The 113070-nt window shown below is 72.1% G+C and carries 97 protein-coding genes and 1 pseudogene (2 of these 98 running past the window's edge); 59 read left to right on the top strand and 39 right to left on the bottom strand.

Annotated elements, in window-relative coordinates:
* Window positions 1-337: the 3' portion of an RNA polymerase-binding protein RbpA gene (locus AB0K67_RS27295; RefSeq protein WP_364065805.1), read on the top strand. The gene continues 20 nt to the left of window position 1, outside the view; 337 of the gene's 357 nt are visible here — the last part of the coding sequence; its start codon lies off the left edge, out of view; it ends in the stop codon at window positions 335-337.
* An 89-nt stretch (window positions 338-426) separates the two neighbouring features.
* On the opposite strand, the gene AB0K67_RS27290 is transcribed toward AB0K67_RS27295, so the two are convergent.
* On the bottom strand, window positions 427-2028 hold the full coding sequence (locus tag AB0K67_RS27290) for an amidohydrolase (protein ID WP_364065802.1): 1602 nt from the start codon (window positions 2026-2028) through the stop codon (window positions 427-429).
* 968 nt (window positions 2029-2996) lie between these two features.
* Between AB0K67_RS27290 and AB0K67_RS27285 the strand changes: the two genes are divergently transcribed.
* Both AB0K67_RS27285 and AB0K67_RS27280 read left to right on the top strand, forming a co-directional pair.
* Entirely contained in the window at window positions 2997-4019 is a 1023-nt protein-coding gene (locus tag AB0K67_RS27285; protein WP_364065800.1) for a GNAT family N-acetyltransferase, read from the top strand.
* A 63-nt stretch (window positions 4020-4082) separates the two neighbouring features.
* A complete protein-coding gene (locus tag AB0K67_RS27280) occupies window positions 4083-5300 on the top strand; it encodes an ROK family protein (RefSeq protein ID WP_364065797.1) in 1218 nt (405 codons plus the stop codon).
* A gap of 390 nt (window positions 5301-5690) precedes the next feature.
* On the opposite strand, the pseudogene AB0K67_RS27275 reads toward AB0K67_RS27280, so the two are convergent.
* Window positions 5691-6107 (bottom strand): annotated as a pseudogene (locus tag AB0K67_RS27275) (Clp protease N-terminal domain-containing protein); the annotation flags it as partial.
* 72 nt (window positions 6108-6179) lie between these two features.
* Between AB0K67_RS27275 and AB0K67_RS27270 the strand changes: the two are divergent.
* Window positions 6180-6950, top strand: coding sequence for a hypothetical protein (locus tag AB0K67_RS27270; protein ID WP_364065794.1), 771 nt, complete (start codon window positions 6180-6182; stop codon window positions 6948-6950).
* A gap of 144 nt (window positions 6951-7094) precedes the next feature.
* Window positions 7095-8117: an adenosine deaminase gene (gene add, locus AB0K67_RS27265; protein ID WP_364065791.1), complete on the top strand. Its 1023-nt coding sequence runs from the start codon at window positions 7095-7097 to the stop codon at window positions 8115-8117.
* A 260-nt stretch (window positions 8118-8377) separates the two neighbouring features.
* Here the strand turns inward: add and pgl are convergent, their stop codons facing one another.
* From pgl to tkt, 6 genes are read right to left on the bottom strand one after another with little or no spacing between them, the layout of a single operon-like run.
* The gene (pgl, locus tag AB0K67_RS27260; protein WP_364065955.1) at window positions 8378-9151 is read right to left on the bottom strand and encodes a 6-phosphogluconolactonase; all 774 of its coding nucleotides are present in this window, start codon (window positions 9149-9151) and stop codon (window positions 8378-8380) included.
* Between the two features lie 5 nt (window positions 9152-9156).
* Window positions 9157-10074, bottom strand: coding sequence for a glucose-6-phosphate dehydrogenase assembly protein OpcA (locus AB0K67_RS27255; protein WP_364065788.1), 918 nt, complete (start codon window positions 10072-10074; stop codon window positions 9157-9159).
* A 1-nt stretch (window position 10075) separates the two neighbouring features.
* Window positions 10076-11713, bottom strand: coding sequence for a glucose-6-phosphate dehydrogenase (gene zwf, locus AB0K67_RS27250; RefSeq protein ID WP_364065785.1), 1638 nt, complete (start codon window positions 11711-11713; stop codon window positions 10076-10078).
* 1 nt (window position 11714) lies between these two features.
* Complete coding sequence (locus tag AB0K67_RS27245; RefSeq protein WP_364065952.1) at window positions 11715-13328, bottom strand: glucose-6-phosphate isomerase; 1614 nt, start codon at window positions 13326-13328, stop codon at window positions 11715-11717.
* The gene (gene tal / locus AB0K67_RS27240; protein ID WP_364065783.1) at window positions 13328-14419 is read right to left on the bottom strand and encodes a transaldolase; all 1092 of its coding nucleotides are present in this window, start codon (window positions 14417-14419) and stop codon (window positions 13328-13330) included. Before tal ends, AB0K67_RS27245 begins: the two co-directional genes overlap by 1 nt.
* Window positions 14420-14425: 6 nt before the next feature.
* Complete coding sequence (gene tkt, locus AB0K67_RS27235; RefSeq protein ID WP_364065781.1) at window positions 14426-16519, bottom strand: transketolase; 2094 nt, start codon at window positions 16517-16519, stop codon at window positions 14426-14428.
* A 371-nt stretch (window positions 16520-16890) separates the two neighbouring features.
* Between tkt and AB0K67_RS27230 the strand changes: the two genes are divergently transcribed.
* From AB0K67_RS27230 to AB0K67_RS27215, 4 genes are read left to right on the top strand one after another with little or no spacing between them, the layout of a single operon-like run.
* The gene (locus tag AB0K67_RS27230) at window positions 16891-17835 is read left to right on the top strand and encodes a heme o synthase (RefSeq protein ID WP_364065779.1); all 945 of its coding nucleotides are present in this window, start codon (window positions 16891-16893) and stop codon (window positions 17833-17835) included.
* A gap of 53 nt (window positions 17836-17888) precedes the next feature.
* Window positions 17889-18272, top strand: a complete 384-nt coding sequence (locus AB0K67_RS27225) for a metalloregulator ArsR/SmtB family transcription factor (protein WP_364065776.1) — start codon at window positions 17889-17891, stop codon at window positions 18270-18272.
* Window positions 18269-19273, top strand: a complete 1005-nt coding sequence (locus AB0K67_RS27220) for a cation diffusion facilitator family transporter (RefSeq protein ID WP_364065773.1) — start codon at window positions 18269-18271, stop codon at window positions 19271-19273. The genes AB0K67_RS27225 and AB0K67_RS27220 overlap by 4 nt, the downstream gene beginning before the upstream one ends.
* A complete protein-coding gene (locus tag AB0K67_RS27215; protein WP_364065770.1) occupies window positions 19260-20450 on the top strand; it encodes a PrsW family intramembrane metalloprotease in 1191 nt (396 codons plus the stop codon). The genes AB0K67_RS27220 and AB0K67_RS27215 overlap by 14 nt, the downstream gene beginning before the upstream one ends.
* Here AB0K67_RS27215 and AB0K67_RS27210 read toward each other — a convergent pair.
* Both AB0K67_RS27210 and AB0K67_RS27205 read right to left on the bottom strand, forming a co-directional pair.
* Window positions 20426-21151: an ElyC/SanA/YdcF family protein gene (locus tag AB0K67_RS27210; protein ID WP_364065768.1), complete on the bottom strand. Its 726-nt coding sequence runs from the start codon at window positions 21149-21151 to the stop codon at window positions 20426-20428. The genes AB0K67_RS27215 and AB0K67_RS27210 overlap by 25 nt on opposite strands.
* Before the next feature lie 182 nt (window positions 21152-21333).
* Window positions 21334-22320 carry a COX15/CtaA family protein gene (locus AB0K67_RS27205; protein WP_364065765.1) on the bottom strand — a complete coding sequence of 329 codons (987 nt, stop codon included), beginning with the start codon at window positions 22318-22320 and terminating at the stop codon, window positions 21334-21336.
* An 87-nt stretch (window positions 22321-22407) separates the two neighbouring features.
* Between AB0K67_RS27205 and AB0K67_RS27200 the strand changes: the two genes are divergently transcribed.
* The 8 genes from AB0K67_RS27200 to AB0K67_RS27165 are packed head-to-tail and all read left to right on the top strand — an operon-like array spanning window position 22408 to window position 29853.
* Window positions 22408-23577: an FAD-binding oxidoreductase gene (locus tag AB0K67_RS27200; RefSeq protein WP_364065762.1), complete on the top strand. Its 1170-nt coding sequence runs from the start codon at window positions 22408-22410 to the stop codon at window positions 23575-23577.
* Complete coding sequence (locus AB0K67_RS27195; RefSeq protein ID WP_364065759.1) at window positions 23574-23816, top strand: (2Fe-2S)-binding protein; 243 nt, start codon at window positions 23574-23576, stop codon at window positions 23814-23816. Before AB0K67_RS27200 ends, AB0K67_RS27195 begins: the two co-directional genes overlap by 4 nt.
* Window positions 23813-25222: an FAD-dependent oxidoreductase gene (locus AB0K67_RS27190; protein WP_364065756.1), complete on the top strand. Its 1410-nt coding sequence runs from the start codon at window positions 23813-23815 to the stop codon at window positions 25220-25222. The genes AB0K67_RS27195 and AB0K67_RS27190 overlap by 4 nt, the downstream gene beginning before the upstream one ends.
* On the top strand, window positions 25222-26115 hold the full coding sequence (locus AB0K67_RS27185; protein WP_364065753.1) for a dihydrodipicolinate synthase family protein: 894 nt from the start codon (window positions 25222-25224) through the stop codon (window positions 26113-26115). The genes AB0K67_RS27190 and AB0K67_RS27185 overlap by 1 nt, the downstream gene beginning before the upstream one ends.
* Window positions 26112-27113 (top strand): proline racemase family protein, encoded by a 1002-nt coding sequence (locus AB0K67_RS27180; protein ID WP_364065750.1) that lies wholly within the window; start codon window positions 26112-26114, stop codon window positions 27111-27113. Before AB0K67_RS27185 ends, AB0K67_RS27180 begins: the two co-directional genes overlap by 4 nt.
* A 10-nt stretch (window positions 27114-27123) precedes the next feature.
* Complete coding sequence (locus AB0K67_RS27175; RefSeq protein ID WP_364065748.1) at window positions 27124-28089, top strand: proline racemase family protein; 966 nt, start codon at window positions 27124-27126, stop codon at window positions 28087-28089.
* Window positions 28086-29171, top strand: a complete 1086-nt coding sequence (locus tag AB0K67_RS27170; RefSeq protein WP_364065745.1) for an ornithine cyclodeaminase family protein — start codon at window positions 28086-28088, stop codon at window positions 29169-29171. Before AB0K67_RS27175 ends, AB0K67_RS27170 begins: the two co-directional genes overlap by 4 nt.
* 13 nt (window positions 29172-29184) lie before the next feature.
* Complete coding sequence (locus tag AB0K67_RS27165; protein ID WP_364065742.1) at window positions 29185-29853, top strand: GntR family transcriptional regulator; 669 nt, start codon at window positions 29185-29187, stop codon at window positions 29851-29853.
* A 322-nt stretch (window positions 29854-30175) separates the two neighbouring features.
* Here the strand turns inward: AB0K67_RS27165 and AB0K67_RS27160 are convergent, their stop codons facing one another.
* Complete coding sequence (locus tag AB0K67_RS27160) at window positions 30176-31096, bottom strand: EamA family transporter (protein ID WP_364065739.1); 921 nt, start codon at window positions 31094-31096, stop codon at window positions 30176-30178.
* 122 nt (window positions 31097-31218) lie between these two features.
* Here AB0K67_RS27160 and AB0K67_RS27155 point away from each other — a divergent pair, with 122 nt between their 5' ends.
* Complete coding sequence (locus AB0K67_RS27155) at window positions 31219-32409, top strand: MFS transporter (RefSeq protein WP_364065736.1); 1191 nt, start codon at window positions 31219-31221, stop codon at window positions 32407-32409.
* A 15-nt stretch (window positions 32410-32424) separates the two neighbouring features.
* Here the strand turns inward: AB0K67_RS27155 and AB0K67_RS27150 are convergent, their stop codons facing one another.
* A complete protein-coding gene (locus tag AB0K67_RS27150; protein ID WP_364065733.1) occupies window positions 32425-33213 on the bottom strand; it encodes an ABC transporter permease in 789 nt (262 codons plus the stop codon).
* Window positions 33210-34118 (bottom strand): ABC transporter ATP-binding protein, encoded by a 909-nt coding sequence (locus tag AB0K67_RS27145; protein ID WP_364065950.1) that lies wholly within the window; start codon window positions 34116-34118, stop codon window positions 33210-33212. The genes AB0K67_RS27150 and AB0K67_RS27145 overlap by 4 nt, the downstream gene beginning before the upstream one ends.
* Window positions 34119-34439: 321 nt before the next feature.
* On the opposite strand from AB0K67_RS27145, the gene AB0K67_RS27140 reads away from it, so the two are divergent.
* The 10 genes from AB0K67_RS27140 to AB0K67_RS27095 all read left to right on the top strand — a co-directional run bounded on the left by AB0K67_RS27140 (window position 34440) and on the right by AB0K67_RS27095 (window position 44286).
* The gene (locus AB0K67_RS27140) at window positions 34440-35696 is read left to right on the top strand and encodes a multidrug effflux MFS transporter (RefSeq protein ID WP_364065730.1); all 1257 of its coding nucleotides are present in this window, start codon (window positions 34440-34442) and stop codon (window positions 35694-35696) included.
* Between the two features lie 92 nt (window positions 35697-35788).
* Window positions 35789-36487, top strand: coding sequence for a helix-turn-helix domain-containing protein (locus tag AB0K67_RS27135; protein ID WP_364065727.1), 699 nt, complete (start codon window positions 35789-35791; stop codon window positions 36485-36487).
* The gene (gene sufB / locus AB0K67_RS27130; RefSeq protein WP_364065725.1) at window positions 36484-37896 is read left to right on the top strand and encodes a Fe-S cluster assembly protein SufB; all 1413 of its coding nucleotides are present in this window, start codon (window positions 36484-36486) and stop codon (window positions 37894-37896) included. Before AB0K67_RS27135 ends, sufB begins: the two co-directional genes overlap by 4 nt.
* On the top strand, window positions 37896-39020 hold the full coding sequence (sufD, locus tag AB0K67_RS27125; RefSeq protein WP_364065722.1) for a Fe-S cluster assembly protein SufD: 1125 nt from the start codon (window positions 37896-37898) through the stop codon (window positions 39018-39020). Before sufB ends, sufD begins: the two co-directional genes overlap by 1 nt.
* Entirely contained in the window at window positions 39017-39337 is a 321-nt protein-coding gene (locus tag AB0K67_RS27120) for a non-heme iron oxygenase ferredoxin subunit (RefSeq protein ID WP_364065719.1), read from the top strand. The genes sufD and AB0K67_RS27120 overlap by 4 nt, the downstream gene beginning before the upstream one ends.
* A 4-nt stretch (window positions 39338-39341) precedes the next feature.
* On the top strand, window positions 39342-40088 hold the full coding sequence (gene sufC, locus AB0K67_RS27115) for a Fe-S cluster assembly ATPase SufC (RefSeq protein ID WP_364065716.1): 747 nt from the start codon (window positions 39342-39344) through the stop codon (window positions 40086-40088).
* Window positions 40085-41341 (top strand): cysteine desulfurase, encoded by a 1257-nt coding sequence (locus AB0K67_RS27110; protein WP_364065713.1) that lies wholly within the window; start codon window positions 40085-40087, stop codon window positions 41339-41341. The genes sufC and AB0K67_RS27110 overlap by 4 nt, the downstream gene beginning before the upstream one ends.
* A 2-nt stretch (window positions 41342-41343) precedes the next feature.
* Window positions 41344-41784: a Fe-S cluster assembly sulfur transfer protein SufU gene (sufU, locus tag AB0K67_RS27105; RefSeq protein WP_364065710.1), complete on the top strand. Its 441-nt coding sequence runs from the start codon at window positions 41344-41346 to the stop codon at window positions 41782-41784.
* Window positions 41781-42143 carry a metal-sulfur cluster assembly factor gene (locus AB0K67_RS27100; protein WP_364065707.1) on the top strand — a complete coding sequence of 121 codons (363 nt, stop codon included), beginning with the start codon at window positions 41781-41783 and terminating at the stop codon, window positions 42141-42143. The genes sufU and AB0K67_RS27100 overlap by 4 nt, the downstream gene beginning before the upstream one ends.
* 307 nt (window positions 42144-42450) lie before the next feature.
* The gene (locus AB0K67_RS27095) at window positions 42451-44286 is read left to right on the top strand and encodes a DEAD/DEAH box helicase (protein WP_364065704.1); all 1836 of its coding nucleotides are present in this window, start codon (window positions 42451-42453) and stop codon (window positions 44284-44286) included.
* 181 nt (window positions 44287-44467) lie between these two features.
* Here AB0K67_RS27095 and AB0K67_RS27090 read toward each other — a convergent pair whose 3' ends face one another.
* On the bottom strand, window positions 44468-44650 hold the full coding sequence (locus AB0K67_RS27090) for a hypothetical protein (RefSeq protein WP_364065701.1): 183 nt from the start codon (window positions 44648-44650) through the stop codon (window positions 44468-44470).
* 564 nt (window positions 44651-45214) lie between these two features.
* Here AB0K67_RS27090 and AB0K67_RS27085 point away from each other — a divergent pair.
* The 6 genes from AB0K67_RS27085 to AB0K67_RS27060 all read left to right on the top strand — a co-directional run bounded on the left by AB0K67_RS27085 (window position 45215) and on the right by AB0K67_RS27060 (window position 50036).
* Entirely contained in the window at window positions 45215-45478 is a 264-nt protein-coding gene (locus tag AB0K67_RS27085) for a phosphoribosyl-ATP diphosphatase (protein ID WP_345386086.1), read from the top strand.
* Window positions 45479-45539: 61 nt separating this feature from the next.
* Entirely contained in the window at window positions 45540-46385 is an 846-nt protein-coding gene (gene hisG, locus AB0K67_RS27080) for an ATP phosphoribosyltransferase (RefSeq protein ID WP_364065698.1), read from the top strand.
* 259 nt (window positions 46386-46644) lie between these two features.
* Window positions 46645-47529 (top strand): ABC transporter ATP-binding protein, encoded by an 885-nt coding sequence (locus AB0K67_RS27075; protein ID WP_364065695.1) that lies wholly within the window; start codon window positions 46645-46647, stop codon window positions 47527-47529.
* Window positions 47529-48263: an ABC transporter permease gene (locus AB0K67_RS27070; RefSeq protein WP_364065692.1), complete on the top strand. Its 735-nt coding sequence runs from the start codon at window positions 47529-47531 to the stop codon at window positions 48261-48263. Before AB0K67_RS27075 ends, AB0K67_RS27070 begins: the two co-directional genes overlap by 1 nt.
* Entirely contained in the window at window positions 48260-49399 is a 1140-nt protein-coding gene (locus tag AB0K67_RS27065; protein ID WP_364065689.1) for a histidine kinase, read from the top strand. Before AB0K67_RS27070 ends, AB0K67_RS27065 begins: the two co-directional genes overlap by 4 nt.
* Window positions 49400-49430: 31 nt before the next feature.
* Entirely contained in the window at window positions 49431-50036 is a 606-nt protein-coding gene (locus AB0K67_RS27060) for a response regulator transcription factor (protein ID WP_364065686.1), read from the top strand.
* Window positions 50037-50057: 21 nt separating this feature from the next.
* Here AB0K67_RS27060 and AB0K67_RS27055 read toward each other — a convergent pair whose 3' ends face one another.
* Window positions 50058-50447 carry a hypothetical protein gene (locus AB0K67_RS27055; protein ID WP_364065683.1) on the bottom strand — a complete coding sequence of 130 codons (390 nt, stop codon included), beginning with the start codon at window positions 50445-50447 and terminating at the stop codon, window positions 50058-50060.
* Window positions 50420-50875, bottom strand: a complete 456-nt coding sequence (locus tag AB0K67_RS27050; RefSeq protein WP_364065680.1) for a hypothetical protein — start codon at window positions 50873-50875, stop codon at window positions 50420-50422. The genes AB0K67_RS27055 and AB0K67_RS27050 overlap by 28 nt, the downstream gene beginning before the upstream one ends.
* A gap of 614 nt (window positions 50876-51489) precedes the next feature.
* Here AB0K67_RS27050 and AB0K67_RS27045 point away from each other — a divergent pair.
* Window positions 51490-52146 (top strand): acVLRF1 family peptidyl-tRNA hydrolase, encoded by a 657-nt coding sequence (locus AB0K67_RS27045; protein ID WP_364065677.1) that lies wholly within the window; start codon window positions 51490-51492, stop codon window positions 52144-52146.
* Window positions 52147-52279: 133 nt separating this feature from the next.
* Here AB0K67_RS27045 and AB0K67_RS27040 read toward each other — a convergent pair whose 3' ends face one another.
* Window positions 52280-53098 (bottom strand): NAD(P)H-binding protein, encoded by an 819-nt coding sequence (locus tag AB0K67_RS27040; protein WP_364065674.1) that lies wholly within the window; start codon window positions 53096-53098, stop codon window positions 52280-52282.
* Window positions 53099-53186: 88 nt separating this feature from the next.
* On the opposite strand from AB0K67_RS27040, the gene AB0K67_RS27035 reads away from it, so the two are divergent.
* The 11 genes from AB0K67_RS27035 to AB0K67_RS26985 all read left to right on the top strand — a co-directional run bounded on the left by AB0K67_RS27035 (window position 53187) and on the right by AB0K67_RS26985 (window position 67811).
* Window positions 53187-53759: a TetR/AcrR family transcriptional regulator gene (locus tag AB0K67_RS27035; protein ID WP_364065671.1), complete on the top strand. Its 573-nt coding sequence runs from the start codon at window positions 53187-53189 to the stop codon at window positions 53757-53759.
* A 181-nt stretch (window positions 53760-53940) separates the two neighbouring features.
* Entirely contained in the window at window positions 53941-54960 is a 1020-nt protein-coding gene (locus AB0K67_RS27030) for a LacI family DNA-binding transcriptional regulator (RefSeq protein ID WP_364065669.1), read from the top strand.
* Between the two features lie 892 nt (window positions 54961-55852).
* Window positions 55853-56482: a DUF624 domain-containing protein gene (locus AB0K67_RS27025; protein ID WP_364065667.1), complete on the top strand. Its 630-nt coding sequence runs from the start codon at window positions 55853-55855 to the stop codon at window positions 56480-56482.
* Window positions 56479-58038: an extracellular solute-binding protein gene (locus tag AB0K67_RS27020; RefSeq protein WP_364065666.1), complete on the top strand. Its 1560-nt coding sequence runs from the start codon at window positions 56479-56481 to the stop codon at window positions 58036-58038. The genes AB0K67_RS27025 and AB0K67_RS27020 overlap by 4 nt, the downstream gene beginning before the upstream one ends.
* 50 nt (window positions 58039-58088) lie before the next feature.
* Window positions 58089-59051 (top strand): ABC transporter permease subunit, encoded by a 963-nt coding sequence (locus AB0K67_RS27015; RefSeq protein ID WP_364065664.1) that lies wholly within the window; start codon window positions 58089-58091, stop codon window positions 59049-59051.
* A gap of 9 nt (window positions 59052-59060) precedes the next feature.
* Complete coding sequence (locus AB0K67_RS27010) at window positions 59061-59936, top strand: carbohydrate ABC transporter permease (protein WP_364065661.1); 876 nt, start codon at window positions 59061-59063, stop codon at window positions 59934-59936.
* 27 nt (window positions 59937-59963) lie between these two features.
* Complete coding sequence (locus AB0K67_RS27005) at window positions 59964-62540, top strand: Tat pathway signal sequence domain protein (protein ID WP_364065658.1); 2577 nt, start codon at window positions 59964-59966, stop codon at window positions 62538-62540.
* Window positions 62541-62649: 109 nt separating this feature from the next.
* Window positions 62650-64251: an ABC-F family ATP-binding cassette domain-containing protein gene (locus tag AB0K67_RS27000; RefSeq protein ID WP_364065655.1), complete on the top strand. Its 1602-nt coding sequence runs from the start codon at window positions 62650-62652 to the stop codon at window positions 64249-64251.
* 113 nt (window positions 64252-64364) lie between these two features.
* Window positions 64365-64580: a helix-turn-helix domain-containing protein gene (locus AB0K67_RS26995; protein WP_020547488.1), complete on the top strand. Its 216-nt coding sequence runs from the start codon at window positions 64365-64367 to the stop codon at window positions 64578-64580.
* Window positions 64581-64715: 135 nt separating this feature from the next.
* Window positions 64716-65531 carry an enoyl-CoA hydratase/isomerase family protein gene (locus AB0K67_RS26990; protein ID WP_364065652.1) on the top strand — a complete coding sequence of 272 codons (816 nt, stop codon included), beginning with the start codon at window positions 64716-64718 and terminating at the stop codon, window positions 65529-65531.
* Between the two features lie 387 nt (window positions 65532-65918).
* Window positions 65919-67811, top strand: coding sequence for an ABC transporter ATP-binding protein (locus AB0K67_RS26985; RefSeq protein ID WP_364065649.1), 1893 nt, complete (start codon window positions 65919-65921; stop codon window positions 67809-67811).
* A 14-nt stretch (window positions 67812-67825) separates the two neighbouring features.
* Here AB0K67_RS26985 and AB0K67_RS26980 read toward each other — a convergent pair whose 3' ends face one another.
* On the bottom strand, window positions 67826-68710 hold the full coding sequence (locus AB0K67_RS26980; RefSeq protein WP_364065646.1) for a sulfotransferase: 885 nt from the start codon (window positions 68708-68710) through the stop codon (window positions 67826-67828).
* Between the two features lie 30 nt (window positions 68711-68740).
* Between AB0K67_RS26980 and AB0K67_RS26975 the strand changes: the two genes are divergently transcribed.
* From AB0K67_RS26975 to AB0K67_RS26965, 3 genes are read left to right on the top strand one after another with little or no spacing between them, the layout of a single operon-like run.
* Window positions 68741-69478 carry a Sir2 family NAD-dependent protein deacetylase gene (locus tag AB0K67_RS26975; RefSeq protein ID WP_364065643.1) on the top strand — a complete coding sequence of 246 codons (738 nt, stop codon included), beginning with the start codon at window positions 68741-68743 and terminating at the stop codon, window positions 69476-69478.
* A complete protein-coding gene (locus tag AB0K67_RS26970) occupies window positions 69465-70367 on the top strand; it encodes an LD-carboxypeptidase (RefSeq protein WP_364065641.1) in 903 nt (300 codons plus the stop codon). Before AB0K67_RS26975 ends, AB0K67_RS26970 begins: the two co-directional genes overlap by 14 nt.
* 32 nt (window positions 70368-70399) lie before the next feature.
* Window positions 70400-71281, top strand: a complete 882-nt coding sequence (locus tag AB0K67_RS26965) for a hypothetical protein (RefSeq protein WP_364065639.1) — start codon at window positions 70400-70402, stop codon at window positions 71279-71281.
* 91 nt (window positions 71282-71372) lie between these two features.
* Here the strand turns inward: AB0K67_RS26965 and AB0K67_RS26960 are convergent, their stop codons facing one another.
* Entirely contained in the window at window positions 71373-73676 is a 2304-nt protein-coding gene (locus tag AB0K67_RS26960) for an excinuclease ABC subunit UvrA (protein ID WP_364065636.1), read from the bottom strand.
* Window positions 73677-73789: 113 nt separating this feature from the next.
* On the opposite strand from AB0K67_RS26960, the gene AB0K67_RS26955 reads away from it, so the two are divergent.
* Window positions 73790-74152 carry a nuclear transport factor 2 family protein gene (locus tag AB0K67_RS26955; RefSeq protein WP_364065633.1) on the top strand — a complete coding sequence of 121 codons (363 nt, stop codon included), beginning with the start codon at window positions 73790-73792 and terminating at the stop codon, window positions 74150-74152.
* Window positions 74153-74358: 206 nt separating this feature from the next.
* Here AB0K67_RS26955 and AB0K67_RS26950 read toward each other — a convergent pair whose 3' ends face one another.
* Window positions 74359-75411 carry a PP2C family protein-serine/threonine phosphatase gene (locus AB0K67_RS26950; RefSeq protein WP_364065630.1) on the bottom strand — a complete coding sequence of 351 codons (1053 nt, stop codon included), beginning with the start codon at window positions 75409-75411 and terminating at the stop codon, window positions 74359-74361.
* A 1313-nt stretch (window positions 75412-76724) separates the two neighbouring features.
* Here AB0K67_RS26950 and AB0K67_RS26945 point away from each other — a divergent pair.
* From AB0K67_RS26945 to AB0K67_RS26935, 3 genes are all read left to right on the top strand, one after another.
* The gene (locus AB0K67_RS26945) at window positions 76725-79733 is read left to right on the top strand and encodes a hypothetical protein (RefSeq protein ID WP_364065627.1); all 3009 of its coding nucleotides are present in this window, start codon (window positions 76725-76727) and stop codon (window positions 79731-79733) included.
* 69 nt (window positions 79734-79802) lie between these two features.
* Window positions 79803-80636: an NAD-dependent protein deacetylase gene (locus tag AB0K67_RS26940; protein WP_364065624.1), complete on the top strand. Its 834-nt coding sequence runs from the start codon at window positions 79803-79805 to the stop codon at window positions 80634-80636.
* Window positions 80637-80641: 5 nt separating this feature from the next.
* Window positions 80642-81019, top strand: coding sequence for a YchJ family metal-binding protein (locus AB0K67_RS26935; protein ID WP_364065621.1), 378 nt, complete (start codon window positions 80642-80644; stop codon window positions 81017-81019).
* Between the two features lie 102 nt (window positions 81020-81121).
* Here AB0K67_RS26935 and AB0K67_RS26930 read toward each other — a convergent pair whose 3' ends face one another.
* Genes AB0K67_RS26930 through AB0K67_RS26915 form a run of 4 tightly spaced genes read right to left on the bottom strand, consistent with a single transcriptional unit; the run spans window position 81122 to window position 85207 of the window.
* Window positions 81122-82117: a LacI family DNA-binding transcriptional regulator gene (locus tag AB0K67_RS26930; RefSeq protein ID WP_364065618.1), complete on the bottom strand. Its 996-nt coding sequence runs from the start codon at window positions 82115-82117 to the stop codon at window positions 81122-81124.
* Window positions 82114-82995 carry a carbohydrate ABC transporter permease gene (locus AB0K67_RS26925; protein ID WP_364065615.1) on the bottom strand — a complete coding sequence of 294 codons (882 nt, stop codon included), beginning with the start codon at window positions 82993-82995 and terminating at the stop codon, window positions 82114-82116. The genes AB0K67_RS26930 and AB0K67_RS26925 overlap by 4 nt, the downstream gene beginning before the upstream one ends.
* A complete protein-coding gene (locus AB0K67_RS26920) occupies window positions 82992-83894 on the bottom strand; it encodes a sugar ABC transporter permease (protein WP_364065612.1) in 903 nt (300 codons plus the stop codon). The genes AB0K67_RS26925 and AB0K67_RS26920 overlap by 4 nt, the downstream gene beginning before the upstream one ends.
* Window positions 83891-85207 carry a sugar ABC transporter substrate-binding protein gene (locus AB0K67_RS26915; RefSeq protein ID WP_364065609.1) on the bottom strand — a complete coding sequence of 439 codons (1317 nt, stop codon included), beginning with the start codon at window positions 85205-85207 and terminating at the stop codon, window positions 83891-83893. The genes AB0K67_RS26920 and AB0K67_RS26915 overlap by 4 nt, the downstream gene beginning before the upstream one ends.
* 178 nt (window positions 85208-85385) lie before the next feature.
* On the opposite strand from AB0K67_RS26915, the gene AB0K67_RS26910 reads away from it, so the two are divergent.
* The 4 genes from AB0K67_RS26910 (at window position 85386) to AB0K67_RS26895 (ending at window position 90127) form a co-directional block, all read left to right on the top strand.
* Complete coding sequence (locus AB0K67_RS26910) at window positions 85386-87383, top strand: beta-galactosidase (RefSeq protein WP_364065606.1); 1998 nt, start codon at window positions 85386-85388, stop codon at window positions 87381-87383.
* The gene (locus tag AB0K67_RS26905; RefSeq protein WP_364065603.1) at window positions 87380-88483 is read left to right on the top strand and encodes an arabinogalactan endo-1,4-beta-galactosidase; all 1104 of its coding nucleotides are present in this window, start codon (window positions 87380-87382) and stop codon (window positions 88481-88483) included. Before AB0K67_RS26910 ends, AB0K67_RS26905 begins: the two co-directional genes overlap by 4 nt.
* Before the next feature lie 76 nt (window positions 88484-88559).
* Window positions 88560-89195 carry a nitroreductase family protein gene (locus AB0K67_RS26900; RefSeq protein WP_364065601.1) on the top strand — a complete coding sequence of 212 codons (636 nt, stop codon included), beginning with the start codon at window positions 88560-88562 and terminating at the stop codon, window positions 89193-89195.
* Between the two features lie 98 nt (window positions 89196-89293).
* Window positions 89294-90127: an SAM-dependent methyltransferase gene (locus AB0K67_RS26895; protein ID WP_364065598.1), complete on the top strand. Its 834-nt coding sequence runs from the start codon at window positions 89294-89296 to the stop codon at window positions 90125-90127.
* 27 nt (window positions 90128-90154) lie between these two features.
* Here the strand turns inward: AB0K67_RS26895 and AB0K67_RS26890 are convergent, their stop codons facing one another.
* The 13 genes from AB0K67_RS26890 to AB0K67_RS26830 all read right to left on the bottom strand — a co-directional run bounded on the left by AB0K67_RS26890 (window position 90155) and on the right by AB0K67_RS26830 (window position 105836).
* A complete protein-coding gene (locus tag AB0K67_RS26890; RefSeq protein ID WP_364065595.1) occupies window positions 90155-91549 on the bottom strand; it encodes a GH1 family beta-glucosidase in 1395 nt (464 codons plus the stop codon).
* 93 nt (window positions 91550-91642) lie between these two features.
* On the bottom strand, window positions 91643-93649 hold the full coding sequence (locus tag AB0K67_RS26885; RefSeq protein WP_364065592.1) for a beta-galactosidase: 2007 nt from the start codon (window positions 93647-93649) through the stop codon (window positions 91643-91645).
* On the bottom strand, window positions 93646-94671 hold the full coding sequence (locus AB0K67_RS26880; protein ID WP_364065589.1) for a LacI family DNA-binding transcriptional regulator: 1026 nt from the start codon (window positions 94669-94671) through the stop codon (window positions 93646-93648). The genes AB0K67_RS26885 and AB0K67_RS26880 overlap by 4 nt, the downstream gene beginning before the upstream one ends.
* Window positions 94672-94818: 147 nt before the next feature.
* On the bottom strand, window positions 94819-95778 hold the full coding sequence (locus tag AB0K67_RS26875; RefSeq protein WP_364065586.1) for an arabinan endo-1,5-alpha-L-arabinosidase: 960 nt from the start codon (window positions 95776-95778) through the stop codon (window positions 94819-94821).
* Window positions 95779-96276: 498 nt separating this feature from the next.
* Window positions 96277-97290: a LacI family DNA-binding transcriptional regulator gene (locus tag AB0K67_RS26870; RefSeq protein WP_364065583.1), complete on the bottom strand. Its 1014-nt coding sequence runs from the start codon at window positions 97288-97290 to the stop codon at window positions 96277-96279.
* Entirely contained in the window at window positions 97287-98375 is a 1089-nt protein-coding gene (locus tag AB0K67_RS26865; protein WP_364065580.1) for a Gfo/Idh/MocA family oxidoreductase, read from the bottom strand. Before AB0K67_RS26865 ends, AB0K67_RS26870 begins: the two co-directional genes overlap by 4 nt.
* Window positions 98372-99217, bottom strand: a complete 846-nt coding sequence (locus AB0K67_RS26860; RefSeq protein ID WP_364065577.1) for an amidohydrolase family protein — start codon at window positions 99215-99217, stop codon at window positions 98372-98374. The genes AB0K67_RS26865 and AB0K67_RS26860 overlap by 4 nt, the downstream gene beginning before the upstream one ends.
* Before the next feature lie 34 nt (window positions 99218-99251).
* Window positions 99252-99713, bottom strand: a complete 462-nt coding sequence (locus AB0K67_RS26855) for a VOC family protein (RefSeq protein WP_364065574.1) — start codon at window positions 99711-99713, stop codon at window positions 99252-99254.
* A gap of 37 nt (window positions 99714-99750) precedes the next feature.
* Window positions 99751-100725, bottom strand: coding sequence for a transketolase C-terminal domain-containing protein (locus AB0K67_RS26850; RefSeq protein WP_364065571.1), 975 nt, complete (start codon window positions 100723-100725; stop codon window positions 99751-99753).
* Window positions 100718-101665, bottom strand: a complete 948-nt coding sequence (locus AB0K67_RS26845; RefSeq protein WP_364065568.1) for a thiamine pyrophosphate-dependent dehydrogenase E1 component subunit alpha — start codon at window positions 101663-101665, stop codon at window positions 100718-100720. Before AB0K67_RS26845 ends, AB0K67_RS26850 begins: the two co-directional genes overlap by 8 nt.
* Complete coding sequence (locus tag AB0K67_RS26840) at window positions 101658-103004, bottom strand: adenylosuccinate lyase family protein (RefSeq protein WP_364065565.1); 1347 nt, start codon at window positions 103002-103004, stop codon at window positions 101658-101660. Before AB0K67_RS26840 ends, AB0K67_RS26845 begins: the two co-directional genes overlap by 8 nt.
* A gap of 2 nt (window positions 103005-103006) precedes the next feature.
* The gene (locus AB0K67_RS26835) at window positions 103007-103765 is read right to left on the bottom strand and encodes an SDR family NAD(P)-dependent oxidoreductase (RefSeq protein ID WP_364065562.1); all 759 of its coding nucleotides are present in this window, start codon (window positions 103763-103765) and stop codon (window positions 103007-103009) included.
* Window positions 103766-104015: 250 nt separating this feature from the next.
* Window positions 104016-105836 carry an aldehyde ferredoxin oxidoreductase C-terminal domain-containing protein gene (locus tag AB0K67_RS26830; protein WP_364065559.1) on the bottom strand — a complete coding sequence of 607 codons (1821 nt, stop codon included), beginning with the start codon at window positions 105834-105836 and terminating at the stop codon, window positions 104016-104018.
* A gap of 557 nt (window positions 105837-106393) precedes the next feature.
* Between AB0K67_RS26830 and AB0K67_RS26825 the strand changes: the two genes are divergently transcribed.
* Window positions 106394-107650, top strand: a complete 1257-nt coding sequence (locus tag AB0K67_RS26825; RefSeq protein ID WP_364065556.1) for a cation:proton antiporter — start codon at window positions 106394-106396, stop codon at window positions 107648-107650.
* A gap of 37 nt (window positions 107651-107687) precedes the next feature.
* Here AB0K67_RS26825 and AB0K67_RS26820 read toward each other — a convergent pair whose 3' ends face one another.
* Both AB0K67_RS26820 and AB0K67_RS26815 read right to left on the bottom strand, forming a co-directional pair.
* Window positions 107688-110093 (bottom strand): serine/threonine-protein kinase, encoded by a 2406-nt coding sequence (locus AB0K67_RS26820; protein WP_364065553.1) that lies wholly within the window; start codon window positions 110091-110093, stop codon window positions 107688-107690.
* Window positions 110094-110729: 636 nt separating this feature from the next.
* On the bottom strand, window positions 110730-111974 hold the full coding sequence (locus tag AB0K67_RS26815) for an AMP-binding protein (protein WP_364065550.1): 1245 nt from the start codon (window positions 111972-111974) through the stop codon (window positions 110730-110732).
* Between the two features lie 309 nt (window positions 111975-112283).
* Between AB0K67_RS26815 and AB0K67_RS26810 the strand changes: the two genes are divergently transcribed.
* Window positions 112284-113070, top strand: partial view of a transglycosylase SLT domain-containing protein gene (locus AB0K67_RS26810; RefSeq protein ID WP_364065547.1) — the 5' portion only. The gene runs 149 nt beyond the window's last position; the window shows 787 of its 936 coding nt (coding positions 1-787); the start codon lies at window positions 112284-112286; the stop codon falls past the right edge of the window.

Below are 113070 nucleotides of genomic sequence, written 5' to 3'. Positions count from 1 at the left end.
CCGTGGCAGCCGAGTCGGCGCCGGCCCGATGGGGGAGGCCGAGCGCGGCGAGGCAGCTCCGAGAGTGCGGGTCTCGTTCTGGTGCGCCAACATGCACGAGACGCGCCCCAGTTTCGCCAGCGACGCGGCGGTCCCCGAGCTGTGGGATTGCCCACGTTGTGGTCTCCCAGCCGGCCAGGACGAAAAGGCGCCGCCCGCCCCGCCGAAGAACGAGCCGTACAAGACGCACCTTGCGTACGTGAAGGAGCGCAGGAGCGACAAGGACGGCAAGGCCATCCTCGAAGAGGCACTGGAGCGCCTGCGCAGCAGCAAGTCCTCCTCCTCCTTCTCCTCCTGACGATGGGCGAAGGGGCCCCGGCGAACGCCGGGGCCCCTTCCGCTTGTCCCGGCTTGCGCTTGCCCCGGGGCACGGGCCGGGGTGCGGGCTCAGGCGCGTTCGTAGACCGCCTCGCCGTCCACGAACGTCATCCGCACCCTGGTCGTCCAGATGTCGCCGGGCGGCAGCTCGAACGGGTCGCGGTCGAGCACCACCAGGTCGGCGGGCCGTCCCGGCTCGATGCGCCCGGCCGGTGAGCGGTTGATCCAGGCCGAACCCTCCGTGTACGCCGTCATCACCGTCGCCAGGTCGATGCGCTGCTCGGGCAGGAACGGCGTCTGCGCCGTCGGGTAGCCGGCGTGCACCGAGCCGCCCGGCTCCGTGCGGTTGACCGCCACATGCATCCCCTGCAGCGGGTCTGCGTCGGAGACCGGCCAGTCGCTGCCCGCGCACAGCCGGGTGCCGCAGGCCACCAGGTCCGCGAACGGGTACTGCCACGACGAACGCGGCTCCCCGAGGTAGGGCAGGGTCAGCTCGTCCATCTGCGCGTGATGGGTCGCCCACAGCGGCTGCAGGTTGGCCGTGACGCCGAGCGCGGCGAAGCGCGGCACGTCCGACGGCTCGATGATCTGCAGGTGCGCGATGTGGTGCCGGTTGGCCGGATCGGTGCCCTCCAGGCTGTCCAGCGCCTCGCGCACCGCGCGCTCGCCGATGGCGTGGAAGTGCACCTGGAAGCCGAGGCGGTCCAGCTCGGCGACGTACTCCTTGAGCTTGGCCGGGTCCACGTACGACAGGCCCGTGCCCCCGCACAGGCAGTACGGCTCCAGCGTGGCGGCGGTGAAGTTCTCCGTGATGCCGTCCTGCATGATCTTGACCGAGGTGGCCCTGAACCGCTCCAGCCCCTCCGCCGACGCGCGCCGCGCCACCAGGTCCTCGATCTGCTCCAGGCCGCGCGTGCGGTCCCACCACAGGGCGCCCACCACACGCGCCCGCAGGCGTCCTGAGCGGGCCGCCGCCAGGTAGGTGGGCAGCGGGTCGTCGGAGCCCGCGTACGAGCCCACGATGGCGTCCTGCCAGCCGGTGACGCCCAGCGAGAACAGGTGCCGCTCGGCGTCCGCCAGCGCGTCCTGCAGGTCCTGGGCGGTCGGGCGCGGGGTGAGCAGGCCGACGAGGTCCATCGCGCCCTCGTGCAGGACGCCCGTCGGCTCGCCGTTCGCGTCCCGCTCGATGCGGCCGTCGGCGGGATCGGGGGTGTCGCGGGTGATGCCGGCGCGTTCCAGGGCCCGCGTGTTGACCCAGGCGGCGTGGTGGTCGCGCTGGATCAGGTACGCGGGGCGGTCGAGGAAGCCGAGATGATCGCGGTGGGGGAGACCGCCGGGGAAAGCCGACATGTCCCATCCGCCGCCATCGATCCACTCTTTCTCCGGATTTTTCGCGGCATAGTCGGCGATCTTTTCTTTGTACGCGTCTAGGCCGAAATCTTCGGACAAGTCGCACTTTGCGCGTTCAAGGCCCGCCTGAATCGGGTGCATGTGCGCGTCCGTGAAACCCGGCACCAGCAGACCGCCGTCGAGATCCACCGTCTCGTGCGGCCCGCGCGCCAGCTCCCCCTCCGGCCCCACGGCGGCGATCACGCCGCCCCGCACCAGCACGGCCTCGGCCACGACACCGTCGGGGGTGAAGACCCGGCCGCCTCGGAAGAGGATGTTCATCGAGCGTCGTCCTTTCTCGCAGTCGCTCCATCTTGCCCCCGTCGGCATCGGGAGGAGCGTTTCGTCGGCGTTGCCGGGCCGTTCGGCGCGATCTTGCCCCCGCTCGCAGGGGAGGAGGGCCGCTCTGGGCGACGATCTGAGCGAGGGGGAGCCGGTTGAGGTCTCGCTTCCGGCGTCTGGGATGGGCAGAGGAAGGGCGGTCCGAGTGGGCCCGCGATGCGGGGAGGCGCAGGCTGGAGTGCTGTCAGAGGGGGCTGTACAGCGCAGCATGGGGGAGCGGTGGGGCACGGAATGAGCTCCCGAAGCGCGGTGCGGGGACGGGACTGGAGCGGGGAGACAGGGCTGGAGCGCTGCTAGAGGGAGTGGTGCAGCGCAGCATGGGGGAGTGGTGGGGCACGGAATGAGCTCTGAAGCGTTGGTGCAGGTAGATCCCAGAGGGCCGGCCCGCGACGGTCACGAGGCAAGAGGCGTGGGCGCGGGTGCTGGTCGGGAGTCGGGCGCGGAAGGACAGGCAGGCGGTTGGCGGTGGCTGGGTGCATGGCGACCAGGGGGATCGAGGAGGTGCCTGGTTGCGACGCGGGGCCCCATGCCAGGGATGCTGCACCGGCTGCGGGTGCCGACCGGCTCGCGTGCGGAGGGGGTGGAGTTGCTTCTGGTGCGCGCTTGGCGGCGGTGGCCCAGGGTGGTGGCGCGCCGGCGCAGATGGTCGGCGAGGAGCGGCGGCTGGGGCCGTGCTGCCGACATGTCGGTGACGCCGGTGGTGCCACGGGGGTCGCGAGGTCTGTCGGGGCCCGCCGGTCTGTGGGTGCCGACGGTGGTGTGCGGCCGGCGGGTGGCGCTGGTCCGGAAGCTGGCGCGGGTGGGATAAGGATGACATTGCGCGATATAAGCGGACATCTCGCGATGAATCACGCGATGTAAACACATCGGTAGCGGCCGCGTAACAGCTTCCCGTCATGCTCTGACGCATGGGATTCTTGCGCATTCGCACCACGGTGGACGAGCGGCCCGGACGCCTGGCCTCGCTGGCGGCGGCCCTGGCCGACAGGGGCGGCAACATCCTCGGCCTGAGCGTCCAGTCCGATGCCGAAGGCACCGTCGACGAGTTCGTCACGGACATCCCCGCCGCACCCGAGACCGTGCGCGAGGCGCTGGAGGCGGCCGGTGGCCGCCGCGTCCAGGTGGTGGCCGCCACCGCCCACGAGCTGACCGACGAGCCCACCCGGGCGCTGCTGCTGGCCTCCAGGCTGCGCTCGATGCCGTGGCGGCTGCCGGAGCTGCTGGCCGAGCTGCTGCGCGCGGACGACGCGCGGTGGATCTATGGTGAGGCCGTGAGTGATCTACCCGACCCGACCCAGCTCGTCGTGCCGGTCGCGCCGAAGCGGGCGGTGCGGCTGCGGCGCGCCGAGCTGCCGTTCACGCTGACCGAGGCGGCCAGGGCGGCCGCCTTCGCGAGGCTCGCCCAGCCCGCGCCCGAGCAGACCGCCCCCGAGCGCGCGATCAAGCTGTCCGACGGCGTGGAGGTGACCGTGCGGCCGCTCACCTCCATCTACCGCGAGGCCGTACGCGACCTGCACGACCGCTGCTCGCCCGAATCGCGCAGGTTCCGCTACTTCACCGCCATGCCGACGCTGCCGCCGCGCATGTTCGACCGGCTGTGCGACAGGAGCAAGGGCTACTCGCTGGTCGCCGGGCACGACGGGCAGGTCGTGGGGATGGCCAACCTGCTGTTCACGCCCGACCCGGGCATCGCGGAGATGGCCTTCCTGGTCGAGGACCGCTGGCAGGGGCGCGGCCTGGGGACGGCGATGGCGAGGATGCTCGTACGCGCGGCGGCCGACCTGGGCTACGCCGAGGTCAAGGCCTCGATGCTGTCGGACAACGCGAGGATGCGGCGGCTGATGATCTCGCTGGGCGCGACGCTCGGCTACACCGACGACCCCGGCGTGGTGGAGGCCCGGCTTCCTGTGGGCGCGGTGGTGCCCGTCTGACACCCGGGCCGCCGGACTCCGTCCCGCTGGGCGCGGGCGAGGACAGGTTCTAAGCTGGCGAGGGTGACGGCGACGACGACGGCGGGCGCGCGGACACAGGAGCAGCTGCGGCAGCGCAACCTGAGCGAGGTGCTGCGGCGCGTGCACAAAGAGGGAGCGGTGTCGCGGGCCGCGCTGAGCCGCTGGATGGGCCTCAACCGCAGCACCATCATGGACCTGACCGCCGAACTCGCCGCTGCCGGGCTCGTCCGCGAGGGCGTCCCCGACCGCAGGGGCCGCGCGGGGCGGCCGTCCATCGTCGTCATGCCCGAGCAGGAGAGCCTGTACGGTCTCGCGTTCGACGTCGCCGTGGACCGGCTGATCGCGGCCCGCGTGGGGCTCGGCGGACGGGTGCTCGCCCGGCGCGAGGCCGTACGCGCCCGCGCGGGCGTGGACCTGGAGGATGTCGTCGGCGTCCTCGCCGCGTTCGGCCGCGAGCTGGTGGCGGAGGCAGGTCCCGACGCGTTGTGCGTGGGCATCGGGGCGTCGTACTGCGGGCTGATCAGGCGAGCCGACGGCACGGTCCGCTACGGGCCGCACCTCGGCTGGGTGGACCAGGCGTTCGGGCCGGAGCTCGCCGCCGGGCTCGGGCTCGGGCTGCCGGTCGAGGTGGGCAACGAGGCGCACCTGGGCGCGGTCGCCGAGCACGTACGCGGTGCGGGCAGGGACGTCGACAACCTCATCTACCTGCACGGCGACGTCGGCGTCGGCGGCGGGATCATCGTCGGCGGCAGGCTGCTCGACGGCGACGGCGGCTACGGCTGCGAGCTCGGGCACATGCTGGTCAACCCCTTCGACGGGCGCCCCTGCCTGTGCGGGTCGCGCGGCTGCCTGGAGGCGGAGGTGGGCGAGGAGGCGCTGCTCGGGTACGCCGGACGCGCCGGCGAGCTGTTCGGCCGCGAGGGTATCAGAGCCGTCGTCGCCCTGGCCGCCACCGGTGACGCACGGGCGCAGGACGCGCTCGACCGGGTCGGCGACTGGCTCGGCGTCGGCATCGTCAACCTCATCAACCTGTTCAACCCGGCGCTGGTGGTCTTCGGCGGCATGCTGCGCGACGTCTATCCGGGCGCCGCGCCCCGGGTCAGGGAGCGCGTGGACGCCCACGTGCTGCCGGTGTCGCGCGAACGCGTCCGCCTGGCGGTGACCGCGCTCGGCGACGACACCACGCTCGCCGGGGCCGCCGAGCTGGCCTTCGCCAACCTCCTGGAGAACCCACTCGACACCTTGGCCGCCCTCCGCTGACCTTCGGGGCGTCGATGTTCGGTTCCCGTGGTGGCGTGATGGGGGTCGCCGGTCGTGGCTGGATGGCGCCTTACGGTCGCGGGAGGTGCCGGCTGTCCGGTGGCGGGCCGGCAGCCGGTGCTCGGCCGGATGGGCGTCAGCCGGTGCTCGGCCGGATGGGCGTCAGCCGGTGCCGGTGGCGTCCTCGCCGTTCGCGTCGTCCCGGTTCTCGTCGTCCCTCGCCGTGCCCTCCCGGCTCGCTGGTGCGGGCGGCTCGTCGCGTTTGATGCCGAGGTGGCGTTCGATCCGATCGAGGCTCTCCTGGATCTGGGTGAGCTGCTCCTGCAGCGTCGAGCCGCCTGCGGCGAAGATCTCGGACGGACGTTCCCTGGAGCCGCGGCTGAGCCGGTCGAGGACGCGCCGGCGTACGTCCGCGGGCTCCACGCCCGCGTCGGCGAGCGCCTGGGCGGCCGGGCCCTCGCCCTCCCTGATCAGGCCCAGCAGGATGTGCTCGGTACCGATGTAGTTGTGGCGTAGCTGCAGGGCCTCGCGCAGCGACAGCTCCAGGACCTTCTTCGCGCGCTGCGTGAAGGGGATGTGCCCGTGGGGCTCCTTGGCACCGTGGCCCATCTCCTGCTCCACGAACGCGCGTACGCGCTCCAGCTGCACGCCGCACTCGGTGAGCACGAGGGACGCGAGCCCTTCGCCCTCGTGGATGAGACCGAGCAATATGTGTTCAGTGCCGATGTAGTCGTGGTTCATCATCCGCGCCTCCTCCTGGGCGAGGACGACGACCCTGCGCGCACGGTCGGTGAATCGCTCGAACACCGGGGCCTCCGTTCGGCTGGGGCTGTCTCCACTATGCGCTAGAAAATCGGCGGCGGAGGGTATTTGTCCTGTGTGGATCTCGATGAGGTGGCCGATCGCCTGTACGGGGTGCCGCCGCCGGAGTTCACCGCCGCCCGCGCGGAGGAGGCCCGCGCGGCGAAGGAGGCGGGCGACGTACGGCTCTCCCGCGAGATCGCGAAGCTGCGCAAGCCCACGGTGTCGGCGTGGGCGGTGAACCGGCTCTCCCGCGAGCATCCCGACGAGCTCCGCGAGCTGCTGGAGGTGGGGGAGCGGCTGCGCGCGGCCTGGCGGGAGCAGGACGCGGACGCGCTGGCCGAGCTGGCCCGGCTCAGGGGTGAGGTGACCGCCAAGGTGGGCCGGCTGGCCAGGCGGGCGGGTGACCTGTCGGCCGCCGCCGCCACCGAGGTGGACCAGACCCTGGACGCCGCCCTGGTGGACGGGGAGGCGGCCGAGGAGGTACGGCGGGGGCGGCTGGCCAAGCCCCTGCGGTACAGCGGCTTCGCCCCCGCGCCCGTCACCCGCGAGCGTCCGCCGCGAAGGAAGAAGAGCGGCGGAGACGAGGCGGACACGGCCGAGGAGGCGCGCAGGCGGGAGGAGGAGACCGCCAGGAAGGCCAAGGAGCGCGAGGAGGCCGAGGCGGCGCACCGGGAGTGGGCGGCGCAGCTGGAGACCGCCCAGAAGGAGCACGACGAGCGCGCGGGGAAGGTGGCTCGGCTGGAGAGGAAGCTGGCCAAGGCGCGTAAGAAACTCGAGGACGCCAGGCAGCGGCTCGAAGTCGCGCGCCGCGAGGAACGCCACGCCCGGCAACGGCTGGAGCGGTGAGCGGGCGGCGCGGCGGCCCGCGATCATGCACGTCGGTGCTGGTCACCGCCTCAGCGCGACTCGGCCCGATAATCTGACAAACTTGTGTGAGATTCGGCGCTGAAACCTGTCTTTTCGGGATACGCCGGTCTTATGGTCGTCCGCATGACCCTCGACGACTTCATCGACGCCCTGCCCAAGGTCGAGCTGCACGTTCACCACGTCGGCTCCGCCTCGGTCCCCACCGTGCTGGAGCTGGCGCGCCGCCACCCGGGCAGCGGCGTCCCCACCACGGAGGAGGAGCTGCGCCGCTTCTACACCTTCCGGGACTTTCCGCACTTCGCCCGCGTGTACGCGGCCGTCAACGCGCTCATACGCGAGCCCGAGGACGTCGCCACGCTCGTGCTCGGCCTGGCCCGCGACCTCGCCTCCCAAGGCGGGCGGTACGCGGAGCTGCAGGTCACGCCGTACGCCCAGCACGTGGTCGGCCTGCCGATGCGCGCGGTCACCGAGGCGCTCGACCTGGCCGCCCGCGACGCGCTCGCCGAGCACGGCGTCGAGATCGCCTACATCTTCGACATCCCCGGCGAGTACGGCGAAGAGGCCGCCAAGGTGACGCTCAAGCACGCGCTCGAAGAACCTCCCACCGCGTTGGTAGGTTTCGGCATCGGCGGGATCGAACAGGAACGCCCGAAGTACCGCGACGCCTACCGCGCCGCGTTCGCCGCCGCGCGGGCGGCCGGGCTGCACAGCGTCCCGCACGGCGGGGAGATGACCGGGCCGGAGACGATCTGGGAGGTCGTGGAGCACTACGGCGCCGAGCGCATCGGCCACGGCATCAACTGCCTGGCCGACCCCCGGCTGGTGGCGCATCTGCGGGAGACGCAGATCCCGCTCGATGTCTGCCCGACGTCCAACCTGTGCACGGGACAGATCGCCCGTATCGAGGACCACCCGCTGCCCCGGCTGCTGGAAGAGGGGCTGTACGTGACGCTGAACAGCGACGATCCGCCCATGTTCGGCACCACGCTGGCCGACGAGTACCGGGTCGCGGCCCGGGTGTTCGGCTTCGGCCGGGAGCAGCTCGCCGAGCTGGCACGGAACGGGGTGCGGGCGTCGTACCTGGCGGAGGAGCGCAAGCAGGCACTGCTCACCGAGATCGACACCCTCGCGGCCGCACCCGGCTGAGCGTGCACCACGTCGGCCGCCCGGCGTCCGGCGCCACGGGGAGTGAGCCACACGTCGCCCGGGCGGAGCAGGGAGCTCCCCGCGAGGGGAGCGAGCCGCGGAAGCCCTCCACAAGGCTCTCAGGGACGCTCGAAGGCTCTGGCGGCAAAGCCGAGGCCCCCAAGGCCGCACCTCGCGCAAGGTGGGCTCTGGGGGCCTCTGAAAGGGTCTGACCGGGTCTCAGGAAGCCGCCGGGCACGAGGCTTCCCGGACGCGGCGGATCACGGGGATGCGAGGCGGCCGAGACCCGGCGGGATCTTGGCCGCCGCCGCGCGGTCGAGCAGGAACAGCGTCCGCCCGCGCCCCCGCGCCCCCGCCGCCGGCACCTGCACGGGCCCGGAATCGGACAGCGCCATGCGCACCGCGCCCGCCTTCTCCTCGCCCGCCGCGACCACCCACACCTCGCGCGAGGCCTGGATGGCGGGCAGGGTCAGGGAGATACGGGTGGGCGGCGGCTTGGGCGAGCCGTGCACGGCCACCACCGGGCGGGTGTCGTACAGGGCCGGCATGCCGGGGAACAGCGACGCCACGTGGGTGTCCGGCCCCATGCCGAGCAGCATCACGTCGAAGGCGGGCACCGGCCCGTGATCCTCGGGCCTGGCGGCCTTGCGCAGCTCGGCGGCGTAGGCGTCGGCGGACTCCTCGGCCGTCATCCCCGAGTCGGGGCCGCGCATGACGTGCACCCGCTCGGGATCGACGTCGACGTGGTCGAGCAGCGCCTGGCGGGCGCCGGTCTCGTTGCGCTCCTTGTCGCCGTCGGGCAGGAACCGCTCGTCGCCCCACCAGATGTCCAGGCGCCGCCAGTCGACGGCGTCCCTGGCCGGCGTGGCCGCGATGGCGGCCAGCGTGGCGGTGCCGATCGTGCCGCCGGTCAGCACGATCGACGCAGAGCCCTTGGCCGCCTGCGCGTCGACCAGCCGCGTGATGATGCGCGCCGCCACGGCGTTGGCCAGGACTTCGGCGTCACGGTGCACGACGATGGTGGGCACGCTCACTTTGCTCATCCCTTGAACGTCCTCGCGAAACGCTTGACCGCGGCCTCGTAGATCTCGTCGCTGTCGAGCCTGCGCAGCTCCTCGGCCATCAGCTCCGAGGTCTGCCGGCGGGCCAGCGCCACGGTCCTGTCCGGCTGGCCGGGACGCGAGAGCGTGGCCACGCGGGCGTCGTTGCGCACGACCGACAGCTCACCGCCCGCGGCGAGCTGCAGGCGCACGGCGGTCAGGCCGGGACCCGCCGAGTCGACGACCTTGACGGAGCAGCCCAGCCGCTCCGACAGCCAGGCCGCGAGCAGCGGCGCGCTCGGGTGGCCGGCCGCGGCCTCGACCGTGCCCTTGCGCACCTTGCCCACCGGCTGGTCGAACGCGGCCGCCAGCAGGCTGCGCCACGGCGTGATCCGAGCCCAGGCCAGGTCGGTGTCGCCGCGGGCGTACCCCTTGGCGCGGGTCACCAGCGACTTGACGCCGCCGTCGTCGAAGCCCTTGGCGTCGGTGATGCGCCGCTGCGCCAGCGCCCCGATGGCGTCCTTGGACGGCACGTCGGGCGCCGCGCCCGGCCACCAGGCCACCACGGGCGTGTCGGGCAGCAGCAGCGGGCTGACGACGGAGTCGGCGTGCTCGGTCAGCTCGCCGTACAGGCGCAGCACCACGACCTCGCCGGGCGTGTTCTCGCCGATGCGCAGCTCGGCGTCCAGCCTGATCGGCTCGTCCTCCTCGCGCTTGATCACCACGATGATGCGCGACGGGTGCTCGCGGGCCGCCTCGGTGGCCGCCCGCAGCGCGTCGTACTGGTGGCGCTCCTCGCAGACCACGACGAGCGTGAGCACCATGCCGATGGCCGGCGCGCCCATCTGGTGACGCAGGTGCGTGAACTGGGCGGCGATCTTGCCTGCCGTGGTGTCGGTCAGCATGAAGGTCGTCATGTCAGAGCCTCCTCCACACGCGGCCGTCGCGGGCCATCATCGCATCGGCCGACGTGGGACCCCACGAGCCCGACTCGTACGGCTCCGGCTGGCCCTGCGTGGCCCAGAACTCCTCGATCGGGTCGAGGATCTTCCACGACAGCTCCACCTCCCGCTGGTGCGGGAAGAGCGGCGGATCGCCGATCATCACGTCGAGCAGCAGCCGCTCGTACGCCTCGGGCGACGACTCCAGGAACGACTCGCCGTAGGCGAAGTCCATGGACACATCGCGCACCTCCATCGCCGTGCCCGGCACCTTCGAGCCGAAGCGCACGGTGATGCCCTCGTCCGGCTGCACCCGGATGACCAGGGCGTTCTGGCCGAGGATCTCGGTGTCGTCGGCGCTGAACGGCAGGTGCGGCGCCCGCTGGAACACCACGGCCACCTCGGTCACCCGGCGGCCGAGCCGCTTGCCGGTGCGCAGGTAGAACGGCACCCCGGCCCAGCGCCTGTTGGCGATCTCCAGCTTGATCGCCGCGTACGTCTCGGTCGTGGAGTCGGGCGAGATGCCCTCCTCCTGGAGGTAGCCGACGACCTTCTCGCCGCCCTGCCAGCCGGCGGCGTACTGGCCGCGCGCGGTGTTGAGCGCCAGGTTGGCCGGCAGCCGCACGGCCTTGAGCACCTTCTCCTTCTCCCGGCGCAGCGAGGCCGCCTCGAACGAGGTCGGGTCCTCCATCGCGACGAGCGCGAGAAGCTGGAGCAGGTGGTTCTGGATCACGTCGCGGGCGGCGCCGATGCCGTCGTAGTAGCCGGCCCGGCCGCCGATGCCGATGTCCTCGGCCATCGTGATCTGCACGTGGTCGACGAAGCTGCGGTTCCAGATCGGCTCGTAGAGGTTGTTGGCGAACCTCAGCGCCATGATGTTCTGGACCGTCTCCTTGCCGAGGTAGTGGTCGATCCGGAAGATCGAGCTCTCGGGGAAAGCCGAGGTGGTGATCTCGTTCAGCTCGTGTGCCGACTTCAGGTCGTGGCCGAACGGCTTCTCGATCACCACGCGCCGCCAGGAACCCTCGGGCGCGTCGGACAGGCCGGTGCGCTTGAGCTGCTCCACCACCACGGGGAAGAACTTCGGCGGCACCGACAGGTAGAAAGCGTAGTTTCCGCCGGTGCCCCGGGTCTCGTCGATCTCGGCCAACGCCATGGCGAGCGCATCGAAGGCGCCGTCGTCGGAGAACTCGCCGGGCACGAAGTGGATGCCCTCGCGAAGCTGCTTCCAGACCTCCTCACGGAACGGCGTCCTGGCGTGCGCCTTGACGGCCTCGTACGTCAACTGGGCGAAATCCTGGTCCTTCCAATCGCGCCGGGCGAAGCCGACCAGCGAGAAGCCGGGTGGCAGCAGCCCCCGGTTGCCCAGGTCGTAAATCGCCGGCAGCAGTTTGCGCTTGGCCAGGTCACCCGTCACACCGAACAACACCATCACGCACGGCCCCGCCACTCTGGGCAGCCGCTTGTCGCGCGGGTCGCGCAGCGGATTGGCCGCGGCCACCGCCTCGGTGGTGGACGTGCCGGCGACGGCGGACGCCACGGTGAGGGCCTCCTCCGCGGGCGCGCCCGGCGCCGCGGGTTCTTCAGGTGCCGCGGGGTCAGCGCGGTCAGTCATCTCAAGCCTCCTGTGCGGCTGCGAGCAAACGCGCGACTCCCGCCGCGCGGTCGGTCAGATGCAGGCGTACGGCAGGGCGGCCGCGGGTCTCCAGCGCCCCCAGGTCGCCCAGCGCCTGCGCGAGCTGAAGCCGGCCCAGCGTGTAGGGCCGGCCGGGAACGGCGACGTCTTCCTCCACTGCCCCCGTGATCTGCAGAAACACCCCGTTCTGCGGCCCGCCCTTGTGGTACTGCCCGGTCGAGTGCAGGAAGCGCGGCCCCCATCCGAACGTGACCGGCCGGTCGGTGCGCTGCGCGAGCAGCGCGCGCAGCGTCAGCGGGTCGGCCATCATCCAGGCGTCGGTCATCTGGTCGAAGTCGGCGCCCTCGGGCACCGGCGCGTCGAAGGCGGCCAGCCGGTCGAGATACGCCATGATCGCGAGGTAGCCGTCGCGGGGGATGGTGTGCAGCAGCTCGGCGAACAGCCCGGGCAGGTCCCTGGCCGTCGCCGCGCCGTACGCCTCGACCGGGCCGTCCACGAACGACGGCGCGCCGGTCGGCAGGTCGGGCAGGGACAGCAGGGTGTCGGTGTTGGCGGCGGACTCGGCGACGTTGGGCTCGTCGAACGGGTTGACCCGCAGCACCGCGCAGGCGAGCGCGGTCGCGTACTCCCAGACGAGGAACTGCGCGCCCAGCGGGCCGTCGACCCGCACGTCGCCGTCGTCGGAGTCGATGGCGACGACCAGCTCGTCGGAGGCGCCGTTGGGGTCGGCGCCCACCACGGGAAGGATGCCCTTGCCCTGCTTGCCGGTGGACTCGGCGACCAGCTCCTCGATCCAGTCGGGCAGCCCGTTGATGGCCGTCAGCCGGTCTTCGAGCACCAGCTTGTCGCGGCCGGCCAGCGCCGAGGCGGCGAGCGCGGCGCCCAGGTCGAGCCCGGGGTTGCCGTCCTCGCGCGACAGCAGCGGCAGCACCTCGCCGGCGTCGTCGAGCAGCCGCTCCACGTCGGCACCCGCCAGGGCGGCGGGCACCAGCCCGAACGCCGACAGCGCCGAGTAGCGGCCGCCCACGCTGGGCGAGGCGGGCACGAGCTGATAGCCGGCCCGCACGGCGTGCCGCTCCAGCGGGGACCCTGGAGCGGTGACGACCACGATGTGGCCGGCCGGGTCGAGGCCGGCGTCGGCGAAGCGCTGCTCGTAGACGCGCAGCAGGCAGTCGGTCTCGACCGTCGAGCCGCTGCGCCCCGCCACCACCACGACCGTGGAGGAAAGCCCTTCGGCCAGGGCCCTGCGCACCTGGCCTGGGTCGGTGGTGTCGAGCACGGTGAGCGGCACGTCCGCGGTGTCGCAGATGACCTGCGCCGCGAGCGACGAGCCGCCCATGCCGGCCAGCACCACGTTGGTCAGGCCCGCGGCGCGGGCCCGGTCCGCGAGCCTGCCCAGCACGGGCAGCAGCTCGCGGGAGTGGCGGGGCAGCGACAGCCAGCCGAGCCGGGCCGCCGCCTCCGCCTCGGCGTCCTCACCCCACAGCGTGGGGTCGCCGTCGGCGAGCCGCGCGGGCACGCCGTCGGCGACGAGGCGCCCCGCGACGGAGGAGGCGGCAGCGGCCACCCCCTCCTCGCGGTAAGAGACGTACATCACGGAACCAGGTTCTTGCTGACGCTTTCCAGCAGCTCGTTCCAGGACGCCTCGAACTTCTCCACGCCCTCGTCCTCCAGCACCTTCACGACGTCGTCGTAGTCGATGCCGGCGTCCTTGAGCGCGGCCATGGTGTTCCACGCCTGCTCGTAGAACGGGCGCACGGTGTCGCCCGTGATGGTGGCGTGGTCGGCCACGGCGTCGAGCGTCTTCTCCGGCATCGTGTTGACGGTGCCGGGGGCGACGAGCTGGTCGACGTAGAGCGTGTCGGGGTACTCGGGGTTCTTGACGCCCGTGGAGGCCCACAGCGGCCGCTGCGGACGCGCGCCGGCCTCGCGCAGGCGCTGCCAGCGCTCGGAGTTCATGACCTCCTCGAACGCCGCGTACGCCAGGCGCGCGTTGGCCACGCCCGCCTTGCCCTTCAGCTCCGGCTTGCCCAGCTTGTCGAGCCGCTTGTCGATCTCGGTGTCGACGCGGCTGACGAAGAACGAGGCCACCGACTCGATCGTGGCGAGGTTGATGCCCTTGGCCTGCGCGGCCTCCAGCCCGGCGAGCCAGGCGTCCATGACCGCGCGGTAGCGCTCGAGGGAGAAGATCAGCGTGACGTTGACGCTGATGCCCTCCGACAGCGCCTGCGTGATCGCGGGCAGGCCCTCCAGCGTGGCCGGGATCTTGATGAACAGGTTGGGCCGGTCGACCAGCCACCACAGCGCCCTGGCCTCGGCGATCGTCCGCTCGCCGTCGCGGGCGAGGCGCGGGTCCACCTCGATCGACACGCGGCCGTCGACGCCTCCGCTGGAGTCGTAGATCGGGCGCAGCACGTCGGCCGCCCACCGGATGTCGTAGGTGGTGATGGCGCGCACGGCCTCGCCGACGTCGACGCCGCGGACCGCCAGGTCGTGCATCTGGGAGTCGTAGGCGTCGCCCTTGCTGAGCGCGTTCGCGAAGATCGTCGGGTTGGACGTCACGCCGACGACGTTCTTCTCGCGGATCAGCTGCTCGAGGTTGCCGCTGCGCAGCCGCTCACGGCTGATGTCGTCGAGCCAGATGGCCACGCCCTGGCCGGACAGTTTGTTGAGGATCTCGCTCATTCTTCTTCAGTTTCCCGTCGTCTCGCCCTTGTCCTGACCGAGCTTGGCCAGGCTCGCCCTGGCCGCCGCCGCGACGCGCTCCGCCGTCAGCCCGAACTGCTCGTACAGCGTCTTGTACGGGGCCGACGCGCCGAAGTGTTCGAGGCTGACCACTTCGCCGTGCTCGCCGACGTACTCGTGCCAGCCGAGCGCGACGCCCGCCTCGACCGCGACCCGAGCCTTGATCGACGAGGGCAGAACCGTCTGCTTATATGCCGGATCCTGCCCGTTGAACCATTCGACACACGGCATGGAGACCACCCGCGTCGGGATGCCCTGCGACTCCAGGAGTTCGCGGCCCTCGATGGCGATCTGCACCTCACTGCCGGTGGCGATGAGGATGACCCGCGGCTGGCCGTCGGATGCCTCGCGCAGCACGTAACCGCCGCGGGCCACGCCGTCGGCGCTGGTGCCCTCGTAGACCGGGAGGTTCTGGCGGGTCAGCGCCAGCGCGGCCGGCCGGTCGGTGTGCTCAAGCACGGCCTTCCACGCGTAGGCCGTCTCGTTGGCGTCGGCCGGGCGCACCACGTCGAGGCCCGGGATCGCGCGCAGCGACCACAGGTGCTCGATCGGCTGGTGGGTGGGGCCGTCCTCGCCGAGACCGATGGAGTCGTGCGTCCAGACGTAGACGACCGGCAGCTTCATCAGCGCGGCCAGCCGCACCGCCGGGCGCATGTAGTCGGAGAACACCAGGAACGTGCCGCCGTACGGGCGGGTGCCGCCGTGCAGCGCGATGCCGTTGAGAATGGCGCCCATGGCGTGCTCGCGGATGCCGAAGTGCAGCGTGCGGCCGTAGCGGTTACCGGGGAACTCCTTGGTCTGGTACTCCTCCGGGATGAAGGACGGCTCGCCCTTCATCGTGGTGTTGTTGGACTCCGCCAGGTCGGCCGAGCCGCCCCACAGCTCGGGCAGCACCGGCGCGAGCGCGCTCAGCACCTCGCCGGAGGCCTTGCGGGTGGCCATGGAGGCGCCCGTCTCGAACGACGGCAGCGCCGTCGCCCAGCCGGCCGGCAGCTCGCGGTGCGAGATGCGGTCGAGCTCGGCGGCCCGCTCGGGGTTGGCCAGGCGCCACTCGCTGTAGCTCTTCTCCCATTCGGCGTGGTCGGCGCGGCCCCGCTGGACGATGCCGCGGGCGTGCTCCAGCACCTCGTCCGGCACGTCGAAGGTCTTGCTCGGGTCCATGCCCAGCACCTGCTTGGTGGCGGCGACCTCCGCCTCGCCCAGGGCCGAGCCGTGGATCTTGCCGGTGTTCTGCTTGTTGGGCGCCGGCCAGCCGATGATGGTGCGCAGCCGGATGAACGACGGGCGGTCGGTCTCGGCCTTGGCCTTCTGCAGCGCCTCGTACAGGGCCTGGATGTCCTCGACGTACTCGCCGCCGGCGGTCCAGTCGACGCTCTCGGTGTGCCAGCCGTAGGCCTGGTAGCGGGCGACGACGTCCTCCGACTTGGCGATCTGGGTGTCGTCCTCGATGGAGATGTGGTTGTCGTCGTAGATGACGATGAGGTTGCCCAGCTTCTGGTGGCCGGCGATGGCGCTGGCCTCGTGGCTGATGCCCTCCTCGATGTCGCCGTCGCTGACCAGGCACCAGATGTGGTGGTCGAACGGCGAGGCGCCGGGCGCGGCGTCGGGGTCGAACAGGCCGCGCTCACGGCGGGCGGCCATCGCCATGCCCACCGCGTTGCCCAGGCCCTGGCCCAGCGGGCCCGTCGTGGTCTCGACGCCCGCCGTGTGGCCGTGCTCGGGGTGGCCGGGAGTGAGGCTGTCCCACTGCCGCAGCCGCTTGAGGTCGTCAAGCGTCAGTCCGTAGCCCGACAGGAAGAGCTGGATGTAGAGCGTCAGGCTGGTGTGGCCGCACGACAGCACGAAGCGGTCACGACCGATCCAGCCGGGGTCGGTGGGGTCGTGACGCATCACGCGCTGGAACAACAGATAGGCGGCGGGGGCCAGGCTCATGGCGGTGCCGGGGTGACCCGAGCCCGCCTTCTCCACTGCGTCCATCGCCAGTGCCCGGACGACATCGACCGCCTTCTTGTCGAGGTCGGTCCACTCAAGGGCTGGCACGAGTTCGGTGCTCAAGTGCTCGATCTCCGGAATCTAGTTGTCATTGGTTGTGGCTTGTCCCGCCCGCGGCCGGTCACCTGGCGCCGTCCGGCGCCCGGCCTGCCGGCCGGTCGCAGGTCGCGCGCGCGGTGGTGCGTAGGGCCGGCCGCGAGATCGCGTGGCCCGCGCCTACACGGGACACTAACCGAGTAGGGACGGCGATCGATTCCCATTCCACCCTCGCGTGTCCATGTACGGCTCAAGCCCCCCATTGGCCGGACCGGCTCACCCTGCGACTACAGTTTGTTTGTTCGCAGGGGCGTTCCGGCGCCCGCCCAAGGATCCGCTCTAATCAGAGGTTACGCGTTGACTTCCGACAGGCTGGAAGCGCCTTGACGGTGCTGACCAACAGGCAGGCGACGGCCCCGTCACCGAAGGTGGAGGCGCCGCGCACGTTCGGCGTGGTCGTCAAGGCCTACATCGCACTCACCAAGCCGCGGATCATCGAGCTGCTGCTGATCACGACGCTGCCGGTGATGTTCCTCGCAGCGGGCGGCCTTCCGCCGCTGTGGACGTCGATCTCGGTCATGGTGTTCGGCACCCTATCGGCGGGCAGCGCCAACGCGCTCAACTGCTATGTGGATCGCGACATCGACCAGAAGATGCGCCGCACCCGCAAGCGCCCGCTGGCCAGGCACCAGGTTTCGCCGCGCAACGCGCTGATCTTCGGCATCGTGCTCGGCGTGGTGTCCACGGCCGGGCTCTGGCTGACCACCAACTGGCTGGCCGCGCTGCTGTCGCTCGGCGCGATCCTGTTCTACGTGCTGGTCTACTCGATGATCCTCAAGCGGCGCACGGCCCAGAACATCGTGTGGGGCGGCATCGCCGGCTGCATGCCGGTGATGATCGGCTGGGCGGGCATCACCGAGCGGCTCGACTGGGCGCCGCTGGTGCTGTTCGGGGTGGTGTTCTTCTGGACGCCGCCGCACACCTGGACGCTGGCCATGCGCTACAAGGAGGACTACGCGGCGGCCAACGTGCCGATGCTGCCGGTGGTGGCCACCGAGCGGCGCGTGGTGCTGGAGTCCATCGCCTACACCTGGGCGACCGTGCTGTGCTCGCTGGCGCTGTGGCCGGTGGCGGGCACCACGCTGTTCTACCCGATCGTGGCGGCCGTGCTGGGCGTGATGTGCCTGTGGGAGGTGCACCGCCTGCTGTCCAGGCTCAACGCCGGCAAGACGGGCGTGCATCTGCGGCCCATGCGCTTCTTCCACTGGTCGAACGCCTATCTGGCGCTGCTCTTCCTCGCCGTGGCGATCGACCCGCTGTTGTCCTGACTTTTCTGGCCCGGCCGTTGCGCCGGGCTTTTTCACGTTCGTACCATGCACATATGAACACCTCTTCAGATGTTGTCACGGGCCTGGACGGATGCGCGGTGCCGGAGACCGACGCCGCGCGGGTCGCGGCCACCCGCGACCGGCTCGTGACACCTGAGGAGGCGACCCGGCTGGCCGAGCTGTTCCGCCTGCTCGGCGACCCGACCAGGGCCCGCCTGCTGTACGCGCTGCTGGAGGCGGGCGAGCTGTGCGTGTGCGACCTGGCGGACGCCGTCGAGGTGTCCGACACCGCCGTCTCCCACGCGCTGCGCCTGCTGCGCACGGCCGGGATCGTGGCCAGCCGCAGGGCGGGCAGGACGGTCTACTACCGGCTGGCCGACGCCCACGTCCGCATGCTGCTCGACCTGAGCCGGGAGCATCTGAAGGAGACGGGATGAGCGGTGTGCAGCACGGCCGCACCCATGCTGACGGACATGCCCGCGCTCATGGGCACGGGCACGGGCACGGGCACGCGCTGAGCCCCGACGCCGACAGGCGGTACCTGTGGGGCGCGCTCGCGCTCATCTGCGGCTTCATGGTGGCCGAGGTGGTCGCGGGCGTGGTCGCGAACTCGATCGCGCTGATCTCCGACGCCGCCCACATGCTGACCGACGCGAGCGCGATCGCGCTGGCGCTGCTCGCCATGCGCATCGCCGCCCGCCCGGCCAAGGGCGCCTACACCTTCGGCTACAAGCGGGCCGAGATACTCTCCGCGCAGATCAACGGGGTGACGCTGCTCCTGCTCGTGGCGTACTTCGCCTACGAAGGCGTGCAGCGCATCCTGCAGCCGCCCGACGTGCACGGCCCGGTCGTGCTGGTCACCGCCGTGGCCGGCATCGCGGTCAACGCGGGCGCCGCCTGGCTGCTGTCGAAGGCGAACCGGCGCAGCCTCAACGTCGAGGGCGCCTTCCAGCACGTGCTCAACGACATGTACGCCTTCGTCGCCACCGCGGTCTCCGGCCTCGTGGTCTGGCTGACCGGCTTCCGCCAGGCCGACGCCATCGCCGCGCTCGTGGTCGCCGCGCTCATGCTCAAGGCCGGCTGGGGGCTGCTGCGCGACTCCTGCCGGGTGCTGCTGCAGGCCGCGCCCAGCGACCTCGACCCCGACGAGATCGGCCGGCTGCTGGCCTCGGACGCCGACGTCGAGGAGGTGCACGACCTGCATGTCTGGACGGTGACGAGTGGCTATCCCACGCTCTCGGCCCACGTACTCGTCAGCCGCGGCTCGGATTGTCACAAAGTGCGCACGCGCCTTGCCGACCTGCTGCACGAGCGGTTCGCGATCGGCCACACGACGCTGCAGGTCGATCATGGGGTGCCGGGGCTCGACCGGCACTGCGCCGACCCACACGGACCCCGGCACTGCGATCCGTTAAAGTCACCGTATGGCGACCCGTGATCCACGCTGGGTGTTGAAGGACCGCCCGTCGTTCGCGTTGATCATCGGGCTGGTCATCACCGGCATCTGCGCCTTCGTCTCGTTCTCCTTCGACCTGATCAACGGCGCTCCGGTGCAGTTCTTCATCGCGCTCATGCTGGCCCTGGCGCCGGTGCCGCTGCTGCTCGCCGCGGTGCTGGCGCTCGACCGCATGGAGCCGGAGCCGCGCAGCAACCTCATCTTCGCCTTCGCGTGGGGCGCGGGCATCGCCGTCCTCGTCGCCGGCGTGATCAACTCGCTCAACCTGCACTACATCATCGACACCGCCAAGCTGTCGGAGGCCAGCGCCCGCAACATCGCGGCCACGTTCGGCGCGCCGGTGGTGGAGGAGACGATGAAAGGGCTGGTGCTGCTGGGACTGCTGCGCTTCCGCAGAGCCGAGCTCGACGGGCCCACCGACGGCGTCATCTACGCCAGCATGGTCGGTCTCGGCTTCGCCATGAGCGAGAACGTCAGCTACTACCTCGGCGCGCTGTCCACCTCGGGCGTCAAGGGGCTGGCCGTGACCGTGGTGCTGCGCGGGGTGCTCTCGCCGCTGGCCCACCCGCTGTTCAGCTCCATGATCGGGGTCGCGGTCGCGTACGCGGCGCAGCGCAGCGGGCCCGAGCGCACCACGTACGTGCTGGCGGGCTGGGCCGGCGCGATGATCCTGCACGGCCTGTGGAACGGCCTGGCCTCCTACGGCGGCTTCCCTGGGCTCGTGGTGGCCTACCTGGCGCTGCTGGTCGTGCTGGTGGTGCTCATCGGCGTGGTGTTCAGGGACCGGCGGCGCATCGTGGCGCTCATCCAGCGCTACCTGCCGCCGTACGAGCCGACCAAGCTCGTCACCCCGGCCGACATCTACATGCTCTCGACGTTCTCCCGCCGCCGCCAGGCGCGCCAGTGGGCCCGCGCCCACGGCGGCAAGGCCGGCGTGCGCGCGATGCGCGACTACCAGCTCGCCGCCACCGAGCTGGGCCTGCTGCACGAGCGTGCCGCCCGCCACATGGTCGACGAGCACACCTTCCACGAGGAGCAGCGGGCGCTGCTCGAATGCATGAGCACGGCCAGGGCCGACTTCCCGGTGCCGTCGATGCACGCGCGCTCGGTGGCGAGGGGGTCGCCGCCGCCCGGCTACGCGCCGGGCGCCCCCACCTGAGCGCCGCCGGGCCGGGCCAGGATCTCGGTGAGCGAGACCTCGCGCGGCCCCGGGTAGACGGGGTCGGAGTGCAGGACCACGGCGTCGACGAACGCCTTGCCCGCGGCGAACACCTCGCGGGCGGCGCTCGCGTAGGTGGTGACGGCGTAACGCCTGACCGAGTCGTCACCCACCCCGAACGCCTCCAGCCCCGCCGCCCTGCACAGCGTCACCGCACGGGGAATGTGGAACTCCTGGGTCACCACGGTCACCTTCTCGGCGCCGAACACCCGGCGCGCCCGCACGCACGAGTCCCACGTGTCGAACCCGGCGTAGTCGAGCACCATCACGGCGTCCGGCACGCCCCTGGCGCGCAGGTAGTCGCGCATCGCCGTCGGCTCGTCATAGTCCGCGCGGCTGTTGTCGCCCGACAGCAGCAGCGCCCGCACCTTGCCCGCCCGGTACAGCTCGGCGGCGATGTCGAGCCTGCGGGCCAGCATCGGGCTGGGGTGGACGCCGTCGTACAGGCCCGCGCCCAGCACGAGCGCGGCCTGCGCCTGCGGCACCCGCGCCTGCCAGCCCGGCTCCTCCGCCGTCGCGCGATGTCCCGAACTGCTCAGCCAGGCCCACGTCATGGGCGCCAGGGCGAGCACGCTGGCCAGGACCAGCCCCTGGTACGCCCGGCGCAGCGTCTTCCGAGAGAGGCGGACTTTTCCCAGCAAATCGCACCCTTCCAGGACCGGGGGAGTGGCGGACATCTCCCATAAACCCTGGCATATCCGATCAGAGGGCGTCGGTCTTTCCGGTGGGGGAGTGGGTTCCGGTCAGAGGGCGTCGGTCTTTCCGGTGGGGGAGTGGGTTCCGGTCAGAGGGTGGTGGTCGTTCCGGTGGGAGTGGGTCGCGGTCAGAGGGTGGCGGCTGCTTCGGTGGGGGAGCGGGTCGCGGGGGCGGGCTCGCGGTCGCGGGCGCGCAGCGAGGTGACGACCCGCAGCGTGGCGGTCCACACCAGGGTCGAGCCGAGCACGTGCAGCAGCACCAGCAGGGCCGGCACGGCGAGGAACCACTGCGTGTAACCGATCAGGCCCTGCAGCAGCTCGGCTCCGAAGAGCGCGAGCGCGGCACGGCGGGCGGGCCGGGGCCCGTTGGTCACGTGGAGGGCGAACAGCAGCGCGAACGTCAGCCCGACCACGACGTAGGCGATGTCGGCGTGCAGCCGGGCGATGACCTCGATGTCGAAGTCGAAGCGCGAGGCCAGCTCGTCGCCCGAGTGCGGGCCGGTGCCGCTGACCCCGACGCCCACCACCAGCAGCACGAACACGGCGGCGAGCAGCACGTGGCCGAGCCTTCTGACGTCGCGGTGCGTGATGCGCCGCATGGGGGCGTCGCCCTCGCCCGAGCGCGCGTACAGCAGCCAGCAGGCCGCGATGAGGCCGCTGGAGATCAGGTAGTGCATGCCCACCGTGAACGGGTTGAGCATGGTGCCCACCACCAGCCCGCCCCACAGCGCCTGGGCGACGATGCCGACCGGCTGCAGCCAGGCCAGCCGCACCAGCGAGGAGCGCCGGGGCGACAGCCGCAGCGCCGCGAGCACGCACGCCACGCCCACCGCCAGCACCAGGAACGTCAGCAGCCGGTTGCCGAACTCCACCGCCATGTTGAGCGGGTCGACATCGGCGTGCACGACCGGGACGAAGCTGTCGGGAGTGCATCGCGGCCAGGTCGGGCAGCCCAGCCCCGACTCGGTCACGCGCACGCCGGCCCCGGTGACCGTGATGCCGGCGTTGACCACCACGGACGCCAGCGCCCAGGCCCGCATCGACCGCTCGGTCGGGGCGAGGAAGGAGCGCAGCAGCCGGACGAAGGGGTTGGTGCTGTCGGCGGGTAGCTTCACGCCATCGATGGTAGGGGCCGTGACAGGCGGTCCCGCCACCGGCCACCGGGCGGCTCGCCGTCCCGGTCTTTCACCATTACAAGGTATGTGACATATTACTGGAAGGAGGTGGTGATGTCCGACGTCATCGTCGTCGGCGCCGGAGTCGTGGGCGCGGCCTGCGCCTACTACGCCGCGCGCGCGGGCCTCGACGTGACCGTGATCGACCGCGGCTCCGTGGCCGCGGGCACGACCGGCTCGGGCGAGGGCAACGTGCTGGTCTCCGACAAGGAGCCGGGGCCGGAGCTGGAGCTCGCCGTGCTGTCCAACGGGCTGTGGCGCGAGCTGGCCGGGTACGGCGGCTTCGAGTTCGAACCGAAGGGCGGGCTCGTCGTCGCCGAGACCGGCAAGGTCATGGCGGCGCTCACCGAGCTGGCCGCCGAGCAGGGCGTGGAGCACACCCTCGTCCAGGCGTCCGAGCTGCGCGACTACGAGCCGCACCTGACGCCGGAGCTGGCCGGCGGGGTCTTCTACCCGCAGGACGCGCAGGTCCAGCCCATGCTCGCCGCCGCACGCCTGCTCAGGCACGCCGCCGAGAGCTTCGGCGAGGGCACGCTACGGCTGCACCTCGGCGCCGAGGTCACCGGCTTCCTGCGCTCCGGCGACCGGCTCACCGGCGTGCGCACCACCAAGGGCGACGTGCTCGGCGACGCCGTCGTCAACGCGGCGGGCACCTGGGGCGGCGAGATCGCCGCGCTGGCCGGCGTCGAGCTGCCGATCCTGCCCAGGCGCGGCTTCATCCTCGTCACCGAGCCGCTGCGCGAGCCGCTCATCAGGCACAAGGTCTACACCGCGGCCTACGTCACCAACGTCGCCAGCGACAACGCGGGCCTGGAGACCTCGGCCGTCATCGAGGGCACCCCCGCCGGGACCGTGCTCATCGGCGCCAGCAGGGAGCGCGTCGGCTTCGACCGCACCACCTCCGTGCCCGTGCTCGCCAAGCTGGCGCGGCAGGCCGTCGAGCTGTTCCCCGCGCTGCGCGGGATCCGGGCCATCAGGTCCTACTGCGGGTTCCGGCCGTACTGCCCCGACCACCTGCCCGTCATCGGCGCGGACCCGCGGGTCCCAGGGCTCTACCACGCGTGCGGGCACGAGGGCGCCGGCATCGGGCTCGCACCCGCCACCGGGCACCTGCTCGCCCAGCTTCTCACCGGCGACAAGCCCGCGCTCGACCTCCACCCCTTCCGCCCCGACCGTTTCGCGAAGGAGGCCGCATGACGTTCCACATCACCGTGGGCGGCCGGCAGGTGCCGGTCGTGCCCGGCCAGACCATCGGCGCGGCCCTGCACGCGGCCGGCGTGCGGTCGTGGCGCAGCACCAGGTTCGGCGGGCGGCCGCGCGGGCTGTTCTGCGGCATCGGGGTCTGCTTCGACTGCCTGATCTCGGTCAACGGGCGGCCGCCCGAGCGGGCGTGCCTGCTGGAGGCGGCGCCGGGAGACGAGGTGACGACGGCGTGACGTACGACCTCCTCGTGGCCGGCGGCGGGCCCGCCGGCGTGGCGGGCGCGCTGACGGCGGCCCTGGCCGGGCTGCGGGTGGCCCTGGTGGACTCCGGTCAGCGGCTCGGCGGCCAGTACTTCCGCCACACCGCCGCGGACGAGACAGGGCCGGGCGCGAAGCCGGATCTCGCGAGGTTCCTGCGCCAGGCGCGGGCCCTGGAGGCGCGCGCCGACGTGCTGCTGCGCCACCAGGCGTGGAACGTCTCCCGCGAGCCGGACGGCGACCTCGTCCTGCGCTGCGTCACGCGCAACGGGGACGGCGAGCGCGTCGCCGAGCTGCGCGGCCGCAGGCTGCTGATCGCGACCGGCGCGCACGACAGGCCGCTGCCGTTCCCCGGCTGGGACCTGCCCGGCGTGCTCACGGCCGGAGGCGCGCAGGCGCTGCTCAAGGGCTCGGGCGTGGTGGCCGGACGGCGCGTCGTGGTCTCCGGCACCGGGCCGTTCCTGCTGCCGGTCGCCGCCGGGCTGGCCGCCGCCGGAGCGCGGGTGCTCGGCGTGCACGAGGCGAACGGCGGGCTCGGTCTGGCCAGGCACCCCTTGCACGCGCTGTCCAAGGCGGGCGAGGCCGCCGGGTACGCCGCCGCGCTGGCCCGCCACCGGGTGCCGTACCGCACCCGCCAGGCCGTCGTCGCCGCGCACGGCGATCGCGAGGTCGAGGCCGTCACCCTGGCCAGGCTCGACGCCGCGTGGAACGTGCTCGCCACCCGCGTCGTCGAGTGCGACACCGTGGCCGTCGGCTACGGGTTCGTCCCGCAGATCGAGCTGGGCACCCAGCTCGGCTGCGCCACCAGGCACGACGCCGACGGCAGCCCGGTGCTCGCCGTGGACGCCGCCCTGCGCACCAGCGTGCCCGGCGTCTGGGCGGCCGGCGAGCCCACCGGCGTGGCCGGATGGCGGCCCGCCGAGACCGAGGGCCGCGTCGCCGGGTACGCCATCGCCGCCGACGCGGGCCGCCCTGCCACGGCGGGGCCCGACGGCGTGCCCGCGGTGCTCGCCAGGCGGCGCGAGCGCGGGCGTGCCTTCGGGGCTGCGCTGCAGCGGGCGTACCCCGTCATGCCGGGCTGGCGCACGTGGCTGCGCGACGACACGCTCGTGTGCCGCTGCGAGGAGGTGCCGCTGGCGCGTGTACGCGAAGCGCAGGCACTGGGCGCCACCGGCGCCCGCGCCGTCAAGCTCCTGGCCCGCCCCGGCATGGGCTGGTGCCAGGGCCGCATCTGCGGCTACGCCGTCTCCTGCCTGGCCGGGGAGCCGCCGCAGCCGCCGCGCCGCCCGATCGCCCAGCCGGTGACGCTGGGCGCGCTGGCCGAGCTCACCACCGACCAAGACGAGAGCACCGCTCGCCGACCCTCTGGAGGACTGCCCTGATGGACAACCGCAGCAAGCCCTGGCACGGCGTCATGGTCGCCACCGCGCTGCCCCTGCGCGAGGACCTGTCGGTCGACTACGACCGCTACGCCGAGCACTGCCGCTGGCTGATCGAGAACGGCTGCGACGGCGTCGTGCCGAACGGCTCGCTCGGCGAGTACCAGACGCTCACCCCCGGCGAGCGGATCAAGGTGATCGAGACCGCGGTCGAGGCCGTGGGCGGCGCCAACGTCATGGCGGGGGCGGGCGCGTACGGCGCGGCCGAGTCCCGCCGCTGGGCCGAGCAGGCGGCCGCGGCGGGCTGCGGATCGGTGCTGCTGCTGCCGCCCAACGCCTACCGGGCCGACGAGCGGGCCGTCCTGCAGCACTACCGCGAGGTCGCCCGGGCGGGCGTGCCGATCGTGGCCTACAACAACCCCTACGACACCAAGGTCGACCTCACCCCCGCGCTGCTGGCCAGGCTGCACGAGGAGGGGCTGATCGTGGCGGTCAAGGAGTTCACCGGGGACGTGCGGCGCGCGTACGAGATCGCCGAGCTGGCCCCCGAGCTCGACCTGCTGATCGGCTCCGACGACGTGCTGCTCGAACTCGCGATCGCCGGCGCGAAGGGGTGGATCGCCGGCTACCCCAACGCGCTGCCGCAGTCCAGCTCCGCCCTCTACCGCGCGGCGGTGGCCCGTGACCTCGACACGGCGTTGCCCCTTTACCGGAGCCTGCACCCGCTGCTTCGCTGGGACTCCAAGACGGAGTTCGTCCAGGCCATCAAGCTGTCGATGGACCTGGCGGGCCGTCACGGCGGTCCGTGCCGGCCGCCCAGGCAGCCGCTCACCGAGGAGCAGGCCGCCGTGGTGCGCGCGGCGACGGAGAAGGCACTGGCAGAAGGGCTGCGATGAGGACAAAGCGCGTTTTCCACGCCGTCGACTCCCACACCGAGGGCATGCCGACCCGGGTCATCACCGGCGGCATCGGCGTCATCCCGGGTGCGAGCATGGCCGAGCGGCGCGTCTACTTCCGCGACAACCTCGACCACATCAGGACCCTGCTGATGACCGAGCCGCGCGGTCACTCGGCCATGAGCGGCGCCATCCTCCAGCCGCCCACCAGGCCGGACGCGGACTTCGGCGTGCTGTTCATCGAGGTGTCCGGGCTGCTGCCGATGTGCGGCCACGGCACCATCGGCGTGGCGACCGTACTGGTCGAGACCGGCATGGTCGAGGTGGTCGAGCCCGTCACGACCGTGCGTCTGGAGGTGCCCGCCGGGCTCGTCGAGGTGGACGTCGCCGTCGAGGACGGTATGGCCATGTCGGTGACGCTGCGCAACGTGCCCTCCTACTGCGACCGGCTGGACGCCAAGGTGAGCGTGCCGGGCTTCGGGGAGATCCCGTACGACCTGGCCTACGGCGGCAACTTCTACGCCATCGTCAACCTCGACGACTACGGCCTGCCGTTCGACCGCGCCGCCAAGAACGAGATCATCGCCGCCGGCCTGAAGACCATGGAGGCGATCAACGCCGCCGACGAGCCGGTGCACCGCGAGGACGACCGCATCCGCGGCTGCCACCACGTGTACTTCGCCGCGCCCGGCTCCGACGCCGTGCACTCCCGCCATGCCATGGCCATCTACCCGGGCTGGTTCGACCGCTCGCCCTGCGGCACCGGCACCAGCGCCCGCATGGCGCAGCTCCACGCGCGCGGCGAGCTGGAGGTGGGCAAGGACTTCGTCAACGAGTCGTTCATCGGCACCCGCTTCATCGGCCGCGTGCTGGAGGAGACCGAGGTGGGCGGACGGCCCGCCGTCCTGCCGTCGATCACCGGGCGGGCCTGGATCACCGGCACCGCCCAGTACTTCCTCGACCCCCGCGACCCGTTCCCGGCCGGTTTCGAGCTGTGAGGCGGCCGCTGTGATCACGACGATCGACTACCACACGGCCGGCGAGCCGTTCCGCATCGTCACCGGCGGCGTGCCGGAGATCGCCGGGTCCTGCGTGCTCGACCGGCGCACCACCGCGATGGCCGAGTTCGACGACGTGCGGCGGCTGCTGTGCCTCGAGCCGCGCGGCCACGCCGACATGTACGGCTGCTTCCCGGTGCCGCCCGACGACGACGGCGCGCACCTGGGCGCGCTGTTCTGGCATAAGGACGGCTTCTCCACCGCGTGCGGGCACGGCACGATCGCGCTCGGCGCGTACGCGGTGCACGAGGGCCTGGTGGCGGCGCCGCCCGACGGGGTGACCGACGTGGTGGTCGACGTGCCGTCGGGGCGGGTCACCGCCCGCGTGCGCACCGTCGCGGGCCGCGTGGACGCGGTGACGTTCGTCAACGTCCCCTCCTTCGTCCTGGACCGCGGCGTGCAGGCGGGCGACGTCCGCGTGGACCTCGCCTACGGCGGCGCCGTCTACGCCTCGCTGCCCGCCGCCGGCCTCGGGCTGACCGTCGAGCCGCGGCACCTGGACGCGCTCATCGGGCACGCCCGCCGCATCAAGGCCGCGCTGGCCGGGCACCCCGCCACCAGGCACCCGTCCGACGAGCGGCTCTCCGGCGTGTACGGCGTGATCTTCCACGAGGAGCTGCCGGACGTGGACGGCGTCAGGCACCAGCGCAATGTCACCGTCTTCGCCGACGGCGAGGTGGACCGCTCGCCCTGCGGCTCCGGCACGGCGGCCAGGATGGCGCTGCTGCACGACGCCGACGGCACCGCGACGCTGGTGCACGAGAGCGTCGTCGGCAGCGTCTTCACCGCCCGCGTGGCCGCGCGGACGGCCGGCGGCGTGGTGGTGGAGATCGACGGCACCGCGTACCGGACGGGACGGCACACCTTCGAGCTCGACCCGGCCGACCCGTTCCCGACCGGGTTCACGCTCCGATGAGCGGCCCGGCCGGCGACCCGGTGGGCGCCGCCATGGGCGGGCTGCCCTACCTCGACGCGGCCGCCGTCGAGCGGCTGGTGCCGATGGGGCGGGCCGTGGACGTGCTGGAGGAGGCGCTGCGGGCGGGCCTCGACCCCGAGGACACCCCGCAGCGGCCGATCGTGGACGTGGCCGCGGGCCAGCTGCTGCTCATGCCCGCCGCGACCCGCACGTACGCGGGCGTCAAGGTCGTCTCCATCGCCCCGGCCAACCCCGGGCGCGGGCTGCCCCGGATCCAGGGGACGTACCTGCTGTTCGACGGCGACACCCTGGCGCCGCTCGCGGCCATGGACGGGATCGCGCTCACCTCGCTGCGCACGCCCGCCGTCTCCGCCCTGGCCGTGCGGCACCTGGCGGAGCAGGACGCGCGGCGGCTGGTGGTGTTCGGCAGCGGGCCGCAGGCGTACGGGCACGTGCTGGCGCTGCGCGCGGTACGGCCGGTCGAGGAGGTCACGGTGATCGGCCGCGACGCCGGGCGCGCGGAGGCGCTCGCGGGCCGCTGCCGCGAGCTGGGCCTGAAGGCCCGCGCATTGACCGGCCGCGACCCCGCCGTCACGGCCGGTCAGGCGGCGGATGCCGCGCCGGAGCCGGCGGCGGCTTCCGCCGCGGATCGGGCGGCGGGTCCGGCGGACGACGGCGAGATCGCGGTGGAAGCCGCCGTGGCCGAGGCGGTCGCGGCGGCCGACCTCGTCGCGTGCTGCACCACCGCCAGGACCCCGCTGTTCCCCGGTAAGCTCGCCCGCGACGGCGTGACCGTCGTCGCCGTCGGCTCCCACGAGCCGGACGCCCGCGAGCTCGACGGCGACCTCGTCGCGCGCGCCACCGTGGTCGTCGAGGCGAGGGCGGCGGCCCTGGAAGAAGCGGGAGATCTGCTCGTCCCGATCGGCCGGGGTACCATCACCTCTCGTCATCTCGCCGGTAACCTCGCCGACCTGATCGCCGGAAGGGTCGTCGCGGGCCCGGGGCCGCGCGTGTTCAAGAGCACCGGCATGGCGTGGGAGGACCTCGTGGTCGCGGCTGCCGCTTACGAGGCGTGGACATAGAAGGGATGGGCGGATGGCTGCCGAGGACCGGCTGGATCTGCCGATGGTGGGAGAGCGCCAGAGCCTGCGCGAGCAGGTCGCGCACGCGTTGCGGGCCGCGCTGATCACGGGTGAGATGCGGCCAGGGGTGGTCTACTCCGCCCCGGTGCTGGCCGCCCAGTTCGGCGTCTCCGCGACGCCCGTCCGCGAGGCGATGCTCGACCTGGCCAAGGAGGGCCTGGTCGAGGCGGTGCGCAACAAGGGCTTCCGGGTGACCGAGCTGTCCGACCGCGACCTCGACGAGCTGACGGAGATCCGCCAGCTCATCGAGGTGCCGACGGTCGCGCGGCTGGCCGACAGCTCCCGGGCCGAGGAGTTCGAGCGGCTGCGGCCGATCGCCGAGGAGATCGTCTCGGCCAGCGAGCGCGGCGACCTGCTCGCGTACGTGGACGCCGACCTGCGCTTCCACGTGGAACTGCTGTCGCTGAGCGGCAACTCCCACCTGGTGTCGGTGGTGCGCGACCTGCGCAACAGGGCCAGGCTGTACGGCCTGTCGCAGCTCTCGGAGCGCGGCACGCTGACCGACTCGGCCAGGGAGCACCTCCAGCTGCTCGACGCGCTCAGCAGCGGCGACAGCGAGGCGGTGAAACGCCTGATGGCCGAGCACATCGGCCACGTGCGCGGCATCTGGGCGGAGCACTGACCCGGGCGAATCCGTACGAGCGGGAAATCACCCCCGAACGCTGCACTGGCCGCAAGTTCTGACATTCGGGGATCGAGCACTCCCCGATCGAGGTAATCTCGATGCGGGCCGCCCGAGCGGTGCACGCCGGTGGTCCCATCATTCTCACCACGACGGATCGGCCGTGCCCGCATCCGCCGGTGGCGCATGCCTGGTCAAGCGGACTCCCGCACTCCGCTGACCTTCGCGGGCTCGGCGCACCCCGCCCACCGAGCCGAGCCCTCCGCCGCGCGCCCGAGAGACCCCATCCCACGGGCGCGCGGCGGCCCCATCATCCGATCCGTCAGCCGCTCGTCCTGCCCGTCCTGGTGGAGCCGAGGCTGGCGGCGACGATGCACACGATCGCGGCCCACTGCTGCACGTGCAGGATCTCGCCCAGCAGCAGCACGCCGATCAGCGCCGCGGCGGCGGGCTCCAGGCTCATCAGGATGCCGAAGACGTGCTTGGGCATCCGCCGCAGCGCCTGCAGCTCCAGCGAGTAGGGGATCACCGACGACAGCAGCCCCACGCCGAGCCCGATCAGCAGCAGCTCGGGCTGCAGCAGGTCGGCGCCGCCGGTGGTGACGCCGACCGGCGCGATCACCACGGTCGAGACGATCATGGCGAACGCGAGCCCGGTCGTGCCGGGGAAGCGCCGCCCGGCCGCCGACGACAGCAGGATGTAAGCCGCCCAGAACACGCCCGCCATGAGCGCGAACCCGATGCCGGCCCAGCTCACGGTCTCGGACTCGCCCCAGGGCGCGAGCAGCACCACGCCGGCCCCGGCGAGCGCGACCCACAGCAGGTCGATGCGCCGCCGGGAGGCCGCCACCGCGACGCCGAGCGGCCCGAGGAACTCGATCGCCACCGCGATGCCCATCGGCAGCCGCGCCAGCGCCTCGTAGAAGACGAGGTTCATCAGCGCGAGGGTGACGCCGAAGCCGGCGCCCACGGCCCAATCGCGCGCGCTCAGCCCCTTCAGCCTCGGCCGGACGAACGCCCCCAGGATGAGCGCACCGGCCGCGATGCGCAGGAACACCACCGCGCTCGGCGGCAGCGACGCGAACAGCTCCTTGGCGAACGCCGCGCCCAGCTGCACCGAGAAGATGCCGAGCAGCACCAGCCCCGATGGCGGGATGGCGTCGGCGGCGGTGCGCAGCAGGTTGCCGGGGCCGGGCAGGCGGCGTCCGCGGTCGAGCGGGTCGTCGAGGGCGAAGTCGGTCACGGAACTCCTCGGGATCCTAACGGGACAACCGTCAGAGCTTACCCAGGTCAGACGACATGTCCCTGCGTGAGGTGGTACTACTGACGGTTGGCTGCAATTTCCGGACAGAACACCAAGGACCGATGAAAGCCCCCACCACGCCGGCGAAGCCCGCCCGGCCGCCGCTGGCACTGTCCGTCTCCTCGTTCGTCAGCAGCTTCGACAGGTTCGCGGTGAGCCCCATGCTCGTGCTCATCGCCGCCGACCTGGACGTCCCGCTGTCGGCCTCGGTCGCCGCCGCCAGCGGCTACTACCTGGCGTACGGGCTGACGCAGCCGCTGTGGGGGCTGCTGTCCGACCGGTTCGGGCGGGTGCGGGTGATGCGCTGGGCGCTGTCCGGCGCCGCCGCCGCGGGCGCGGTCTCCGCGCTGATGCCGGTGCTGTGGGCGCTGGTGCTGGCCAGGGTCGTCACCGGCGCCTGCTTCGGCGCGGTCATCCCCACGAGCCTGACGTACGTGGGCGACACCGTCGCGCCCGACGTGCGCCAGCGCGCGCTCACCGATCTCATGGCCGCGGCCGCGCTCGGCACCGCGCTGGCCACCGGCCTCGGCGGGGCCGTCGCGGGCCTGGTGGACTGGCGGGTGGCCTTCACCGTGCCCGCCGCGTGCGCGCTGGCCTGCGCGCTGTCGCTGCGCGCGCTGCCGGAGCCGCCCGCGCACGCCGGGGCGGGCCGGGGCGTCGCCGGGCACCTGCGGGCGGTGCTCGGGCAGCCGTGGGCGCTGCTGGTGTTCGGGCTGGCCTTCGCCGAGGGGGCCATCATGCTGGGCGCGATGCCGTTCCTCGCCACCGCGCTCCAGCACACCGGGCTCGCCGCCGCCGTGGCCGGGCTGGCCATCACCGCGTACGGGCTGGGCCTGTGGGGCTTTTCCCGGCTGGTCAAGACGCTGGCGGGACGCTGGCCCGCGCCCGCGCTCATGCTGACCGGCGGCGCGCAGCTCTGCGCCGGCTTCGCCCTGGTGAGCGTGCACGTCAGCGTGCCGCTGGTGGCCGCCACCGCGCTGCTGCTCGGCGGCGGCTGGTCGTTCCTGCACTCCTCGCTGCAGACCTGGGCCACCGCCGTGGTGCCCGAGGCCAGGGGGACCACCATCGCGTTCTTCGCCTGCGCGCTGTTCGTCGGCAGCGCGGTCGCCTCGTGGGCGGGCGGCCCGCTGGCCGAGGACGGCAGGTACGCGCTGCTGTTCGGCCTGGCCGCGGCCGCCGCGGTGCCGCTGACGGCGGTGGCCGCGCTCAGCCGCCGCCGCTACGGCGCCCTGCGCGCCGCCGCGCCGGAGTGACCACCGGGCGGCCTCTCACTCCCAGCGGAACGTCCGCGAGACCAGCGCCAGCGACAGCACCGCCCACGCGGCGAGCACGGCGAGCGGCCCCAGGGGGAGCGCGGCGCCCTCGGCGAGCACCGCGCGCAGGCCGCCGGTCAGCGCCCCGATGGGCAGCGCCTCCAGTACCGGCCGCACCCCTTCGGGGAACACGCTGAGCGGGAACATCACCCCGCCGACCCCCAGCAGCACCAGGTAGACCAGGTTGGCGGCGGCCAGCGTGGCCTCGGCCCGCAGCGTGCCCGCCATGAGCAGGCCCAGCCCGCTGAAGGCCGCCGTGCCCACCACGACGAGCAGCAGCGCGCTCAGGAACGACCCGTGCGGCCGCCAGCCGAGCGCCAGCCCCACCGCCACGATCACCACCGCCTGGACGACCTCCACGCCCACCACGGCCGCCGTCTTGGCCAGCATCAGCCCGCTCCTGGACAGCGGGGTCGCGCCCAGCCGCTTGAGCACGCCGTAGCGGCGCTCGAAGCCGGTCGCGATGGCCTGGCCGGTGAAGGCGGTGGACATCACCGCGAGCGCCAGCACGCCGGGCACCAGGAAGTCGACCCGCCGTCCGCCGCCCACGTCGATCAGCGGGGCGAGGGAGAAGCCGATCAGCAGCAGCACCGGGATGATCAGCGTGAGCAGCAGCTGCTCACCGTTGCGCAGCGTCGCCCGCAGCTCCGCGCCGGCCTGCGCCAGCACCATGCGCGGGAACGGCGCGGCCCCGGGCGCGGGCGTGAAGTCGAGCGGTCCCCGGCTCGGAGTGTGGGCGGTCATCGCAGCTCCTTGCCGGTCAGCTCCAGGAAGACGTCTTCGAGCGTGCGCCGCTCGATGCGCAGGTCGTCGGCCGTGACGCCCTCGGCCGCGCACCAGGCCGTGACCGTCGCCAGCAGCTCGGGCCCGACCAGGCCCTCGATGATGTAGTGGCCGGCCGGCGACTCCTTGGCGGCGCTGCCCGCGGGCAGCGCGTTGAGCAGCTCCTCCAGCGCCAGCCCTGGCCGCGCCCTGAACCGCAGCTGCCGCTCGGCCCCGGTCAGCGAGGCGGGGGTGCCCTCGGCCACCACGCGGCCCCTGTCGATGATGACGACGTGGTCGGCCAGCCGCTCGGCCTCGTCCATGTGGTGGGTGGTGAGCACCACCGACACCCCGGCCGCGCGCAGCTCGCCGACGAGGTCCCAGCAGGCGTGGCGGGCCTGCGGGTCGAGCCCGGCCGTCGGCTCGTCGAGGAAGACCAGCTCGGGACGCCCGATGACGGCCGCGGCCAGCGACAGCCGCTGCTGCTGCCCGCCCGACAGCCGCCGGAACGGGGTGCGGGCGTGCTCGCTCAGCCCGAGCCTGGCCAGCAGCGCGCCGGGGTCGAGCGGATGGGCGTAGAACCGGGAGACCAGCCGCAGCCACTCGCCGCAGCGCACGGCCGGAGGAACCCCGCCCGCCTGCGGCATGATGCCGACGCGGGCGCGCAGCTCGGGCCGCGTGGGAGCCAGGCCGAGCACCTTGACCGTGCCGCCGTCGGCGGTGCGGAACCCCTCGCAGATCTCGACCGTGGACGTCTTGCCCGCGCCGTTGGGGCCGAGGACCGCGGTGACCTGGCCGCGCCCCGCCTTGAACGTGAGGCCGTCGATCGCCGTGGTGGCGCCGTAGCGCTTGACCAGCCCGGCGATCTCGACGGCCGGCTCCGGCACCTGCCCTGGGGCCGGCTCGGCGGCTCGGGATTCCATGGCCACGAGTTTAGGGACTCCCCGGGGCGGTTCGCCGCGCAGGTGAGCGCGCAGGTGAAAGGGACGGTCGCGGCCTCGCGGGCGCCTCATTGTGCCGCGTCCCGGCCAGGTGCGCGCGGCGGTTCGACGTGACGTTCGCCGCAAAAGCCGTCAGGCCCTGGAATACCGCGGAAAACATGTAATTATCAGATGACCGGGAATTCGGAGGATCAGAACCCCGTTGCTAGTCCTCGGTTCTCTTGGGCCAGCCGCCACAGCCACCACCGCAGGAGAAGGGGAACACGCATGTCCGTGGCCGAAGCCGCCGCGTCAGCCGTCACCGCACCACCCACACTCGTACGGCAGGAGCGTAAAAGCCGCCGCGGGCTGCTGCTGCTGATCCTCGGCGCGCTGTCGGCCATCGGCCCGCTGTCGATCGACATGTACCTCCCGGCGCTGCCCGCCATCACCTCCGAGATGCTGAGCGCCCCCGCGCAGGTGCAGCTCACCCTGACCGCCTGTCTCATCGGCGTCTCCGTCGGCCAGGTGATCGCCGGCCCGGTGAGCGACGTACGCGGGCGGCGGGTGCCGCTCCTGATCGGCGTCGCCGGGTTCATGGCCGCCTCGCTGCTGTGCGCGTTCGCCCCCTCCGTGCCCGCCCTCATCGCCTTCCGGCTGATGCAGGGCATGCTGGGCGGCACCGCGCTGGTCATCGTGCGCGCCATCGTCCGCGACCTGTACGACGGCGCCGCCATCGCCCGCATCTTCGCCACGCTCATGCTGGTCAGCGGCCTCGCCCCGATCCTGGCCCCGATCGCGGGCGCGCAGCTGCTCGCCTTCACCTCCTGGCGCGGAGTCTTCGTGGCGCTCAGCATCATGGGCCTGGTGCTGCTGCTGGCCGTGCTGGCCGGCGTACGCGAGACGCTGCCCGCCGAGCGGCGCGAGTCCGGCGGGCTCAAGCACACCCTGCGCACGTTCTGGCAGCTCCTGCGCGACCGCAGGTTCATGGGCTTCGCCCTGACCGGCGGCCTGGCCTTCGGTGCGATGTTCGGCTACATCTCCGGTTCGCCGTTCGTCCTCCAGGAGGTCTACGGCGCCACGCCCGCGCAGTACTCGCTCATCTTCGGCGGCAACGCCCTCGCGCTGGTCGCCGCCTCGCAGGTCGGCGGCCGTCTGGCCGGCCGCGTGCCTCCCGTGCTGCTGGTGAGCATCGGCCTCGGCACCTCGCTGACGGGCGCCGCGGTGCTGCTGGCCGCCGCGCTGGCCGGGTTCGGCCTGCCCGGCATCGTGGCCGGTCTGTTCATCATCATGCTCGGCCAGGGCCTGACCATGCCCGGCACCGGCGCGCTGGCGCTCGGCTCCCAGCCCGCCCAGGTGGCCGGCAGCGCCTCGGCGCTGATGGGCGTCCTGCAGTTCGCGCTCGGCGCGGCCGCCGCCCCGCTGGTCGGGCTGGCCGGTTCCGCTACCGCGGTGCCCATGGCATGTGTCATGCTCGGGCTCTTCCTGTGCGCCGGGCTGGCGTTCACGATCCTGGGCCGGGCAAAGACGGACAAAGTTAGGTAAGCCTACCCTGCGTGACCCATTCCATTCCCGTCCCTGGTCAGATCCGTTTGTGCAGCGGGAAGGAATTACGGCACACTGATGTTGTGAAAAACATGCCCACGATGGAGCCCGGCAGCGAGCGCGGCACGCGCGCCCGCGTCGCCAGGCTGATCCTGGAGCATGGTCCCATCGCGGCCGCCGCCCTGGGCGAGCGGCTCGGGCTCACGCCCGCCGCCGTCCGGCGTCACCTCGACGCCCTGGTGGCCGAGGGGATGATCGAGCCTCGCACGATCCGCCCGCGCGGTCAGCGCGGGCGCGGACGGCCGGCCAAGCTGTTCGCGATCACCGATGCGGGGCGCAGTGCTTTCGAGCACGCCTATGACGACCTGGCCGGGAGCGCGCTGCGCTACCTGGCCCGGCGCATGGGAGACGAAGCCGTGGCCGATTTCGCCCGCGAGCAGGTCGCGAGCCTGCTTCACCGGTTGGAGCCGGTCATGCGGACGGTGCCCGCGGACCAGCGCGTGCAGGTGCTGGCGCAGGCTCTGTCGGCGGAGGGGTACGCCGCCTCGGCCAGCAAGGCCAAGTCCGGCGGCGACCAGCTCTGCCAGCACCACTGCCCGGTGGCTCACGCGGCCGCGGAGTTCCCGCAGCTGTGCGAGGCCGAGACGGAGGCGTTCGCGCAGCTGCTCGGCACGCCGGTGCAGCGCCTGGCCACGATCGCCCACGGCGACGGGGTGTGCACCACCCACGTGTCCCCCCAGTCCCTGGCCGATTCCGCACATAAAGACAAGAGCAAGGAGACCGGAAGGTGACTGTCACCGACCGCCCGGAGCTGGAAGGCCTCGGGAATTACAAGTTCGGCTGGGCCGACCCGGATGCCGCGGGTGCGGCGGCCAAGCGAGGCCTGTCCGAGGAGGTCGTCCGCAACATCTCCGCTCTGAAGAACGAGCCGGAGTGGATGCTCGACCTTCGCCTGAAGGGCCTCCGCCTGTTCGAGAAGAAGCCGCTGCCGACGTGGGGCTCCGACCTCAGCGGCATCGACTTCGACAACATCAAATATTTCGTGCGCTCGACCGAGAAGCAGGCCGCTTCCTGGGACGAGCTGCCCCCCGACATCAAGAACACCTACGACAAGCTCGGCATCCCCGAGGCTGAGAAGCAGCGTCTCATCGCCGGCGTCGCGGCCCAGTACGAGTCCGAGGTCGTCTACCACAAGATCCGCGAGGACCTTGAGCAGAAGGGTGTCATCTTCGTCGACACCGACACGGGCCTGCGCGAGCACGAGGACATCTTCAAGGAGTACTTCGGCTCGGTGATCCCGGTCGGCGACAACAAGTTCGCCGCGCTCAACACCGCCGTGTGGTCCGGTGGCTCGTTCATCTACGTGCCGCCGAACGTCGAGGTGGAGATCCCGCTGCAGGCCTACTTCCGGATCAACACCGAGAACATGGGCCAGTTCGAGCGGACCCTGATCATCGTGGACGAGAACAGCTACGTCCACTACGTCGAGGGCTGCACCGCGCCGATCTACTCCTCCGACTCGCTGCACAGCGCGGTCGTCGAGATCGTGGTGAAGAAGAACGCCCGCTGCCGTTACACGACCATCCAGAACTGGTCCAACAACGTCTACAACCTGGTCACCAAGCGCGCCGTCGCCTACGAGGGCGCGACCATGGAGTGGATCGACGGCAACATCGGCTCCAAGGTCACCATGAAGTACCCGGCCGTCTACCTCATGGGCGAGCACGCCAAGGGCGAGACGCTGAGCGTCGCGTTCGCCGGTGAGGGCCAGCACCAGGACGCCGGCTCGAAGATGGTGCACCTGGCTCCCAACACCAGCTCCAGCGTCATCTCCAAGTCGGTGGCGCGCGGCGGCGGCCGCACCTCCTACCGTGGTCTTGTGCAGATCGAGGAGGGCGCCCACGGCAGCGCCAGCACCGTCAAGTGCGACGCCCTGCTGGTCGACCAGATCAGCCGCTCCGACACCTACCCCTACGTCGACGTCCGCGAGGACGACGTCTCGATGGGCCACGAGGCCACGGTCTCCAAGGTCAGCGAGGACCAGCTGTTCTACCTCATGAGCCGCGGGCTCGACGAGGACGAGGCGATGGCGATGATCGTGCGCGGCTTCGTGGAGCCGATCGCGCGTGAGCTGCCCATGGAGTACGCGCTCGAGCTCAACCGGCTGATCGAGCTGCAGATGGAAGGAGCCGTCGGCTGATGGGCCTGAACGAGAAGCCCGTGTCGACCCTGCACGAGAAGTCGTCCTTCGACCTGGCCGACTTCGACGTCCCGACGGGTCGCGAGGAGGCGTGGCGCTTCACGCCGCTCTCCCGCCTCAAGGGCCTGCACAACGGCAAGGCCGAGCCGGCCGGTCACGTCCGCGTCGACGTCGATGCGGCCCCCGAGGTCACCGTCGAGACGGTCGGCCGCGACGACGCCAGGCTCGGCACCTCGTTCGTGCCGTCCGACCGGGTCAGCGCCCAGGCGTGGAACAGCTTCGAGAAGGCCACCGTCATCACGGTGCCGCGCGAGGCCGTCACCTCCAGGCCCACCGTGCTGACGCTGACCGGCGAGCAGGCCGGCGGCGCCGCCTACGGCCACATTGTGGTCAAGGTCGAGCCGCTGGCCGAGGCCGTGCTCGTGCTCGACCACAAGGGCAGCGCCGTCTACGCCGACAACATCGAGTTCGTCGTCGGCGAGGGCGCCAGCCTCAAGGTGGTCAGCCTGCAGGACTGGGACGACGACGCCGTCCACGTCTCCGCCCACCACGCCCAGCTCGCCAAGGACGCGGTGTTCCGCAGCTTCGTGGTGACGCTCGGCGGCGACCTCGTACGCCTGTCGCCCAGCGTCAGCTACACCGCCCCGGGCGGTGACGCCGACATGACGGGCGTCTACTTCGTCGACGCCGGCCAGCACCTGGAGCACCGCCTGCTGGTCGACCACTCGCAGCCCAACTGCAAGAGCAACGTCGACTACCGCGGCGCGCTGCAGGGCCAGGACGCCCACGCCGTCTGGATCGGCGACGTCATCATCAGGGTCGAGGCCGAGGGCACCGACACCTACGAGCTCAACCGCAACCTCATCCTCACCGACGGCGCCCGCGCCGACTCGGTCCCCAACCTCGAGATCCTCACCGGCGAGGTCGCCGGGGCGGGCCACGCCTCCGCCTCCGGCCGTCTCGACGACGAGCACATCTTCTACCTCCAGGCCCGCGGCATCCCGCACGACGAGGCCCGCCGCCTGGTCGTGCGCGGCTTCCTCGGCCAGCTCGTCGAGAAGATCGAGGTGGCGGAGATCCGCGAGCGCGTGCTGAACGCCCTGGAGGCGGAGCTCTCGCGATGAGCGCTTTCGAGAAGGTGTGCAAGCTCGCCGACATCCCCGACGAGGGGGTCATCGGCGTCGAGGTGGGGGAGACCCCGGTCGCACTCGTGCGCAAGGGCGACGAGGTCTTCGCCCTGCACGACATCTGCTCCCACGCCGAGGTCAAGCTCAGCGAGGGCGAGGTCTACGACGGCACGCTGGAGTGCTGGCTGCACGGCTCGTGCTTCGACATCCACACGGGCAAGCCGACCGGACCTCCCGCGACCCAGCCAGTGAACGTCTACACAGTGAAGATCGACGGCGATGACGTCCTCGTCTCGCTCTCGAAGGAGTCCTAAGCACATGTCCACCCTTGAGATCCGTGACCTGCAGGTCGCCGTCGAGGACAAGGAAATCCTGCGCGGCGTCAACCTGACCGTGAAGGCCGGCGAGACCCACGCCATCATGGGCCCCAACGGCTCGGGCAAGTCGACGCTCGCCTACGCGATCGCCGGTCACCCCAAATACACGATCACCGGCGGCCAGGTGCTGCTCGACGGCGTGGACCTGCTGGAGCTGTCGGTCGACGAGCGGGCCCGCGCCGGCCTGTTCCTCGCCATGCAGTACCCGGTCGAGGTTCCCGGCGTGTCGGTGTCGAACTTCCTGCGTTCGGCCGTCACCGCGATCCGCGGCGAGGCGCCGAAGCTGCGCGAGTTCTCCAAGGACCTGAAGAACGGCATGGACGCGCTGTCCATCGACCCGGCCTTCGCGCAGCGCAACCTCAACGAGGGCTTCTCCGGCGGTGAGAAGAAGCGCCACGAGATCCTTCAGCTGGAGCTGCTCAAGCCGAAGATCGCGGTGCTCGACGAGACCGACTCCGGCCTCGACGTCGACGCGCTGCGCGTGGTGTCGGAGGGCATCAACCGCTTCCGCTCCTCGGGCGACACCGGCGTGCTCCTCATCACCCACTACACCCGCATCCTGCGCTACGTGAAGCCGGACTTCGTGCACGTGTTCGCGGCCGGCCGGATCGTCGAGGCGGGCGGACCCGAACTGGCCGAGAAGCTCGAGGCCGAGGGCTACGAGCAGTACACGAAGGCATCTGCATGACTTCCACCGGCCTCGATGTGGAGAAGATCAGGAAGGACTTCCCGATCTTCTCCCGCGAGCTGCCCGACGGGCGCCCGCTCGTCTACCTCGACTCGGGCAACTCCTCACAGAAGCCCAACCAGGTCATCGAGACCATGCGGGAGCATCTGGCGCTGCACTACAGCAACGTCGGGCGCGCCATGCACGTGCTGGGCGCCGAGTCCACCGACGCCTACGAGAGCGCCCGCGACAAGGTCGCGGGCTTCATCGGGGCGCCGGCGCGCGAAGAGGTGATCTTCACCAAGAACGCCTCCGAGGCGCTCAACCTGCTGGCCTACTCCTTCGGGAACCCGGCCACCACCGACCCCCGCTTCGCGCTGGGGCCCGGCGACGAGATCGTGATCTCCGAGATGGAGCACCACTCCAACATCGTGCCGTGGCAGCTGCTCGCGCAGCGCACCGGCGCGACGCTGAAGTGGTTCGGCGTCACCGACGAAGGCCGGCTCGCCTACGATCCTTCGCTCATCACCGAGCGCACGAAGATCGTCTCCATCGCCCACCAGTCCAACGTGCTGGGCACGATCAACCCGGTGGCCCAGGTGGCCGCCAGGGCCCACGAGGTGGGCGCGCTGATCGCGCTCGACGCCTCGCAGTCCGTGCCGCACCACCGCACCGACGTCACCGCGCTGGGCGCCGACTTCGTGGCCTTCACCGGCCACAAGATGGTCGGCCCCTCCGGCATCGGCGTGCTGTGGGGTCGCTCGGAGCTGCTCGAGGCCATGCCTCCGTTCCTGGGCGGCGGCGAGATGATCGAGGCGGTCTGGATGGACCACTCGACGTACGCGCCGATCCCGCACAAGTTCGAGGCGGGCACGCCGCCCATCGTCGAGGCCATCGGGCTCGGCGCGGCGGTCGACTACCTCACCGAGGTCGGCATGGACGCCATCGAGGCGCACGAGCGCGCCCTGACGGACTACGCGCTGCAGGCGCTGCGCGAGGTGCCGGGGCTGCGCGTCATCGGCCCCGAGTCGCTGGAGGAGCGCGGCGGCACGGTGTCGTTCACGCTGGAGGGCATCCATCCGCATGACGTGGGGCAGATCCTCGACGACCAGTTCGGGGTGGCCGTCCGCGTCGGGCACCACTGCGCGCGTCCGCTGCACCTGCGCTTCGGAATACCGGCGACCACGCGGGCGTCTTTCTACCTGTACAACACCACGGGCGAGATCGACGCCCTGGTGCGCGGCCTCCATCACGTTCAGAAGGTGTTCGCATAGCCATGATCGGCGAGTCGATGTACCAGGAGCTGATCCTGGAGCACTACAAGCACCCGCAGGGGCGGGGGCTGCGCGAGCCGTACGACGCCGAGGTTCACCACGTGAACCCGACGTGCGGCGACGAGATCACGCTCAGGGTCAAGGTGGGCGACGCCGGCAAGATCCTCGACGTCTCCTACGAGGGTCAGGGCTGCTCGATCAGCCAGGCCGCCGCCTCGGTGCTGCACGAGCTGGCCACCGGCTCGACGGTCGACGAGACGCTGTCCGTGGTCGACGAGTTCACCCGGCTGATGCAGGGCAGGGGGCAGGTGGAGGCCGACGAGGAGATCCTCGGCGACGCGGTCGCGTTCGCGGGCGTGGCCAAGTTCCCGGCGCGCGTTAAATGCGCGTTGCTTTCTTGGATGGCCTATAAGGATGCGGTTGTGAGGAGCGCTGCCCAATGAGCAAGCCAGTGGAGACGCCGACCGATTTCGACGGTGAGACGAGTTCCGAAGAGGTCATGGAGGCACTCAAGGACGTCGTCGACCCCGAGCTCGGCATCAACGTCGTCGACCTCGGCCTGGTCTACGGGCTCAACCTCGACCCCGGTGAGAACGGCGGCAAGCCCGTGGCCACCATCGACATGACCCTGACCAGCGCCGCCTGCCCGCTGACCGACGTCATCGAGGACCAGGCGCACTCCGCACTCGACGGCATGGTCTCCGACGTGAAGATCAACTGGGTCTGGCTGCCGCCATGGGGCCCGGACAAGATCACGGACGAGGGGCGCGAGCAGCTTCGTATGCTAGGCTTCAACGTCTGACCTTTTCCGCTGTCACGGCTGGCGTAAATCGTCAGCCGTTTCAGCGTGTTCGGCGCATTTTCCGGAAAGTCCGGACGCGCGCCGGGGGAATATCCGATAACATCCCCGGCGTTGGTAACAGATGTACCTGACGTCTCATTGCGCGTAACGCACCGCCTGCGGCCGGTGCCAGGTGCGTCTCCCCCTTTTTCTTCCCGCCCCCATGACGGCGGGTGCCCTTACCCTGTGCGGCCCCGCCGCATGCCTTGGCTCGTCCTTTCGCAGAAGTGACGTGCCACTTCGACGGAAAGGCACGACTTTCGTGACCATGCTTGACGCTGTCATGCCCACGCTCGACGACACCTCGTCAGAGCCGGGCCCGTCCGAGTTCGAGCTGCTCGGCCTGCCGAAGCCGCTCGTCTCCGGACTGGCCAGACTGGGCTTCGACAGCCCGTTCCCCATCCAGAGGGCGACGATCCCCGACGTGCTCGCCGGCCACGACGTGCTCGGCCGCGGGCAGACCGGATCCGGAAAGACGCTCGCCTTCGGCCTGCCCACCATGGCCCGCATCGCCGGCGTGAAGCCCGCCCCAGGGCGGCCCCGCGCGATGATCCTCGTCCCCACCCGCGAGCTCGCACTCCAGGTGCACGACGCCCTCGAACCCCTCGGCCGCGGCCTCGGCCTGCGCATGAAGGTGGTCGTCGGCGGCATGTCCATGGGCAAGCAGATCGAGGCGCTGCGGCGCGGCGTCGACCTCGTCATCGCCACCCCCGGCCGGCTCGGCGACCTCATCAGGCAGGGCGAGTGCTCGCTCGCCGACATCGAGGTCAGCGTCCTCGACGAGGCCGACCACATGTGCGACCTCGGCTTCTTCCCCGTCGTCACCGAGCTGCTCGCGCAGACCCCGGCCGACGGGCAGCGGCTGCTGTTCTCCGCCACGCTCGACGGCGACGTCGACAAGCTGGTGCAGCGCTTCCTGAAGGACCCCATCACCCACTCCGTGGCGCCCGCGACCTCGCCGGTCGACACCATGGAGCACCACGTCATGCAGGTGACGCGGGACGACAAGTTCGACGTCACGGCCGAGATCGCCAACCGCGAGGGCCGTACGATCATCTTCGTCCGCACCCAGCACGGCGTCGACCGGCTGTGCAAGCAGCTCGCCAGGGTCGGCGTCAAGGCCGGCGGACTGCACGGCGGCAAGCGCCAGAACCAGCGCACCCGCATCCTGTCGGAGTTCCGCGAGGGCGCCATCAACGTGCTGGTCTGCACCGACGTCGCCGCGCGCGGCATCCACGTCGACAACATCAGCCTGGTGCTGCACGTCGACCCGCCGCAGGACCACAAGAGCTACCTGCACCGGGGCGGCCGCACGGCGCGCGCCGGCGAGAAGGGCACCGTGGTCACGCTGGTGCTGCCCAACGAGCGCCGCTCGACCGAGGCGCTCACCCGCCGGGCCGGTATCCACCCGTTCCGGCTCAAGGCCACGCCGGGCCACCCCAGGGTCGCCGAGGTGACCGGGGCGCGCGCGCCGAGCGGCGAGGCCATCCCCGTGTGGGAGCCCGACGTCCGCAAGCCGCTGCGCCCGCGTCGCGACGGCGGCACCTCCGAGCGCCGTGGCCGCAGGCGCCGCGACTTCGACGGTGAGCGCCGCCCGCGCCGCGACTTCGACGGTGAGCGCCGCCCGCGCCGCCACGAGGACGGCGAGGAGCGGCGGCCGCGCCGCGAGTTCGACGGCGAGCGCAGGCCGCGCCGCGAGTTCGACGGTGAACGCCGTCCGCGCCGGCACGACGACGGCGCCCGCGCGTTCGACGACCGGCGTCCGCGCCGCCACGAGGAGGGCGAGCGGCCCTTCAGCGCGCCGTCCGGCGAGGGCCGCCCGCACCGCCACGGTGAGGGCGAGCGGCCGTTCGGGCGCTCGCAGGAGCCGAGGACGTTCGGCGACGACCGCCGCCGCGAGGGACGCGGCCGGGGCGGCCACCGCTCCGACGACCGCCCGCTGCGCTCGGACGAGCGCGGCCCCCGCCACGGCTCCGACCGCGGCCGTCCGTACTCGGGTGACCGCGACCGCGGCTACCGTTCCGACGACCGCCCTGCGGGTCACCGCTCCGGGCGCTCGGACGAGCGCGGCCGCCGGAGCTCCGGCCGCCGCTACGAGCGCTGACCGGCCGCTCGGACACTCGTCTCAGTGAGTGCCGACCGGCCGCTCGGGCGCATATTCGCTCCGCGAGCGCTGACCGGTCGCTAGGTTCGCGCTCGCACCGCGAGCGCTGACCGTCGCCTGAGCTGAACACGGAACCGCCCGCCGCACCCCCGAGATGCGGCGGGCGGTTCGCGTTTCCAGGTCAGCCCCTCAGCCCGCTGAGCGCGATGCCGCGGACGAAGTACCGCTGGAAGAACAGGAAGAACAGGAAGAACACGGTCGTCGGCAGCGAGGCGAGCAGCCCGCCCGCCATGATGGCGCCCTGGTGGTCGGGTCCGGCGTAGTAGGAGTCGAGCCGGGCCGGCGCGACCGGCAGGTTGGCCATCTCGTCGCTGCACGATGATGAGCGGCCACGGGGAGTTGTTCCACTCGGCGAGCACGATGAAGATCGACATCGCCGCGCGGCGGTGGCCGGCCGGCGCGGTGCGGGGCCGTTCCGGCGCGGCCTGGGCGAGCGTGTCCACCGGGGCGGCCATCACAACTCCTTCAACGCGCGGCCAGGCGAAGGTGAGGAACGCGAGCAGATCGCGCTGCCCGCAGCCGTCGTTCGTCGTCGCGTCAAGGACGTCCGATCTCTCGCCCGCTTGATGGGCGGATCTCTGCACTTAAACGGTAAGTGGCAACTTTTGTCATGAAAGTTTCACGTGGCCGCTTGAGCTACATCGATGACCAGTTGACGTGCTGCTTTGGCACATTACGGTTTCGGACGCCTGGCTTTTCCGGTTCATCCATGTGGGGAGGCGCGAAAGCAGCCATCCGATGTGTACGCTGACGCTGCCCGTACATGAACTGTTGATGACGCTCGTCTCGCGTGGCGGACGCAGGGCGGCGTCACCCCGTGACGCAGACTAGGCTTAACAGGCACGCCAGCCGACCGACGAGAGAGACCATGAAGACCTTCGAAGAGCTGTTCGCCGAGCTGTCAGAGAAGGCCAGGACCCGGCCCGCGGGCTCGGGCACCGTGGCCGCGCTCGACGCCGGCGTCCATGCCATCGGCAAGAAGGTCGTCGAGGAGGCCGCCGAGAGCTGGATGGCGGCCGAATACGAGTCAGACGACAGGGCAGCGGAGGAGATCTCGCAACTCCTCTACCACGTGCAGGTGCTCATGATCGCCCGGGGCATCGGCCTCGACCAGGTCTACAAGCATCTCTAGGGCGCTCCGGCGCCCGGCCACCGAGGAGAGACAGCGAGAGCGAGACACGTAAGGACCTGACATGCTGCGCCTGGCAGTACCGAACAAGGGCGCGCTCAGCGAGGGCGCCCAGAGCATGCTCAAAGAGGCCGGCTACCGGCCCCGCAGGGACAGCAAGGAGCTCGTCGTCGTCGACGAGGCCAACGGCTGCGAACTGTTCTTCCTGCGGCCCAGGGACATCGCCGTCTACGTCGGCGAGGGCACCCTCGACGTCGGCATCACCGGCCGCGACATGCTGATCGACTCCGGCGCGCCGGTCGAGGAGATCATGCCGCTCGGCTTCGGCAACTCGACCTTCCGGCTGGCCGCCCCGGCCGGCGCGATGTCCTCGGTCGCCGACCTCGACGGCCGCCGCATCGCCACGGCCTACCCCGGCCTGCTCGACAAATACCTGTCCGACCAGGGCGTCGACGCGCGCGTGATCAAGCTCGACGGTGCCGTCGAGACCGCCATAAGGCTCGGCGTGGCCGACGCCATCGCCGACGTCGTCGAGACCGGCACCACGCTGCGCAACGTCGGCCTCGAAGTCTTCGGCGAGCCGATCATGCGCTCGGAGGCGGTGCTCATCAAGCGGCAGGGCGCGGGGGAGACGCCGGGCGAAGGCCAGCTCGTCCGCCGCTTCCAGGGCGTCGTGCACGCCCGCGACTTCGTCATGATGGACTACGACATCCGCGCCGAGCGCATCGAAGAGGCCATCGCGCTCACCCCGGGCATGGAGGGGCCGACGGTCTCGCCGCTGCACCGCGAGGGCTGGGTCGCCGTGCGGGCCATGGTCCGCCGCCAGGGGCACCAGCAGGTGATGGACCAGCTCTGGGACATCGGGGCGCGCGCCATCCTGGTCACCGACATCTACGCCTGCCGGCTGTGAGCCTCGGGGCGCGCCCGGCCGGTCATGGGGCGGGCGCGCCCGTCTGACCCCGGGCGCGCCGGCCCGCCTGGTCTCGGGCCGCGCCTTTCTGGTCCTGGCCGCGCCGTCCGGTTGATTACGGGGGCGCCGGCCCGCCTGGTCCCGGGCGTGCCGCCCGTCTTGGTTCCCCGTACGGTGCGTCCGTACTGACAAATGTCATGGCGAAGGCCGGAGGGAACGCACTGCCGCCGCCCACCGGCCCGCACCTAGCGTTCACGTCATGAACGCCATCGTGTTCGACCACGTCAGCAAGCACTACGGGGACGTGCTCGCCGTCGACGACCTGTCGCTGTCCGTCGCGCCCGGCTCGACGGTCGCGCTGCTCGGCCCCAACGGGGCCGGCAAGTCCACCTCCATCAACCTGCTGCTCGGCCTCCTGCAGCCCACCAAGGGCACGGTGGCCGTGCACGGGCGCACCCCCGCCGAGGCGGTCAGGGCCGGGGAGATGGGCGCCATGCTCCAGCACGGCGCGCTCATCCCCGAGCTGACCGTCAAGGAGCTCGTCGACTGCGTCCGCCGCCTCTACCCCCGCCCCCTGGCCCTGGACGAGGTCCTGGAGCTGGCCGACCTGACCGGCCTGGCCGGGCGGCGGGCGGACAAGCTGTCCGGCGGGCAGGCGCAGCGGGTCAGGTTCGCCCTGGCCATCGCGGGGGCGCCGAAGATCCTGCTGCTCGACGAGCCCACCGCCGCCATGGACGTCGAGTCCAGGCTGCGCTTCTGGGCGGGCATGCACGACTACGCGGCGGGCGGGCGTACCGTCGTCTTCGCCACCCACTACCTGGAGGAGGCCGACGAGCACTCCGACCGGGTGATCGTCATCGCGCGGGGCCGGCTGGCCGCCGACGGCACCGCCGCCGAGATCAAGGCCGCCGCCGGCGGCAGCGCCGTCAGCTTCGACCTCGGCGCCCAGCCCACGGCCGGGCTCGACCGGCTGCCCGGCGTCCGCGCCGTCGAGGTCGTCGCCGGCACGGCCACCCTGCACACCTCCGACCCCGACGCCACCCTCGACGCGCTCTACCGCGGCACCACCCTCGACGTGCGCGGCCTCCGGCTCACCGGGGCCGGCCTCGAAGCCGCGTTCCTCCAGCTGACCAGGGAGTCCTGATGCTCGCCTTCGCCAAGATCGACATTCTGCGCATGCTGCGGAACCGGCGCTACCTCGTGTTCGTGGTGACCTTTCCCGTGCTGCTGTACGCGATCAACGCCAACATCTACGGCCAGGACACCTCCCCGGACGGTGTCGGCTACAGCGTCGTGCTCATGGTGTCGATGGCCGCCTACGGGGCGCTGGCGGCGTCCATGATGAGCTCCGCCGTGCCGCTGGCCAGCGAGCGGCAGTCCGGCTGGCTGCGCCAGCTCCAGATCACCCCGCTGCCCGGCTCCGCCGTCATCGCCGTCAAGCTCGTCACCGCGATGACCCTCGTGCTGCCGTCGCTGGCGCTGGTCAGCCTGGTCGCGATCGTGCAGCAGGGCGTGTCGCTGCCGCCGGGCAGATGGGCGGCGCTGCTGGTGGCGCTGTGGCTGGGCGTGGCGCCGTTCGTGGCGCTCGGACTGGCCATCGGCTCGGCGCTGACCGCCGACGCCGCCCAGCCGGTCGCCATGATCTGCATGTTCGCCCTGGCCATCGCGGGCGGCCTGTGGTTCCCGCCCGAGGTCTTCGGCGCGACCATGAAGGCCGTGGCCGAGCTGACGCCCTCCTACCACTACGCCGGGCTCGGCTGGAGCCTCGCCGCGGGACACGGCCTGGCCATGGCGGACGTGCTGGCCGTCGCCGGGTGGACGGTCGTGCTGGGCGGGCTGGCGGCCTTCCTCTACCGGCGGGCTACGGTACGTGCATGAGCTTCGCCGACCGGATCAGCTTCGGTGGCCCCGACGAGAGCGGGAGGCCCGCCAGGAGACTGGTGGGCGTCTCCATCGGGATGGTCTACCTCCTCTTCCCGGTCACCGACATCGTGACCGGCGCCTTCACCGGAGCCAAGGCCGTCTGGGCGGCGCTGTTGCTGGTGGCGTACATCGGCGCCTACATCGCCACCGTCGTCAGCCCGCCGAACATGGTCAAGGCGGGCCGCTTCACCTACCCGCTGCTCGCGCTGGTCACCCTGCTCGGCGTGACCGGCGCGCTCGCCTTCGGCGGGTCCTGGCTGTCGCTGCCGGTCTACACCGTCGTCCTGTACGCCTTCGTGCTGCGGCCCGCCCACGCCCTGGCCGGCATGGCGCTCAGCCTGCTCGTCGTCATCGGCGGCGGCGTCCTGCACCGCGACGACTGGGACACCCTCGCCGTGCTCTCCATCCAGGTGGTGACGCTCGGCGTGCTGTTCATCAGCGTCCGCAACACCCGCGCGCTGAGCCACCAGCTCCGCATCGCCCAGGACGAGGTGGCCAGGCTCGCCGTCACCGAGGAACGCCTGCGCATCGCCCGCGACCTGCACGACCTGCTCGGCCACAGCCTGTCGCTGATCGTGCTCAAGAGCGAGCTGGCCGGGCGGCTGGCCGAGGAGTCGCCCCGGGTGCGCCAGGAGATCGCCGACATCGAGTCCGTCGCCAGGAAGGCGCTGACCGAGGTGCGCGAGGCGGTCGCCGGCTACCGGCAGCGCAGCCTGGCCGAGGAGCTCGACAGTGCCCGCGCGGTGCTGGCCGCCGCCGGGGTCGCCGCCGAGGTGCGCGTCACCGGGGGACCGCCGCCCGCCGCGCTCGACGAGCTGTTCGGGTGGAGCGTGCGCGAGGGCGTCACCAACGTCGTACGCCACGCGCACGCCACACGGTGCGAGATCACGGTGACCGTCGAGGGTGACACTGCCATGCTGGAGATCGTGGACGACGGAGACGGCGGCGACGGGCCGTACGAGCTGGGCAACGGCCTGCGCGGGCTGACCGAACGGGTGACCGGCGCCGGCGGCACGGTCACCGCCGGTCCCGACGGACACGGGCACGGGCACCGGCTCAGGGTGCGGGTGCCCGCAGTGGAGTACGCATGATCACGGCGCCGGCGCCTGCGGTGGAGTACGCATGATCAGGGTGATGCTGGCCGAGGACCAGGCCATGGTGCGCGGGGCGCTGGCCTCCCTGCTGGGCCTCGAAAGCGACATCGAGGTCGTCGGCGAGGCCGCCGACGGCGACGAGGCGCTCGCCGTCGCCGCCGCCACCCGGCCCGACGTGGCGCTGCTCGACATCGAGATGCCCGGCACCGGCGGGCTCGCCGCCTGCCGGAACATCGTCCGCGACGTGCCGGGATGCCGGGTGATGATCCTCACCACCTTCGGCCGTCCCGGCTACCTGCGCACCGCCATGGAGGCGGGGGCGGTGGCCTTCCTCGTCAAGGACAGCCCGGCCAGGGAGCTGGCGGCGGCCATCCGGCGGGTGCACGCGGGGGAGCGGGTCATCGACCCCGCCCTTGCGGCCGCCGCGCTGAGCGCCGGTCCCAACCCGCTGTCGGGGCGCGAGCGCGACGTGCTCGCGGCGGCGGCCGACGGATCCACGATCGGGGACATCGCGGCGCGGCTGCACCTGTCCGAGGGCACCGTGCGCAACTACCTGTCGTCGGCCATCCAGAAGACGCACGCACGCAACCGCATCGAGGCGGTGCAGCGGGCCAAGGCGCAGGGCTGGGTCTGACCCGGCCTCGTGCGCGCCCGGTCAGGCCCGGGCCGTGACCTGCCTGATCAGATCAGCGACGCGGACGATGCCGAGGCAGCGGTTCAGCTCGTCGGTGACCACCAGGTCGTCGTCGACGCGGGCCGCGTCCCGGCCGGCGGCCTGCATGGCGGCGATGGCGGGGGTCGTGCGGGGCACCGTACGCGGCGGGTCGGCCAGGCGGCGGGCCGGCTTCGTGCTGTGCAGGGCATGGCCGTAACGGGCCGCCAGCGACAGCAGGAACCGGCTGCGGTCCAGGCTGCCCGTCGGCCGCTGGAACTCGTCCACCAGGATCACGCTCGTGACCGTCGGCTCCTGGCCGAAGGCCGCCACCGCCTCCTCCGCCTTGGCGTCGGCGGGCAGCGTCACGGCGGGCAGCAGCAGCTCCTGCACGCGGGGGCCGAGCATGGCCGATTCCGGCGGCTCGTCGGCCACCGGCAGCGGCACCCGTACCTTGCCGTCGGGGCCGCGCCCGCCATCAGGTCCAGGCCCGGGCTCGCGATGCCGACGTCCGCGAAGCCCAGCAGGTAGCCGATCGTCCGCAGCCCGTCGATGCCCACCTTCAGCAGCGGGCGGTCCTGCTCGCCGCAGGTGCCCGTGAGCAGCAGTATCGCCTCGCGCGGGTGCCGTCCGGCCCGCCGCAGCGCCTCGTGCAGCGGGGCCAGCGCGCCCGCGCCCGACAGCACCACCCTGATCGGCAGCTCCAGCACCATGGGCAGCGGTGTGGCGCGCAGGACGCCCGAGGGGTCCACGACGGCGGGATGCGCGATGACGGCCCCGGTGTCGAGATCCACCAAGGGGCTGGCGAGCAGGGCGGACACGTAAGGAGATGGTGCTCCTGAGACGGCTGCCATCAGAAGGGCCGCAAGGGAGAATTCACCGGCATTTCGGTGAGGGTTCCCGGTTTCGGGGCAACCCTCGCCGTTCCGCCCCCTCCCCGCGCCCGGCCCCGGCCCTCACCCCGTCGCGCCCCGGGCTCCGGGCCGCCGCGGACGACGACCGCCGCGCCGCCGTTCACCGTGATCGGCTGGAACGCGGAGTCCCGGACGGCGAACGCCGCCACGCGCCTCGCCACGTTCCGCGGCCCGCGGATCCGGGCGGTCGCGGCGGGCCTGGTGTCACCGTCGTCGGCGTGGAAGGTGATCTCGGGATGCGGCAGAGCGAGCAGGGTGCCGAGATCGCCGTCGCGGGGGCGTCAGGCCCTCCAGGACGATGCGCAGTGCCAGGCTGACCGGCTCGGCGAGGAGCGCCTGATCCTCAGGCTCCACGGCGTCGGCCGGCCGGAGACGCGGCCATTCGAAGCGGGCTACCACGTCGCCCCCGGCTTCTGCGCCGCGAGCCCGCTGGCCGCCGTGTGGCTGCCGCTGCGGGCGTTCCGGGGGACGGCCGGCGGTAGGCGGGCGGCGGGGCGGCGGAGTTCGGTAGGGTTCGCCGCATGGGCGGGCGTCCGGCGAAGGGCGGCGGCCGGTGGGTCTGCGTGCCGCCGGAGCGCCTGCATCCGTGGATCGACGGGTTCGCCGGGCGCCACGGCCCCTTCTCGGCGTCCGGCGACGAGCGGGTGGTGCGGCTGGTGGCCGGCGACGGGGCGGTGGCCGAGCTGCACGTGCCCTTTCCGCCCATGACGCCGCCGGGCCCGCCGCACGTCACCCGGCTGGTCACGCACGCGCGGGCGGCGCGGCGGGTGGGGGTGTTCCTGGTACGGCTCGGCGGCTACGCGGCCGGGGTGTTCCACGGGACGGAACTGGTGGCGTCGAAGGTGGGCTCGCGGCTGGTGCAGGGGCGCACGGCGGCCGGCGGCTGGTCGCAGCAGCGCTACGCCAGGCGGCGGGCGAACCAGGCGGCGCGGGTGTTCGAGGACGCGGTGGCGACGGCCGTACGGGTGCTGACGCCGCACCTGGGCGACCTGGACGCGGTGGTGCTCGGCGGGGACCGGCGCGCCGTGGACGCCCTGCGGCAGGACCGCCGCCTCGCCCCGCTGCTCGCGCTGGAGCGCGAGCCGTTCCTCACGGTGCCCGACCCGCGGCTGGTGGTGCTGCGGGAGACGCCCGCACAGTTCAGAGCGGTACGGATCCGGGTCGTCGATCCGGCGTGAGCCCTCGACGGGGGCGGGCCCGAGCCTCCGATCGGATCCGCGTGAGCCCCCGGCGGGGCCGGCCCGAGCCTCCGATCGGGTCCGGTGGGAGCTGCGAGCCCGACCGGCGCCGATCAACCCATGTGCCGTTCGTTCAGGAGAAGGCGTCCTTGTGGTCGGTCAGGAAGGCGGACAGGGGGCGGGGCGGGCGGCCGGTCAGGTCCTCCACCGTCGTCGTGGTCGAAGCCCAGCGGCCGTCGCCGATCTCGGCCATGAGGGCCGCCAGCTCGGCGGCCTGCGGGCGCGGCATGCCGCGGCGTTCGAGGTGGGCGGTCATCTCGGGGACGGGCAGATCCACGTAGCGGGCGGGGCGGCCGAGCACGCGGCCGATCTCCTCGGCGATCCGGTCGTGCGGCAGCGACTCGGGTCCGGTCAGTACGTGATCGCCGCTGGGCCCGGCGGGGCCGGTCAGCAGGGCGGCGGCCGCGGCGGCGATGTCGCGGGCGTCGATGTAGTTGACGGGGGCGGTGCCGTACGAGCCGTACATGACGCCGCCCGCGAAGTCGTGCGGCAGGTTCTGCATGAAGCCGGTCGGCTGCAGGATCGCGTACGGCACGCCGGAGGCCCGCAGGTGGGCGTCCACGACGCCGTGCAGGCCGGTGGCGAGCCTGCCACCGGGAGCGGCGCCGCGTACCGACACCGTGACGATCTGCGCGACCCCGGCGCGCGCCGCCTGGTCGATGACGGCGCGGTGGGCGTCCGCGAAACCGGGCCAGATCGAGCTGTTGAGGAAGAGCCGGTCGCCGGGGGAGAGCAGCGCGCCGATCGTCTCGGGGCGCTCGAGGTCGGCGATCCGGTGCGGGATGCCGAGGTCGCCGGCGGGACGGCGGACGGCGGCCAGGGCGTCGCGGCCGCGCAGCAGTGCGGCGAGTTCGCGGCCGATGGAGCCGGTGGCGCCGGTCACCACGATCATGAGCGTACCTCCATAAGCGGACAGTAAGGTTCCGGTTAGCCGGACGGTACACTAGACGGAATCGGATCGTCCACTTAGGAGCCGGGACGTGCGTGCGGACGCCAGGCGAAACCTCACCAAGATCGTCGCAGCCGCGGCGGAGGCCATCGCCGAACGCGGGGTCAACGTTCCCATGGAGGTCATCGCGCGGCGCGCGGGCGTCGGCGTCGGCACCCTCTACCGCCGCTTCCCCGACCGCAACGCGCTGATCGCGGCCATCGGCGAGCACTACGTCCACACGATGACCGAGGCGCTCGACGACGCCGCGGCCGAGAGCGACGCGTGGAGCGCCATCCGGAGCTTCGTCTCCTGGGCCGCCGAGCCGGGCCGCACCGCGCTGTCCACGGCGCTCGCCGAGCTGCCGGACGAGGTGGTCGTGGGGCGGGCCGAGTTCGCGCGGGCGCGGCAGGAGTGGGTCGAGCGGCTCGACCGGCTCGTACGCCAGGCGCAGGCCGACGGCTCCATGCGCGAGGACGTCGGCACGGACGACCTCGTCCACCTCCTCAACGTCTTCACCTGCCACCCCGACCGGCTCCCCGCGCCGGTGGCCGCCGATCCGGGGCGGTATCTGCGGTTGATGCTGGACGGCATGAGCGCCGAAGTCGCGACCTCGCTCACATAGTGCGCAGCAGGCTCTTGAGACGATTCAATAGTTTGCCGCTATGATGAGCCGAGTTCTCGGTGGACCGCGCTAAGCGGCACACCGTACGACATCGGGTCACGCCTCTCGCCGGTGCGCCGTGTCCGGCGCGCACCCAGGGCGGCGCTCCCGCACCTTCAGCAGCACGGCCTCGTGAGGATCGATGGCGACCACGAACATCAAAGAGGTCGCGCAGCTGGCGCGCGTCTCGGTCGGCACGGTGAGCAATGTGCTCAACCGTCCCGAGATCGTGTCTCCGGCCACCCGCGAACGCGTCTTCGAAGCGATCAAGAAACTGGGGTTCGTCCGCAACGAGGTGGCTCGCCACCTGCGGGCGGGCCGCAGCCGCACGGTCGGTCTCGTCGTGCTCGACGTCGCCAACCCGTTCTTCGTGGACGTGGCCACGGGCGCCGAAGCCGTCGCCGACGACCACGACACCATGGTGGTGCTCTGCAACAGCGCCGGAGACCCCGGCCGCGAGCGCCGCCACCTCGACCAGCTCGAACAGCAGCGGGTGATGGGCATCCTCATCACCCCGGTCGAGGCCGAGACCCCCTGGCTCGAGGAGCTCGTCGCCCGCGGCACCCCCGTCGTGCTGGTCGACAGCCCCGCCACGGGGTTGCAGTGCTCGGTGGCCGTGGACGACCGGCTCGGCGGCCAGATCGCCGGCGCGCACCTCATCGAACGCGGACACCGCCGCATCGTCTTCGTCGGCGGGCCGCCGAGCATCAAACAGGTGGCCGACCGGCAGGCCGGCGTGACCAGCGCCGTCGCCGCCTCAGGGGGCGCCGTCGAGCTGCTCACCGCCACCGCGCCCGCGCTCACCGTGGCCGAAGGACGGGCCATCGGCGAACGCGTCGCCGCCCTGCCGCCCGCCGAGCGGCCGACCGCCGCCTTCTGCGCGAACGACATGATGGCGCTCGGGTTTTTGCAGGCCATGGCCTCGCACGGGCTGCGGGTGCCCGCCGACATGGCCATCATCGGCTACGACGACATCGACTTCGCCGCCGCCGCGGCGGTGCCGCTGTCGTCGGTGCGGCAGCCTCGCGAGCTGCTCGGCCGTACGGCCATCGACCTGCTGCTCGAGGAGGTGAGCGACCCCGAGCAGCACCGCCACCGCCAGGTCATCTTCCAGCCCGACCTGGTCGTCCGCGACTCCAGCGCCCCATACCGCTCCTCCTGACCCGGCTTGTTCCGCTTGGGCGCTGACCCGGCTGGCTCCTGGCCCGGCTTGTGTCGCTTTGAGCTGCCGGAGCGCCGTGAGCCACCGCGTGGGGCTCGCGCGCCCTCGTCCGTACCCGCTGGTGACGGCGCGGTCGGTCGCTCCGGTGCGGGCGCTACCGCACGCTCCCGGCGGCCGTGTCGTGGCCGCTCACGGCGGTGCGGGTGCTACCGCGGCGCTCATGCCTGTCGTGTCGTGTCCGGTGGCACTGGTGTGGGTGCTCTCGCCCGCTCACGCCGGTCGTGACCGGTCGGACGGCTGCGGGGTGTCCTCGCCCGGCTCCTGCCGCTGCGTCGTGGCTGGTCACAGCGGTCCGGGTGTCGCAGTGCGGGGCAGGGCGGCCGGTGCCTGGTGTCGCGCCTGAACGTTTGCGCTTTGCCGTGGTGGCGCGATACCCGCCTGGGGCCCGCCTACCTGCCCGCCGGCCTGCCCGCTCGCTCGCCCGCCGGCCTGCCCGATCGCCCGCGCGCCTGACTGTGCGCAGGCCTGCCTGCGCGGCCGGATGCGCCGTCCCACCCCCAAGCCGGGTGTGCCGTTTGGGGTGGTCTGGTGTTTCTTGAGGGAAAAGTCGCTGGATGCGTGGCCTGTCCGGGGGTCTTCCCTGTACGTTGCTGGTGAGCCTCTCGGAACCAACGATTTGGTCTCGGGGGCCCGGCCGGAAGGGGGTTCTCGCTGGTCGGGCGGCCGGGGCGAGGCCGGGCGGCGAAATCTCCGTCGTCCGCATCATTGACTTTGAGTCGATTCAACACTACTTTCGCACCAACCGCCGTTCACTACCTTGTAACTGGGCAGGAACCACGGTGCAACACTCCACCCCCGCATTCGTGCACGTGCCACGAGAAGGTGGTGCCGGATGAATCATCCCGCCATGTCGATCAGGATCCAAGCTGCCTGCTCAGAGGTCATCTGGGTGGTCCAGCTCAACCTGATGTGGCTCGTCTTCACCCTCGCGGGAGGCGTGATACTCGGGCTCGGGCCCGCCACTGTGGCCGCGTACACGCTGGCCCGGCGGCACGCCAGGAATGAATCGTTTCAGGCGTGGGGCGAATTCTGGACCGCCTACCGGCGGGAGTTCGTCCGCGGCTCGCTGCTCGTCCTGCCGCCGGTGGTGCTCGGCACCGTACTGGTCGGCAACTACCTGTACTTCTCCGTGCTCGGCCAGGACGCGGGCGGGCTGCGGATCGCGACGTTCGTGGCGCTGCTGGCGCTGGCGGCCGTCGGGTCCTACATCGGCCCGCTCTACACGCACTACGAGCTGCCGCTGTGGGCGTACATCCCGAAGGCGTCGCTGCTCGCGCTGACCCGGCCGGCCTCCACCGTGCTGCTGATGTTCACGCTCTGGGCGATCGTCTACGCGACGTCGGAGATGCCCGTCCTGGCGCCACTGGTCAGCATCGGTGCGTGGATCTCTGTCAACACCTGGCTCTGCCTGCGCTTCTTTGAGGAGAACGAGGCGCGCCTGCATTCGGAAGGAAACCCATGAGCGCATCCCGTAGTCGCTTCCTCGCCGGAGCGTTAGCGCTGACAACCGCCCTGGTGGCCTCCGCGTGCTCCGGCACCGGCGCCGGCGGCGACTCAGGCCAGGCGGACGACAACACGATCACGTTCATGACGCAGCTGTTCGGCACCGCGCCCGACCCTCAGGGCGAGCTGCACCAGGCGATCGAGAAGTTCCTCGGCAAGAAGATCAAGGTCACCTGGGTGCCGAACGCCGAGTACCAGGAGAAGGTCAACGTCACCCTGGCCTCGGACAACATCCCCGACGTCATGGTGGTGGACCCGAAGTCGCCCGCGTTCGGCAAGGCGGCCGAGGCCGGGGCGTTCTGGGACCTCACCGACAAGATCAAGAAGTACCCGAATCTCGTCGGTGACGAACAGGTCCTGCTGAACTCCTCGATCAACGGCAAGATCTACGGCATCTACCGGATCAGGCCGCAGCTCCGCTCGGCCATCCAGATCCGGAAGGACTGGCTGAAGAAGGTCGGCCTGGAGCCGCCGAAGACGACCGACGACCTCTACAAGATCGCCAAGGCGTTCACCGAGGACGACCCGGACGGCAACGGCAAGGACGACACCTACGGCCTCATCATCCCGAAGTGGCCGGGCACGGTGTTCGCCGCCTCCAGCCCGTTCAACGCGATCGACGTGTGGTTCGGCGCGCCGAACAACTGGGGCGTCCGCGACGGCAAGATGGTGCCGGAGTTCGACACGCCCGAGTTCTTCGAGGCGCAGCGCTACATCAAGAAGATGATCGACGAGGGCCTGGTCAACCCCGACTGGAACACCCTCGACACCGCCAAGTGGAACGACCCGTTCGTCCAGGGCAAGGGCGGCATCATCATCGACGTCGACGTGCGCACCACGCAGCTGCTCGACCTGTTCAGGGAGCAGGACCCGAAGAACTACGGCGACAAGGTTCTGACGGTCGGCAACCTGGCCAGGCCCGACGGCAAGAAGTTCTCGCTGCCGTTCACCGGTTACAAGGACGTGCTCGCCATCTCCAAGCAGCGCATCCGCACCGAGGAGCAGCTGGACGACCTGCTGGCCACGCTCAACAAGCTGGCAAGCAAGGAAGGCCAGGTGCTGCTGGCCAACGGCATCGAGGGCCGCAACTTCAAGGTCGAGGACGGCGTGGCCGTGCTCATCAACCAGGACGACCCGAAGGTCAAGCAGCTCCAGGACGACGTCGACAAGGCGTTCATCCAGCTCGGCACGCGGGCCAGCACCGGTACGGGCGGCGTCGCGTACGAGCGGGTGCCTCCGGAGGAGCCGTACCGCAAGGACCTGGAGGAGCGCAAGAAGCGGGTCGAGGAGGACCTGAAGACGGCCGTGTGGGACGTCAGCGCTCCGGTGGTCTCGCCGACGGCGGTGGCCAAGGGCGCGACGCTCAACCCGATCGTCACCGACGCGCGGGTCAAGTACCTCGCGGGTCAGATCACGGAAGAGCAGCTGAAGGCCGAGATCAAGCGCTGGTATGACAGCGGCGGCCGGCAGATCGCCCAAGAGATCCAGGACCTGGTCTCCAAGCTCGGCCAGTGACGCAAGCAGGGAGGGGCCCGTCCGGGCCCCTCCCATGGAAAGGAGGCCGAGTGGCCACCGACCTGGCGACGCCACCGGTCAAGACGGTCACGTCGCACGGGCGCAAGCCCGGTAAGGCCCGCAATCTGTGGCGCTTCCGATGGCTGTACCTCATGCTCGTTCCCGGGCTGGTGTACTTCATCGTCTTCAAGTACGTGCCCATGCGCGGCCTGCAGATCGCCTTCCAGGACTTCGTGCCGTTCCTGGGCTACAACGGCAGCGAGTGGGTGGGCTTCAAGCACTTCGTGGACCTGTTCACGGGGCCCGACTTCGGCCGGCTGATGTACAACACGCTGGTCCTGGCGCTGCTGAACATCATCTTCGTCTTCCCCGCGCCGATCATCGTCGCGCTGATGCTGAACGAGCTGCGGATCAACATACTCAAGCGCTCGGTCCAGTCGCTGATCTACATCCCGCACTTCCTGTCGTGGACGATCGTCGCGTCGCTGACGTACATCCTGTTCTCGGTCGACTACGGCGTGCTGGCCGGGTGGATCCACGACATCGTCGGCGGGCCCAAGGTCGACTACGTGGCGCAGCCCGAGTGGTTCAGGCCGGTCATCGTCCTGCAGACGCTGTGGAAGACCACCGGGTGGTCCACGATCATCTACCTGGCGGCACTGGCGGGCGTGAACCACGACCTGTACGAGGCGGCGCGGATGGACGGCGCCGGCCGCTGGCGCCAGCTCTGGCACGTCACGCTGCCCGCGATCCGCCCGACGATCGTCGTCATGGCCATCCTCATGTCCGGCAACCTGCTCGACATGAGCTTCGAGCAGATCTGGCTCATGACCAACAGCCTCAACCGCGCCACCGCCGACGTCTTCGACACCTTCGTCTACTACGTGGGCATCAACCAGGGCGCGTTCAGCTACGCCACGGCCGTCGGCCTGTTCAAGGGCGTGGCGGGAGTCCTGCTGATCTTCGGTTCCAACTGGCTGGCCAAGCGCCTCGGCCAGCGGGGTCTGTTCTAGGAGCGCCGCATGTCCGTCAACCAGTACCGCTCCGTGGGCAGCCGGATCTTCGACACGATCAACATCATCGTGCTGATCGGGCTGGGCCTGATCACGCTTCTGCCGCTGCTGTACGTCCTCGCGGGCTCGTTCGCCTCGGAGTCGGAGATCGCCTCGCGGTCGTTCTTCCTGTGGCCGCACAAGTTCGTCACCAGCACCTACGAGTACATCTTCGCCACCGATGTGTTCATCAGGGCGCTGCTGACCACGGTCGGGGTGACGGCCGTCGGCACGGTCATCCAGCTCATGCTGACGCTGACCATGGCGTACCCGCTGGCCAAGCGCTACCTGCCGGGCCGGACGCTGGCGCTCAACATGGTCATCTTCACGGTGGTGTTCAGCGGCGGGATCATCCCGACGTACCTGGTGGTGCGCGACCTGGGGCTGCTCAACAGCTACTGGGCGCTGATCCTGCCGCTCGCGATCAACCCGTTCTACCTGCTCATCGTCAAGAGCTTCTTCCAGGAACTGCCCGAGGCGCTGGAGGAGGCGGCCCGCATCGACGGCTGCACGGAGATGGGCGTCTTCTTCAAGATCGTGCTGCCGCTGTCGAAGCCGATCATCGCGACGTTCTCGCTGTTCTACGCCGTGGGCATCTGGAACGACTACATGTCGCCGCTGCTCTACATCGACGACAGCAGCAAGTGGACGCTCCAGGTGCTGGTGCGCCAGCTCACCGGCGCGGACGCGCAGAACGCGCTGTCGGCCCTGGAGACGGTGTTCTTCCCGACGCAGGGGCTGAAGTTCGCCGTCGTGGTCATCGCCACGCTGCCGATCCTGTGCTTCTACCCGTTCCTGCAGAAGCACTTCGTCAAGGGCGTCCTCATCGGGTCGGTCAAGGAATAACGCGAACACATCGTGAAGGAGAGGTACATGGCCGAGCTGCGCTGGCTGGATCGGCCCGCCGAGCAGGGGACGACCTGGGGCGTGCCGTGGCCGCGCGGCGCGGTCGAGCGCGGCACGCCGTTCGCGCTGGCCGACGCCGAAGGACGGCAGGTGCCGGTGCAGAGCTGGGTGACCGCGACCTGGCCGGACGGCTCGGTCAAGTGGTCGGCGCACGCGATCGGGGCGGGACCGCACGCGGAGGCGTACCGGCTGGAGCCGGGACGCGAACCGGCCGCCACGCAGACGCCCGTCACGGTCGCCCGCGAGCGCGGCGAGCTGGTGGTGAGCACCGGCGTCATCACCTGGCACATCGGCGGCGGCACGCTGGCCAAGTCGGTCCGGCGCGCGGGCCGTGAGATCGCCAGGGACGTGCGCCTGGTCAGCCTGCGCCAGCGCGAGCCCGCACCCGACGAGGGCGGGCACGTGGTGCGCGAGCGGGCGGCCGGCGTCGTCGAGAGCGTCGCCGTGGAGCAGGAGGGCCCGGTGCGCGCGGTGGTGCGGCTGGAGGGCAGGCACGGCGACTGGCTGCCGTTCACCGTGCGCCTGTACTTCTACGCCGGGGCCGAGCACGTACGGGTGATGCACACCTTCATCTGGGACGGCGACCCCGAGCACGACTTCCTCGCCGGGCTGGGGCTGCGCGCCGACGTGGTCATGCGCGACGAGCCGCACGACCGGCACATCCGCCTGGCCGGGGAGACCGGCTTCCTCACCGAGGCGGTACGCGGGCTCACCGGCCTGCGCATCGACCCCGGCGAATCGCCCCGCCGCAACCAGATCGAGGGCCGCCCCGCGGGACCGCTCGCCGAAGGGGTGGCCTCCCGGCTCCACCTCATCCCCACCTGGAGCGACTACACGCTCGACCAGACCTCGGCCGACGGCTACACGCTGCGCAAGCGCACCAAGGACGGCCACGCCTGGGTGACGATCCCGTCGGGCACCCGCTCGGCCGGATACGGCTACGTCGGCGGGACGAGCGGCGGCCTCGGCTTCGGGCTGCGCGACTTCTGGCGCCTGCACCCCACCCGCCTCGACATCAGGAACGCCGCCACCGGCCTCGCCACCGCCACCGTCTGGCTCTGGTCGCCCTCGGCCCCGGCCATGGACCTGCGCTTCTACCACGACGGCATGGGCCAGGACACCTTCGCCGAGCAGCTCGAAGGGCTGGAGATCACCTACGAGGACTACGAGCCGGGATACGGGGACCCGCGGGGCATCGCGCGTACGCACGAGCTGAGCCTGCGCTTCCACGAGACCACGCCGAGCGCGCAGGAGCTGGCCGGGCACGCCGCCGCGATGAACGAGCCGGGCCTGCTGGTCGCGAGCCCCGAGCGGGTGCATGAGGCGGGTGTGTTCGGCGTCTGGTCGCTGCCCGACCGCTCGACCCCGGCCCGCGCCGACATCGAGGACCGGCTGGACTTCCTGTTCGACCACTACGTACGGGAACGCGAGCAGCGCCGCTGGTACGGCTTCTGGGACTACGGCGACGTCATGCACACCTACGACGGCGACCGGCACACCTGGCGCTACGACGTGGGCGGCTACGCCTGGGACAACTCCGAGCTCTCGCCCGACCTGTGGCTCTGGCTGCAGTATCTGCGCACCGGCAGGGCCGACGTCTTCCGCTTCGCCGAGGCCATGACCCGCCACACCGGCGAGGTGGACGTCTACCACCTGGGCCGGTGGAAGGGACTGGGCAGCCGGCACAACGTGCAGCACTGGGGGTGCAGCTGCAAGCAGGTGCGCATCTCCAACGCCGCCTACCGGCGCTTCTACTACTACCTGACCGCCGACGAGCGCACCGGCGACCTGATGGACGAGCTGAGCGCGCCCGAGGAGACGTTCCTCGCCATCGACCCGCTGCGCAAGGTGCGCGACGACGTCTACACGCCCGACCCGTCGGCGCTGTCGGTCGGGCTCGGCACCGACTGGGGTGCGCTGGCCGCCGCCTGGCTCACCCGCTGGGAGCGGCACGGCGACGAGCGGGCCCGCGACCGGCTGCTCGGCACGATGGCCGACATCGCCGCGATGCCGCGCCGCTTCCTGACCGGCGAGGGCCGGCTCGACCTGGAGACCGGCCGCTTCGACACCTCACGCGACCGGATCTCCGTCTCGCACCTGTCGTCGCTGTTCGGGCTGCCGGAGATCTGCGCCGAGCTGATCGGGCTCGGCCTGGACGTGCCCGGCTTCGAGGAGGCCTGGCTGGAGTACTGCCGCCTCTACCTGGCCACGCCCGAGCAGCAGAAGGCCGAGGTGGGCGTGGCGCTGAGCGGGATCTCGCTGATCCAGGCGCACAGCAGGCTCACCGCGTACGCGGCGGCGCGCACCGGCGACGCCGGGCTCGCGGCCTGGGCCTGGCACAAGTTCTTCACCGGCGAGGGCGACCAGCTCAACCGCAACCCGCTGCAGGAGCAGGACGAGTGGGAGCTCACCACGGTGGACGGCCCCGAAGTGCCGCACGCGGTGCGCGAGGCGGCCTACGTCAGCACCAACAGCGCGGCGCAGTACGGCCTTGCGGCCATTCACAATCTGGCCCTGATAGGGGAGCACCTGCCGGAGAAATAGCGAAGGTGGAGCCCCTGCTCGGGGCTCTACACTGATCGGTATGCATGCTCCCGATTGACCGGCGTTCCACGCCCAATCCTCGTTTCCTAGCTCGGGAGTGTCCGGTCACATGATCATTGCCAATGATATCGAGCTGCGCGCGGGCGCGCGCCTGCTCATCGAAAAAGCCTCGTTCCGCGTCAACCCGGGTGACAAGATCGGTCTCGTCGGCCGCAACGGCGCCGGTAAGACCACGCTCACCAAGGTGCTGGCGGGCGAGGCCCTGCCCGCGGCCGGCACGGTCACCCGCGCCGGCAGCGTGGGATATCTCCCTCAGGACCCGCGCACCGGCGACCTTCAGGTGCTGGCGCGCGACCGCATTCTGTCGGCGCGCGGGCTCGACGAGGTCTTCCGCGAGCTGCGCGAGGCGGAGCTGGCCATGTCCTCCGCCGACGACCGCACCCGGGAGAAGGCCGTGCGCCGTTACGGCCGGCTCGAAGATCAAATGCACGTGCTGGGCGGTTATGCGGCCGAGTCGGAGGCGGCCTCCATCGCCTCCAGCCTCGGTCTGCCCGACCGGGTGCTCGGCCAGCCGCTGCAAACGCTTTCCGGCGGCCAGCGCCGCCGGGTGGAATTGGCGCGAATTCTTTTCAGCGGGGCTGAAACTCTCCTTCTTGACGAGCCGACAAACCACCTAGATGCCGACTCAATCGGGTGGCTTCGTGATTTTTTGCGCAGCCATCAAGGCGGCTTGGTGATCATCAGCCACGACGTCGGGCTTCTTGAAGCGACGGTCAACAAGGTCCTGCACCTCGACGCCAACCGGGCCACGATCGATCACTACAACGTCGGCTGGAAGGCGTACCTCGCCCAGCGCGAGACCGACGAGAAGCGCAGGAAGCGCGAGCGCGCCAACGCCGAGAAACAAGCCGGAGCGCTGCTCGCGCAGGCCGACAAGATGCGCGCCAAGGCCACCAAGGCCAAGGCCGCCCAGGACATGATGCGCCGCGCGCACCGCCTGCTCGCCGGCACCGAGGAGGAGCGCAAGAGTGACAAGGTGGCGCGGCTGCGCTTCCCCGATCCGCAGCCGTGCGGGCGCACTCCGCTGATGGCGCGCGGGCTGTCGAAGTCGTACGGGTCGCTGGAGGTCTTCACCGACGTCGATGTGGCCATCGACCGAGGTCACAGGGTCGTCATCCTCGGTCTGAACGGCGCCGGCAAGACCACGCTGCTGCGCCTGCTGGCCGGTCTGGAAAAGCCCGACACCGGCGAGATCGTGGCGGGACACGGGCTCAAGATCGGTTATTACGCCCAGGAACACGAGACTCTTGACGCCGACCGTACGCTATTGGAGAACATGCGATCGGCCGGCGGCGGCGACTTCACCGACACCGAGTTGCGCAAGGTGCTCGGCTCGTTCCTGTTCACCGGAGACGACGTCGACAAGCCCGCGGGAGTCTTGTCCGGTGGCGAGAAGACCCGTCTCGCACTTGCGATCTTGGTGCTCTCCAGCGCTAATGTTCTTCTTCTCGACGAGCCTACGAACAACCTTGATCCTGTCAGCCGAGAGCAGGTTCTCAATGCTCTGAGGTCGTATTCAGGAGCTATCGTCCTAGTGACGCACGACGAGGGTGCCGTTGACGCCCTGTCACCGGATAGGGTGATCTTGCTACCGGACGGAACTGAAGACGCATGGAGCGACGAATTTTCCGATCTTGTGGCACTCGCCTGATCTTAATTTGAGTGGGTACGGATCTTTTCCCGTGGAGTAGGTAGCCGATCCCGCTGAAATGACTGATCATGGCGGAGTAACGCTGCGGAAGTCCGGCACTACAGGAGGTACTCGTGGCCGAGACACTGAAGAAGGGCACCCGGGTCACCGGGGCCGACCGGGAAAAACTGGCCGGCGATCTCAAGAAGCGCTACGCCGCGGGTGAGAGCATCCGCGCCCTGGCCGCTTCGACCGGTCGGTCCTACGGGTTCATCCACCGCATCCTGAGCGAGTCCGGTGTGACTCTGCGCGGGCGCGGCGGTGCGACCCGGGGCAAGTCCAAGCGCTGACCGGCGTCTCGGAACGTGCGACCGCAGCCGCTCGTCCCAAGCAGGCCGGCGTCGCGCCCGAGCCAGAACCATATTCTGTAGGCTCGGGCGCGACGGTCAGCACTCCTGACATTCCGGAAGCGGAGGGAGCGGGCGATGGCGGAAGCGCAGGCGCAACAGCGCGGGGGGATCGCGGACGACGGCTTCGCCGAGGCGGAGAGCGGAGTCCGCTACGAGGTGGACGGTGAGATAGCGACGATCACGCTGGCCCGGCCGGAAAAGCGCAACGCGCAGACGTTCGCGACATGGTCGGCCCTGGCTCGCATCGGCGAGAGCCTGCCCGAGCAGGTCCGCGTCGTCGTCGTGAAAGGTGAGGGACCGTCCTTCTCGGCAGGTATCGACCTGCGAATGTTCACATCTGAGGGGGTGCCAGGACAGGGCTCCTTCAGTACGGCGGCCAAGATCGGCGACGCCGGCTTCGAGCAGCGCATCAGACAGGCCCAAGCGGGGTTCCTGTGGCTGCGCCGCCCGGAGATCGTCTCCATCGCGGCGGTTCAGGGGCACGCGATCGGCGCGGGGTTCCAGCTCGCGCTCTCCTGCGACCTCCGCATCGTGGCCGAGGATGTCGCGTTCTGCATGAAAGAGCCCGCACTGGGCCTGGTGCCCGACCTGACCGGGACGAAGCCCCTGGTCGAGCTGGTCGGCCTGGCCAAGGCCATCGACATCTGCCTGACCGCCAGGACCGTGCACGCCGACGAGGCCATGCGCATCGGCCTCGCGGAGCAAGTGGTCGCCCGTGGCGACCTGGAGCAAGCGGTAAGTGACAAGGTCGCTGCGCTGCTGTCCGTCAACAGGGACGCGGCCGTGGCGACCAAGCGGCTCCTCCAGGGGGCGCGGCAACGCACCTTGGAGGAGCAGAGTGTGGCCGAGGGCATCGAACAGGCCGCACGGATCAAGGCGCTCTTCGGCTGATCCGGCTCGGGGGCCGGGCGAGGTCGTGATCCGATCGGGGCGGATCGTGACCCGAGGGTGTTCCGGCTGATTCGGGGATCAGTGGCGGCTGAGCCGGAGATCAGGAGCCGTCCCGCTGACGTGCGCCGCTCGGCGGGACGGCGGCGCCGCGGCGCGCTCTGAGGCATCGTGACGCGCGTTGAGCGGCGGGGGTGCCCCATGGGTCCAGGCGGGCCCTCACAGGCTCTCAGCGGCGCGTTCAGCGGCGATCAGCACCGGTTCAGGGTGACGCGTCCGGGTTTGGGGCTGCCCGTGCCGGGGTTTGAGGCGTGGGTTTCGCGGTGAGCTGATCGGGGAATCTCCCCGCGCCGCCCGAGCGCTGTCTCCGGCGGAGGAAGGGAATGCCGGATGGCGATGATGGGCGGCGGCTTCGGGCCGCACGTATGGGCGTCACTGCGACGCGACGGCTCGGTCCTGCAGCAGCGGCTGCGACCCGGCACCGTGCGGCGCATCGCGCGCTACGCCCGCCCCTACACCCGGCAGATCATCGCGTTCCTGCTGCTCGTGGTGGCCGGCGCGGTGATCGTGGTGGCCAACCCGCTGCTGATGAAGGCCATCATCGACGACGGCATCCTGCTCAAGCGCACCGGCGTGGTGATCGGCCTCGCCGTGGCGATCGCCGCGCTCGCGCTGGTCGACGCCGGGCTGACGCTGGTGCAGCGGTGGTTCTCCGCCCGCATCGGCGAGGGCCTCATCTACGACCTGCGCACCGAGGTGTTCGACCACGTCCAGCGCATGCCGGTGGCGTTCTTCATGCGCGCGCAGACCGGCGCGCTGGTCAGCCGGCTCAACACCGACGTGATCGGCGCTCAGCGGGCGCTCACCAGCACGTTGTCGTCGGTCGTCTCCAACGTCGTCAGCCTGGTCCTGGTGCTCGGCGCGATGCTGGCGCTGTCGTGGCAGGTGACGCTGGTCGCCCTGGTGCTGCTGCCGATCTTCATCGTGCCCGCGAAATACGTCGGCCGCCGCATGTCGGCGCTGACCCGCGAGCAGATGCAGCTCGACGCCGAGATGAGCTCGGTCACCACCGAGCGCTTCAACGTCGCGGGCGCGATGGTCGCCAAGCTCTACGGCCGCCCCGAGGACGACGCCGCCATGTTCGGCGCCCGCGCCGCGCGGGTGCGCGACGTCGGCGTGACCGTCGCGATGTACGGCACCGTCTTCCGCGTCGCGCTCGGCCTCATCGCCGCCCTGGCCACGGCCATGGTCTACGGCATCGGCGGCGTACTGTCCGTCTCGGGCGCGTTCGAGCTCGGCACCCTCGTCGCGCTGGCCGCGCTGCTCATGCGCCTGTACGGCCCGCTCACCTCGCTGTCCAACGTCCACGTCGACGTGATGACCGCGCTGGTCAGCTTCGACCGCGTCTTCGAGATCCTCGACCTGAAGCCCATGGTGGCCGAGCGGCCCGGCGCGGTGCCGGTGCCGGAAGGGCCGGTCACGATCGAGTTCGACGACGTGCACTTCCGCTACCCGGCCGCTGAGGAGGTCTCGCTGGCCTCGCTGGAGTCGGTGGCCAGGCAGGACACCGGTCCTTCGCACCCGGTGCTCAAGGGCGTGTCGTTCACCGCCGAGCCGGGCAGGCTCGTCGCGCTCGTCGGCCCGAGCGGCGCCGGCAAGACCACGATCACATCGCTGGTGTCCCGGCTCTACGACGTCGACCAGGGCGCGGTGCGCATCAACGGCCTCGACGTGCGCGACGCCACGCTGGCCTCCCTGCGCGACACCGTGGGCGTGGTCATGCAGGACCCTCACCTCTTCCACGACACGATCGCGGCCAACCTCCGCTACGCCAGGCCGGGGGCGAGCGAAGAGGAGATGTGGGAGGCGCTGCGGGCGGCGCAGATCGCCGACCTGGTCGCCGGCCTGCCCGAAGGGCTGGAGACCGTGGTGGGCGATCGCGGCTACCGGCTGTCGGGCGGCGAGAAGCAGCGGCTCGCGCTGGCCAGGCTGCTGCTCAAGGCGCCACGGGTGGTCGTGCTCGACGAGGCCACCGCCCACCTCGACTCCGAGTCGGAGGCGGCGGTGCAGGTGGCGCTCAAGACCGCCCTGGAGGGCCGCACCTCGCTGGTGATCGCGCACCGGCTCTCCACGATCAGGGAGGCCGACGAGATCCTCGTCGTCCAGGACGGCCGCATCGCCGAGCGGGGGCGGCACGAGGAGCTGCTGGCCCGCGGCGGGCTGTACGCCGAGCTGTACCGCACGCAGTTCAGCTCGTCGGACGGCAGCCCGGCCACCACCTGACCCGGGCGGGCGGGTCAGCTCTTCAGGTAGCCGAGCCGGTTCAGCTCCTGCCTGGCGACCTTCTCCACCAGCTCCAGGTCGTCGCGGCCCAGCGCGGTACGCCACGCGCCCACCTTCGGCACGGCGGGGTCGTACATGACGACCTTGGACACCCGCGTCTCCAGGAACTCCGAGAGCCCGGCCACCGCCTGCTGCGGCCTGCTCACCAGCTCCTCGTAGCGCAACGTCAGCAGCTGCCGTTCGGGCAGCGTGCGGCGCAGCTCGGCGCTGAGCCGCACGGCGCTGCGCCACCGCAGCGCGCTCTTGCCCGCCGCGGGCATGGCCTTCCATCGCTCCAGGTGCTCCTCCTTGTTGACGCCGAGGAACGCGCTGGGGAACTCGGTGTGCTCGGCCACCATGGCCGGCTTGAACCAGGCCAGGCAGGCGGGGTCGGCGAGCATGCCGGCGACGACGTCCCTGCCGTCGCGGATGAGCTGCACGAAGCGGGCGTCGGGGAACGCCTGGAGCAGCACGGGCGCGCTGTAGAGCAGGTCGGGGCTGCCGTCGCCGAAGCGGGTGACGTCGGCGGCGCTGACGCACGGGCCGGTGCCGGTCACCCCGCCGGCGTCCCGGCACGACTCGGCGCAGTCGCCGCAGGAGCGGGGGAGCACCTGCCACGATTCGGCGAGCGCGTCGCGCATCACCTGGACGGCGCCGGTCGTACGGGAGAGCGACGGTTTGCGGGCGAAGGCCTGGACCACGTGCGCCACGCTCGCGCGGCCCATCGTCACGTGGAAGCCGGGTGATCGTTTGAGGGCGCGGGCCAAGAGGTCCACTCCGGAATGCGGCGCTCCGAGCAGGAAGACCGGACGGCGGACCTTGATGCCGTTGACCACGAGGATGTGGGGCGGAAGTCGCATACAGCAGCCAAGTGTGACACCGTTTGGCAGGTGAACGCGCCAACCTCAGTGTCGGTCCTCACCGGAGCGGGTGTGTCCACCGATTCCGGCATTCCCGACTATCGGGGGCCTCAAGGCGTGTGGACGAAGAACCCGCGCGCCGAGGCCGACGCGACGATCGACCGCTACCTCGCCGATCCCGAGGTCAGGCGGGCCGCCTGGCAGGCCCGGCTGCATTCGCCCGCCTGGCAGGCCGAGCCCAACGCCGCCCATCTGGCGCTGGTCGAGCTGGAGCGAGCCGGGCTGCTGCGCGCGCTCATCACCCAGAACATCGACGAGCTGCACCAGCGCGCCGGGTCGTCGCCGGAGAAGGTCATCGAGCTGCACGGCACCATGCGCCGCGCCGAGTGCCTGTCCTGCGACCTGATCACGCCCATGGAGGAGGTGCTGGCCAGGGTCGCCGCGGGCGAGGACGACCCGCCGTGCCCGCGCTGCGGCGGCATCCAGAAGGCCAACACGATCTCGTTCGGGCAGTCGCTGAGGCCGGAGGTGCTGACCGCGGCGCTCGACGCGGCCCGCTCGTGCGAGCTGTTCCTGGCGGTGGGCACGTCGCTGACCGTGCACCCGGCCGCCGGGCTATGCGGCGAGGCGCTCGACGCGGGCGCCCGGCTGGTGATCGTGAACGCCCAGCCGACCCCCTACGACCCTTACGCCGATCGGGTCGTCAACGAGCCGATCGGCCAGGCACTACCCGCGCTCGTCAAGGAGTTGATCGATGCGGCAAGGTGACACCGTCGCCATCGTCTCGCCGTCCGGACCGCCCAATCCCGAGCTGCTGCGCCGCGGCGTCCAGCGGCTGGAGAGCCTCGGGCTGAAGGTGGTGACCGGGGCGCACGCGCTCGACCGGCAGAACCTCGAGTACCTGGCGGGCGAGGACGCCGCCCGGGCGGCCGACCTCCAGGACGCCTGGTGCGACCCGGCCGTCTCCGGCGTCTTCTGCTGCCGTGGCGGCTACGGCGCGGCCCGGCTGCTCGACCTGCTCGACTGGGACGCGATGCGGGCCGCGGGGCCGAAGGTGCTGCTCGGGTCGAGCGACATCACGGCGCTGCACAACGCGTTCGGCATCGAGCTGGGCGTGCCGACGCTGCACGGGCCGATGGCCGCCTGCGACGTGATCGCGGGGGATGAGGCCGGTCCCGAGCCGCGCACGTGGGAGAGCCTGCGCGAGGCGCTGTTCGAGACGGGCGCGCCGGTGCCGGTCACCGGTGACCGGGTGCTGGCGCCCGGCCGGGCGGAGGGCGAGGTGCGCGGGGGTAACCTGTCGTTGCTCGCCTCCATGTGCGGCACGAGGTGGCAGCCGTCGTTCGACGGTTGCATCGCGTTCCTCGAGGACATCGGCGAGGAGCCCTATCGCGTCGACCGGATGCTCACCCAGCTTCTGCAGGCGGGCGTCTTCGACGGCGTACGAGGTGTCGCGCTGGGCTCGTGGGTGGGCTGCGGAGATCCGTACCCGGTGCTGGAAGACCGGCTGCGCCCGCTGGGGGTGCCCATCGTGGCCGGGTTGCCGGTGGGACACGGGACACCCCAGATGAGCATGTGGCTTGGGGCACTTGGTGTTATCGATACCGAATCGTGTTCGCTGACTGGCTCGACGGGGGTCTGGGACCAGGCAAGGTAGAGGGACAAATCCGGCAGAAAGGGACACAGCACGTGAATGGGTTCGAACGTGACCGCGAGCCCTCGGGCCGTACGGTCGAGGACGTCGATCTCGATTCGCTGCTGGCGCTCGTCGCGGAGTCCCTCGGATACTCCTTCTCGTTCTCCGGCGACGGCTCCCGCCTCACCCTCACCAGCGCGGCGGGGCCGGACGCCGGGCTGGTCGTCAAGCTGACCGGGCTGCGGCGCGAGGCCGCGCGGCGGGCCAGGGAGGACTGGCCGGTGCTGGTCTCCGAGCACCTCGCGCACGCCGTCGCCACCGTCGGCGAGCGCGTGGACGTGTGCGACCTGGAGCAGGCCGGGCCGCTGCTGCGGATCAGGGTCGAGTCGGTGGACGAGGTGCCCGACCTCACCCGCGTCGTCGGCCGCCACCTCAACGCCGACCTGGTCGAGCTGCTCACCGTGGGCGCGCGGCTGGTCCGCCCCGAGGAGTCGGGCTGCTGGCCGGTCTCCGGCGGGCAGGCGCTCGACCGGGCGGTGGCCAACGTCCGCAGGCACGGCTCGCTGACCACCGAGCACATCGAGCTGTCCGGCACCCCGGTCATCCGGCTGACCGCCGAGAGCCCGTCGGCCGCCGTCCACCTGCGCTGGCTGGACGAGCACGTGGCCGTGCCCGGCGACGGGGTGCTCGTGGTGCTGCCCGACCCGTACACGCTGCTCGTGCACCCGGTGGACGGCATCGGCGTGGTACGCGCGCTCGAACGGCTGCGCGTGCACGCCGTGCGCACCGACGGGCTCAGCCCCCAGGTCTACTGGTGGCACGACGGGCGGCTGACGCTGATCAGGGCCGACATCGTCGCCCAGGACGGGCAGACCAGGCTCGTCGTGGCGCCGCCGCCCGAGTTCGCGCGCGTCCTGGCCCGCCTCGCGGTCTGACCCTCGCCGTTCGCGGGCGTCCCGCCTCGCCGTCGGAGGCCCGCTGCGTGTGCCCGCCTCGCCGCCTGACCCTCGCCGTCTGATCTCGCGCTCAGCGGGTGCGGCCGACGTAGTCGCGCAGGTGGACGGCCGTCAGCGAGGTGCCGGTGGCGACCAGCTCGCCCGGCGTGCCGGTGAAGACCACCTGACCGCCGTCGTGACCGGCGCCGGGGCCGAGGTCGATGATCCAGTCGGCGTGCGCCATGACGGCCTGGTGGTGCTCGATCACGATGACCGTGTTGCCGTCGTCCACCAGGCGGTCGAGCAGCGACAGGAGCTGATCGACGTCGGCGAGGTGCAGGCCGGTGGTGGGCTCGTCCAGGACGTACGTGGTGCCGGTCTTCGCCATGTTGATGGCCAGCTTGAGCCGCTGCCGCTCGCCGCCCGAGAGCGTCGTGAGCGGCTGCCCGAGCCCGAGGTAGCCGAGGCCGACGGCCATCAGCCGGTCGAGGATGACGCCCGCCTGCCCGTCGGGGAAGAACTCCCTGGCCTCGGCCACCGGCATCTCCAGCACCTCGCTGATGTTCTTGCCGCGCAGCCGGTACGTCAGCACCTCGGGCGTGAACCGCTTGCCCTCGCACTGCTCGCACACCGAGGCCACCCCGGCCATCATCGCGAGGTCGGTGTAGATGAGGCCGATGCCCTTGCAGGCCGGGCAGGCGCCTTCGGAGTTGGCGCTGAACAGGCCCGGCTTGACGCCGTTGGCCTTGGCGAACGCCGTACGGATCGGGTCGAGCACGCCGGTGTAGGTGGCCGGGTTGCTGCGGCGCGAGCCGCGGATCGGCGACTGGTCGGCCACGACCACGCCCTCGCGGCCCGCCACGTACCCGTGGATCAGCGAGCTCTTGCCCGAGCCCGCCACTCCGGTGACCACGGTGAGCACCCCGAGCGGGATGTCCACGCTCACGTCGCGCAGGTTGTGCGAGGTGGCGTTCCTGATCGGGAGCCGCCCGGTGGGCTTGCGCACCTCCTCGCGCAGGCTCACCCGGTGGTCGAGGTAGCGGCCGGTGAGCGTGCCGGAGGCGCGCAGGCCCGCCAGGTCGCCCTGGTAGCAGATCTCGCCGCCGGCGGTGCCCGCGCCGGGGCCGAGGTCCACCACGTGGTCGGCGATCGCGATCAGCTCGGGCTTGTGCTCGACGACGAGCACCGTGTTGCCCTTGTCGCGCAGCCGCAGCAGCAGGGTGTTCATGCGCTGGATGTCGTGCGGGTGCAGCCCCGCGGTCGGCTCGTCGAAGACGTACGTGACGTCGGTGAGGCTGGAGTTGAGATGGCGGACCATCTTGACCCGCTGGGCCTCGCCGCCCGACAGCGTGGCGGACTCGCGGTCGAGGCTGAGGTAGCCGAGGCCGATGCCGACCAGGGAGTCGAGCGTGGACAGCAGCCCCTCGAGCACCGGGCCGACCGACGGGTCGTCGATGCCGCGGATGAACGCCGCCAGGTCGTCGATCTGCATGGCCGCGCATTCGGCGATGCTCCTGCCCTGGACGCGGGCCGAGCGCGCGGCCTCGTTGAGCCGGCTGCCGCCGCACGAGGGGCAGGTCGCGAGCTTGATCGCCCGGTCGGCGAACGCGCGTGCCGCCGGCTGCATCGACTCGCGGTCCTTGCCCAGGTACGACTTGCGCACCTTGAGCACGAGCCCCTCGTAGGTGAAGTTGCCCGCGCTGTACTTGAGCTTGACCGCGGGCTTGTAGAGCAGGTCCTGCCACTGCTGCTCGGTGAAGTCCTTCAGCTTCACGCCCGGATCGAACAGGCCGGAGCCCGCCACGACCTGCCACTGCCAGCTCCCGACCGCGAAGCCCGGGATCTTGATGGCGCCGTCGTCCAGCGACAGCTCCCGGTCCACCAGCGCGTCCACGTCGATCTCCGACGCCTTGCCGAGGCCCTCGCACTCGGGGCACATGCCCTCGGCCCGGTTGAAGCTGAAGGCGTAGGCGGGGCCGACGTAGGGGCGGCCGATGCGGCTGAACAGGATGCGCAGCATCGTGTGGGCGTCGGTCACGGTGCCGACGGTGGAGCGCGGGTTGGCGCCCAGGCGCTCCTGGTCCACGATGATCGCCGCACTGAGGTTGTGCAGCGCGTCGACGTCGGGACGGCTGAGGCTCGGCATGAACGACTGGATGAACGCGGTGTAGGTCTCGTCGATCAGCCGGCGCGACTCGGCGGCGATCGTGTCGAAGACGAGCGAGGACTTGCCGGAGCCGGACACCCCGGTGAACACGGTGAGCCGCCGCTTGGGGACGTCGAGGGAGACGCCCTTGAGGTTGTTCTCCCTGGCGCCGCGGACCTGGATGTGGTCGTGGCTGTCCGCCAGAGCGTGATGAGCGTGATCGGTGCTTGCCTCGGGGCTGGTGAGCACGGGATCCTTCCGTCGTCGGCCGAATTGTTTATGCTGTAAGGAGATACGGCCGGGGCAGCGTACACCGGCTTCGCGATGATTGTGTCGCGAGGCTCTGACAGAAATGAGGAGTCATGACGATGGAGGACGTCCGGGAGCGCGCCGCCCGGCCCGAGGACCTTAGCCGTTTCGTCGTCGAGCGGCTCAACGCGGGTGACGTCGAGGGGCTGGTGGCGCTGTACGAGCCGGACGCGGTGCTGGCGCTGCCGGACGGCGGGGTCGCCAGGGGGACCGACGAGATCCGCCGGGCGTACGCGGCCCTGGTCGCCGACCGGCCGGTCTTCACCCCGGGGAAGCAGCAGCCCACGCTGGTCAGCGGCGACCTGGCGCTCACCTCCGTACGCCTGCCCGGCGGCGGCGTCACCGTCGAGGTGGCCCGCCGCCAGGAGGACGGCACGTGGCTGTGGGTGATCGACCAGCCGAGCCTGCCGATCTAGGCCGGGCGTCCCGCCAGGCCGAGAGCGGGCCGGCCTGGCGGTGGTGCAGCGCGATCACGGGGACCTCGTGCAGGCTGCCGGAGCACAGGAACCGCGTCACGCGGGGAAGCACGGGTTGCCGGGGATGCGGAAGTCCACCGGGGCGCGCTCCCCTCACGAGCCGCGCAGGAGTGAGAAGTGCGACGGGCTGTGCGCTTGAGGGTGGCTCACGGGGGGATGGTCGGCGGGCCCATGCGGCGCAGCGTCAGGATCGCGATGTCGTCTCGGGCGTCGGAGCCCGTGAACGCCCGCAGATCCGCGCCCAGCGCGCGGGCGAGCGGCACCGGCGGCTGCGGCGCCCACTGCCGCAGCCGCTGCTCCAGCGGGTAGAAGGCGCCGCGCGGGTCGCGCGCATCGGTCACCCCGTCGGTGCACAGCAGCAGCGTCGCGCCCAGCGGGAACGGGAACCGTGCGGAGCGGCGCGGCTCCGGCCACAGCGACGCGAGCCCCAGCGGCAGGGCGGGCTCGCCCAGGTTCACCTGGTACGCCGTGCCGTTGAACATCACGAACGGGGCGATGTGGCCGCAGTTGACCGCCTCCACGTCCGTGTCTCCGGCGATGTCCAGCACGAGGGCCGTGACCAGCCGCTCGGGCTCGCCCGTCATGGCGGCGAACACGTTCTGCCGCACCACCGTCGTCTCCAGGGCCGTCACCACGCCGGTCAGCGTGTGCTCGCGGTAGGCGGCCTCGCGGAACGAGCCCAGCACGGCCAGCGCCATGCCGATCGCGGGCAGGCCCTTGCCCTGGACGTCCGCGATCAGCACCCGCGTGCCGTGCCGGGAGACCGCCACGTCGTACATGTCGCCGCCGACCAGGGCGTCCTCCTCCACCGGGTGGTAGAGGCCGTCCACGGCGACCTCCGCCGTACGGAGGGGGAGCGGGCGCACGATGAGCCGCTGCAGCGCCGAGGCCGCCGAGCGCAGCCGGTGCACCTCCTCCTCCCGGCACACCCGGTACCGGCAGCTCAGCACGCTCACCACGCCGAACACCGTCGTGAACGAGGCCGCGAGCAGCAGGTCGTCGACCTCCGCACCCAGGAAGAAGCCGATGCCGACCTCCACCAGCACCACCCACACCGAGGCGGCGATCGTCTGCTTGACGTCGCCGAGACCCGAGACGATGGCGGGGAGGAAGATCAGCAACGGGTACAGCCGGATGGCCGTGCCCGTGGTCAGGTCGAGCGCGAGCACGACGGCCGTGACGACGAGCAGCCCCGCCACGAACAACGGCGTCCACAGGTAGCGACCGCCGCCGGACCCGCCGCTCGACCTGCCGCCCGGCCACCTCGCCGGCCCGCCGCCGCCCGACCAGCCGCCCGCAGCGCCACCGGCCCGGCGTCCCCCGCCCGGCTCGGCGCCCCGGCGCCCTCCGCCCCGATCGGCACCCCCGCGTCCTGCCGCCTGGTTACCGGCTCTACGCCCGCCGGCGCGGTCGGCTCGCCTCCTGCTGGTCCCGCTGCTCGGCTCGGCGCCCGCTCCGCTGTCGGCTCGGTCGGCTCGCCCGCTGCTCGGCTCGGCGCCGGCTCCGCTGTCGGTGTGGTCGGCTCGCCTCCTGCTGGTCCCGCTGCTCGGCTCGGCGCCCGCTCCGCTGTCGGCTCGGTCGGCTCGCCTGCCGTTCGCCGCATCGCCCGGCTCATGGCCCACTCCGCCGCCGGCCCGGTGGGCGCGCTTGCCGTTCGCATCGCCGCGCGGCTCGCTGTGTGGCCCGCCGTCCGAAAGGGCCGTATCCCCTGGACGGCCGATCGGGACGTTCGCATGGCCATCCGGGGGAACGCTCGCATGGCCGTCGGCCGGGCCGCTCGCATGCCCATCCGTGGAAACGCTCGCGTGGCCGCCAGCCGGGCCGTCCGCGTGGTCGTAGGCCGGGGCGGACGCCTGGGCGTCCGCTGGGCCGCCCTCGTGGCCCTCGGCCGGAGCCGCGATGTGGCCGTTCGCCGGAGCGGCCGCCTGGCCGTCACTCGGACCGGTTGCGTGGCCGTCGTTGGCCGGGCCTTCGGCGGCCGGTCCCTTCCCGCGCCCCCGTCGCGCGTCTTCCGTCACTGTCTCCCGCACCCCCATGTCACCTTCTATCAGGCCGTTTCGCCTATCCGGCCCGCGGCGCGCGTCCTTGACCCCACCTTGCCCCGGCAAGTAAATGAGAATCTTTCGCGCGGACGTATTCACGCGTTTATCCGAGCGGCCGGATAAGTAGTCGCGCGCCGCTCGTAAGCGTTTTCAAAGGCGAGAAAACGACGGCCCCGAGAGGCCGCCGTTGATGCGTTTTCGGCTCGATTCAGGTGCTGGGTGGATACGGAGCGTTGACTCTGTGTGCGGGAAGGATAGGCCAGTCGGCTACGGAAAGTAAACAGTCGCGTCCCTTTTATAGGGGTTTGCTGGAGTTGCTAGGTAAATGTGGTAAAGGCGGGAGAGGGTGGCCTCGATTCTTGTTTTTCTTTTCCTCGCCAAACGCATTGACAGAAATAAATGATCTTGTAAGCATCTGAGTTGAGACGCGGTGCGGCGGCGAATTCTTGTCAGGAAAGGGAGCGGTCCATATGGACATCGAGCACGACTGGACCCTGCTGCCGGCCGTGGTCGTCCGCAGCGCCGGGTTTCCATGGGAACTGGTGCTGTCACTCGCCTACCTCAGGGCGGCGGAGGCGGCCGCGGTCGTCGTACACCTGGAGCGCAAGGCACTCGACCTGCTCGCCGACGCTCCCGCCGCCGACCCGCGCCCGGCCGGCACAGCCAACGGCCGGGCGGGCACGGGTCCGAGCACGGACACGGGGACGGGACGGCCGTCGCGCGGGCTGCGGGGGCGCCTGCGCGATCTGCGGCCGCTGCCGTCGGGGGCCGTCGTGTCCGGGGCCGGCGACGCGGGCAACTGGGTGCTCGCCTGGAACGAGGTCACCGGCCTCCTGGAGCGTGCCAGGCTCACGCTCACCGCGCTCGTCGGCGGGGACGCCGCTCTCACCAGGGGCGCCGTGGCGGAGCTGACCGCCGACGAACGCTTCCTCGACGCTCTCGTGTGCTCCGCGCCCGGCCTCTACCGCGACCTGCGACACGGCGCCAAGGGCGGCAGGACCCGCCGCGAGCTCGCCGCCCACCTGCAGCGGCTGACCACCTCGTGCGAGACCGACGGCTGCTACGGGCCGCTCAATTACGGCACCGTACGGCCAGGCCCCTCCGGCCACACCTGGCAGGGGCACCGCGTGTACGCCGAGCGGCTGGCCTACCCGGCCGGCCGGGTGAACGAGGCGCTGCAGCAGCGCATCCTGGCCGATCCCACGCTGGTGGCCGGGCTGGTGCCGCGCCGCAGGACCCTGGTGGGCGAGGTACGCGACGGTGCGGCCTTCACCGGTCACTGCGACGGCCGCCGCACGCTCGCCGAGATCGCCGCCGAGACCGGCATCGGCATGGAACGCGCCGCGGCGGCACTGACCGTGGCCGTACGGCGCGGGCTGCTCACCCACGACCTGTGCCCGCCCGCCGGTGCGTGCGACCCGCTCGCCTGGCTGCGCGACCGCCTGACCGCCCGCGGCGTCCCGATCCACGAGGGCGACGACCCCACCCCGGGCCTGCCGGGGCCGGGCGGGCCCGCACCGCACCGGGGGAGCGTCCAGCCGATCGCTCCCTGTGAGTGCCGGCTGCCGCCGCACCCCGCGCACGCGGGCTTCCCTCCTCCCGGCGGCACCGGGCTCCGGCCCGCCGCCGAGCGCGACGACCTCACCGGGCACGGGGGCTCTGGTGCGGCCGGGGGCGCGCTCAACGGCGGGCCGGGGTCCGGGCGGTCCGGGTCCGGTTCCGATGGCAAGCCGGGCAACGGCTCCGTTGGCAAGCCGGGCAACGGCTCCGTTGGCAAGCCGGGCAACGGCTCCGTTGGCGCGCCAGGAAGCGGGAGCGGGTCCGCGAACGGTCTCGCGGGCGAGCCGGGGTCCGGGCTCGGGAGCGGGTCCGGCAGGCGGTCCGGGGCCGGGGCGGGGGAGAAGGGCGTCCCCGGTGAGCGACCGGTGGGGCAGTCCACCGGAGCTCCGGGCCGGGGGCAGGTGGGGGCGTCGGGGACGTCCGGACGGGGGTTCGTGGCTCCCGCGGGCGTGCCCGTGCAGCGCGGGCTGAGCGGCGCCGGCCAGGCGTCCGGGTCCGAGCTGCCGGTGGGGCGGCGGGTCGGGGAGATCAGCGAGTTGCTCGCGAGGTATCCCGCCGCCTCACCCGACGTGAAGCTGGCCGTGCAGCGGCGGATCGAGGCGCTGGCCGGACTCGGCGGGCACCGCGACGACCAGGCGGTGGTGCACGAGGCCGCCGCGGGCACGCTGCGGGTCGGCATCGGCGACGCGCTCGCCGCCGACCTGCGGGAACGTGTGCCGAGGGTGCTCGACCTGCTGGCCGAGGAGGCCGAGCTGACCCGGCTGCGCACCAACCGGCTGCTGGCGGGACGGCTCGGGCCCGGCACGTACGCGCTGGCCGACGCCCTGCGCATGACCGGCGACCTGGAGATCGACCACGGCGACCGGCTGTCCGCCCGCATCGCGGAGCTCGTCCGCGCGGCCCCTCCGGGCGCCACCGTGCTGAACCTCGCGGGCCTGCTCGACGAACCCGCCCCGCCGGCCGCGCCCGTGCTGTGCTCGGCGGATGTGATGGTGGCCGCGCCGGAGCTGGAGGCGTACGAGCCGGGCGTCACCCCGCTGGTCCTGACCGGCCTGCACGACGGGGTGCTGCTCACGCCGTGGGCGCTGCAGTTCCACGACGAGAGCGACGCCTGCCTCGCCGAGCGCGACGAGCAGGTGCGGCGGGCGCTGGCCGGGTTCACGGTGCTGAACGTCGTCTCCAGGCCCGAGCACGGCGTGCCCCGGCCCGACCTGCCAGGGCCTGTGCTGGAGCTCAACGGGGGGACCGCCGACCCCGGCCGCCGCAGGATCGGCCTCGACGAGCTGTACGTGCACAGCGACGGCCGCCGCGCCGTCCTGCACGCCAAGGGCTTCGAGGAGCCGCTGCTGTTCAACGACGGCGAGCACGACACCGCGCTGCACACGGCGCTCGCCCTGCCGAGGCTCCGGCTGCCCCGCTTCCACGACCTGCCCCGCATGCCCAGGCTGACCTGGGACAACGTCGTGCTGGCCGGGCGGCGCCGGCATCTCGAGGCGGACGCGTTCGAGGCGCTCGGACAGGCGGGCGGCGACGGCGACCTGCTGGTGAGCATGGCCCGGCTGCGGGAGACGTACGAGCTGCCCGTCGTGTTCTACGCCGCCACCGCCCGCGAGCGCATCTACGTCGACACCCGCTCGCCCGCCCTGCTCGAAGGGCTCGCCCGGCTCGCCGCCGGAGGCGAGGGCATCACGGTGAGCGAGGTGCTGCCGGGGCCCGAAGGGTGCTGGCTGCGCGACGGGGAGCACCGGTTCGCGGCCGAGCTGCGCTGCGTCTACCTGCGCCCGGCCGGCCCGAGCCGCCGCGAGGAGACCGGCCCGGCCGTCCGGGCACCGGTCTCGAAGCCCGCCGCCCGCCTGTTCGGCCGGTCCGCGGTCCACCCCTACCCGTGGCCCGGCGAGACCACCCGCTACAGCCGGTGACCCCGCCTTTCTCGCGGACGGCGGACGGCGGACGGCGCGGGGGTGCGGGACGGAAGGCACCATAGAGAGGTGACACCGAGCACCACGAAGGTGGCCGAGCTTGCCGAACTCGTCGCCAAGGGCGGGGTGGCCGTGCTCAGCGGGGCGGGGCTGTCCACCGAGTCCGGCATCCCCGACTACCGGGGGCCGACAGGGCGGTCCAGGCGGGCCGAGCCGATGACGTACCAGAAGTTCGTCGGCAGCGCGCAGGCCCGGCAGCGCTACTGGGCGCGCAGCCACGTCGGTTGGCGGCACATCGGCTCGGCCCGCCCCAACGCCGGGCATCGCGCCGTGGCCGAGCTGGAGCGGCGCGGCCTGCTGGCCGGGATCGTCACCCAGAACGTCGACGGCCTGCACCAGGCGGCCGGTGCGCGGGAGGTGATCGAGCTGCACGGCGGGCTCGACCGCGTGGTCTGCCTGGCGTGCCGCGAGCGCACCCCGCGCACCGAGCTGGAGCGCCGCCTCAACGAGGCGAACCCCGGCTGGGAGGCGGGCGGCGCGATCAACCCCGACGGCGACGCCGTGCTCACCGACGAGCAGATCGCCGGGTTCAAGGTCGTCGACTGCGAGGGCTGCGGCGGCGTGCTCAAGCCTGACGTGGTGTTCTTCGGCGAGAACGTGCCGAAACCGCGGGTGGAGCAGTGCTTCGCGGTGGTCGAGCGGGCGAGGACGCTGCTCGTGCTCGGGTCGTCGCTGGCGATCAGGTCGGGGCTGCGCTTCGTCACCAGGGCGGCCGAGCTCGGCATCCCCATCGCGATCGTCAACCAGGGCCCCACCGGCGGCGACGGCGACGCCTCGCTCACCCTCGACGCCCCGCTCGGGCCGACGCTGACCGACCTCACCGCCCGGCTCGGGGCACAATAGGGCCCATGCCTCCTCGCATGTGTCCCTGCGGCCTGCCCGCCTCCTACCACGACTGCTGCGGCAGGCTGCACCGGGGCGAGGCCACGGCCACCACCGCCGAGCAGCTCATGCGCTCCCGCTTCAGCGCCTTCAGCGTGGGCGACGAGGCGTACCTGCTGCGCACCTGGCACCCGTCCGACCGGCCGCGGCGGCTCGGGCTCGACAAGCGCGTCACGTGGGTGCGCCTCGAGGTGCTGGAGACCAGCGGGGGCAGCGTCGTGCACACCGAGGGCACCGTCCGCTTCCGCGCCCACTACACCGAGCGTGGGCGGCCCGGGCACATGGAGGAGCACAGCCGCTTCGTCCGCCTCGACGGCCGCTGGGTCTACGCGGGCGTCGTCTGACCCCGCCGCGCCCGGCCCCATCGCCCCCCGGACGCGCCCGCCCGCGACCCGCCCCCCGGACGCGCCCGCCCGCGACCCGCCGCCCGGGCCGCCCGCCGGACCCTACGCCGACTCGCGGATGATCAGTTCGGTGGGCAGGACCACCGGCTCGACGTGCTCGGCGCCGTCGATGAGGGCGAGCAGCAGGCGTACGGTCTCCTTCGCCGTCTCCGCAAGCGGCTGGCGGATCGTGGTCAGCGGCGGGTGCGTCGAGACCGCCACCGAGGAGTCGTCGAAGCCGCCCACCGCGACGTCGTCGGGCACCCGCCGACCGGCCGCGCGCAGCGCCGCGAGCGCGCCCGCCGCCATCAGGTCGGAGGCCACGAACACCGCGTCGATGTCGGGGGTGCGCTCCAGCAGCTCCTTCATGGCCCGCTCGCCGCTCGCCTGGGTCCAGTCGCCGTGGGCGATGAGCCGCTTGGTGGCCCTGCGGCCCAGCACGTCGGCGAAGCCCTCCAGGCGCTGGATGCCGCCCGGCGTGTCCATCGGCCCGGTGATCATCGCGATGCGCTTGCGGCCGAGCCGCACGAAGTATTCGGTCATCTGGCGGGCGCCGAGCCGGTCGTCGGCGGCGGCGTACGGGATGACGGTCTCGCGGCCGATGACCGGGCCGCACGAGACCGCGGGCGGGCCGTCCTTCAGCGCGTCGAGCAGCGGGTCGCCGGCGTGCGTCGAGACCAGCAGCACGCCGTCGGCGTGGCCGCCGCGCACGTAGCGGACCACGCGCTCGCGGTCGCCCTCGTTCCCGGCCAGCATCATCACCAGCGACAGGTCGCGCTCGGCCAGCATGCGGATGGCGACCCGGATGAGCGTGCTGTAGTTGGGGTCCTCGAACAGCTTCTCGTGCGGCTCGGACAGCACCATGACGACCGACCCCGTACGCTGCGTGACCAGGCTGCGCGCGGCCCTGTTGACGACGTAGCCGGTCTCGGAGATCGCCCTTTCGATGGCCACGCGCGCCGCCGGGCTCACGTATTTGTCCCCGTTGAGCAGGCGGGAGACCGTTCCACGGGAGACCCCCGCGGCGGCGGCGACGTCGTGGATCGTAGGGCGTTTCATTTCACGGCTCCGGAGGACAGGTCGGTCTTCCAGTATCGCTGCATGGTGAGGAAGAGCGCGATCAACGGCAGGATCGACAGGAACGCGCCCGTGAGGATCAGGTTGTACAGGGAGGGCTGGTTCGCGCCGGCCGCGAGCAGCGTGTACAGGCCCACCGTGAGCGGGAACTTGCCGTCGTCGCCGAGCATGATGAACGGCAGCAGGAAGTTGTTCCAGATCGCTACGAACTGGAACAGGAAGATCGTCACCATGCCCGGCACCATCAGCGGCAGCGCCACCCGCCGCATCAGCAGCCACTCGCTCGCCCCGTCGATGCGGCCCGCCTCCAGCAGCGAGTCCGGCACGGCCGCGGTGGCGTAGACGCGGGCCAGATAGATGCCGTACGGGTTGAGGATCTGCGGCAGCAGCACCGCCCAGTGGCTGTCGGCCAGCCCGACCTTCGAGAACAGCAGGTACTGCGGCACCGCGAGCACCACCGACGGCACGAGGATGCCGCCGATCAGCAGGTTGAAGATCGCGCTGCGGCCGGGGAAGCGGTACTTCGCCAGCGCGTACCCGGAGACCGCCGAGACGGCGGTGGACAGCAGCGAGCCGCCGCCCGCGTAGATGAGCGTGTTGAGCGCCCACAGCCAGAACACGCCGTCGCGGTAGGCGAACAGCTCGGCCACGTTGGCGAAGAAGCCGGTGCCGAAGGAGAGCGTGGCGGTGCTGAACAGCTCGGCGGGCGACTTGGTCGCCGCGATCAGCACCCACACCACGGGGAACAGGCAGTAGATCGCGCCGATCAGCAGCAGCGCCGTCGGCACCAGGCCGGTCATGCCGGCGGCGCGGGGCCGGCGGTGCGCGGCGGTGGCGGCCGCGGTGGTGAGCGTGGTCATCGGCCCTCTCCGAAGGCGCGGTCGCGGACGATGCGCAGGAACCCGAAGGACAGCACGAGCGCGATCGCCGCGATGACGATCGAGGTGGCGGCGGCCGAGTACAGGTCGCCGGTGACGAACGCGTCGCGGTAGACCTTCATCAGCGGGCTCCACGTGGAGCTGATCGTGTTGGTCAGCGGACGCAGCGCGGTGGGCTCGGTGAACACCTGGACCGTCGCGATGATCGAGAACACCGTGGTCAGAATGATCGCCGGGGCCAGCATGGGGATCTTGACGCGGAGCGCGATCTGCAGCTCGGAGGCGCCGTCGAGGCGGGCGGCCTCGTACAGGTCGCGGGGGATCGCGCGCAGCGCGGTGTAGAGCGCCAGCATGTTGAAGCCGGTGCCGCCCCACACCGCCACGTTCGCCATCGAGTACGTGACCGTGGTGGCGCTCAGGAAGTCCACGTCCAGCACCTGGCGGATGGGGCTGAGCGAGGGCAGGTAGAGAAAGCCCCACAGCAGCGTGGCGGCCACGCCCGGCACCGCGTACGGCAGGAAGATCGCGATCCTGGAGAAGCGGGCGAGCCGCACCCGCGCCGTGTCGAGCAGCAGCGCGAACAGCAGCGCCAGCCCCAGCATCACGACCAGCACCAGCGTGCCGTAGCCGAGCACGCGCAGCCATCCGGCCCACAGCTCGGCGTCGCTCAGCGCGGCGGCGAAGTTGTCGAACCCGGCGAACACCTCCCTGCGCGCGCCCTTGCCCAGGCCGAGCCCGGACACCTTGGTGCGGTGCAGCGCCAGGTAGACGGTGTAGCCGATGGGCACCGCGAGGAAGAGCGTGAACAGCACGATCGCGGGGGCCAGGAACAGGTACGGCCACGGCCCCCGCTCGGGCCGGCTCATCGAGGGACGCTTCATGACGCGAGCTGGAAGCCGGCCTTGCGCATGTCGGCGACCGTGGCCTCCTGCATGCCGCGCACCGCGTCGGAGAACGGGGTGCCGTTCTGCAGCGCCTTGCCGAAGCCGTCCCTGAACGCGTTGTACGCCACGCCCACGTTGGGCCCGAAGGTGAAGCCGCGCGCTCCCTTCGAGACCTCGGCGGCCTGCTGCCAGAAGTCGGCCTGGCCGGAGAAGTACTCGGGTGCCTCGCCGAGCGCCGACTGCGCCTTGGTGGCCGCCGGGTAGATCGCGGCCTCCTTGACCAGCAGGTCGATGGCCTGCGGGTCGGTGTTGAGCCAGGTGGCGAAGCGGGTGGCGGCCGCCTTGTGCGGCGACTTGGCCGCCACGGCGGTGGACGAGCCGCCCCAGAAACCGCTGTAGCTCTCACCCGCGTTCCACTGCGGCAGCGGCGCGACCGCCCACTTGCCCTTGCCCTTGGGGGCGTTGCTGGACAGCACGCCCGGCGCCCACACGGCCGACGGCCAGGTGAGCAGCTTGCCGTCGTTGAGCGCCTTGTTCCACTCGGGGGTGAAGTACGGCATGTCGTCGATGACGCCCTCCTTCACCAGGCCGCCCCAGTAGTCGGCGACCTTGACGGTGGCCTCGTCGGCGATGTTCACCTTCCACGACTCGCCGCTGATCGACCACCACTGGGCGCCCGCCTGCTGCGCCAGACCTGTGAACGCTCCCGGATCGTTGCTGGAGAAGGTGCCCAGGTACACCTTGGAGTCCTTCTTCCTGACCGTGCGCGCCGCCTCGGCGTACTCCTGCCAGGTCTTCGGGACGTCGATGCCGTACTTGTCGAAGAGGTCCTTGCGGTAGAAGAGCATCATCGGGCCGCTGTCCTGCGGGATGCCGTAGACGCCCTCGGTGCCCAGCGTCACCAGGCCCCACAGCCCGTCGGTGAACTCGCCCTTGATCGCGGCGGTCTCGGCCTTGATGTCGGCCACCGCGTCGGCCGCGATGAACGACGGCAGGTGCTGGTACTCGGCCTGCACCAGGTCGGGAGGGTTGCCGGCCTTCGCCGCCGTGAGGAACTTGGCCGCCGCGTCGTCGCCGCCGGCCTGCTTGCTGACCGTCACCTGGATGTCCGGGTTGGCCTTGTTCCAGACCTCGACGATCTTGTCCATGTTGGGGGCCCACGTCCAGTACGTGAGCTTGACGGGCCCCTGGGCGGCGGTCGCCGGGCTCTGCGCCGCCTCGGGCGCTTCGGCGGGTTCGCCGGACGCGCAGCTCGCGAGTGTGGCCGTGAGCGCGACGGCCAGTGCTGCTCCAAGGCGGTGGGCGCGCATGCGTACCTCCAGAAGGTTCTGTGAACGTGCACAGAGTGAAACAGCCCACATTCGAGCGTCAAGGGTTGTTACGTTCTCGTTGCGCGCCTGGAGAAAGTAAGTCCGGGCGGTGACTGTTCTTCCCCGGGCGGATCGGCTTTACTGTGCACGTTCACAGAAAGATGGTGCGGGGGGACGGATGTATCCGGAGCGACCGGCCGGGATCGCCTTCGGCGGCGACTACAACCCGGAGCAGTGGCCGCGCGAGGTGCTGGAAGAGGACGTCGAGCTCATGCGCGAGGCCGGGGTCAACCTGGTGAGCCTGGGCATGTTCTCGTGGGCGCTGATGGAGCCCGAGGAGGGGCGTTTCGACTTCGGCTGGCTCGACGAGATCCTCGACCGGCTGCACGCGGCCGGGGTGGCGGTCGACCTCGCCACGCCCACCGCCGCGCCGCCCGCCTGGTTCGTCGCCCGCCACCCCGACGTGCTGCCGGTCAACAGGGAGGGCGTGCGGATCGGGTTCGGCGGTCGGCAGAGCGCCTGCTCCAGCGCGCCCGCGTTCCGCGCGGCCACCGCCCGGCTGGTGCGCGCGCTGGCCGGGCACTACCGCGACCACCCCGCCGTGGTCATGTGGCACGTGCACAACGAGTACGGCGCCCCGCTCGGCGAGTGCTACTGCGAGCACAGCGTGGCCGCCTGGCGAGAGTGGCTGCGGCACACCTACCGCGACATCTCCGCGCTCAACGACGCCTGGGGCACCACGTTCTGGGGACAGACCTACACCGACTGGTCGCAGATCGACGCCCCGCGCGCCAACCACACGGCGGTCAATCCGGCCCAGCGGCTCGACTACGCCCGCTTCAGCGACGGCGAGCACCGCGCGCACTACGCGCTGCAGCGCGACATCCTGCGCGAGGCGACCCCGCACCTGCCGGTCACCACGAACTTCGCCGGCACGGTCAACTGCAAGTCGACGGACCTGTGGCAGTGGGCCCGCGAGCTGGACGTCGTCGCCAACGACCACTACCTGCAGGCCGAGCGGCCCGACAACCACATCGACCTCGCCATGTCGGCCGACCTCGCCCGCTCGGTGGCCGGCGGCGAGCCGTGGATGCTCATGGAGCACTCGGCGGGCGCGGTCAACTGGCAGCCGCGCAACCTCGCCAAGCGGCCGGGGGAGATGCGCCGCAACAGCCTCGCGCACGTCGCGCGCGGCTCGGACAGCGTGCTGTTCTTCCAGTTCAGGGCCTCGCGCTTCGGCGCGGAGAAGTTCCACTCCGGGATGGTGCCGCACGCCGGGACCGACTCCGAGCAGTGGCGGGAGATCGTGCGGCTGGGCGCGGACCTCAGGCGGCTGGCCGGGGTGCGCGGCAGCCGGGTGCGGGCCGAGGTGGCGCTGGTGTGGGACTGGGAGTCGTACTGGGCGCTGGAGCTCGACTGGCGGCCGTCGGTGGACCTGACGTTCCGCGAGCGGATGGACGCCTTCTACGAGGCGCTGTGGCGCGAGCACGTGACGGTGGACTTCGTCCACCCCTCCGCCGACCTGTCGCGGTACCGGCTGGTGGTGGCGCCCAGCTCGTACCTGCTGACCGAGGCGTCCGCCAAGAACCTCCACCGGTACGTCGAGTCCGGCGGGAACCTCCTCGTGTCCTACTTCTCCGGCATCGTGGACGAGCACGACACCATCCACCCCGGCGCCCACCCCGGCGCGCTGCGCGAGCTGCTCGGCCTGTCGATCGAGGAGTTCCACCCGCTGCGCGAGCACGAGACGGTGGCGCTCACCGCGGACGGTGAGGCCCGCATCTGGTCGGAACGGGTCCGCCTGGCCGGCGCCACCGCCGTGCGCGGCTTCGCCACCGGCCCCGACGCGGGGCACCCCGCCTTCACCCGTCACGACCTCGGCGCCGGCACCGCCTGGTACCTCGCCACCGCGCCCGTCACCGGCCTGCCCGGCCTGCTCGGCCAGGTGCTCGACCACGCCGGGGTGACCAGGCCGCGCGGCCTGCCCGACACCCTCGAACTCGTGCGCAGAGGCCGCCACCTGTTCCTGATCAACCACGGCGACCAGGCCGTGACGGTCGAGGGGGTGAGCGGCGTGAGCGTGTTCGACGGCGTGCGGCATGACGGGCCGGTCACCGTCGCGGCCGGGGCGGTCACGGTCATCGAGGAAACCCCCGACCCTAGGAGAGCGCCATGAGAGGCATCCTCACCGCACTGCTGTTATTCGCCGCCCTTCTCATCGCCCCACCGGCTCAGGCGCGGCAGGCCGCCACCCTCGCGATCAGAGGCGCGGACGTCTCCAGCCTGGCCAAGTCGGAGGCGCTCGGCGGCGTCTACCGCGACGCGAACGGCACCACCGGCGACGCCCTGCGCATCCTGGCGCAGAACGGGGTCAACTCCATCAGGCTCAAGGTCTGGGTGAACCCGGCCGACGGCTACAACACCAAGACGCAGGTCCTCGCGGTCGCCAGGCGCGCCAAGGCGCTCGGCATGAGCCTGCTCGTCGACTTCCACTACTCCGACAGCTGGGCCGACCCCGGCAAGCAGACCAAGCCCGCCGCCTGGCAGTCGCTGCCGTTCGACCGGCTCAAGCAGGCCGTCTACGACCACACCTACGACGTGCTCGACGCCCTGCGCCGCCAGGGCACCACCGCCGACCTCGTGCAGGTCGGCAACGAGATCAACGGCGGCCTGCTGTGGCCCGACGGCGCCAACTCCACCTGGCCGAACACGGCCGCGCTGCTGAACGCCGGCTACGACGCCGTCAAGGCGGTCTCCCCGAGCACCAGGGTCGTGCTGCACCTGGCCGACGGCGGTGACAACGGGCTGTATCGGTGGTGGTTCGACAACGCCGCATCCCACGGCATCCGCTACGACGTGATCGGGCTGTCGTACTACCCGTACTGGCACGGCACGCTGGAGACCTTCCAGGCCAACATCAACGACGTGGCCGCCCGGTACGGCAAGCCGGTGCTGGTCGCCGAGACCGCCTACCCGTTCACCACCGGCGACGCCGACGGCTGGCCCAACATCATCACCGGCGCCGAGCCGTACCCCGGCTACCGCGCCACGCCGCAGGGCCAGTCGGCGATGCTGGCCAAGGTCGCCGACATCGTCCGCGCCGTCCCGGACGGCCGCGGCCTCGGCCTCTACAGCTGGGAGGCCACCTGGACCGCCGTGCCCGGCAACGGCTGGGACCCGGCGGACCCGTCGTCCGGCAACGCCTGGGAGAACCAGGCGCTGTTCGGCTACGACGGCCGCGCGCTGCCCGCGCTCGCGGTGCTCGGCAGCGTCTGATCTCTCAGGGTCTGAGGGCCCGAGCCGGGCGGGGCCGGGCGGGGGATGACGCGCCGAGATGGGCATGATGAAGCGCATGACGATCTCAGCAGACGAGCTGCTCACCACGACCCGCAGCGTCCGCAAGCGCCTCGACCTCACCCGCCCGGTCCCCTTGGAGCTGGTCAAGGAGTGCCTGGACATCGCGCTCCAGGCGCCGTCCGGCAGCAACGTGCAGAACTGGCACTGGGTGGTGGTCACCGACCCGGACAAGCGCAAGGCCATCGGCGGCTACTACGAGCGCGCGTGGCGCCGCTACCGCGAGTCGGCGGCGTCGGCAGGGCGGCTGTTCGCCGACGACCCCGACAGGGCCGCCGTCCAGCAGCGGGTCTCGGAAAGCGCCGCCTACCTCGCCGAGCACATGGGCGAGGTGCCGGTGCTGGTGATCGGCTGCCTGACCGTGCCGGCCCTGCCCGAGGGCAACCAGGCCGGGCTGTGGGGCTCGCTGCTGCCCGCCGCCTGGAGCTACATGCTCGCCGCCCGCGCCCGCGGCCTGGGCACCGCGTGGACATCGCTGCACCTGGCGTACGAGCACGAGATCGCCGAGCTGCTCGGCATCCCGGGCGACGTGCGCCAGGGGGTGCTCATCCCGACCGCCTACTACACGGGCGAGACGTTCGGGCGGGCCAAGCGGCAGCCGCTGGACACGGTGCTGCACATCGACCAGTGGTGACCTTTCACCGCAAATCCCGATATTTCAAGATTCGCTGCTCGATGCCGGGCTTCTCGACTTAGGATCTTCGCCAGACCCCTGATCCAGAGGAGCCGACAGTGCCCGAGAGTGAGCAGGAGAGCGCGCCCAGCGGGATCGACACGAGCAAGCCCAGCGTCGCCCGCGTCTACGACTACATGCTCGGCGGCAAGGACAACTACGAGGTCGACCGGCAGGTGGCCGCCGCCGCTCTGAAGATCGCGCCGGACGCGCCGCAGGCGGCGATGGCCAACCGGGAGTTCCTGCGGCGCACCGTCCGCTACCTGGCGGGCGAGGCAGGACTGCGGCAGTTCCTGGACATCGGCTCGGGGCTGCCCACGCAGGGCAACGTGCACGAGGTGGCCCAGTCCGTACGCCCCGGCGCCCACGTCGTCTACGTCGACCACGACCCGATCGTGCTCGCCCACGGCCGCGCGCTGCTGGCCGTGGACGAGACCACCACGTTCGTCGACGCCGACGCCCGCGAGGCCGAGAAGGTCATGGACGACCCGAGGACGCGGGCCCTCATCGACTTCTCCGAGCCGGTCGGGCTGCTGCTCTTCGGCATCCTGCACCACCTCAGGGACGAGGACGACCCGAAGGGCGTCGCCGCCCGCTACATCGGCAGGCTCGCGCCGGGCAGCCACGTGGTGATCTCCCACTTCCACAACCCGGGCCCGGCCCTGGCCGAGGTGTCCGAGCAGGCGGCCACCGCGGAGCGGCTGTTCAACGAGCACCTCGGCACCGGCCGCTGGCGCACCCGGGAGGAGATCCTGGCCTACTTCGAGGGCCTCGAACTGCTGGAGCCCGGCCTGGTGCCGCTGCCCGAGTGGCGGCCGGAGACCGGTGACCACCAGGCGGCGCCGGGGATCACGTACCACACCTTCGTGGGCGGCGTGGCACGCAAGCCCTGATCCCCGGACGGCCACCGGGCGCGCGGCTCAGCCGACCGGCAGCTTGCCGGAGGTGACCACGTCGCGGTACCAGAAGGCGCTGTCCTTCCAGGTGCGCTCCATCGTCTCGCGGTCCACCCGGACGATGCCGAACCGCTTGGCGTAGCCGTGCGCCCACTCGAAGTTGTCCATCAGCGACCAGACGAAGTAGCCGCGCACGTCCACGCCCTGCGCGATGGCCTCGCCGACCGCCGTCAGGTGGCGGTGCAGGTAGTCGACGCGGTCGCTGTCGTGCACGCGCCCGTCGGGGGAGACCGGGTCGGGGAAGGCCGCGCCGTTCTCGGTGATCATGACGGGCAGGCCCGGATAGTCGCGGTGCAGCCGCAGCAGCAGCTCGGTCAGGCCGGTCTCGTCGATGTTCCAGCCCATCTCCGTGTACGGGCCGGGCTGGCGCACGAACTCCACGCTGTCGCAGGCGATCCACGGCGAGGCCGCGCCGTCCTGGTGGCCGTCGGCGGTCTCCTTGGGGCCCTTGCCGTCCCAGTGCCGCACCAGCGTCGGGTTGTAGTAGTTGACGCCGAGCACGTCCAGCGGCTGGTTGGCGATCGCGGTGTCGCCGTCGCGCACGAACGACCAGTCGGTCACCCCGGCGGTGTCGGCGAGCAGGTCGGCCGGGTAGGCGCCCTCCAGCATCGGGCCGAGGAAGGCCCGGTTGGCCAGCGCGTCCGTGCGCCGCACCGCGTCCGCGTCGGCCTCGGACACGCCGCGGATGTGGTGCAGGTTGAGCGTGACCGACATCTGCGCGTCCTTGGCCGCGGTCGAGCGCAGCGCCTGCACGGCCAGGCCGTGGCCCAGGTTGAGGTGGTGCACGGCGGCCAGCGCGGCGGCCGGCTCGGTGCGCGCCGGGGCGTGCACGCCAGAGGCGTAGCCCAGGTAGGCCGAGCACCACGGCTCGTTCAGCGTGATCCAGGTCCGTACGCGGTCGCCGAGCGCCTCGCCCATGATCCTGGCGTACTCGGCGAAGCGCTGCGCGGTGTCGCGGTTCGGCCAGCCGCCCGCGTCCTCCAGCTCCTGCGGCAGGTCCCAGTGGTAGAGGGTGGCGACCGGCGCGATGCCCCGGCTCAGCAGGCCGTCCACGAGCCGCTGGTAGAAGTCGAGCCCGGCGGCGTTGACCGGACCGCTGCCGCCCGGCTGCACGCGCGGCCAGGAGATGGAGAAGCGGTAGGCGCCGACGCGCAGCTCGGCCAGCAGGTCGAGGTCCTCCTCCAGCCGGTGGTAGTGGTCGCAGGCCACGTCGCCGGTGTCGCCGTTGGCGACCAGGCCGGGCGTGTGGGAGAAGGTGTCCCAGATGGACGGGCCGCGGCCGTCCTCGTTCCAGGCGCCTTCCACCTGGTAGGCGGCGGTGGCGGTGCCCCAGACGAAATTGTCGGGAAAGGCGGACATGTCACTCCTTGTGGGCAAAAGGTGATCTCAGGAAGAGGGAGGTTCAGGGGGCGGCGGCCCGGCGGCTTCCGCCGGGACCTGTGCGGCGGGTGATCATCCTGCGGCGCCGCCCGTGGGGACCAGCGCGGCGACCTCGCGGGGCGCCAGCGTCACGGAGCCCTCGGCGGTGGCGCCGGTGAGCAGGTCGTCGGCGCGTTCCGGCAGGTCCACCCGTACGGTGTCCGTCCCGTGGTTGAGCACGAACAGCACCTCGCCGCGGCGCACCGCCTCCACGCCGGGCGGCAGCGCGGGCAGCACGCCCGTCACGCCCGCGTCGGCCAGCACCCGCTCGGCCAGCGCGGCGAGCGCGGCCGGCTCGGGCATGGTGCCGACGTACCAGGCCAGGCCGTCGCCGTGCCGGTGGCGGGTGACGGCGGGCAGCCCGGCCAGGCCGCCTGAGGCGTACTCGGCCACCACCTCGGCGCCTTCGGCCGCCAGCAGCTCGGTCCAGGTGTCGGCGGTGAACTCCGCGCCGCCCTGCCAGCGGCACCGTACGGGCTCGCCCACGGGCTGCCACTCCTCGCCGGAGGCGCCGAGCACCTCGCGCAGCGGCGCGGGGAAGCGCCCGATGCGGATGTGCGCGCGCGGGTCCGCCACCCCGGAGAACGGGCCCACCACGAGCACCCCGCCGCGCCGGACGTAGGCGTCGAGACCGGCCGCCTGCTCGTCGCTGACGAGGAACAGGTTCGGCACCACGACCAGCGCGTACGCGTCCAGGTCCGCCCCCGGCGGCACCACGTCAACGGCGACGCCGCGCTCGAAGAACGGCACGTAGTAGCGCAGCAGCTGCTCGTCGGCGTTGAGCCGGTCGCTGGGCCGCCCGCGCTCCTCCAGCGCCCACCAGCTCTCCCAGCCGAACATCATCGCCACCCGCGCCGGCACCTCCGTGCCCGCCACGCCCGACAGCCTGCGCAGCTCCCGGCCGTGCTCGCGCACCGCGCGGTGCAGCCGCGTCTCGGGGCCGGCGTGCGGCACCATCGCGGCGTGGAAGCGCTCGGCGCCGAAGCGGGAGGCCCGCCACTGGAAGTAGCAGAGCCCGTCCGCGCCGCGCGCCAGCGCCTGCAGCGACTCCAGGCGGAACTGTCCCGGCGGCTTGGGCAGGTTGTGCGGGCGCCAGTTGACGGCGCTGGTGGCCTGCTCCATCAGCAGCCACGGCCGGCCCTTGGCCAGGCCGCGCATGAGGTCGTGGGTGAGCGCGGTCCTGGCCGGGGTGAGCGGGTCGCCGGGCTCGGGGTAGCAGTCGTTGGCGACCACGTCCTCCTCCTCGGCCCACGCCCAGGAGTCGATGCCCTTGAACAGGCCCATGAAGTTCGTGGTGACCGGCACGCCGGGGGTGCGGGCGCGCAGCACGTCCCGCTGGGCGCGGAAGTGCGCGAGCATCTGGTCGGAGCAGAAGCGCCGCCAGTCCAGCCGCTGGCTCGGGTTGACGATGTAGGGGGCGGCGCGCGGCGGCAGCACCTCCGCCCAGTCGGAGTAGCCCTGGCTCCAGAACGTCGTGCCCCACGCCTCGTTGAGCCCGTCGAGGCCGCCGTACCGCTCGCGCAGCCAGCTCCGGAACGCGGCGGCCGAGGCGTCGCAGAAGCAGACCTGGCCGTACTCGTTGCCGACGTGCCACATCGCCAGCGCCGGATGACCGGCGTAGCGGTCGGCCAGCGAGGTCACAAGATCGAGGGAGCGCTCCCAATAAACGGACGAAGAAGGACAAAACTGGTTGCGCGCGCCGTACCAGAGCGTGTGGCCGTGCTCGTCCACGGGCAGCGTCTCCGGCCAGCGGTGGCCCAGCCACGGCGGCGGCGAGGCCGTCGGCGTGGCCAGGTCCACGCCGATGTCATGCGCGGCCATCAGGTCGAGCAGCCGGTCCAGCCAGCCGAAGTCGCGCTTGCCCGGCTCGGGCTCCAGCCGCGCCCAGCTGAACACGCCGACCGTGACCAGGTTGACCCCGGCGTCGCGCATCAGCGCGGCGTCCTGTGCCCACACCTCCTCAGGCCACTGCTCGGGGTTGTAATCCCCGCCGAACAGCAGTCCCCGTCTCTGGGTGAGGGTGTGCATACCGAGCTTCACGAAGCGGCTCCCGTACGAGGTGGTGCGGAACTGTCGCCGGTCACCAGCCGGCAGGGCACCAGGCGCTGCCGGGGCGGCCCGCCGCCGCCCAACCGGTCGATGAGCATGCGGGCGCCCAGCCTGCCCAGCTCCGCGCTGGGCGGCTCGAGCGTGGTCAGCCTGGGATGGAAGATCTCCGCGACCCGCGCCGACGCCAGCACGAGCAGCAGCGTCAGGTCGTCGGGCACGCGCAGGCCGCGCCGCGCCGCGGCGGCGAGCACGCCGGCCGCCGCCCGGTCGCCCATCACGGCCAGCGCCGTGACGTCGGGGCGGACGTCGAGCAGCGCGTCCAGCGCCCGCGCGCCCTCCTCGCGGGAGCCCGCGTGGCCGCCGTCCACGTAGTCGAGCCCGGCTTCGCGGGCGGCCGTGGCGAGCGCGGCGGAGGAGCGGACGGCCGGGCCGTACCCGGCCTCGAACGCGGCGGCGGGCGAGTTGACGAAGGCCAGCACCCGGTGGCCGAGCCCGGCCACGTGCGCCACGGCCTGCCGCGCCGTGGCGGCGAAGTCGATGTCGGCGTAGTCGATGCCCTCGGGGTCGCGGGTGCGCCCGATCATCGCGAACGGCACCCCGGCGCGCGCCAGGAACGCCGGCCGCTCGTCGTCGAGCCGCACCTCCATCAGCAGCACGCCGTCCACCAGCCCGAGCCCGGTCAGGTGGCGCAGCTCCTCGACCGGGGCGGCGCTCTCCGGGGAGAGCAGCACGTGGTAGCCGAGCTCCTTGGCGGCCTCGGCCGCGGCGGTGGCGAAGCCCATCCCCGTCGGGCCGAAGCCGCCGGCCGGCGGCGGGAACAGCAGCGCGAGGATCCTCGTGCGCTTGCTCTGCAGGCCCCTGGCCAGCAGGTTCGGCCGGTAGCCGAGCTCGCGGGCGGCCTGCTCGATGCGCAGCTTGGTGGCCGCCGCCACCGGACGGGTGCCGTTGAGCGCGGCCGAGACGGTGCTGACGGCCACCTGCGCGCGTGCTGCCACGTCGCGCAATGAGGTCATGGCGCTCCAACGGTCGATATGAGAAATCGAAACGTTTCGACAACCTAAAGTCCGATTTGCGGCGTTGTCAATGGTGGAGCGCGGCCATCTCGAACGCTGGACGGGCGGCGGGCGCCATCGCGCCCGCCGCCCGCCGGTGTGCGCGGGTCAGTACACGTACGGCCAGCCGGCCGAGTCCCAGCCGATGAGGTTGATCCCGAGCTTCGGCGTGCCGTTGTCGTTGCGGTCGTAGTAGTGGTAGACGAGCAGGTCGCCGTCCACGTCCGACATCAGGCTCTGCCCGCCTGGGCCGACGACCTGATCGTGCGTCTCCAGCACCATCGTGCCGCCGCCGTCCAGCATCCGGCGGCCCGAGCGGTCCACGTACGGGCCGGTGGGGCTGGTCGAGCGGCCCACCTTGATCTTGTACGTGCTGTCCAGCCCGGCGCAGCACCGGTCGTAGGAGGCGAACAGGTAGTAGTAGTTCCCGTGCCGGATGATCGCGGGCGCCTCCACCGCGTACGGCGCGTCAGGCCGGGTGGCCAGGTGGTAGAGCGTGCGGTCGGAGGAGTGGCGCTTGCCGGTCGCCGGGTCGAGCCTGATCATCCTGATGCCCGTCCAGTACGACCCGAAGCTCAGCCACCACCGGCCCTGGGCGTCCACCAGCAGGTTGGGGTCGATCGCGTTGTGGTCGGAGCCGGTGGTCGTGGAGTAGACGATGCCCTGGTCGGTCCAGGTGCCCGGCTGGCCGGTCGAGCTGGTGGCCAGGCCGATCGCCGAGTTGTTCGATCCGAAGCTGGAGACCGCGTAGTACATCAGGTATCTTCCGCCCTGCTGGGAGATGTCGGGCGCCCACGGGTCGTTGCCCGACGAGTACGTACGCCACCACGACGGCGGCGTGCCGAAGGCGTTGCCCGCCCTGGTGAAGTGGATGCGGTCGGTCGAGGTCCGGGCCTCCAGGTAGCCGTGGGTGGAGTAGAGCACGTAGCCGGACGGGGTGCGGATCATCGTGGGGTCGTGCACGACCACGTCACCGGTGACCCGGCCGGGGCCGGGATAGGCGAGCGCGGCCGCGGTGAGCGTGAGCGCCGCCGCGGCGGCGGCGACGAGACGGGACAGGCGGCGCAAGGGTCCTCCTTCGAACGGGAAAGGTGACCGCTTCGCCTGCCGGACGCTGCGCCGGTTGCGTCGCAGGCAATGTAGGCGCGGTTTTCCGCGAGCGTCAACCCTGGGGTGCGCGGGCGTGAAAGTTACATGGCACCGGCTCCCGTCGCTTGCTCCTGAGCTGCGGCGATGCGGTGCGGCGCGGGGGCGGGTCTTGACGCGGCGGCTTGACGTTCGTAGGTTCGGGCCGCTTTCGAACCGTGATGTTAGCGCTAACATCAGCGCTCGGCATCAGCGCCGCCGGAAGCTGCGCCGCGTCACCCGCACCGGCCGGACGGCCCCGCGTCCGGCCGGGCTCCGCCGTGGCCGTGATCCGGCCTGACAGTCTCAGCGCGGTGCCCCATGGCCTGGCCCGCTGCGCCTGGCCCGCTGCGGCCGGCTCCGGGCGGCGGGCTCAGCTCGGTGGGGGCAGGAGAGCGGCGGCGGGCTCAGCTCGGTGGGGGCAGGGGAGCGGCGGCGGGCTCAGCTCGGTGGGGGAGCGGTGGAGCGGCGCTGGATCAGCTCGATCGGCCCGGCCAGCACCTCGGCCACCGTCGCGTCCGGGTCGAGGCCGCCCAGCAGCGTCACCCCGCGCCGGCCCAGCTCGGCCAGCGGCATCCGGACGGTGGTGAGCGCCGGGTTGAGATAGCCGGCCAGGTCGAGATCGTGCACCGCGACGATCGACAGGTCGCGCGGGATCTCCAGCCCGGCCGCCCGCGCGGCGTCCATCGCCCCGATCGCCGAGGCCACGTTCGCGACGAACACCGCCGTCGGCCGCTCGCCCTCGGGGGCGTTCGCGAGCAGCCTGGCCATCGCCGCCGCCCCGCCCGCGGGCGTGTAGTCGGCCGCCGTGATCGGCCCCTCCGGCAGGCCGGCGTCGCGCATGGCCGCCGAGTAGCCCGCCGACCTGCGCGCGGCCGTGTCGGCGCGGGACGGGCCCGCCAGATGCGCGATGCGGCGGTGGCCGAGGCGTACCAGGTGCTCGACGGCGAGCGCGGCGGCCCGCTGGTCGTCGAGGATGACGTAGCGCTTGACGCCCCTGCTGCGGTTGTTGAGCATCAGCCACGGGATCGCCGCCCGGTCGAGCTGCGCGGTCAGGCCGGAGTCGTCGCCGGTCCCGGCCAGCAGCAGCCCGTCGATGCGGCCCTGCCCGATGCGGTCCATGTACTCGCCGAGCCCGGCCCCGATCGCGCTGCCGGTGACCAGCACGTAGCCCTGCGCGGCCGCCTCCGCCTCCGCGCCCTTGATGATCTCGGCGTAGACGGGGTTGGCGAAGTCGGGGATGAACAGCCCGAACATGTGCGCCCGCGAGGTGCGCAGGCTGCGCGCGGCCACGTTCGGCCGGTAGCCCAGCTCCTCGATGGCGGCGAGCACGCGCTCGCGCGTCTCCTGCCGGATGTTGAGCGTCGGGTCCTTGTTGACGACCCGCGAGACCACGGCCCTGTCGACCTTCGCGACCGCGGCGACGTCGGCGAGCGTCACGCGGGCGCGCTTCATGACGGCGATCCCGGGCGTACGCTCTGGCCGCTGTCCATCGACCGGTAGAGCGCGTCGAGCAGGCGCAGCGTTCCGAGGTTGTCGGCGCCCGAGGTCTCCGGCTCGCCGCCCTCGGCGATCGCCCGCAGCAGCGACCCCATCGGCCCGGCCACCGCGTCGGGCAGCCAGCGCCGGGTCACCGGGTACGGCAGCCAGCCGTCCGTCGGCAGCACCCGGCTGTTCACCTCCAGGGTGTCGGGGCGGCCGTGCGGATAGTCGTACAGCAGGCCGAGCGTGCCCTTGATCGCGCCCTCGGTGCCGTCGATGCGGAAGGTCGCCTCGCCGTCGCCGGTGCGGTTCTCGTGGGTGGCGTGCACCAGCGCCCGCACCTCGCCCGGATAGACCAGCGTGCTCATCGTGCGCGTCTCGCCCTTGGCGACCTGCCCCGGCGTGCGGCTGCCGGTGCAGAAGACCAGCTCGGGGTCGCCCAGCACGGATCTGATCGCGTCGAGGTAGTGGATCGAGTGGTAGACGATCTCCAGCCGGTCGGTGGTGACCAGCCAGTCCCAGGCGCTCCAGTCGGTGAAGATGTCGACGGTGAACGTCATCGCCGTCGGCGCGCCGATCCACCCCTGACGCACCATGGCGCGGGCGGCCGCGATGCCCTCGTCGAAGCGGAGCTGCTGGTTGACCGCGATCTTGCGGCCGGCCTTGCCCGCCAGCTCCACCAGCTCCCGCCCGGTGGCCACGTCGGGCGCGAACGGCTTCTGGCACAGCAGGTGCTTGCCCGCCTCCAGGGCCTGCCGCGCGATGCCGGGCTGCGCGGCCGGCGCGACCGCGATGTCCACGACCTCGGCCCGCTCGTCGGCCAGCAGCTCCTCCAGCGACCCGTACACGCGCGGCACCCCGTGCCGGGCGGCCACCTCGGCGGCGCGTTCCGCGTTCAGGTCGTACAGGCCGGTCACCTCCAGCCCGGCCTGCCGGTAGGCGGGCAGGTGGGCCACGTCCACGATGGCCCCGGCGCCCACGATCGCGACCGGCCGGCGGTGCCCGGCCGGGATCGTCAGATCGGCGGCGGCCGCGATGGGCGCGAAAACGTCGATCACTGCTCCTCCATCCCGTAGAAGCGGGCCGCGGTGCCGCCGAGCACCTGCGCGCGGCCGGCCTCGTCCAGGCCCGACAGCGCGACCAGCGTCTCCCGCCACACCTTGGCGTAGTCGCCGGCGAGCGTGGCGACCGGCCAGTCGCTGCCGAACATCAGCCGCTCGGGGCCGAACAGCTCGATCGCGTGCTCGACGTACGGCCGCAGGTCCTCACCCGTCCACGTCTCGGCGTCGGCCGCGGTGTTGAGCCCCGACACCTTGGCGTACACGTCCGGGCACTCCGCCGCCCTGGCCAGCAGCGACGCCCAGGGCTCCCAGCCCTTCTCCTTGATCGGCGGCTTGGCCAGGTGGTCGATCACCATGCGCAGCCCCGGCACCCGCTCGGCCAGCACCGGCACGTGCTCCAGGTGGCGCGGCAGCACCGCCACCACGTCGAACGGCACCCCGGCCGCCGCCAGCAGCTTCAACCCTTCGATCACCGGCTCCTGCAGCACCCAGTCGGGGTCGGGCTCGTCGTGGATGAGGTGCCGGACGCCCGCGAACTTCGGATGCCGCCGGTACCGCTCCAGCGCCTCGGCCGCCTCCTCGGGCCGCAGCAGCGGCACCCAGCCGACCACCGCGCCGATGACGTCGTAGGCGTCGGCCTGGGCGAGCATCGCGCCGGTGTCCTCATAGGAGTCCATCGCCTGCACCAGGACCGTGCGGTCCACCCCGGCCGCGGTGAGCTGGGGCAGCAGCTCCGGCGGCTCGAACGTACGGAAGATCGGCCCCGACTCCGGCGTCAGCCAGGGGTACGAACCCGTCTCCAGGTTCCAGAAGTGCTGGTGGGCGTCGATGACGGTCATCCAGCTCCCCTTCCCATGATCAATCGTTTGAGCGTCACAAGGTAGCAGGAGGTTGGACGAGCTCCAGCGTGATCTCGTCCGGGTCGAGGAAGTAGCAGGCGTAACCGCCCTTGTTCACGCCCGCGGTGATCTCGGCGGGCGGGTTGACGAAGCGCACTCCCGCGGCCGACAGCCTGGCGTGCTCGGCGCGGGCGTCCTCGACGGTGAGCGCCAGGTGGGCGGCGCCGGGCAGGTGGCGGGCCGGGTCGCGGGGCGCACCGCGCGGCCGGACGTACTCGACCAGCTCCAGGTCGTGGGTGGAGACGCCGCGCGGCTGTCCCGGCACCGCGAGCTGGGCCACCCGCAGCACCGCGTCGGGGTAGCCGACCAGGCGGCGGGTGTAGTCGTTGTCCTGCACCTGCGTGTGCACGAGCGTGAAGCCGAGCAGGTCGCGGTAGAAGGCCACGCTCCTGTCCAGGTCGGCCACCGTGAACGAGAAATGCCAGACGCCTCTCATCGCATCGCCTCCTGTCCGGCGGCCGGCCGCGCCGCCGTCAGCCCTTGACCAGTCCCCGTACCTCCGCCGCGATCCTGGCGGCGTCCGGCACCAGCGCCCCGGCCAGCACCGGCGCGGCCGGGATCCGCACGTCCGGCGTGCCGATCCTGATCGGCGGCGCGAGCAGGGGCGCCCCCGCCTCCGTGACCCGGGCGACGACCTCGGCGCCGAAGCCGCCGGTGACGTTCGCCTCGTGGACGACCGCGAGCCGGCCCGTGCGCGACACCCCCGCGAGCACCGCGTCGAGGTCGAACGGGTTCAGCCACGGCGTCTCCAGCACCTGCGCCTCGATGCCCTCCCCGGCCAGCCGTCCCGCCGCATCCAGCACCCGGTGCGTCATCGCGCCCCAGGTCACGATCGTCACGTCCGAGCCGTCGCGGCGGGTGCGCGCCCCGCCCACCGGCCTGACCGCGCCGCCCGTCTCGACCGGCTCCTTGGGGCCGAAGTAGAGCGTGCGGTTCTCGATCACCAGCACCGGGTCGTCGCAGTGCACCGCCGTCACCAGCAGGTCGTAGGCGTCCTGCGGGGTGCTCGGCATGCACACCCGCAGCCCCGGCACGTGCAGGAACAGCGCCTCCAGCGACTGCGAGTGCTGCGCGCACGCGCCCGGCGCGTTGCCCTGCTGCGTACGGATCGTCAGCGGCGCCGCCAGCCGGCCGCCCGACACGTAGCGCACGTTGGCCGCCTGGTTGACGATCTGGTCCAGCGCCACCAGCGAGAAGTCGGCCCACATGATCTCCACGATCGGGCGGCGGCCGAACATCGCCGCGCCCACCGCGCTGCCCAGGATCGCCGACTCGCTGATCGGGGTGTCGAAGACCCGCTCGCCGTACCGCCCGCGCAGCCCCCGCGTCACCCCGAACACGCCGCCCGGCACGGCCACGTCCTCGCCGTAGACCAGCGTCTCCGGCAGCTCCTCCATCACCCGGTGCAGGGCCGCGTTCACGGCCTCACCGTAGGTCAGCTCACGCATACAGGTGCTCCCTCGCTGTGGCGGGGTCGGCGAGCGGCTCCGCCTGCGCGGCCGCCGCCGCGGCCGCCATCTCCTCGCGGGCCCGCCGCTCCACCGCGTCGATCTCCGCCTCCGGCACGCCGTCGGCCAGCAGGCCCGCGCGCAGCCGCGCGATCGGCTCCCTGCTCCTGATCCGGTCCAGCTCGCCCGGCTGCCGGTAGGTCTCGGCGTCGCCGATGTAGTGGCCGACCAGCCGGTCCGTCATGCACTCCAGCAGCGTCGGCCCGCCGCCCTCCCGGGCCACCTCGATCGCGTCGCGCACGTGGAAGCGCACCGCCTCGGCGTCGTTGCCGTCCACGCGCCGGCCCGGCATCCCGTATCCGGCGGCGCGCTCGGACAGGCGCGGGTTGCCCACCATGCCGGAGATCGGCGTCAGCTCCGAGTAGCGGTTGTTCTCGCAGATGAACACCACCGGCAGCCGGAAAGCGGCGGCGAAGTTCAGCGCCTCGTGCACCGCGCCCTGGTTCATCGCGCCGTCGCCGAACACGCTCACCGCGACCCGGCCGGAGCCGTCGTACCGGCCCGCCAGCGCCGCGCCGCAGGCCAGCGGCGCGCCCGCGCCGACGATCGAGTTCTCGCCGTGAAAGCCGTAGTCGGCCGCGGTGAAGTACGCAGAACCGCCGCGCCCGCCGTTGACCCCGCCCGCCCGGCCCATCAGCTCCGCGAACAGCGGCTGCGCGGGAACCCCACGGGCCAGCGCCCAGCCGTGCCCCCGGTAGGTCGCGAACAGCGCGTCCTGCGGATCCAGCTCGCCGCACGCGCCGACCGGGATCGCCTCCTGCCCGATGCACAGGTGCACCGACCCGACGATGGGGCCCTGCGCCCGCAGCTCCCGCACCTGCTCCTCGAACGCGCGGATCCGCCACATGGCCAGCAGGTCCGCCAGCCGTCTCTCACTCATGCTCGTGCCTCCAGGCCTTCAGGGCCGCGGCGCAGATGGCCCCGGCGTCGCCGATGTAGGACTCCGGCGGGATGGGCAGCGGGCCCAGGCTCTCCAGGTCGCCCGGCCCGGCCGTCTCGCGCAGCGCGTCGGCCAGCGCCCTGCCGTGCTCGCGCGCCTCGTGCGCCGCCCGGTAGACCAGGTCGTGCGCGCGCTCGCGGCCCAGCGCGGGCGCCAGGCGCATCATGTACGCCTCCGCCATGATCAGGCCGCCCTCCGCGTCCAGGTTGGCGCGCATCGCCTCCGGATAGACGCGCAGGCCGCCCGCCACGTCGGCGGCCGTGGCCAGCGCGCCCGCGGCCAGCTCGGCCAGCAGCGGCACCACGTACCACTCGACCTGCCACTCGCCGGCCGCCCGCTCGTGCCCGGCCTCCATCGCGCGGAACAGGCCCGAGCTGAGCGCGCCCGCCGTGCCCGACATGCCGATCACCGCCTCGCAGCCGATCGGGTTGGCCTTCTGCGGCATCGTCGACGAGGCGCCCCGGTGATGGCCGCCCGCCTCGCGCACCTCGCCCACCTCGGTCCGCGACAGGTCCACGACCTCGCGGGCGAAGCGGGCCGCCGTCGCCGCCAGCGACGCGCACGTCACGCCGAACTCCGCCACGCCGTCCCTGGCCACGTGCCAGGGCACCTCGGTCGTGCGCAGGCCCAGCTCGCGCGCCATCGCCGCGCGCACCTGCGACGAGCGCCCGCCCATGGCGGCCGAGGTGCCGCCCGCGCCGAACAGCGACACCACCCGCACCTGCCGCGCCGCCGCCGCCACCCGTTCGCGCTGCCTGGTCACCTCCGCGAGCAGCACCGCCATCTTCGCCCCGAACGTCGTCGGCACCGCCTGCTGGGCGTGCGTGCGGGCGGCGATCACCGTGCCGGCGTGCTCCTCCACCAGCCGCGCCACCGCGTCACCGAACGCGCCGAGCAGCTCCGCCAGCCGGTCGAGCGCCTCGCCGAGCTGTAGCGCCAGACCGGTGTCCATGATGTCCTGGGTGGTCGCGCCGTAGTGCACGCGGCCGTCGGGACCCTCCGGCAGCGCCGCGGAGATCATCCGTACGAGGGGGAGTATCGGGTAGCCCACGTTGACCGCCTCCGACCACAGGCGGGGCATGTCCACCGTCGCCGGCACGCACGCCGCGGCGATGGCCGCCGCGTCCCCGTGGCCGATCACGCCCGCTTCGGCCTGCGCCCTGGCCAGCGCCGCCTCGGTGCGCAGCCAGGCCAGCACCGTGCGCTCGGCGGAGAAGATCTCGGCCATCGCGGCGTCGCCGAACAGCTCGGGCAGCAGTTTGAACGTCTGCTTGCTCAAGGTCAGTTCATCTCCAGTCCGCCGTCGACGTTCAGGGCCTGGCCGGTCACGAACGACGCCAGGTCGCTGGCCAGGAACAGCACCGCCGACGCCACCTCCTCGGGCCGCCCGGGGCGCTTGAGCGGCGTGCGCCCGCTGACCTCCTTCAGGTGGCTCTCGCCGGCCCGCGGGCCGAAGCGGCGGTCGCGGTCGCTGAGGATCTCCTCCCACATGGGGGTGAGGAAGACGCCGGGGCAGACCGCGTTCACCCGGACGGGGGCCAGCGCTTCCGCCGCCGACTTGGTCAGCGACAGCAGCGCCGTCTTGGCCGCCGAGTAGTGGGCCGCGTTCGGCCGTCCCGAGCGGGCGGCCACCGAGGCCAGCGTCACGATCGAGCCGCCGCCCTGCCCGGCCATCCTGCGGCCGGCCGCCTGCGTCAGCCAGAAGGTGGCGTTGAGGTTGACGTCCACGACGCGCAGCCACTCATCGGGCTCGATGTCGAGCAGCGGCGTGGTGCGCATGATCCCGGCGCAGTTGACCAGCACGTCGATGCGGTCGAGATCGGCGACCAGGGAGACGGCCTGGGTGCGGTCGGTCAGGTCGGCGGGCCGCGCCGCGACGCCGAGCTCGGCCGCCGCCTCGGTCAGGCGCGGGCCCTCCAGGTCGGAGAGCACGACGTCGGCTCCCGCGTCGGCCAGGGCGCGGGCGCAGGCGAACCCGAGGCCGCCCGCGCCGCCGGTGACGAGCGCGGTGCGGCCGGTCAGGTCGATCGTGACAGGCATCCCCTCTCCCTCTGCCTTGGTCAAACGATTGACCGCACGATAACAGCGCGGCTGGAAATGGAACAAGGGGGCGTTCAATCGTTTTTATCGGGATATTTCGCTGAATGGGCGGTTTGACGGCGCGCGGTGGTGGCCGCGGTCAGCGGTCACGGCGGCGGGGCGGGCCGGTGACCGCGGCGGCTTCGTCGCGCGTCCCGTGGCCGCTGCGGCGGCGGGGCTCAGTGTCGCGCCGCCGCCGCGGCGCGCCTCGTCACGAGCCGTCTTTCCAGCCCAGCTCCTCGTAGAAGGCGCGGCGCGCCCGCGCGAACGCCTCCCGGTCGAGCACGGCGCCCTCGTACGGGCCCTCCGCGATGGGCTCGTCGTGCAGCCGCGCCGGCAGCTCCTCGCTCAGCCGGTCGGGGAAGTCCTGCGCGTCCGCCCCGGCGTCGCGGCCCTCGCGCAGGGCGTACGCGCGCATCCCGTCCAGCCTCGCCTGGCCGGCCGCGAGCAGGTCCTTGAGCGTGAACTTCTCCCCGAGCACGGCCGTCACCAGCGAGATCAGGTGATCGACGGTGAGCGGGCGGGTCGGCGTCGAGGCGAACACGCACAGGTTCAGCGCGTCCAGCGCGCTCCACAGCCGCAGCAACCGGGCGCTGCGCCGGCCCCGCTCCTCGTTCAGCCGCCCGGCCGGCGCGGGTGCCGCGCCGACCCTGGCGGCCTCGGGGAAGCTGTAGCCGAGCCCGGCGACCGGGTCGAAGTCGAGGTCGTGCTCAAGGGCGTCGTAGCGCGGGCCGCCGGGTGCCAGGGCGTACCCGAGCCCGAGCCCCGGCTGCGGGCGCGGGTCGAAGCACGGCAGCTCGGCGCCCTTGGCCGTCATCGCGTACGGCACCGCCTCGGGGCCGATGCGCCGCGCCGCCCTGGCCGAACCCTCCGCCAGCAGGTCGCCGAGGGCGCCCGAGCGGGTGGCGACGTCCTCGATCAGGCTCTTGAGCGCCGCCGTGTCACCGAACGCGGGACCGTCCGGCAGCAGCCCGCGCTGCGCGCACTCCATCGCGAACGCGAGCGTGCCGCCCAGCGAGACCACGTCGAGGCCGAGGTCGTTGCAGCGGGCGTTGGCGGCGAGCACGGCGTCGAGGTCGTCGATGCCGAGGTTCCAGCCGAGCGACAGGAACGCCTCCTGGCCCAGCCCGCCGGTCCGCCGCTCGCCGCCGCCGGGCGGGGCGAAGATCTTGATGCAGTCGTTCGGGCAGCCGGGGCAGCAGCCGGAGGTGGACACCGCGCGGCCGTCGTAGTCCTCGGTGGCAGGGACGCGCAGGCCGGGCTCGCCGGTCTCGGAGAAGTTGCGGACCGAGGCGTAGCCGGGGGCGAGCGGATCGATCCAGCCCGCGAACCCCGGCACGCTCGCCTGGAGCGCGGCGAGCGGGTTCGTGGCCAGCGCGCCGCGGTAGTAGGTGTCCAGCGCGGCGATCTTGCCCGGGTCGGCCACCTCGGCGGGCGCGCCGCCGCCCGCGCACACGATGGCCTTGAGGTTCTTGGACCCGAACACCGCGCCGAGCCCGTACCGGCCCGCCGCGAAGGCGTGATCGGTCACCACGGAGGCGTACCGCACCAGGTGCTCGCCCGCCGGGCCTATCGCCGCCACGTGCGCCTCGCCGCCGTGCTTCGCGCGCAGCGCGTCCGTGGTCTCGGCCACTCCCAGCCCCCGCAGCTCGGGACACGCGTGCACGCTCACCCGGCCGTCCTCGACCAGCACGTACGACAACCGCTCCGCACGCCCCGTCACCGCCAGCGCCCGCGCACCGGACGCCCGCATCCCCGCCGCGAACGGTCCAAGCGCGTGCGCCTCACCGGCCACACCCGTCAACGGCGACTTCGCCAGGAACACCGCCTTGGCCAGCCCCGGCGCCAACGTCCCGCCGAGCATTCCCGCGGCGACGTACAGCAGAGTGCGCGGGTCGTACGGGTCGAGCCCCGGCACCGTCCGCTCGTTCAGCAACCGCAGGCCGAGCAGGGTCCCGCCGTAATGTCCCTTCTCCGAAGTCCGGTCTTCCTTCTCGACGTCTCCGCTGGTCACATCAACGATGAACGGCATTCGCCCGGCCTCCTGGAGTCAAACGAGGGGATCGGGCGGCACAACATCACATGACGCGGAAAAAGCGCAACCCTTCACTCCGAAACCCCGTCTCGGCAGGCTGTCCCGCGCCCCGCCTCGGCAGGCGGCGCCCGCCGGAACTCCCTGAGTGCGCTCGCCGGCTCGCCTCCCGGTACATCCGCCACCACCCGGGACACCGCACCCTCGCCCGCCGCCACCGGGCGGGACATTCGCCCCGGCCTGCCGTTCCTTCACCCGAAGCCGGTCCGCGCCACCGGCGGGACCGCCCCGGCCTGCTGTTCCTTCACCCGAAGCCGGTCTGCGCCACCGGCGGGACCGCCCCGGCCTGCTGTTCCTTCACCCGAAGCCGGTGCCCTCCGGTTCTCGCCCGAGCTCCCAGCGCGCGTGCTCGGCCGTTCGGCGCGCCGTCGCTCGCCTGGCCGTGGCGCGCGCGAGGCACCCTGCGCCGAGCCGTCCGGGCCGCGGCCTCTCCGACGGGCGAAAGTGGAGCGGACATAGGTGATAAGTCAGTGATCTTCCGGGCAGTGTCCGGGGTGATGCCCACCCTTGACCTCATGCTGGCCCTCGGCGGCGCGGCCGCGCTGCTCGCCGCCATCCTGCCCGACGTGCTGGCCCGCCGCCCCGTCTCCCTGCCGCTGGTCTACCTGGTGGCAGGCGTGCTGCTGTTCGCGTTACCCATCGGCCTGCCCGACCCCGACCCGATCGTCCACCGTACGGCGCTCGAGCACATCGCCGAGCTGTGCGTCGTGATCTCCCTCATGGGCGCGGGCCTGGCCATCAACCGGCCGGTCGGCGCGCGCCGCTGGTCCACGACCTGGCGGCTGCTCGGCCTCGCCATGCCGATCACCGTGCTCATGGTGGCCGCGGCGGCTGTCGCGCTGCCCGGCTGGCCGTTCGCGGCGGCGCTGCTGCTCGGTGCCGTACTCGCGCCCACCGACCCGGTGCTCGCCTCCGACGTGCAGGTCGGCGAGCCCGTGGACGCCGAGAACGCCGACGACGAGGTCCGCTTCGCCCTCACCTCCGAGGCGGGGCTCAACGACGGGCTCGCCTTCCCCTTCGTGTACGCCGCCATCGCCGTCGCCGTGTCCACCGGCGCCGGCCGCCTGGGGGAGTGGGCGCTGACCGACGTGCTCCACCGCACCGTCGCCGGCCTGGCGTCGGGCCTGCTGATCGGGTACCTGCTCGGGAGGCTGTTCTTCCACGGCGCGGCGGGCGGGCGGCCCCTGTCGGAGCGCCGTGACGGGTTCGTCGCGCTGGCGGCCACCTTCCTGGCGTACGGGGTGACGGAGCTGATCCACGGCTACGGCTTCATCGCCGTGTTCGTCACCGCCTGCGCCATCAGGAACGCCGAGCGCGGGCATGGCTACAACAACGTGCTGCACGGGTTCGTCGAGCAGCTCGAACGGCTGTTCACCGCCTGGCTGCTGCTCCTGCTCGGCGGGTTCGTCGCCACCGGCGGGCTGGCGGCGCTCACCTGGCGCGGCGCGGCCGTCGGGCTGCTGCTCGTGCTGGTGATCCGGCCGCTGGCGGGCTGGCTGAGCCAGTGGCGCGGCCGCGCGGGGCCCAGGGAGCGGCTGGCCGTCTCGTTCTTCGGCATCCGGGGGATCGGGTCGCTGTTCTATCTGGCGTACGCGCTGGGCGAGGCGGACTTCGGCGTACCCGCCGAGGAGCTGTGGGCGGTGACCGGGTTCACGATCGTCGTCTCGGTGGTGCTGCACGGCGTGACGGCCACGCCGGTGATGCGGCGCGTGGACGCCATCCGCGACCGCCGCGCCGCCGCGTCAGAGGGCTGACGCCGGCCGGGACCTCGCGCCTGGTCGCCAAGGGTGCTCAAGGCGGGCCGAGGCTCCAGACGTGCAACCTGCCCCGCTCGTCCGCCCCGGCGACGACGGGCCGGCCGTCCAGCTCGGCGATCGCCACGTGGTAGACGGCGCTTTCGTCACGGAGACCGAGATGGCCGATGACCTCGCCGTCGTCCAGGTTCCAGACCCGTACGGTCACCTTGCCGCCGGGAGCGTGCGCCGCCACCGCGATCGGCGTGTCGCCCAGCAGGCCCGCGACCAGCGCCGTCACGCCCCGGTCGTCGGGGCTCCAAGAGCTGAAGTTCCACTTGCCGATGCGTTCGCCGGTCGCCAGATCGTGCACGCGCAGGGTGGCGTCGAAATGCGTGGAGACCAGCGCCGGCGCGCCCTTGACCCGCGCGCACGCCACCAGCTCGATGCCGCCCTCCTCGCCCGTCGTGAACGAGCGCAGCAACGTCCCCGACGACAGCCGCCAGAGCCGCACCCGGTTCGCGCCGTCACCCGTCACCAGGAGGTCCTCGCCGTCCAGGTGGCCGAACGTCAGGCACTTGACGCCCCCGAAGTGGTCGGTGAGGCCGGGGCCGATCTGCTCGCCGGTGGCGACGTCCCACAGGCGGACCAGGCTGTACTGGTCTTGGACGAGGTCGTGCCGCTCCGACACCGCCACCGCGCGGCCCGCCACGGTGACGCCCCTGATCCGGTCCTTCGCCCGGTGATCGGCCAACCGCTTGCCGGAGGCGTCCCACAGGCGCATCCGGCCGTCCTCATGCCCGGACACCACGACCGTCCGGCCGTCCAGGGCGCCCGCCGCCACCGACGTCACCCCGTCACCGCCGTCGCCCAGCCGCGCCGCGGGGCTGCGCATGTCCCAGCCGAACAGGACGCCCTTGCCGGTGCCGCACACCACCGTGCCCCCGGCCGCGGCCAGCGCCGTCGGGTCCCCGTCCTTACCGCGCGGCAGCGCCGCCGGGCCGGCGATCTCCGCCCCGAACGGCTCCACCGTCGTCTCGGCCGACGGGGTTCCGGTTTCTGCACGCCCGTCCGCCGCCTGACTCGGCGACATCTCGCCGCCCGGCCGCCCGTCGTCCTGACCCGCGGGACCGCCGTCCGGCCGCAGCAGCAGGAACGCCGACCCGCCGAGGGCCGCCGCCACCACCCCGCCGATCAGCACCCGCCGACTGACCCCACCCTCCCGGCTCTCCTCGCCGTCGATCCCCGGGGCCTCGCCGGGCGCTTCGGGGGAGAGGCGACCGGGTGCTTCGGGCGAGGGCCGGCCGGGTCGCGGCGGGCGCGAACCAGGCGCATCCGGCCCGTGCGGCGCCGGCGCTGGCGTCGGTGCCGGTGCCGGTGCCGCGCCAGGGGTCGAGCCAGGTCCGTACGCGACCGGCCGCGCTCCTGACCCGCCGGCCCCGTGCCCGGAAGACGGCGCGACAGGGGACGCTCCTGAGAAGCCCGGCTCGCGTGCGGGCGGCGGAACGGCGGGAGACACACCTGAGCCGTCGGGTGGCGCGGCGGGGCGTGAGCCCGAGGCGGCCGCACCCTTTGCGGGCCGTCCTGAAGGGCCGGTGCCGGGCGCTGGCGGGGCGGCGTCCGGAGCGGAGGCGGAGAGCGAGGAGACCGGGGATGAGATGGCCGGGCGGATCAGGGTGTTGAGCAGGTCGGCGGGGGAGGGGCGGTGAGCGGGGTCCTTGGCGAGGCAGGCTTCTACCAGGCCGCGCAGGGACGCGGGCACGCCGTCCAGGTCGGGCGCACCGCTCAGGATCCTGTTCATGATCACGGCCATCGCCTCGCCGCGGAACGGCGGGTGCCCCGTGGCCGCGAACACCATCGTCCCTGCCCAGCTGAACATGTCCGACGCAGGCCCCACCCGCTCGCCGCGGAACTGCTCGGGCGACATGTACGCCGGCGTCCCCACCGCCCCCGACGTCGCGGAGGTCGCGTCGAGAGCCTTGGCGATGCCGAAGTCGATGACGACGGGCCCGTCCGGCCCCATGAGGACGTTGCCCGGCTTGAAGTCCCGGTGCACGATCCCCGCCTGGTGGATGGCGGCCAGCGCGGTGAGCGTCGCGATCGCCAGCCGGTGCAGCGCACCGCCGGTGCGGGGCCCCGAGGTCCGTACGACGGTCAGGAGCGTGTCGCCGGGGACGTACTCGCTGACGATGTACGGCCGGTCGTCCAGCACGCCGACGTCCAGCACCGCCGCCGTGCAGAACGCGGCGACCCGCCGCGCCGCCTCCACCTCCCGCAGGAACCCGCGCTTGACGTCGCCGTCCTGGGCGAGATGGCTGTGCAGCAGCTTGACGGCGACCTCGCGCCCCTCGTCGCCGACGCCGCGATAGACGGTGCCCTGCCCGCCGGAGCCGAGCACGCCGAGGAGCCGGTAGCCGCCGACACGGTCGGGGTCGGTGGGACGGAGCGGGCGCATGTCCGGCATCCCGCTCCTTTCACGACCTTTGTTGGCGACCAATACGATAAGCCCGCCCGCGCCGCTTCCTCCCGAACCCCCGCCTGTCAGACACGGTCAGACAACCTCATGACCGCAGGGGGAGAAGACGTCCTCAGCCGCCATCGCGACCGATGCACCGGAGGCCAAGGGGCCGATGCCACGCCTCACGGCGACCGGCACCCCACCGCCTGACCACCTGATCCGGCTCTCGCCGCTCAAGCGGGCTCCCCGCTGCGCGGGAGGTCAGGCACTGGACGGGAGCGCCCGGGCACCGAACGGTCGCCGCGCATCGAGCAGGGGAGCCGCCTTGATGGCGAGCCGGCGGCGGGTCGCGGCCGATGCCCGGTCGCCGCTCACCGTCGGGCTGCCGGCCGGGGTCGCGACCCGGGAGCGCTGTTGCGGGCGCGGGCGTGCGTCGGGCAGGGGAGGCGAGGCCGCGCGTCGAAGGAGATCGCGCGCCGAGGAGGGCCGTGCGGCCGGGCGCGAGGGCATGCCGGGCGGGAGGTCGCGTCCCCGGCAGCACCGATGCGGCGCTTGCCCACGACCGGTGTCTGGAAGGGGCGGTTACCGACCTGTCTCGGCTGCGCCAGGAGTGGACCAAGACGTGGCCGGACGGTGTCCCGGTCACCCGGCCGCGGTTCTGGCCATGTCGGGTGTCTGGCTCTTTCCGAAGACCGGTAGCTCCAGCACCGTGCCATCGAAAGCGGGCAGGCGCTCCCTCAGCCCGTCGGGCACGAGTACGGTTCTGGCCCCCGAGTCGCGCAGGACCAGCTCGAGTCTGGAGGCCGGATATTCCGGATCCAGCGGGAGGTAGGCGGCGCCGGCCTTCATCGCGGCGAGCATCCCGGCCATGGTCCCGGCCGTACGTCCCGCGAGGATCGCCACCACCTCACCGGCCGCGCCCCCGTGGCCGCCGGTGCTCATCTCGCTGGACTTCGGTGCGAACGTGGTGCCGGCCGCGCCGTCCGCAACCGCCTCGCCGTTCTGACCGGTCGTGCCGTCGGTCACCGGCGCGGCGCGGTGACCGGTCGTGCCGTCGGTCACCGGCGCGGCGCGATGATCGGTCGCGCTGCCGCTCACCGGCTCAGCACGGTGACCGGTCGCGCCGCTGGTCACCGGCTCAGCGCGATGACCGGTCGCGCTGCCGGTCACCGAACCGCCGGTGCCGTAGGTCACCTCGTCAGCGGCGGTGCCACCCGTCACCGTGGCGCCGGCGTGGTAGCCGGCGTCACCGGCCGGCCACCCAGCGGTCGCATCGCCGGGTGCCGGCGCGCCTGCAGGGCTGCCCGTGCCGTTCGCCCTCTGGCCGGGGGTGGTGCCGTCGGTGCGTCCGGCCACCGACGCGCCGCCGGCACCACCGGTGGCGCGATCCGCGCCACCCGCCGCAGGCGAACCGATGGCGCGGGCGGTCCGGTCCGCCGCCCGACCGTTCACCGTCGCGTGGGTCGCCGCTCCGCGGTCCCGCGCGTGGCGGCTCCCCGCGCCGGCCTCGATGAGGCGGCGGGCGAGCAGGTCGGCGGCGGCGTTGAGCTCGCCATACGAGACGGTGCCCTCGCGGTCCACCACGGCCGCCCGGTCCGGGGCCTTGGCCGCCCACTCCTCGAACAGCAGCACCATCCCGGACCTGCCGGGCAGTGGCCGGGCGGGACCGTCGGGCTCGCCGTCGTCCCTGTGCCGGATCGGAATCTCCACCTGCGGCATTTCGCGCATCGCGCCATCCTTCGTACGGACAGGCATGGTGGTCTCGACGCGGAGACCGGACCGAACGCCCGCTACGAACACCCGCGAACAGAAGTCGTGGGAACGCTCCCAACAACTTCCAGGGTAGGGACGCGAAAGCGCCGCGGTCAACGAAACCGGCGACTCCACGGGCCCGCCTCCGGAGAACGGCTGAAAAGAACGCTCCTACCTGGAATTTCGCTAAACAACGTTTTGGCAACATCACGGAGAGGAGTGCGGGAGCGCTCACATGTGGGTCCCCTTTGTTGGGAGCGCTCCCACTTCTGTAACGGGGTTCGGTGACGGCCGGACAGGGGGGGCGCCGCCTCGCCGGGTCGCTGCATACGGCCCTGACCGGGTCGGCGCTTGATCGGTGCGTCAGCGGCTCCCGGCCCCGTACGGGTGACACGGGCGTGGCCTCAGCCGCCGCCGGGGCCGTACCGGGTAGGTTGCCTCTCCATGGAGGCACGCCACACGCAGTTCCGCCGGGCGCCCGCGCTCGCCACCGCCGCCGCGATCCTGTTCACGGCGGCCTGCGGCACCCCGGCGCAGAGCGCGGACGCGGGCAGCGCCCCACCGGCCACGCCGACCGTTCCAAAGCGGGCCCCCGCGCAGACCCCGGACGTCGAACGGCTGCCGGAACCCGGCACAAAAATCCCCAAAAATGCTGACAAACTGGCCGCCGCCCTCCGCGACACCACCACCAGGCTCAACAAGGCGATCGACGCCTGGACGAAGGGCGGCGAGCCCGACCCTGAGGAGCTGCCGGAGGACGTCGAGCTGCTCGCCCTCTACCAGCAGCGCCTCTACCGCTACGCCGCCCGCCACCCCGGCCTGGCCTCCAAGGCGTTCGCCCGCCTGCCCGCCAAGCTCAGGTCGCAGGCCGAGGACAACACCGAGGCGCTGCGCGAGCTGTTCGCGCTGACCCGGCCGATCGAGCCGTCCAAGGTGTTCAAGGTCCGCGACCCCCGCCCGGCCGGCGAGCTGCTCGGCTACTTCAAGAAGGCCGAGCGCCGCTTCGGGGTCGAGTGGGAGGTGCTGGCGGCGGTGATGTTCGCCGAGACGAAGTTCGGGCGGGTCAGGTCGGACAGCCACGCGGGCGCGCAGGGGCCGATGCAGTTCATGCCGGCCACCTGGAAGGCGTACGGGCTGGGCGGCGACGTGCAGGACCCGCACGACGCCGTCATGGGGGCCGCCAACTACCTCAAGGCCACCGGCGCGCCGCGCGACTACCGGCGGGCCCTGC

The sequence above is a fragment of the Nonomuraea sp. NPDC052634 genome, assembly GCF_040678535.1.
Lineage (GTDB): Bacteria > Actinomycetota > Actinomycetes > Streptosporangiales > Streptosporangiaceae > Nonomuraea > Nonomuraea fastidiosa.
This window is presented reverse-complemented; position numbering and strand designations above follow the sequence as displayed.

What these genes read in the sequence shown, in the direction of transcription:
- AB0K67_RS26935 (WP_364065621.1), top strand. Translation starts at nt 80,642, where the DNA reads ATGCCTCCTCGCATGTGTCCCTGCGGCCTGCCCGCCTCCTACCACGAC.
- AB0K67_RS26970 (WP_364065641.1), top strand. Translation starts at nt 69,465, where the DNA reads ATGCGGCAAGGTGACACCGTCGCCATCGTCTCGCCGTCCGGACCGCCC.
- AB0K67_RS26955 (WP_364065633.1), top strand. Translation starts at nt 73,790, where the DNA reads ATGACGATGGAGGACGTCCGGGAGCGCGCCGCCCGGCCCGAGGACCTT.
- tal (WP_364065783.1), bottom strand. Translation starts at nt 14,419, where the DNA reads ATGAGCGAGATCCTCAACAAACTGTCCGGCCAGGGCGTGGCCATCTGG.
- AB0K67_RS26835 (WP_364065562.1), bottom strand. Translation starts at nt 103,765, where the DNA reads ATGCCTGTCACGATCGACCTGACCGGCCGCACCGCGCTCGTCACCGGC.
- AB0K67_RS26930 (WP_364065618.1), bottom strand. Translation starts at nt 82,117, where the DNA reads ATGAAACGCCCTACGATCCACGACGTCGCCGCCGCCGCGGGGGTCTCC.
- AB0K67_RS27095 (WP_364065704.1), top strand. Translation starts at nt 42,451, where the DNA reads ATGCTTGACGCTGTCATGCCCACGCTCGACGACACCTCGTCAGAGCCG.
- zwf (WP_364065785.1), bottom strand. Translation starts at nt 11,713, where the DNA reads ATGACTGACCGCGCTGACCCCGCGGCACCTGAAGAACCCGCGGCGCCG.
- AB0K67_RS26825 (WP_364065556.1), top strand. Translation starts at nt 106,394, where the DNA reads ATGCCCACCCTTGACCTCATGCTGGCCCTCGGCGGCGCGGCCGCGCTG.
- AB0K67_RS27090 (WP_364065701.1), bottom strand. Translation starts at nt 44,650, where the DNA reads ATGGCCAACCTGCCGGTCGCGCCGGCCCGGCTCGACTCCTACTACGCC.
- AB0K67_RS27025 (WP_364065667.1), top strand. Translation starts at nt 55,853, where the DNA reads ATGAATCATCCCGCCATGTCGATCAGGATCCAAGCTGCCTGCTCAGAG.
- sufD (WP_364065722.1), top strand. Translation starts at nt 37,896, where the DNA reads ATGGGCCTGAACGAGAAGCCCGTGTCGACCCTGCACGAGAAGTCGTCC.
- AB0K67_RS27165 (WP_364065742.1), top strand. Translation starts at nt 29,185, where the DNA reads ATGGCTGCCGAGGACCGGCTGGATCTGCCGATGGTGGGAGAGCGCCAG.
- AB0K67_RS27040 (WP_364065674.1), bottom strand. Translation starts at nt 53,098, where the DNA reads ATGATCGTGGTGACCGGCGCCACCGGCTCCATCGGCCGCGAACTCGCC.
- AB0K67_RS27005 (WP_364065658.1), top strand. Translation starts at nt 59,964, where the DNA reads ATGGCCGAGCTGCGCTGGCTGGATCGGCCCGCCGAGCAGGGGACGACC.
- AB0K67_RS26920 (WP_364065612.1), bottom strand. Translation starts at nt 83,894, where the DNA reads ATGAAGCGTCCCTCGATGAGCCGGCCCGAGCGGGGGCCGTGGCCGTAC.
- AB0K67_RS26860 (WP_364065577.1), bottom strand. Translation starts at nt 99,217, where the DNA reads ATGACCGTCATCGACGCCCACCAGCACTTCTGGAACCTGGAGACGGGT.
- AB0K67_RS26990 (WP_364065652.1), top strand. Translation starts at nt 64,716, where the DNA reads ATGGCGGAAGCGCAGGCGCAACAGCGCGGGGGGATCGCGGACGACGGC.
- AB0K67_RS27065 (WP_364065689.1), top strand. Translation starts at nt 48,260, where the DNA reads ATGAGCTTCGCCGACCGGATCAGCTTCGGTGGCCCCGACGAGAGCGGG.
- AB0K67_RS27170 (WP_364065745.1), top strand. Translation starts at nt 28,086, where the DNA reads ATGAGCGGCCCGGCCGGCGACCCGGTGGGCGCCGCCATGGGCGGGCTG.
- AB0K67_RS26980 (WP_364065646.1), bottom strand. Translation starts at nt 68,710, where the DNA reads ATGCGACTTCCGCCCCACATCCTCGTGGTCAACGGCATCAAGGTCCGC.
- AB0K67_RS27060 (WP_364065686.1), top strand. Translation starts at nt 49,431, where the DNA reads ATGATCAGGGTGATGCTGGCCGAGGACCAGGCCATGGTGCGCGGGGCG.
- AB0K67_RS26845 (WP_364065568.1), bottom strand. Translation starts at nt 101,665, where the DNA reads ATGAGTGAGAGACGGCTGGCGGACCTGCTGGCCATGTGGCGGATCCGC.
- AB0K67_RS27100 (WP_364065707.1), top strand. Translation starts at nt 41,781, where the DNA reads ATGAGCAAGCCAGTGGAGACGCCGACCGATTTCGACGGTGAGACGAGT.
- AB0K67_RS26925 (WP_364065615.1), bottom strand. Translation starts at nt 82,995, where the DNA reads ATGACCACGCTCACCACCGCGGCCGCCACCGCCGCGCACCGCCGGCCC.
- AB0K67_RS26900 (WP_364065601.1), top strand. Translation starts at nt 88,560, where the DNA reads ATGACGATCTCAGCAGACGAGCTGCTCACCACGACCCGCAGCGTCCGC.
- AB0K67_RS26890 (WP_364065595.1), bottom strand. Translation starts at nt 91,549, where the DNA reads ATGTCCGCCTTTCCCGACAATTTCGTCTGGGGCACCGCCACCGCCGCC.
- AB0K67_RS27155 (WP_364065736.1), top strand. Translation starts at nt 31,219, where the DNA reads ATGAAAGCCCCCACCACGCCGGCGAAGCCCGCCCGGCCGCCGCTGGCA.
- AB0K67_RS27220 (WP_364065773.1), top strand. Translation starts at nt 18,269, where the DNA reads ATGAGCGGTGTGCAGCACGGCCGCACCCATGCTGACGGACATGCCCGC.
- sufU (WP_364065710.1), top strand. Translation starts at nt 41,344, where the DNA reads ATGATCGGCGAGTCGATGTACCAGGAGCTGATCCTGGAGCACTACAAG.
- AB0K67_RS27020 (WP_364065666.1), top strand. Translation starts at nt 56,479, where the DNA reads ATGAGCGCATCCCGTAGTCGCTTCCTCGCCGGAGCGTTAGCGCTGACA.
- AB0K67_RS27075 (WP_364065695.1), top strand. Translation starts at nt 46,645, where the DNA reads ATGAACGCCATCGTGTTCGACCACGTCAGCAAGCACTACGGGGACGTG.
- AB0K67_RS26880 (WP_364065589.1), bottom strand. Translation starts at nt 94,671, where the DNA reads ATGACCTCATTGCGCGACGTGGCAGCACGCGCGCAGGTGGCCGTCAGC.
- AB0K67_RS26870 (WP_364065583.1), bottom strand. Translation starts at nt 97,290, where the DNA reads ATGAAGCGCGCCCGCGTGACGCTCGCCGACGTCGCCGCGGTCGCGAAG.
- AB0K67_RS26850 (WP_364065571.1), bottom strand. Translation starts at nt 100,725, where the DNA reads ATGCGTGAGCTGACCTACGGTGAGGCCGTGAACGCGGCCCTGCACCGG.
- AB0K67_RS26910 (WP_364065606.1), top strand. Translation starts at nt 85,386, where the DNA reads ATGTATCCGGAGCGACCGGCCGGGATCGCCTTCGGCGGCGACTACAAC.
- AB0K67_RS27290 (WP_364065802.1), bottom strand. Translation starts at nt 2,028, where the DNA reads ATGAACATCCTCTTCCGAGGCGGCCGGGTCTTCACCCCCGACGGTGTC.
- AB0K67_RS27215 (WP_364065770.1), top strand. Translation starts at nt 19,260, where the DNA reads ATGGCGACCCGTGATCCACGCTGGGTGTTGAAGGACCGCCCGTCGTTC.
- AB0K67_RS27180 (WP_364065750.1), top strand. Translation starts at nt 26,112, where the DNA reads ATGAGGACAAAGCGCGTTTTCCACGCCGTCGACTCCCACACCGAGGGC.
- hisG (WP_364065698.1), top strand. Translation starts at nt 45,540, where the DNA reads ATGCTGCGCCTGGCAGTACCGAACAAGGGCGCGCTCAGCGAGGGCGCC.
- AB0K67_RS27045 (WP_364065677.1), top strand. Translation starts at nt 51,490, where the DNA reads ATGGGCGGGCGTCCGGCGAAGGGCGGCGGCCGGTGGGTCTGCGTGCCG.
- AB0K67_RS27085 (WP_345386086.1), top strand. Translation starts at nt 45,215, where the DNA reads ATGAAGACCTTCGAAGAGCTGTTCGCCGAGCTGTCAGAGAAGGCCAGG.
- AB0K67_RS27030 (WP_364065669.1), top strand. Translation starts at nt 53,941, where the DNA reads ATGGCGACCACGAACATCAAAGAGGTCGCGCAGCTGGCGCGCGTCTCG.
- AB0K67_RS27185 (WP_364065753.1), top strand. Translation starts at nt 25,222, where the DNA reads ATGGACAACCGCAGCAAGCCCTGGCACGGCGTCATGGTCGCCACCGCG.
- AB0K67_RS26830 (WP_364065559.1), bottom strand. Translation starts at nt 105,836, where the DNA reads ATGCCGTTCATCGTTGATGTGACCAGCGGAGACGTCGAGAAGGAAGAC.
- AB0K67_RS27070 (WP_364065692.1), top strand. Translation starts at nt 47,529, where the DNA reads ATGCTCGCCTTCGCCAAGATCGACATTCTGCGCATGCTGCGGAACCGG.
- AB0K67_RS27150 (WP_364065733.1), bottom strand. Translation starts at nt 33,213, where the DNA reads ATGACCGCCCACACTCCGAGCCGGGGACCGCTCGACTTCACGCCCGCG.
- AB0K67_RS27195 (WP_364065759.1), top strand. Translation starts at nt 23,574, where the DNA reads ATGACGTTCCACATCACCGTGGGCGGCCGGCAGGTGCCGGTCGTGCCC.
- AB0K67_RS26915 (WP_364065609.1), bottom strand. Translation starts at nt 85,207, where the DNA reads ATGCGCGCCCACCGCCTTGGAGCAGCACTGGCCGTCGCGCTCACGGCC.
- AB0K67_RS27110 (WP_364065713.1), top strand. Translation starts at nt 40,085, where the DNA reads ATGACTTCCACCGGCCTCGATGTGGAGAAGATCAGGAAGGACTTCCCG.
- AB0K67_RS27225 (WP_364065776.1), top strand. Translation starts at nt 17,889, where the DNA reads ATGAACACCTCTTCAGATGTTGTCACGGGCCTGGACGGATGCGCGGTG.
- AB0K67_RS26945 (WP_364065627.1), top strand. Translation starts at nt 76,725, where the DNA reads ATGGACATCGAGCACGACTGGACCCTGCTGCCGGCCGTGGTCGTCCGC.
- AB0K67_RS26855 (WP_364065574.1), bottom strand. Translation starts at nt 99,713, where the DNA reads ATGAGAGGCGTCTGGCATTTCTCGTTCACGGTGGCCGACCTGGACAGG.
- AB0K67_RS26820 (WP_364065553.1), bottom strand. Translation starts at nt 110,093, where the DNA reads ATGCCGGACATGCGCCCGCTCCGTCCCACCGACCCCGACCGTGTCGGC.
- AB0K67_RS27010 (WP_364065661.1), top strand. Translation starts at nt 59,061, where the DNA reads ATGTCCGTCAACCAGTACCGCTCCGTGGGCAGCCGGATCTTCGACACG.
- AB0K67_RS27245 (WP_364065952.1), bottom strand. Translation starts at nt 13,328, where the DNA reads ATGTACGTCTCTTACCGCGAGGAGGGGGTGGCCGCTGCCGCCTCCTCC.
- AB0K67_RS27140 (WP_364065730.1), top strand. Translation starts at nt 34,440, where the DNA reads ATGTCCGTGGCCGAAGCCGCCGCGTCAGCCGTCACCGCACCACCCACA.
- AB0K67_RS27255 (WP_364065788.1), bottom strand. Translation starts at nt 10,074, where the DNA reads ATGACGACCTTCATGCTGACCGACACCACGGCAGGCAAGATCGCCGCC.
- sufC (WP_364065716.1), top strand. Translation starts at nt 39,342, where the DNA reads ATGTCCACCCTTGAGATCCGTGACCTGCAGGTCGCCGTCGAGGACAAG.
- AB0K67_RS26985 (WP_364065649.1), top strand. Translation starts at nt 65,919, where the DNA reads ATGGCGATGATGGGCGGCGGCTTCGGGCCGCACGTATGGGCGTCACTG.
- AB0K67_RS27000 (WP_364065655.1), top strand. Translation starts at nt 62,650, where the DNA reads ATGATCATTGCCAATGATATCGAGCTGCGCGCGGGCGCGCGCCTGCTC.
- AB0K67_RS26905 (WP_364065603.1), top strand. Translation starts at nt 87,380, where the DNA reads ATGAGAGGCATCCTCACCGCACTGCTGTTATTCGCCGCCCTTCTCATC.
- AB0K67_RS27120 (WP_364065719.1), top strand. Translation starts at nt 39,017, where the DNA reads ATGAGCGCTTTCGAGAAGGTGTGCAAGCTCGCCGACATCCCCGACGAG.
- add (WP_364065791.1), top strand. Translation starts at nt 7,095, where the DNA reads ATGACCCTCGACGACTTCATCGACGCCCTGCCCAAGGTCGAGCTGCAC.
- AB0K67_RS27285 (WP_364065800.1), top strand. Translation starts at nt 2,997, where the DNA reads ATGGGATTCTTGCGCATTCGCACCACGGTGGACGAGCGGCCCGGACGC.
- AB0K67_RS27135 (WP_364065727.1), top strand. Translation starts at nt 35,789, where the DNA reads ATGCCCACGATGGAGCCCGGCAGCGAGCGCGGCACGCGCGCCCGCGTC.